Origin of the sequence: Cryobacterium sp. PH31-AA6 (assembly GCF_030063195.1) — a bacterium.
GTDB lineage: Bacteria > Actinomycetota > Actinomycetes > Actinomycetales > Microbacteriaceae > Cryobacterium.
In genome coordinates this window covers 115,343-210,579 of record NZ_JASISS010000003.1, presented here as the reverse complement: position 1 = coordinate 210,579, position 95,237 = coordinate 115,343, and the positions used below count along the sequence as shown (strand labels likewise).

General features: G+C 68.2%; 87 protein-coding genes, 2 tRNA genes and 1 pseudogene (1 of these 90 cut by a window edge). 55 read left to right on the top strand and 35 right to left on the bottom strand.

What is annotated here, in order from left to right; translation table 11 throughout:
• Positions 1-744 (top strand): FAD-dependent oxidoreductase (locus tag QMG61_RS04355; protein WP_283493103.1); only part of this gene is annotated, 744 nt, incomplete at its 5' end.
• 205 nt (positions 745-949) lie between these two features.
• On the opposite strand, the gene QMG61_RS04350 is transcribed toward QMG61_RS04355, so the two are convergent.
• From QMG61_RS04350 to QMG61_RS04340, 3 genes are all read right to left on the bottom strand, one after another.
• A complete protein-coding gene (locus QMG61_RS04350; protein ID WP_283493172.1) occupies positions 950-1,951 on the bottom strand; it encodes a YeiH family protein in 1,002 nt (333 codons plus the stop codon).
• Positions 1,952-2,103: 152 nt separating this feature from the next.
• The gene (locus QMG61_RS04345; protein WP_283493102.1) at positions 2,104-3,204 is read right to left on the bottom strand and encodes a fatty acid desaturase family protein; all 1,101 of its coding nucleotides are present in this window, start codon (positions 3,202-3,204) and stop codon (positions 2,104-2,106) included.
• A 203-nt stretch (positions 3,205-3,407) separates the two neighbouring features.
• Positions 3,408-4,997 (bottom strand): dolichyl-phosphate-mannose--protein mannosyltransferase, encoded by a 1,590-nt coding sequence (locus QMG61_RS04340; RefSeq protein ID WP_283493101.1) that lies wholly within the window; start codon positions 4,995-4,997, stop codon positions 3,408-3,410.
• Positions 4,998-5,036: 39 nt separating this feature from the next.
• Here QMG61_RS04340 and rsmI point away from each other — a divergent pair, with 39 nt between their 5' ends.
• The 11 genes from rsmI (at position 5,037) to QMG61_RS04285 (ending at position 17,444) form a co-directional block, all read left to right on the top strand.
• Positions 5,037-5,903 (top strand): 16S rRNA (cytidine(1402)-2'-O)-methyltransferase, encoded by an 867-nt coding sequence (gene rsmI / locus QMG61_RS04335; RefSeq protein WP_283493100.1) that lies wholly within the window; start codon positions 5,037-5,039, stop codon positions 5,901-5,903.
• A gap of 91 nt (positions 5,904-5,994) precedes the next feature.
• Positions 5,995-7,557 (top strand): methionine--tRNA ligase, encoded by a 1,563-nt coding sequence (metG, locus tag QMG61_RS04330; RefSeq protein WP_283493099.1) that lies wholly within the window; start codon positions 5,995-5,997, stop codon positions 7,555-7,557.
• Between the two features lie 85 nt (positions 7,558-7,642).
• The gene (locus QMG61_RS04325) at positions 7,643-8,581 is read left to right on the top strand and encodes a TatD family hydrolase (protein WP_283493171.1); all 939 of its coding nucleotides are present in this window, start codon (positions 7,643-7,645) and stop codon (positions 8,579-8,581) included.
• 404 nt (positions 8,582-8,985) lie between these two features.
• Positions 8,986-9,783: a 16S rRNA (adenine(1518)-N(6)/adenine(1519)-N(6))-dimethyltransferase RsmA gene (gene rsmA, locus QMG61_RS04320; RefSeq protein ID WP_283493170.1), complete on the top strand. Its 798-nt coding sequence runs from the start codon at positions 8,986-8,988 to the stop codon at positions 9,781-9,783.
• Between the two features lie 63 nt (positions 9,784-9,846).
• Positions 9,847-10,062 carry a hypothetical protein gene (locus QMG61_RS04315; RefSeq protein ID WP_283493098.1) on the top strand — a complete coding sequence of 72 codons (216 nt, stop codon included), beginning with the start codon at positions 9,847-9,849 and terminating at the stop codon, positions 10,060-10,062.
• Positions 10,059-10,994: a 4-(cytidine 5'-diphospho)-2-C-methyl-D-erythritol kinase gene (locus tag QMG61_RS04310; protein WP_283493097.1), complete on the top strand. Its 936-nt coding sequence runs from the start codon at positions 10,059-10,061 to the stop codon at positions 10,992-10,994. The genes QMG61_RS04315 and QMG61_RS04310 overlap by 4 nt, the downstream gene beginning before the upstream one ends.
• 190 nt (positions 10,995-11,184) lie before the next feature.
• Positions 11,185-12,990, top strand: coding sequence for an ABC-F family ATP-binding cassette domain-containing protein (locus QMG61_RS04305; RefSeq protein WP_283493096.1), 1,806 nt, complete (start codon positions 11,185-11,187; stop codon positions 12,988-12,990).
• 180 nt (positions 12,991-13,170) lie between these two features.
• Complete coding sequence (locus tag QMG61_RS04300) at positions 13,171-14,064, top strand: MetQ/NlpA family ABC transporter substrate-binding protein (protein ID WP_283493095.1); 894 nt, start codon at positions 13,171-13,173, stop codon at positions 14,062-14,064.
• A gap of 83 nt (positions 14,065-14,147) precedes the next feature.
• Positions 14,148-15,215, top strand: a complete 1,068-nt coding sequence (locus tag QMG61_RS04295) for a methionine ABC transporter ATP-binding protein (RefSeq protein ID WP_283493094.1) — start codon at positions 14,148-14,150, stop codon at positions 15,213-15,215.
• Entirely contained in the window at positions 15,215-15,874 is a 660-nt protein-coding gene (locus QMG61_RS04290; protein WP_283493093.1) for a methionine ABC transporter permease, read from the top strand. The genes QMG61_RS04295 and QMG61_RS04290 overlap by 1 nt, the downstream gene beginning before the upstream one ends.
• A gap of 52 nt (positions 15,875-15,926) precedes the next feature.
• Entirely contained in the window at positions 15,927-17,444 is a 1,518-nt protein-coding gene (locus QMG61_RS04285; protein ID WP_283493092.1) for a CYTH and CHAD domain-containing protein, read from the top strand.
• On the opposite strand, the gene QMG61_RS04280 is transcribed toward QMG61_RS04285, so the two are convergent.
• Complete coding sequence (locus QMG61_RS04280) at positions 17,445-17,939, bottom strand: MarR family winged helix-turn-helix transcriptional regulator (RefSeq protein ID WP_283493091.1); 495 nt, start codon at positions 17,937-17,939, stop codon at positions 17,445-17,447.
• A 101-nt stretch (positions 17,940-18,040) separates the two neighbouring features.
• Here QMG61_RS04280 and QMG61_RS04275 point away from each other — a divergent pair.
• The 3 genes from QMG61_RS04275 (at position 18,041) to QMG61_RS04265 (ending at position 20,587) form a co-directional block, all read left to right on the top strand.
• Positions 18,041-18,112, top strand: a tRNA-Gln gene (locus QMG61_RS04275).
• Between the two features lie 72 nt (positions 18,113-18,184).
• Positions 18,185-19,609 carry a bifunctional UDP-N-acetylglucosamine diphosphorylase/glucosamine-1-phosphate N-acetyltransferase GlmU gene (gene glmU, locus QMG61_RS04270; protein WP_283493090.1) on the top strand — a complete coding sequence of 475 codons (1,425 nt, stop codon included), beginning with the start codon at positions 18,185-18,187 and terminating at the stop codon, positions 19,607-19,609.
• Positions 19,610-20,587, top strand: a complete 978-nt coding sequence (locus QMG61_RS04265) for a ribose-phosphate diphosphokinase (RefSeq protein ID WP_283493089.1) — start codon at positions 19,610-19,612, stop codon at positions 20,585-20,587.
• Between the two features lie 43 nt (positions 20,588-20,630).
• Here QMG61_RS04265 and QMG61_RS04260 read toward each other — a convergent pair whose 3' ends face one another.
• From QMG61_RS04260 to gnd, 3 genes are all read right to left on the bottom strand, one after another.
• On the bottom strand, positions 20,631-20,930 hold the full coding sequence (locus tag QMG61_RS04260) for a DUF1905 domain-containing protein (RefSeq protein WP_283493088.1): 300 nt from the start codon (positions 20,928-20,930) through the stop codon (positions 20,631-20,633).
• A 26-nt stretch (positions 20,931-20,956) separates the two neighbouring features.
• Entirely contained in the window at positions 20,957-21,322 is a 366-nt protein-coding gene (locus QMG61_RS04255; RefSeq protein ID WP_283493087.1) for a hypothetical protein, read from the bottom strand.
• A 142-nt stretch (positions 21,323-21,464) separates the two neighbouring features.
• Positions 21,465-22,868, bottom strand: a complete 1,404-nt coding sequence (gene gnd, locus QMG61_RS04250) for an NADP-dependent phosphogluconate dehydrogenase (protein WP_502847004.1) — start codon at positions 22,866-22,868, stop codon at positions 21,465-21,467.
• 387 nt (positions 22,869-23,255) lie between these two features.
• Here gnd and QMG61_RS04245 point away from each other — a divergent pair, with 387 nt between their 5' ends.
• From QMG61_RS04245 to QMG61_RS04230, 4 genes are all read left to right on the top strand, one after another.
• Positions 23,256-23,876 carry a 50S ribosomal protein L25/general stress protein Ctc gene (locus tag QMG61_RS04245; RefSeq protein ID WP_283493085.1) on the top strand — a complete coding sequence of 207 codons (621 nt, stop codon included), beginning with the start codon at positions 23,256-23,258 and terminating at the stop codon, positions 23,874-23,876.
• 38 nt (positions 23,877-23,914) lie between these two features.
• Positions 23,915-24,496, top strand: coding sequence for an aminoacyl-tRNA hydrolase (pth, locus tag QMG61_RS04240; RefSeq protein WP_283493169.1), 582 nt, complete (start codon positions 23,915-23,917; stop codon positions 24,494-24,496).
• Between the two features lie 50 nt (positions 24,497-24,546).
• Complete coding sequence (gene mfd / locus QMG61_RS04235) at positions 24,547-28,185, top strand: transcription-repair coupling factor (RefSeq protein ID WP_283493084.1); 3,639 nt, start codon at positions 24,547-24,549, stop codon at positions 28,183-28,185.
• 77 nt (positions 28,186-28,262) lie between these two features.
• The gene (locus tag QMG61_RS04230) at positions 28,263-28,973 is read left to right on the top strand and encodes a nucleoside triphosphate pyrophosphohydrolase (RefSeq protein WP_283493083.1); all 711 of its coding nucleotides are present in this window, start codon (positions 28,263-28,265) and stop codon (positions 28,971-28,973) included.
• 54 nt (positions 28,974-29,027) lie between these two features.
• Here QMG61_RS04230 and QMG61_RS04225 read toward each other — a convergent pair whose 3' ends face one another.
• Positions 29,028-30,125, bottom strand: a complete 1,098-nt coding sequence (locus QMG61_RS04225) for an ABC transporter permease (protein WP_283493082.1) — start codon at positions 30,123-30,125, stop codon at positions 29,028-29,030.
• Entirely contained in the window at positions 30,122-31,066 is a 945-nt protein-coding gene (locus QMG61_RS04220; RefSeq protein WP_283493081.1) for an ABC transporter ATP-binding protein, read from the bottom strand. The genes QMG61_RS04225 and QMG61_RS04220 overlap by 4 nt, the downstream gene beginning before the upstream one ends.
• 85 nt (positions 31,067-31,151) lie before the next feature.
• Between QMG61_RS04220 and QMG61_RS04215 the strand changes: the two genes are divergently transcribed.
• From QMG61_RS04215 to QMG61_RS04180, 8 genes are all read left to right on the top strand, one after another.
• On the top strand, positions 31,152-31,685 hold the full coding sequence (locus QMG61_RS04215) for a ferritin (protein ID WP_283493080.1): 534 nt from the start codon (positions 31,152-31,154) through the stop codon (positions 31,683-31,685).
• A 317-nt stretch (positions 31,686-32,002) separates the two neighbouring features.
• Positions 32,003-33,265: a histidine--tRNA ligase gene (gene hisS / locus QMG61_RS04210; protein ID WP_283493079.1), complete on the top strand. Its 1,263-nt coding sequence runs from the start codon at positions 32,003-32,005 to the stop codon at positions 33,263-33,265.
• Positions 33,266-33,356: 91 nt separating this feature from the next.
• Complete coding sequence (eno, locus tag QMG61_RS04205; protein WP_283493078.1) at positions 33,357-34,637, top strand: phosphopyruvate hydratase; 1,281 nt, start codon at positions 33,357-33,359, stop codon at positions 34,635-34,637.
• 118 nt (positions 34,638-34,755) lie between these two features.
• A complete protein-coding gene (locus QMG61_RS04200; RefSeq protein WP_283493077.1) occupies positions 34,756-35,232 on the top strand; it encodes an FtsB family cell division protein in 477 nt (158 codons plus the stop codon).
• Positions 35,229-35,750 (top strand): DUF501 domain-containing protein, encoded by a 522-nt coding sequence (locus tag QMG61_RS04195; RefSeq protein ID WP_283493076.1) that lies wholly within the window; start codon positions 35,229-35,231, stop codon positions 35,748-35,750. Before QMG61_RS04200 ends, QMG61_RS04195 begins: the two co-directional genes overlap by 4 nt.
• Positions 35,747-37,024 carry a S8 family peptidase gene (locus QMG61_RS04190; protein WP_349357882.1) on the top strand — a complete coding sequence of 426 codons (1,278 nt, stop codon included), beginning with the start codon at positions 35,747-35,749 and terminating at the stop codon, positions 37,022-37,024. Before QMG61_RS04195 ends, QMG61_RS04190 begins: the two co-directional genes overlap by 4 nt.
• Positions 37,025-37,062: 38 nt before the next feature.
• On the top strand, positions 37,063-38,619 hold the full coding sequence (locus QMG61_RS04185) for an NAD(P)/FAD-dependent oxidoreductase (RefSeq protein WP_283493075.1): 1,557 nt from the start codon (positions 37,063-37,065) through the stop codon (positions 38,617-38,619).
• A 54-nt stretch (positions 38,620-38,673) separates the two neighbouring features.
• A tRNA-Leu gene (locus tag QMG61_RS04180) sits at positions 38,674-38,749 on the top strand.
• 9 nt (positions 38,750-38,758) lie between these two features.
• On the opposite strand, the gene QMG61_RS04175 is transcribed toward QMG61_RS04180, so the two are convergent.
• Complete coding sequence (locus QMG61_RS04175; RefSeq protein ID WP_283493074.1) at positions 38,759-39,649, bottom strand: LysR family transcriptional regulator; 891 nt, start codon at positions 39,647-39,649, stop codon at positions 38,759-38,761.
• Positions 39,650-39,762: 113 nt separating this feature from the next.
• Here QMG61_RS04175 and alsS point away from each other — a divergent pair, with 113 nt between their 5' ends.
• Both alsS and budA read left to right on the top strand, forming a co-directional pair.
• On the top strand, positions 39,763-41,535 hold the full coding sequence (alsS, locus tag QMG61_RS04170; RefSeq protein WP_283493073.1) for an acetolactate synthase AlsS: 1,773 nt from the start codon (positions 39,763-39,765) through the stop codon (positions 41,533-41,535).
• Entirely contained in the window at positions 41,532-42,263 is a 732-nt protein-coding gene (gene budA / locus QMG61_RS04165; protein WP_283493072.1) for an acetolactate decarboxylase, read from the top strand. The genes alsS and budA overlap by 4 nt, the downstream gene beginning before the upstream one ends.
• Before the next feature lie 18 nt (positions 42,264-42,281).
• On the opposite strand, the gene QMG61_RS04160 is transcribed toward budA, so the two are convergent.
• The 4 genes from QMG61_RS04160 to QMG61_RS04145 all read right to left on the bottom strand — a co-directional run bounded on the left by QMG61_RS04160 (position 42,282) and on the right by QMG61_RS04145 (position 45,757).
• Positions 42,282-42,776 carry a 2'-5' RNA ligase family protein gene (locus QMG61_RS04160; protein WP_283493071.1) on the bottom strand — a complete coding sequence of 165 codons (495 nt, stop codon included), beginning with the start codon at positions 42,774-42,776 and terminating at the stop codon, positions 42,282-42,284.
• A gap of 174 nt (positions 42,777-42,950) precedes the next feature.
• Complete coding sequence (locus QMG61_RS04155) at positions 42,951-43,877, bottom strand: Ppx/GppA phosphatase family protein (RefSeq protein WP_283493070.1); 927 nt, start codon at positions 43,875-43,877, stop codon at positions 42,951-42,953.
• A gap of 111 nt (positions 43,878-43,988) precedes the next feature.
• Complete coding sequence (locus QMG61_RS04150) at positions 43,989-44,681, bottom strand: ABC transporter ATP-binding protein (protein ID WP_283493069.1); 693 nt, start codon at positions 44,679-44,681, stop codon at positions 43,989-43,991.
• Positions 44,678-45,757, bottom strand: a complete 1,080-nt coding sequence (locus tag QMG61_RS04145; protein WP_283493068.1) for an ABC transporter permease — start codon at positions 45,755-45,757, stop codon at positions 44,678-44,680. Before QMG61_RS04145 ends, QMG61_RS04150 begins: the two co-directional genes overlap by 4 nt.
• Before the next feature lie 183 nt (positions 45,758-45,940).
• On the opposite strand from QMG61_RS04145, the gene QMG61_RS04140 reads away from it, so the two are divergent.
• Together QMG61_RS04140 and QMG61_RS04135 are read left to right on the top strand one after the other, a co-directional pair.
• Positions 45,941-47,206: a sensor histidine kinase gene (locus QMG61_RS04140; protein ID WP_283493067.1), complete on the top strand. Its 1,266-nt coding sequence runs from the start codon at positions 45,941-45,943 to the stop codon at positions 47,204-47,206.
• Positions 47,203-47,832 (top strand): response regulator, encoded by a 630-nt coding sequence (locus tag QMG61_RS04135; protein ID WP_283493066.1) that lies wholly within the window; start codon positions 47,203-47,205, stop codon positions 47,830-47,832. The genes QMG61_RS04140 and QMG61_RS04135 overlap by 4 nt, the downstream gene beginning before the upstream one ends.
• 22 nt (positions 47,833-47,854) lie before the next feature.
• Here the strand turns inward: QMG61_RS04135 and QMG61_RS04130 are convergent, their stop codons facing one another.
• The gene (locus QMG61_RS04130; protein WP_283493065.1) at positions 47,855-50,002 is read right to left on the bottom strand and encodes an Ig-like domain-containing protein; all 2,148 of its coding nucleotides are present in this window, start codon (positions 50,000-50,002) and stop codon (positions 47,855-47,857) included.
• Positions 50,003-50,193: 191 nt separating this feature from the next.
• On the opposite strand from QMG61_RS04130, the gene QMG61_RS04125 reads away from it, so the two are divergent.
• The 3 genes from QMG61_RS04125 to QMG61_RS04115 are packed head-to-tail and all read left to right on the top strand — an operon-like array spanning position 50,194 to position 54,208.
• Positions 50,194-51,429 carry an alanine racemase gene (locus tag QMG61_RS04125; protein WP_283493064.1) on the top strand — a complete coding sequence of 412 codons (1,236 nt, stop codon included), beginning with the start codon at positions 50,194-50,196 and terminating at the stop codon, positions 51,427-51,429.
• Positions 51,426-52,739, top strand: a complete 1,314-nt coding sequence (locus QMG61_RS04120; protein WP_283493063.1) for a D-arabinono-1,4-lactone oxidase — start codon at positions 51,426-51,428, stop codon at positions 52,737-52,739. Before QMG61_RS04125 ends, QMG61_RS04120 begins: the two co-directional genes overlap by 4 nt.
• On the top strand, positions 52,736-54,208 hold the full coding sequence (locus tag QMG61_RS04115; protein ID WP_283493062.1) for a glycoside hydrolase family 1 protein: 1,473 nt from the start codon (positions 52,736-52,738) through the stop codon (positions 54,206-54,208). Before QMG61_RS04120 ends, QMG61_RS04115 begins: the two co-directional genes overlap by 4 nt.
• A 123-nt stretch (positions 54,209-54,331) precedes the next feature.
• Here the strand turns inward: QMG61_RS04115 and QMG61_RS04110 are convergent, their stop codons facing one another.
• A complete protein-coding gene (locus tag QMG61_RS04110; RefSeq protein WP_283493061.1) occupies positions 54,332-55,066 on the bottom strand; it encodes an ABC transporter permease in 735 nt (244 codons plus the stop codon).
• Between the two features lie 259 nt (positions 55,067-55,325).
• Positions 55,326-55,821: pseudogene (locus tag QMG61_RS04105) on the bottom strand (ABC transporter ATP-binding protein); the annotation flags it as partial.
• Positions 55,822-55,995: 174 nt separating this feature from the next.
• Between QMG61_RS04105 and QMG61_RS04100 the strand changes: the two are divergent.
• Both QMG61_RS04100 and QMG61_RS04095 read left to right on the top strand, forming a co-directional pair.
• A complete protein-coding gene (locus QMG61_RS04100) occupies positions 55,996-56,562 on the top strand; it encodes a LemA family protein (RefSeq protein ID WP_283493059.1) in 567 nt (188 codons plus the stop codon).
• 12 nt (positions 56,563-56,574) lie between these two features.
• Entirely contained in the window at positions 56,575-57,459 is an 885-nt protein-coding gene (locus QMG61_RS04095) for a M48 family metalloprotease (RefSeq protein ID WP_283493058.1), read from the top strand.
• Between the two features lie 64 nt (positions 57,460-57,523).
• Here QMG61_RS04095 and QMG61_RS04090 read toward each other — a convergent pair whose 3' ends face one another.
• On the bottom strand, positions 57,524-58,723 hold the full coding sequence (locus QMG61_RS04090) for a winged helix-turn-helix domain-containing protein (RefSeq protein WP_283493057.1): 1,200 nt from the start codon (positions 58,721-58,723) through the stop codon (positions 57,524-57,526).
• A 166-nt stretch (positions 58,724-58,889) separates the two neighbouring features.
• Here QMG61_RS04090 and QMG61_RS04085 point away from each other — a divergent pair, with 166 nt between their 5' ends.
• Genes QMG61_RS04085 through ilvA form a run of 6 tightly spaced genes read left to right on the top strand, consistent with a single transcriptional unit; the run spans position 58,890 to position 65,384 of the window.
• On the top strand, positions 58,890-60,020 hold the full coding sequence (locus QMG61_RS04085) for an ABC transporter substrate-binding protein (protein ID WP_283493056.1): 1,131 nt from the start codon (positions 58,890-58,892) through the stop codon (positions 60,018-60,020).
• Entirely contained in the window at positions 60,007-60,870 is an 864-nt protein-coding gene (locus QMG61_RS04080; RefSeq protein ID WP_283493167.1) for an ABC transporter permease, read from the top strand. Before QMG61_RS04085 ends, QMG61_RS04080 begins: the two co-directional genes overlap by 14 nt.
• Entirely contained in the window at positions 60,858-61,757 is a 900-nt protein-coding gene (locus QMG61_RS04075) for an ABC transporter permease subunit (RefSeq protein ID WP_283493055.1), read from the top strand. The genes QMG61_RS04080 and QMG61_RS04075 overlap by 13 nt, the downstream gene beginning before the upstream one ends.
• Positions 61,754-62,914, top strand: coding sequence for an ABC transporter ATP-binding protein (locus QMG61_RS04070; protein ID WP_283493054.1), 1,161 nt, complete (start codon positions 61,754-61,756; stop codon positions 62,912-62,914). The genes QMG61_RS04075 and QMG61_RS04070 overlap by 4 nt, the downstream gene beginning before the upstream one ends.
• Before the next feature lie 9 nt (positions 62,915-62,923).
• The gene (locus tag QMG61_RS04065) at positions 62,924-64,156 is read left to right on the top strand and encodes an AI-2E family transporter (protein WP_283493053.1); all 1,233 of its coding nucleotides are present in this window, start codon (positions 62,924-62,926) and stop codon (positions 64,154-64,156) included.
• The gene (gene ilvA / locus QMG61_RS04060; RefSeq protein WP_283493052.1) at positions 64,149-65,384 is read left to right on the top strand and encodes a threonine ammonia-lyase; all 1,236 of its coding nucleotides are present in this window, start codon (positions 64,149-64,151) and stop codon (positions 65,382-65,384) included. Before QMG61_RS04065 ends, ilvA begins: the two co-directional genes overlap by 8 nt.
• Positions 65,385-65,742: 358 nt before the next feature.
• On the opposite strand, the gene greA is transcribed toward ilvA, so the two are convergent.
• Both greA and QMG61_RS04050 read right to left on the bottom strand, forming a co-directional pair.
• Positions 65,743-66,234 carry a transcription elongation factor GreA gene (greA, locus tag QMG61_RS04055; protein ID WP_283493051.1) on the bottom strand — a complete coding sequence of 164 codons (492 nt, stop codon included), beginning with the start codon at positions 66,232-66,234 and terminating at the stop codon, positions 65,743-65,745.
• A 103-nt stretch (positions 66,235-66,337) separates the two neighbouring features.
• A complete protein-coding gene (locus tag QMG61_RS04050; protein WP_283493050.1) occupies positions 66,338-66,739 on the bottom strand; it encodes a DUF4307 domain-containing protein in 402 nt (133 codons plus the stop codon).
• Positions 66,740-66,808: 69 nt separating this feature from the next.
• On the opposite strand from QMG61_RS04050, the gene mca reads away from it, so the two are divergent.
• Positions 66,809-67,672, top strand: a complete 864-nt coding sequence (gene mca, locus QMG61_RS04045) for a mycothiol conjugate amidase Mca (protein WP_283493049.1) — start codon at positions 66,809-66,811, stop codon at positions 67,670-67,672.
• On the top strand, positions 67,669-67,965 hold the full coding sequence (locus QMG61_RS04040; RefSeq protein ID WP_283493048.1) for a hypothetical protein: 297 nt from the start codon (positions 67,669-67,671) through the stop codon (positions 67,963-67,965). Before mca ends, QMG61_RS04040 begins: the two co-directional genes overlap by 4 nt.
• A 9-nt stretch (positions 67,966-67,974) precedes the next feature.
• Here the strand turns inward: QMG61_RS04040 and trhA are convergent, their stop codons facing one another.
• On the bottom strand, positions 67,975-68,676 hold the full coding sequence (gene trhA, locus QMG61_RS04035; protein WP_283493047.1) for a PAQR family membrane homeostasis protein TrhA: 702 nt from the start codon (positions 68,674-68,676) through the stop codon (positions 67,975-67,977).
• 49 nt (positions 68,677-68,725) lie between these two features.
• On the opposite strand from trhA, the gene QMG61_RS04030 reads away from it, so the two are divergent.
• The 3 genes from QMG61_RS04030 to phoH2 all read left to right on the top strand — a co-directional run bounded on the left by QMG61_RS04030 (position 68,726) and on the right by phoH2 (position 72,227).
• Entirely contained in the window at positions 68,726-69,532 is an 807-nt protein-coding gene (locus QMG61_RS04030) for an isoprenyl transferase (RefSeq protein ID WP_283493046.1), read from the top strand.
• A gap of 7 nt (positions 69,533-69,539) precedes the next feature.
• A complete protein-coding gene (locus QMG61_RS04025) occupies positions 69,540-70,661 on the top strand; it encodes an aminotransferase class V-fold PLP-dependent enzyme (protein WP_283493045.1) in 1,122 nt (373 codons plus the stop codon).
• A gap of 117 nt (positions 70,662-70,778) precedes the next feature.
• Positions 70,779-72,227 (top strand): RNA 5'-3' helicase PhoH2, encoded by a 1,449-nt coding sequence (gene phoH2 / locus QMG61_RS04020; protein ID WP_283493044.1) that lies wholly within the window; start codon positions 70,779-70,781, stop codon positions 72,225-72,227.
• Between the two features lie 81 nt (positions 72,228-72,308).
• Here phoH2 and QMG61_RS04015 read toward each other — a convergent pair whose 3' ends face one another.
• The 5 genes from QMG61_RS04015 to xseA all read right to left on the bottom strand — a co-directional run bounded on the left by QMG61_RS04015 (position 72,309) and on the right by xseA (position 76,620).
• Entirely contained in the window at positions 72,309-73,721 is a 1,413-nt protein-coding gene (locus QMG61_RS04015; RefSeq protein WP_502847000.1) for a class II fumarate hydratase, read from the bottom strand.
• An 83-nt stretch (positions 73,722-73,804) separates the two neighbouring features.
• Positions 73,805-74,458, bottom strand: a complete 654-nt coding sequence (locus QMG61_RS04010; protein WP_283493042.1) for a carbonic anhydrase — start codon at positions 74,456-74,458, stop codon at positions 73,805-73,807.
• Complete coding sequence (locus QMG61_RS04005; RefSeq protein ID WP_283493041.1) at positions 74,455-75,126, bottom strand: DUF4245 domain-containing protein; 672 nt, start codon at positions 75,124-75,126, stop codon at positions 74,455-74,457. The genes QMG61_RS04010 and QMG61_RS04005 overlap by 4 nt, the downstream gene beginning before the upstream one ends.
• Positions 75,123-75,365 carry an exodeoxyribonuclease VII small subunit gene (locus tag QMG61_RS04000; protein ID WP_283493040.1) on the bottom strand — a complete coding sequence of 81 codons (243 nt, stop codon included), beginning with the start codon at positions 75,363-75,365 and terminating at the stop codon, positions 75,123-75,125. Before QMG61_RS04000 ends, QMG61_RS04005 begins: the two co-directional genes overlap by 4 nt.
• A 1-nt stretch (position 75,366) precedes the next feature.
• Positions 75,367-76,620, bottom strand: coding sequence for an exodeoxyribonuclease VII large subunit (xseA, locus tag QMG61_RS03995; RefSeq protein WP_283493039.1), 1,254 nt, complete (start codon positions 76,618-76,620; stop codon positions 75,367-75,369).
• Positions 76,621-76,708: 88 nt separating this feature from the next.
• Here xseA and QMG61_RS03990 point away from each other — a divergent pair, with 88 nt between their 5' ends.
• Positions 76,709-77,749, top strand: coding sequence for a 4-hydroxy-3-methylbut-2-enyl diphosphate reductase (locus QMG61_RS03990; protein ID WP_283493166.1), 1,041 nt, complete (start codon positions 76,709-76,711; stop codon positions 77,747-77,749).
• Between the two features lie 54 nt (positions 77,750-77,803).
• Here QMG61_RS03990 and QMG61_RS03985 read toward each other — a convergent pair whose 3' ends face one another.
• Both QMG61_RS03985 and fbaA read right to left on the bottom strand, forming a co-directional pair.
• Positions 77,804-78,355, bottom strand: a complete 552-nt coding sequence (locus tag QMG61_RS03985) for a DUF6264 family protein (RefSeq protein ID WP_283493038.1) — start codon at positions 78,353-78,355, stop codon at positions 77,804-77,806.
• Positions 78,356-78,369: 14 nt separating this feature from the next.
• Positions 78,370-79,395 carry a class II fructose-bisphosphate aldolase gene (fbaA, locus tag QMG61_RS03980; protein ID WP_283493037.1) on the bottom strand — a complete coding sequence of 342 codons (1,026 nt, stop codon included), beginning with the start codon at positions 79,393-79,395 and terminating at the stop codon, positions 78,370-78,372.
• 243 nt (positions 79,396-79,638) lie between these two features.
• Here fbaA and glpX point away from each other — a divergent pair, with 243 nt between their 5' ends.
• The gene (glpX, locus tag QMG61_RS03975) at positions 79,639-80,571 is read left to right on the top strand and encodes a class II fructose-bisphosphatase (protein WP_283493165.1); all 933 of its coding nucleotides are present in this window, start codon (positions 79,639-79,641) and stop codon (positions 80,569-80,571) included.
• A gap of 125 nt (positions 80,572-80,696) precedes the next feature.
• On the opposite strand, the gene QMG61_RS03970 is transcribed toward glpX, so the two are convergent.
• From QMG61_RS03970 to QMG61_RS03945, 5 genes are all read right to left on the bottom strand, one after another.
• On the bottom strand, positions 80,697-81,668 hold the full coding sequence (locus QMG61_RS03970; protein WP_283493036.1) for an alpha/beta hydrolase: 972 nt from the start codon (positions 81,666-81,668) through the stop codon (positions 80,697-80,699).
• Between the two features lie 281 nt (positions 81,669-81,949).
• Positions 81,950-85,312: a pectate lyase-like domain-containing protein gene (locus QMG61_RS17420; RefSeq protein WP_349357864.1), complete on the bottom strand. Its 3,363-nt coding sequence runs from the start codon at positions 85,310-85,312 to the stop codon at positions 81,950-81,952.
• 225 nt (positions 85,313-85,537) lie between these two features.
• Entirely contained in the window at positions 85,538-87,001 is a 1,464-nt protein-coding gene (gene rmuC, locus QMG61_RS03955; protein WP_283493035.1) for a DNA recombination protein RmuC, read from the bottom strand.
• A gap of 93 nt (positions 87,002-87,094) precedes the next feature.
• Entirely contained in the window at positions 87,095-87,697 is a 603-nt protein-coding gene (locus QMG61_RS03950; protein WP_283493034.1) for a hypothetical protein, read from the bottom strand.
• Between the two features lie 33 nt (positions 87,698-87,730).
• Positions 87,731-88,354, bottom strand: a complete 624-nt coding sequence (locus QMG61_RS03945) for an exonuclease domain-containing protein (protein WP_283493033.1) — start codon at positions 88,352-88,354, stop codon at positions 87,731-87,733.
• Between the two features lie 86 nt (positions 88,355-88,440).
• Between QMG61_RS03945 and ychF the strand changes: the two genes are divergently transcribed.
• The 3 genes from ychF (at position 88,441) to QMG61_RS03930 (ending at position 91,255) form a co-directional block, all read left to right on the top strand.
• Positions 88,441-89,514: a redox-regulated ATPase YchF gene (gene ychF / locus QMG61_RS03940; protein ID WP_283493032.1), complete on the top strand. Its 1,074-nt coding sequence runs from the start codon at positions 88,441-88,443 to the stop codon at positions 89,512-89,514.
• Positions 89,515-89,876: 362 nt separating this feature from the next.
• Positions 89,877-90,551 carry an SDR family NAD(P)-dependent oxidoreductase gene (locus QMG61_RS03935; protein WP_283493031.1) on the top strand — a complete coding sequence of 225 codons (675 nt, stop codon included), beginning with the start codon at positions 89,877-89,879 and terminating at the stop codon, positions 90,549-90,551.
• Positions 90,552-90,859: 308 nt separating this feature from the next.
• Positions 90,860-91,255, top strand: a complete 396-nt coding sequence (locus QMG61_RS03930) for a VOC family protein (protein ID WP_283493030.1) — start codon at positions 90,860-90,862, stop codon at positions 91,253-91,255.
• Between the two features lie 154 nt (positions 91,256-91,409).
• Here the strand turns inward: QMG61_RS03930 and QMG61_RS03925 are convergent, their stop codons facing one another.
• The gene (locus QMG61_RS03925; RefSeq protein WP_283493029.1) at positions 91,410-91,682 is read right to left on the bottom strand and encodes a DUF2277 domain-containing protein; all 273 of its coding nucleotides are present in this window, start codon (positions 91,680-91,682) and stop codon (positions 91,410-91,412) included.
• A gap of 117 nt (positions 91,683-91,799) precedes the next feature.
• Positions 91,800-92,225 (bottom strand): hypothetical protein, encoded by a 426-nt coding sequence (locus QMG61_RS03920; protein WP_283493028.1) that lies wholly within the window; start codon positions 92,223-92,225, stop codon positions 91,800-91,802.
• Positions 92,226-92,594: 369 nt separating this feature from the next.
• Here QMG61_RS03920 and QMG61_RS03915 point away from each other — a divergent pair, with 369 nt between their 5' ends.
• The 3 genes in view from QMG61_RS03915 to QMG61_RS03905 are tightly spaced (at most 48 nt apart) and all read left to right on the top strand, a layout consistent with a single transcriptional unit that may run on beyond the window.
• A complete protein-coding gene (locus QMG61_RS03915) occupies positions 92,595-94,127 on the top strand; it encodes an APC family permease (protein WP_283493027.1) in 1,533 nt (510 codons plus the stop codon).
• A gap of 48 nt (positions 94,128-94,175) precedes the next feature.
• Positions 94,176-94,745 (top strand): HhH-GPD-type base excision DNA repair protein, encoded by a 570-nt coding sequence (locus QMG61_RS03910; protein WP_283493026.1) that lies wholly within the window; start codon positions 94,176-94,178, stop codon positions 94,743-94,745.
• 4 nt (positions 94,746-94,749) lie between these two features.
• Positions 94,750-95,237 carry the 5' portion of a DUF2461 domain-containing protein gene (locus QMG61_RS03905; protein ID WP_283493025.1) on the top strand. 232 nt of this gene lie beyond the right edge of the window, so 488 of the gene's 720 nt are visible here — the first part of the coding sequence; its start codon is at positions 94,750-94,752; its stop codon lies beyond the right edge, outside the window.

The following is a 95,237-nucleotide window of genomic DNA, read 5'->3' as shown; positions in this document are numbered from 1 at the left end:
CTGGGCGCTCACCGCGGCGTCCGCGTTCCGGCGGCCGCCGCCGGCGCGGTGATCAGGCACGGCACGCGGGCCCTGCGTCTCTTGGTGCTCGGGGACGACCGGGTGCGCGTGGTCACCGAATCCGACACGATCGAGGCCCGCCGTGCCGTCGTGACCGTCGGCGCCTGGACGAGCTCGCTGCTGTCGGGTGTCATCCCGGTGCCGCGGCTCCGCGTCACCCAGGAACAGCCGGCGCACTTCGCGCTCCGTGACCCGTCTGCGGATGCCGCTCTCGCCGCCGGCACCGACTGGCCCGGGTTCAACCACGCCTTCGACCCGGCCGATCCGCGCTACGGCTACTGGTACTCACCGATCTACGGCATGTACACGCCCGGCCAGGGCGTCAAGGCGGGCTGGCACGGGGTGGGCGCGATCACCGACCCCGATGCGCGCAGCTTCCTGCCGGAACCGGTACAACTCGCGGCCCTGCAACGGTACGTGCGGGAGTGGCTCCCCGGCGCCGATCCCGATGCCTGCGAACCGGTCAGCTGCACCTACACGACCACGGCCGACGAGGACTTCGTGCTCGACCGGGTCGGCCCGGTGTCCGTCGGCGCCGGATTCAGCGGGCACGGATTCAAATTCACGCCGGCGGTCGGCCGGATCCTCGCCGACCTGGCCACGGACGCCGCCGCCGCCCCGCCCCTGTTCGCCCTGAACCGTGGGCCGAACCCCGCGGCGGGCGGCTGGCTCGCCCGGCGGTAGGGTGCGCATCCGGCGCCGACTCGCCGACTCGCCGACTCGCCGACTCGCCGACTCGCCGACTCGCCGACTCGCCGCGACCGCGCCCGTATCCGCGGCCCGCGACCGCGGGCGCGGGCGCGCCCTGCGGAAAGCGGCGCGGCCTGACCCGATAGGGGTAGCGCAGCGCGCCGGCCGGGCGGCCGGGCCGGTGGAGGGGATGGCGGGGTCAGCCGAGCTGCACGGCGCCGAACGCCAGCGCCGCAATCAGGGTCCAGGAGAGCAGGCCCACGGAGAGGGCCCGGCTGCCGGTGCGCACAATCGTGCCCAGATTGACCGCCGCACCGAGGCCGAACAGGGCGGTCGCGAGCAGGTAGGTTTGCAGGGTGTCCGCCCCGGTGAGCAGCGCGTCCGGGAGCGGCACGAATGTGCGCAGCAGCACCGCGGCGAGGAAACCGGCCACGAACAGGGGCAGGATCGGCGGGCGGGCGGTCGGCAGATCCGTCGCCGGGCCGCGCGCGTCACGACGCCGCTCGCGGACCGCGACGGTCGCCACGATCGGGGCGAGCATCAGCACCCGGGTCAGCTTCACGACGACCGCCACCGCCAGCGCACCCGACCCGGCAACCTGGGCGGTCGCGACGACCTGCCCCACGTCGTGCACGCCGGCCCCGACCCAGTGCCCGAACTGCAGATCGGTCAGGCCGAGCGGATGCCAGAGCAGCGGCAGCACGGCGATGGCCAGCGTGCCGCAGAGCGTGACCAGGGCGATCGGGGTCGCCGTTTCCTCATCCTTCGCCTTGACCACACCGCTCATCGCGCCGATCGCGGAGGCACCGCAGATGGAGAACCCGGTCGCGATCAACAGCGGCTGGTTCCCCGGCAAGCCGAACCTGCGGCCGAGCCACAGGGTGCCGACGAAGGTGAGCAGCACGATCCCGACGGTGGTCACGATCGTCAGCCAACCGAGTCCGAGAATGTCGATCAGGCTGAGCTTGAGCCCGAGCAGCACGATGCCGAGCCGCATGATCCGGGTGGCGGCGACGGAGAGGCCCGGGGCGAGGATGCCGGCCAGGGCCCGGCGCAGAAACGGGAGCTGCCCGGCGATGATGCCGAGCACCACCGCGACCGTAAGCAGCGGAAACGCGGGCTGTGCGGCGTGGATGAGCCCGGACAGGAGGGCGGCGCCGACCGCGACGAGCACACCGGGCAGCCACATTTCTCCGAGCATACGCGGTCGCGGGCTCAGGCCGGATGCCGGGAACCCGGCATGTCCCACCCCGAATCGTCCAGGCATCTGCGCCGAGATGTGAGAAAGGCCGCCTTTTCGAAAGAAAAAGCGGCCTTTTCTCACGGTTCGGCGGGGAGCCGAACCGGTGCGGGTTACCGGTGGTGGAAGCGGGCAACCATCGGGCAGTCGAAGGGGTCCCTGGCGGCGAGGCCCACCTTGTTCAGGTATTCGATCACGATGCCGTAGGACTGGAACAGGCCCGTCTCGGTGTAGAGGATGTTGTGCGACTGGCAGTATTCCTTGGTGATCTCCTGCGCCTTGCGCAGGTGCGGGCGAGCCATGTTCGGGAACAGGTGGTGCTCGACCTGGTAGTTCAGTCCGCCCATGAAGGTGTCCATGAACGTGCCGCCACGGATGTTGCGCGAGGTGAGCACCTGGCGACGGAGGAAGTCGACCTTGCTCTCGTGCGGGAGCTGGGGCATGCCCTTGTGGTTGGGCGCGAACGACGCGCCCATGTAGACGCCGAAGACGGCGAGCTGCACGCCGATGAAGGCGAAGGCCATGCCAAGCGGCAGGAAGTAGAAGATCACGGCGACGTAGAGCAGGATGCGGGTGGACAGCATGGTGATTTCGAGCCAGCGCTTGTCGACCTTGCCGCGACCGAAAACGGTCTTGAAGCCCTGCACGTGCAGGTTGAACCCTTCGGCCATCAGCAGTGGGAAGAACAGGTAGCCCTGCTTGCGCGTGACGAAGGAACCGAGCCAGCTGACCTTCGCGGCGTCTTCCTCGCGGAACACGATGAAGTCGGGGTCGATGTCAGGGTCCTTGCCGATCACGTTCGGGTTGGCGTGGTGGCGGCTGTGCTTGTTCATCCACCAGGCGTAGCTGATGCCGACGAAGAGGTTGGCGAGGATCCGGCCGGCACGGTCGTTGGCGGGGCCCGACTGGAAGACCTGGCGGTGCGACGCCTCGTGGGCGAGGAACGCGAACTGGGTGAGCAGGATGCCCAGCACGGCGGCGATGATCAGCTGGTACCAGCTGTCGCCGAGCAGTACGAAGCCGGTTGCGGCGGCTCCGGTCGCGAGCACGAGCATGGAGAAGACGAACCAGTAGAACCCGGTCGCGCGCTTCAAGAGACCCAGGTTGCGCACTGTGTGCAGCAGGGCTGAGTACTCGGTCGTTGGATTCTTCGAGTCGCCACCCGGGCGGGTCTTGACGATGCGCACCGTGGGTGCGACGGTTGCTTCCGACATGAGGCCTTTGTTTGGTATCTGGACTTCTCAGTCGATAGTGGAGCAGTCACTCGTAAAACAGATGACGTCAGTCTATGGGCGGGACCCGTCCCGGTGGGGTGTTTTCACACGTGTTTCCCAGTCGCTATATGCCATCTGAGGCATATCTAAGGGGTTTCGATGCGGCTTTCGGAACGTCAATTCCGCCACATTCTCGAGTCGATTCAGCGCCAACCGGGTAGCCAGATGTGCACCTGCCAGAACAGGAACGACGTCTGCATCCCGGTCCAGAGCGGGTAGAAGAATGCGCTCACCAGCACGGCGACGACCAGATAGGCCAGGACGACTCGGATGCGGGTGCGCCGGTCGGTTGCCGCATCCGCCGCCCGGTCCTCCGCGTCGAGCTCGTCCGGTCCGACCGAACCGGACCTGCCGGGTGAGCCACTCAGCCCGGGCACGACCCCGAGGAAGATTCCGATCGTAAGAGTGAGACCCAGCAGCAGGTACGGCTCGAACGCGATCGTGTAGAACTGGAATACCGTGCGCCCGAGGTACATCAGCCAGGGCAGGTAGCCGGCCACCATGCCCATCAGGATCAGGCCAACCTGCCACTCCCGGTAGCGGGTTACCCGGTAGACGAGGTAGAGGATCGCGGCCGTCGCGGCCCACCAGATCACGGGGTTGGCGATCCCGGTGATGGCCGAGGCACAGGTGGTGACGTCGCAGCCGTTCTCGCCCAGGGATGAGCCCTGGTAATACATGCTCGTCGGGCGGGTCATGAACAGCCAGGTCAGCGGGTTGGCCTGGTACGGATGCGGTGTCGCCAGTCCCACGTGATAGGTGTACGCGGCCACCTGGTAGTGCCAGAAGTTCTGTACGGGGTCGGGCACCCAGGCCAGTGCGCCGGTCCAGGCCGCGCCGGGGGAGGACGCCCAGTTGCGGTAGTAGCCGCCGGCGGTGACGAACCACCCAGTCCAGGACAGCAGGAAGGTGGCGACCGCGACGGGCACGAGCAGCAGGAAGGTGGCCGGCGCCTGCTTGAGCACCGCGGCACTCCACCAGAACGGGATGCCGGCCCGACGGCGGGCGAGCGCGTCCACCACCACGAGGTAGATGCCGAACGCGGCCAGGAAGTACACTCCCGACCACTTGACGCTGCCGGCCAGGCCGAAGGCGAGTCCGGCGGCGAGCAGCCACGGGCGCCACCAGAGAGTCGGGCCCCAGCCTGGCTCGAGGCCGGACCGGCGGCGCCGGGCCAGCCCGGCGTTGAGGCGGGCGGAGTGCCAGTCCCGGTCCAGGAGTACGGCGCCGAAACCGAGCAGGGCGAAGAACATGACCGAGTTGTCGAGCAGCGCGACTCGCGACATCACGATCGCGTTGCCGTCGATGGCGAACAGGAAGCCCGCCAGGACGGCGAGCACCGTGGACCCGAGCAGTTTCTTTGCGATCAGCATGAGGAGAACGACGGCGAGTACGCCGATCACGGCGGTCACGATCCGCCAGCCCCAACTGCTCTCCGGCCCGAACGCGGCCATCCCGAGTGCAATCAGCCACTTGCCGAGCGGTGGATGCACGACGAAGGCCGGGTCCGCGGTGAAAATCGCCGTGTCTCCGGCCGCGAACAGTGCATCGGCGCCGGCCGGCCAGGTCGACTCGTAGCCGTTGCTGAAGAGCGTCCAGGCATCCTTCACATAGAAGGTCTCATCGAAGACCAGCGAATGCGGGCTGCCCAGGTTCCAGAGGCGCAGAATCGCGGCGAGCACGGTCACTGCGAGGGGGCCGGCCCAGGAAAACCAGCGGCTATTGAGGAGCACCTGACCATCGTAGTGAGCCGTGGCTGCGAGACTGGGAGCATGATCATCCTGGCTGCCACCCCGATCGGAAACCTCGGAGACGTCTCCCGGCGGCTCGTCGAGGCCCTCACGACCGCGACCGTCATCGCCGCGGAGGACACCCGGGTCACCGTTCACCTGCTCAAGGCCCTCGGCATCGACAATCGACCGAAGCTGATCAGCCTGCACGATCACAACGAGCGCGGCAAGGCCGCGGAGCTGGCCGAACTCGCCCGCGACACGGATGTACTCGTGCTCAGTGACGCCGGGATGCCCACCGTCTCCGACCCCGGCTTCCACCTCGTCGACGCAGCCGTCGCGGCCGGTGTGGTCGTGTCTGCGCTGCCCGGCCCGTCGGCCGTGCTCACCGCGCTCGCCGTGTCCGGGCTGCCGACGGACCGGTTCACCTTCGAGGGATTCCTCCCGCGCAAGCACGGCGACCGGGTCACGGCGCTGCGCGAGGTGGCGGCCGAGCGGCGCACCATGGTCTTCTTCGAATCACCCAACCGGCTGGTGGCATCCCTGACCGACCTCGGAGCCGTGCTCGGTGCAGATCGCCGCGTCGTGGTCTGCCGCGAGCTGACCAAGTTCTACGAGGAGGTCAAGCGGGGCACCGCGGCCGAACTGGCCGAGTGGGCCGCGGCGGGGGTCAAGGGCGAGATCTGCATCGTCGTGGCCGGCGCCGAGGCGCGCGTGCTTGACCTCCCGACCGGTGTCGCCGAAGTGCTCGCACTGGTCGCGGCCGGATCCCGGCTGAAGGAGGCCGCCGCGGATGTCTCCGCCGCATCCGGCCTGAGTAAGCGCGACCTCTACGAGGCGGCGCTACAGCAGAAATCCGGCGTTCCCGCTCGGGACAAGCCGGATTTCTCGGACCTCCCGCTGGGCTGAGCCGGCGCCCGTGGCCGCACCCGCGGCAGGAAAATTGGCGGGCGCCGTAACGGGACGGGCGTCATCCGTTGCTCCTAATAGGATGGAGGGCATGTCCGACGGCTCATCTTTCTACATCACCACGCCAATTTTCTATGTGAATGATGTCCCCCACATCGGGCACGCCTACACCGAAGTGGCCGCTGACGTGCTCGCGCGTTGGCACCGGCAGGCCGGGGACGACGCCTGGCTGCTCACCGGAACGGACGAACACGGGCAGAAGATTCTCCGCACCGCCACCGCCAACGGCGTCACGCCGAAGGAATGGGCCGACCGCCTGGTCGAGACCGCCTGGAAGCCTCTGCTGCAGATTGTTGACATCAAGAACGACGACTTCATCCGCACGACGGATGAGCGCCACGAGGTGAACGCGCAGAAGTTCCTGCAGCACCTCTACGACGCCGGCCACATCTACACGGGTGAGTACGAGGGCTTCTACTGTGTGGGCTGTGAGGAGTACAAGCAGCCGAGCGACCTGATCGACGGAACCGGCGAATTCGCCGGCCAGCAGGTCTGTGCCATCCACTCCATCCCCGTCGAGCTGCTGCACGAGAAGAACTACTTCTTCCGGATGAGCACCTTCGCCGACCAGCTCCTCGCGCTCTACGAGGAGAACCCCGACTTCGTCCAGCCTGCAGCCGCGCGCAACGAGGTCATCTCCTTCGTCAAGCAGGGCCTGAGCGACCTGTCCATCTCCCGGTCCAGCTTTGACTGGGGCATCAAGGTCCCGTGGGACGACAGCCACGTCGTCTACGTCTGGTTCGACGCGCTGCTCAACTACATCACCGCCGCCGGCTACGGCCACGACGATGAGAAGTTCAGCAGGCTCTGGCCCGCCACCCACATCGTGGGCAAGGACATCCTCCGCTTCCACGCCGTGATCTGGCCGGCCATGCTGCTCGCGGCCGGCATCGAGGTGCCCCGCCGGGTCTTCGGCCACGGCTGGCTCCTCGTCGGCGGCGAGAAGATGAGCAAGTCCAAGCTCACCGGTATCGCGCCGAGCCAGATCACCGACACCTTCGGCTCGGACGCGTTCCGGTACTACTTCATGCGCGCCATCAGCTTCGGCCAGGACGGTTCGTTCTCCTGGGAAGACCTGTCCGCCCGCTACCAGTCGGAGCTGGCCAACGGCTTCGGCAATCTCGCCTCCCGCGTGATCGCCATGGTCGTGCGCTACTGCGACGGTGAGATCCCGACCCCCACCGTATTCACCGAGGACGACGAGCTGATTCGCGCCACCGAGAAGAGGGCGACGGATGCCGCGGGCGACGCCATCTCCCGTCTCGCCATCCACGAGGCGATCGCCGCGATCTGGGAACTGGTCGACGAGCTCAACGGCTACATCACCAGCCAGGAACCGTGGGCCCTCGCCAAGGATCCCGCCGACCGGGCCCGGCTCGAGGCCGTGCTCTTCACCGCCGTGCGCGGGCTCGGTACGCTTGCGGTGCTGCTCTCGCCGGTCGTGCCTCAGGCCACCGCGAAGCTCTGGCAGGCCCTCGGCGGCACCGGAGAACTCACCGACCAGCGCATCGACCGGGCCTGGCAGTGGACCGGCGGCACGCACGTGTCCCCGCTCGAGGCCCTCTTTCCGCGTATCGAGGCGACGGTTGGCTGACAACCCGGTGACGGCCGCTGACCCGGCATCGGTGACCGACCCTGCATCGGTGACCGACCCTGCATCGGTGACCGACCCGGCATCGGTGACCGACCCGGTGCGCCGCCGGGAGCAGACGGCGGGCCGAGACCTGCGCTATCCGCCGTTGCCGGAGCCGCTGGTCGTCCCGATTTACGACAACCACACCCACCTGGAGATCGCCGACGGCGACGAGGGCCTGAGCGTGGCCGAACAACTCCACCGGGCTTCCAGCGTCGGTGTGCGCGGTGTCATCCAGGTCGGCGGCGACCTGGAGACCTCGCGCTGGTCGGCGCAGGCCGCCGCCGCCGAGCCGCGCATGCTCGCCGCCGTCGCCATCCACCCCAACGAGGCGCCGGGCTACGACGCGGCCGGAACCCTCGACGATGCCCTGGCCGAGATCTCCGCGCTGGCGGCGAGGCCCCGGGTCGTCGCCGTCGGCGAGACCGGCCTGGATTTCTTCCGCACCGGCCCCGACGGCCGATCAGCCCAGTTCCGGTCGTTCGAGGCGCACATCGAGATCGCGAAGCAGCACGGCCTGGCGCTGCAGATCCACGACCGCGACGCCCATGCCGAGGTGATCGAGACCCTTCTCCGCGTCGGTGCGCCCGAACGCACGGTCTTCCATTGTTTCTCCGGCGACGCCGAGATGGCCAGGATCTGCGCCGACAACGGCTGGTACCTCTCGTTCTCCGGCACGGTCACGTTCAAGAATTCCGACAATCTGCGCGCGGCCCTCGCCGCCGTACCTCGTCGGCTGCTTCTGGTCGAGACGGATGCCCCCTTCCTCACCCCCGCGCCCTTCCGAGGCCGCCCCAACGCCCCCTACCTTCTGCCGCACACGCTCCGAGCGATGGCCGACCACCTCGAAACGGACGTCAGCATGCTCGCAGCGCAGATCACCTCGAACACCGAGCTCGTCTACGGGCGGTGGGACGCCGAACCGGTGACCGCCCCCGACACCCTGTCCCCGGCCGACGCGAGCCACAGGGGAGGCATCGCGTGACCGGGCCGCGGCACGGCTACGCGCCGGGCGAGGAGCCCGTCGCGCCGACGCTCGACGCTCAGGCCGGGACCGCGGAGGCGGGCCTGCAGCGTGCCGGTGGACGGCACGCCGCTTCGACGGATCAGCCGGACGACGAGGCGGGGATCTCGACAGGCTCGATCACCGCGACAGGCTCGATCACCGCGACAGGCTCGATCACCGCGACAGGCTCGATCACCGCGACAGGCTCGATCACCGCCGAAGGGTCGGACTCCGCGACAGGGTCGGACTCCGCGACAGGCTCGATCACCGCCGAAGGGTCGGACTCCGCTGAGGGCTCGATCATCCAGGGGTCGGACTCCGAGGCGGCGGCCCCGGTCGCCCGCACGCTCCTCGGCCCGGCCGAGATCCGTGACCTCGCCGAGATGCTCGGGGTGAACCCGACCAAGAAGCTCGGCCAGAACTTCGTCATCGACGGCAACACCGTGCGCCGGATCGTCAAGGTGGCGGCCATCACCGCCGCCGACACCGTCGTGGAGGTAGGTCCCGGACTCGGTTCCCTCACCCTCGGACTGCTCGAGACCGGCGCGCGCGTCGTCGCCGTCGAGATCGACGAACGCCTGGCCGAGCAGCTGCCGCTGACCGTCGAGCTGATGCACGAGGGCGCGCCGCTCACCGTCATCCGCGCCGACGCACTCAAGATCACCGAGATCCCCGATGCGCCGACCAGGCTCGTCGCCAATCTGCCCTACAACGTCTCCGTGCCGGTACTGCTGCACCTGCTCGAGCACTTCGCGTCGATCCGGGCCGGCGTGGTCATGGTGCAGGCCGAGGTCGGCGAGCGCCTCGCCGCCCCACCCGGCTCGAAGGTCTACGGCAGCCCGAGTGTCAAGGCGGCCTGGTACGGGCGGTTCCGCACCGCCGGGAAGGTGAGCCGCCAGGTGTTCTGGCCGGTGCCCAACGTGGACTCGATCCTGATCGCCTTCGAACGTCGCGCGCTGCCGCTGGAGAGTGAGGAACTGCGGCTGGCCACATTCGCCCTCGTTGACGGCGCCTTCCAGCAGCGCCGCAAGATGTTGCGGCAATCCCTGTCCACCGTGCTCGGCGACTCGACAACCGCGTCGACGATCCTGACCGAGGCCGGCATCGACCCCACCGAGCGCGGCGAGCAGCTCACGGTCGACGACTTCCTCGCAATCGCTCGCGCCTGGCGCGCCAGGTAGCGGTCGTAGCCCGCCCGCCGCGGGACGCTTCACCGAGCGCCCCGGGCGCGCTAGCATCGCTCCGTGTCCAGCAATCCCGATTCCCGCCACACCTCGCCGGGCGACAAGACTGCGCCGGGCGATGACGAGTTTGCCGAAGCGTCCCTGAATCCGGTATCCAGCAGCAGCGCGGGCATCGGCGATGCGGCCGTGCACGTCCGGGGCAACGGCCGGGGCAACCTCTTGGGCAACGGCCGGAGCACGGAGCGCCGGTGCGGCTGGGCTAGGTTAGTCACATGACCAACGCGGCCGCATCAACAGTGGTGCACGCGAGGGCACCTGGCAAGATCAATGTCTTCCTCAAGGTCGGTGCCGTGCTCGAAGACGGCTACCACGAGGTGGCAACCGCCTACCAGGCGGTCTCACTCTATGAAGACGTGCGCGCCTACCCGGCCGACGATTTCTCGGTCGAGTTCAGCGGGTCGATTGACACGTCCGGTCTGGCCGTCGACGGTAGCAACCTCGCGATCAAGGCCGCACGGGCGCTGGCCCGCAAGACGGGTTTCCGCGGCGGTGTGCGCCTGACCGTCGAGAAGAACGTACCCATCGCCGGCGGCATGGGTGGCGGCTCAGCGGATGCCGCGGCCACCCTCCTCGCCTGCGACGCCTTGTGGGGAACCGAGGCGAGCCGGGACGACCTGCTCTCCATCGCGGCCACCCTCGGCGCCGACGTTCCCTTCGCCTTTACCGGCGGAACCGCCATCGGCACCGGCCGCGGTGACCGACTCAGCCCGGCCCTGGCCAAGGGTCAGTTCCATTGGGTGCTCGCACTCGCCGAGTTCGGCATGTCCACCCCCGCCGTCTACGACGAGCTCGACCGGCATCGGGAACGGCACGCCCAGGACATCTTTCCGGCGCAGCTCCAGCCCACAGTGGACGCCAACGTGCTTCAGGCCCTCCGCGCCGGCGACCCGGCGATGCTCGCCGAATCCCTGCACAACGACCTCCAGGCGCCCGCGCTGCACCTGGCTCCCGGGCTGGCCAAGGTGCTCGAGCTCGGCGAAGCGAACGGGGCGCTCGCGGGCATCCTCTCCGGTTCCGGTCCGACCGTGGCTTTCCTGGTTCGGGACTCGGACAGCGCCCTCGAGCTGCAGGTCGCGCTGAGCGCCTCCCGGCTTCACGTGGTGCGTGCAACCGGTCCGGTTCACGGCGCCCGCATCATCCACGACTAGGACGTCGGCGCGGTCGGTCCGCGGGGACCGGGACCGACAGGGGTCGAGGGGCCCGGTGGTCAGCCTGGCCGGTGGTGGCGGGGTCTCGACTGGGTCTCGACGGGGTCTCGACGGGCTCGACCACCGGTGGTGGCGGGGTCTCGACGGGCGCGCGCGGGGCTCACAGCCACGCCAGCTAAAGTGGAAAGCTATGGCACATTTGCTCGGGGCCGAGTCCCTGCACCTTGAATTTCCCACCCGCGTCATCTTCGACAGCGTCACCGCCGGTCTCAACGAAGGCGACCGGATCGGCGTCGTCGGCCGTAACGGCGACGGCAAGTCCACCCTCATGCGCCTGCTGGCGGGCCGGATGGAGCCCGACTCCGGCCGGGTCACCCGGCGTCGCGGCGTCACGATCGGCATGCTCGACCAGGCCGACGACCTCGCATCCGGCCAGACGGTCGGCCACACCATCGTCGGCGGAATCGACGAGCACGTCTGGGCGGGCGACGCCAAGGTGCGCGACGTCATCGCCGGACTCGTGCGCGACATTCCCTGGGACGCCCTCGTCGACGACCTCTCCGGCGGGCAGCGCCGGCGCGTGGCCCTGGCCGCGGTGCTGATCGGCGACCATGACGTCATCTTCCTCGATGAGCCCACCAACCACCTGGATGTCGAAGGCATCTCCTGGCTGGCAGGCCACCTCAAGACCCGCTGGGCGACCAACTCCGGCGGTCTCGTGGTCGTCACTCACGACCGGTGGTTCCTCGATGAGGTCTGCAACATGACCTGGGAGGTTCACGACCGCCTGATCGAACCGTTCGAGGGCGGCTACGCGGCCTACATCCTCCAGCGCGTCGAACGCGACCGGATGAGCGCCGCCTCCGAGTCCAAGCGGCAGAACCTGATGAAGAAGGAACTGGCCTGGCTCCGCCGCGGAGCCCCTGCCCGCACCGCGAAGCCCAAGTTCCGCATCGACGCCGCCAACGAACTGATCGAGAACGAGCCGCCGCCCCGCGACACCGTCTCGATGCAGTCGATGGCGATGCAGCGCCTCGGCAAGGATGTCGTCGACCTGATCGACATCACGGTCAAGTTCGGCGAGAAGACCGTGCTCAACGACATCACCTGGCGGATCGCGCCGGGAGAGCGCACCGGCATCATGGGCGTCAACGGCGCGGGCAAGTCCACCCTCCTCAACCTCGTCGCCGGCACGCTGCAGCCGACCGCCGGCACGGTCAAGCGTGGCAAGACGATCAAGGTCGCCGTGCTCACCCAGCAGCTCTTCGAACTGGATGACATTCAGAACGACCGGGTCAGCGAGGTCATCGGCCGTCAGAAGACGAGCTACATCGCCGGTGGCAAGGAAATCACCCCCGGCCAGATGCTCGAGCGGATGGGCTTCATGAGTGCCCAGCTGACCACCCAGGTCAAGGACCTGTCCGGTGGCCAGAAGCGCCGTCTGCAGCTGTTGCTGATCGTGCTCGACGAGCCGAACGTTCTCATCCTCGACGAGCCCACGAACGACCTGGACACCGACATGCTCGCGGCCATGGAGGACCTGCTCGACTCCTTCCCCGGCACCCTGCTCGTCGTCTCGCACGACCGGTACCTGATCGAGCGCGTCACCGACAATCAGTACGCCGTCACCGAAGGCGCCTTCCGGCACCTGCCCGGCGGCGTCGACCAGTACCTGGAGATGCGCAAGCGCCAGGTCAGCGGCAACGACAAGCCCGCCGCCGCGAACGCGGCGAACACCTCGGGCGGCAAGGCGAGCCGCAAGCTCGCCATCGGCGGGGCCGACCTGCGCAACGCCCAGAAGGAACTCGCCTCGATCGACCGCAAGGTCGCCAAGCAGAACGCCCGGATCGCGGCCCTGCACGAGAGCCTCGCCACGCACGACCAGTCGGACTACGACGGCCTCGGCGCGCTCGGCACGGAACTGAGCGGACTGGAGAGCTCCATCGCCGGCTTCGAGACCCGTTGGATCGAACTCTCTGAGCTGATCGAGGGCTGAGTCGCAGATGCTGTTACCGCGTGTGTCGTCACGGCCCACGCGGTGCAGCATCTGTCGATAGCCTTGAACTGTGCCTCGCAATGCAGCGGCACAGACTCCCACCCCTCGTTCCACGTGGTTTCCCTGTGCCCAAATTTGCTCCGGCACCCACGTCGACCACAGCACTAAGGGGAACCCATCGTGAACAAGAAACTTCTGGCCGCCCTCGCGGTCATTCCGCTCGTGGCACTGCTCGCCGGCTGCTCCGGTGGCTCGGCGGATGGCGCCGCAGCATCCGGCAGTGACAAGACAGTGAAGATCGGCGTCGTCGGGGCCAGCGACCCCTACTGGGACGTGTACACCAAGGCCGCTGCCGCGGAAGGGATCTCGGTCGAGATCGTGGACTTCGCGGTCTTCGAGCAGCCCAACCCGGCGCTCTCTGCGGGTGAGCTCGACCTCAACCAGTTCCAGCACATCGTCTACCTGGCCGACTACAACGTGGCGAGCAAGAGCGACCTCGTGCCGATCGGCGCTACCGCGATCTACCCGCTCGGCCTCTATTCGACCACGTACGACAAGGTCAGCGAGATCAAGAAGGGCGACACCATCGCCGTTCCGAACGACGCGAGCAATCTCGCCCGTGCGCTGCTCGTGCTGCAGTCGGCGAAGCTGGTGACGCTGAAGGACGGCGGAACCATCTTCTCCACCCTCGACGACATCGACACCGGCAAGTCCAAGGTCACCGTCACGGCCCTCGAGGCGTCGCTCACCGCGACGTCGCTGCCCGACGTCGCCGGTGCCATCATCAACAACGACTTCGTCGAGAAGGCCGGCCTCAAGTTCAGTGACGCGCTGGCCCAGGATGACCCGGCCGACCCGAACGCGCTTCCGTACGTGAACATCTTCGCGGCCCGCGCCGAGGACAAGGACAACGCCACCTACCAGAAGCTCGTCAGCATCTACCAGACCACGAAGGCCGTGCAGGATGGCGTGCTCGCGGTCTCGGGCGGCTCGGCCGAGCTGGTTCAGACCCCGGTGGCCGACCTCGTTTCCTCGCTCGCCAAGGTCGAGAAAGACACCGCGGCTCACAAGTAACGCCGTTCCGGCCCAGGTGCCCGTTCCGCGGGCGCCCGGGCCGCGAGCCGCGCCGACACCGCACCAGCCAGTTAGGACGCACCATGCCTGCCCCCAGCCCCGTCGTTGAACTCCGTGACGTGAGCAAGGTCTACCAACCGACGACCAGGGGCGGCGCCGAGGTCGTCGCGATCGACGGGGTCAGCCTCACGGTCGACGCCGGCGACGTCTACGGCATCATCGGATACTCCGGTGCGGGCAAGAGCACCCTGGTGCGCCTCATCAACGCACTGGAGCGCTCCACCAGTGGGGAGATCCTCGTCAACGGGCAGGACATCGCCCGGCTGCCCGAGCGCGAGCTGCGGCCGGTACGCCTCGGTATCGGGATGATCTTCCAGCAGTTCAATCTGCTCGGTTCCCGCACCGTGGCAGCGAACGTCGGTTACCCGCTCGAGGTCGCCCGGCTGCCCAGGGACCGGCGCCGGGCCCGCGTCGCGGAGATGCTCGACTTCGTCGGCCTCAGCGACAAGGCCCGCGCCTATCCCGACCAGCTCTCCGGCGGCCAGAAGCAACGGGTGGGTATCGCCAGGGCCCTCGCGACCCAACCGGGCATCCTGCTCGCCGACGAGGCCACCAGCGCGCTCGACCCGGAGACGACGCACGAGGTGCTCGACCTGCTCGGCCGGGTCAACAAGGAGTTCGGGGTCACCATCATCGTCATCACCCACGAGATGGATGTCATCCAGACCCTGGCCACCAAGGTCGCCGTGATGGACCAGGGTCGGGTGATCGAACGCGGCGACGTGTTCGACGTCTTCTCGAACCCGCAACAGCCGGCATCCGCCCGTTTCGTCTCCACCGTGGTCAAGGGGCTCCCGTCCGCCGGCGAGCTCGCGGTGCTGCGCGACCGGCACCCCGGACGAATCGTCACCCTCGCGTTCCGGGACAGCAGCGTCGACCAGGCCAGGGTGTTCGGCGAATTCGCCGCCGCCGGCATCACCTTCGAGGTCGTCTACGGCGGGATCAACGAGATTCAGGGGCGCTCGTTCGGACATCTCACCCTCGCCCTGACTCCCGGCCCGAACGCGGGCAGCGCCGGCGAGGCGGACGCGGTCGTCGACGCGGCCCTCGACCGGGTCAGAACCCTCACCACCGTGACGGAGGTGCGCTGATGGATTCCCTGCTCGCCCTGATGCCCGAATTCTGGAAGGCCGCGGGGGAAACCCTCTACATCGTCGGCTTCACGCTTTTCTTCGGCGGCCTCGGTGGTCTGCTCGTCGGCCTGGGGCTCTACCTGAGCCGGGCCGGCAGCATCCTCGCGAACAGGCCCGTGTTCCTGGTGCTCAACCTGTTCGTGAACATCGTGCGCCCGATCCCGTTCATCATCTTCCTCGCGGCGGCGCAGCCCCTGGCCCGGATGGTCGTGGGCACCGGTATCGGAAACAACGCGATCATTTTCACCATCTCGCTCGCGGCCTCCTTCGCGATGGGGCGGATCGTCGAGCAGAACCTGCTCACGGTGACGCCGGGCGTGATCGAGGCCGCCCGCAGTGTGGGGGCCGGACCGCTTCGGATCATCTTCACGGTGCTGTTGCCCGAGGCGCTCGGACCGCTCATCCTCGGCTACACATTCATCTTCGTCGCCCTCGTCGACATGTCCGCGGTCGCCGGGTACGTCGGCGGCGGCGGCCTCGGAAACTTCGCCCTGCAGTACGGCTACCGCCAGTTCAACCCCGTCGTCACCTGGGCGGCCGTGCTCCTGATCATCGTGCTCGTGCAACTCGTACAGTTCCTCGGCAACTGGCTGGCCCGGAAGGCATTGCGCCGGTGAATCCACGCGGGTCCCGCCGGGAGGCGCCGACCCTGCGGAAGTAGACTGGACCATGACTTCCGAGGGCTTTGCCGAGATCGAGCGCAAATTCGACGTGAATCCGACGACGCCGTTGCCGCCGTTGCACGACCTGCCGGGCGTCACGCACGTCGACCCGCCGGTCGAACATCACCTGGACGCGCTCTACTTCGACACCGCAGACCTCACACTCGCCGGCCGCCGGATCACGCTGCGCCGGCGCACCGGTGGTGACGACGACGGCTGGCACCTCAAGCTCCCCGTCGCGGTCGACGAACGCCGCGAAATGCGCGAGCCCGTCGGGGACGACCCCGACGTGATCCCCGAAGAAATCCTCGGCCTCGTGCGGGTCTACCTGCGCGGCCGGCCGTTGATGCCCGTCGTACGGCTCCACACCCTGCGGGTCGTTCACCACCTCGTCGGCCGCGACGACGCGGTACTCGCCGAGGTCTGCGACGATTCCGTGGAGTCCGAGCGGTTCGGGGCCGAACCGTTGAACCAGGACTGGCGCGAATGGGAGATCGAACTCGTCGACGGGTCCCGCGCCCTGCTCGACGCGGCCCAGGAGAGACTGTCCAGCGTCGGGGTCGAACCGGCCGCGAGCCCGTCCAAGCTCGCTCGAGCCCTGGGTGACCGTGCGCCTGTCCCCGCCGCGGAACCGGCCCAGGCCGGACCGCGCAGCTCGGCCGGGGACGTACTGCTCGCCTACCTGCGGGCCCAGGTCGACGTTGTCACGGCAGAGGACCCGCTCGTACGAGAAGGTGACGAGGAGGCGGTGCACCGGATGCGCGTCGCAACCCGGCGGCTGCGTTCGGCCCTCTCCACCTACGCTCCGCTGCTCGACGCGGGAGTCACCGAGCAGTTGCGCGTCGAGCTGCGCTGGATCGCGGGAGTGCTCGGCGGCGCCCGGGACGCCCAGGTGATGCGCCGGCGCCTCACCCACCGGCTGGACCTCGAGCCGGTTGGGCTTGCCGCCGGAGCGGTCGCCCCGCGGATCGACGAGCACTTCTCGACCGTGGTGCGCATCGGCCAGGCGGACACCCGCTCCGCCCTCGACTCCGACCGCTATTTTCGGCTCCTCGACGCCATCGACGAGCTCGTGGCCTCGCCGCCCCTGTACCGCACGGCCGACAAGGCCGCGCGCAAGGTCATTCCCGGCCTGGTCGGCGCCGATTGGAAGCAGCTGCGCCAGGCGGTGCGCGCGGCCCGCCGCACGGCGGTGGGCGCCGATCGCGACGCAGCCCTGCACGAGGTGCGCAAACGCGCCAAGCAGCTGCGCTACGCGGCCGAGACGGCAGCCCCGCTCCGGCGCAAGCGGGCCGTGCGGCTCGTTGCCGCCGCGCGTCAGGTGCAGGAGATCCTGGGTGATCACCACGACAGTGTCGTCGCCCGCGGTGAACTCCTCCGCCTGGGCATGAAGGCGTTCCTGTTCAACGAGAACTCCTTCACCTACGGGCGGATGCATGCCGTCGAGGAGTCCGGTGCGGCCGGTACCGAGGCGCGGTTCGTCGAGGCATGGAAGGACTTCCCCTCCGGCTCGATCGACGAGTAATCAGTCGAAGTCGAGGCTGAGCTTGCGCAGCAGCCCGGCGAGACGGTCCTGATCATTCGCCGAGAGGGTCGCGAGCAACTCCGCCTCCGCGTCGACCAGGCGGGTGATCGCGGCATCCACCCGGCTGAGCCCACCCGGTGTCATCCCCACGAAAATGCCGCGCCCGTCGTTGGGGTCGGTGCGCCGGGTGACCAGGCCCCGTTCGACCAGACGGTCGATCCGGTTGGTCATCGTGCCGCTGGACACGAGGGTCTGCTGCAACAGCGCCTTCGGGCTCAGCTCGTAGGGTGAACCTGCCCGACGCAGGGCCGAGAGCACGTCGAACTCCCAGGAATCCAGTTCAGACCGGGAAAACGCGGTGCGCCTGGCCCGGTCCAGATGTTTGGAAAGCCGACCGACCCGAGACAGAACCTGCAGCGGCGCGAAGTCGAGGTCGGGGCGTTCGCGCAGCCAGGCGTCTACAATCCGGTCGACTTCGTCATGTGCGGGCATCATCCCATTATCGGGCCTCCGAGCCGCCGCCCATCGCTGCCTGCACGCCGCGCACGATACTTCTGGCAGACTTGTCACCGTTGGTCGGCCCCGGGTCGGCGAATTCCGCCGTGGTGTAATGGCAGCACGACAGCCTTTGGAGCTGTTAGGTCTAGGTTCGAGTCCTGGCGGCGGAGCGCTGGTTGCAGACCAGTGGCGCCCCCTCCGGTCTTCCCGGCCGGCAACACGAACAGCAAAGAGGAAACCACGTGACCGATTCCCGACTCGCTATTGTCGTGCTGGCCGCCGGCCAGGGCACCCGAATGAAGTCCAGCACGCCGAAGCTGCTGCACAAGCTCGCCGGGCTGCCCATCCTCAGCCATGTGCTCGCCACCTCCCACGCCCTGGGCGCCGCCCACGTGGTCACGGTCGTGCGGTACGAGCGCGACCTGGTCGCCGCCGTGGTCGCCGAAGACCTGCCGGAGAGCCTGATCGTCGATCAGGACGAGATCCCCGGCACCGGCCGGGCGGTCGAACTGGCCGTTGCGGCCCTCCCCGCGGACTTCGAGGGCGACGTGCTCGTGGTGTCCGGCGATGTGCCGCTGCTCAACTCGGCCACGCTGGCCAGTTTTGTCGCCGCGCACCGTGAGCGCGACGTGTCCGCCACGGTGCTCTCGTCCTTCCCGGAGGACTCCACCGGCTACGGTCGCATCGTGCGCTCCGAGTCGGGTGGATTCGACCGCATCGTCGAGCAGAAGGATGCGTCCGCCGAGGAACGCAAGATCGCCGAGACCAACGCGGGCGTCTACGCCTTCCGCGTCACTGAACTCCGCGAGCAGCTCACGCACATCACCACCGAGAACGTGCAGGGTGAAAAGTATCTGACCGACGTGATCGGCCTGCTCCGCGGCGCCGGTTCTGCCGTGCGTGCCGTGCCGGTAGCGGATGCCTGGCTCGTCGCCGGGATCAACGACCGCGCCCAGCTGAGCGAGACAGCGCGTCAGCTCAACGGTTTCATCGTGAACGGCTGGCAGCTGGCCGGCGTCACCGTGCAGGACCCCGCCACCACCTGGATCGACCTCAAGGCGCAGCTCGCGCCGGACGTGACGATCCTGCCCGGCACCCAGATCCTCGGCGCGACGGTGATCGAGACCGGCGCCGTGGTCGGCCCGGACACCACCCTCCTCGATTGCGAGGTCGGCGAGAACGCCGTGGTCAAGCGCACCGACGCGACCCTCGCGGTAATCGGCGCCGGGGCATCCGTCGGCCCGTTCTCCTTCCTGCGACCGGGTACGGTCCTGGGCGCGGACGGCAAGATCGGGGCATTCGTAGAGACCAAGAACGCCACCATCGGCGCCGGCAGCAAGGTTCCGCACCTGAGCTATGTGGGCGACGCCACCGTCGGTGAGCAGTCCAACATCGGGGCGGGCACCATCTTCGCCAACTACGACGGCGTGAACAAGCACCGCAGCGAAATCGGGTCGCATGTGCGCACCGGGTCGCACAACGTGTTCGTCGCGCCGATTAGGATTGGGGACGGAGCATACACGGGAGCCGGCACAATCGTCCGCAAGGACGTGCCGGCCGGGGCTTTGTCCCTGAGCGTGGCTCCACAACGCAATATGGACGGCTGGGTAGAGACCAACCGGCCAGGAACCGACGCGGCGGTGGCCGCGGCAAAGAGCGGAGACTAGGTGTCTGGAATCAAGACCAGCGGCGAAAAGCGACTTGTATTGGTTTCGGGGCGAGCTCACCCGCAACTTGCGCTGGACATCGCCACGGAGCTTGGTACCGAACTCGTCCACACGGATGCTCGCACCTTCGCGAACGGTGAAATTTACGCTCGCTTCGATGAAAGTGTTCGGGGGAGCGACACCTTCGTCATCCAGTCGCACACGAATCCGATCAACGAATGGCTGATGGAACAGCTGATCATGGTCGACGCCCTCAAGCGAGCGTCCGCCAAGCGGATCACCGTGGTCGCGCCGTTCTACCCTTACGCCCGTCAGGACAAGAAGGGCCGCGGCCGCGAGCCGATCTCGGCCCGCCTCGTCGCCGACCTGTTCAAGGTCGCCGGCGCCGACCGCATCATGGCGGTCGACCTGCACGCCGCCCAGATTCAGGGCTTCTTCGACGGCCCCGTCGACCACCTCTTCGCCATGCCGGTGCTGCTCGAGCACTTCAAGGAAAAGCTCGACCCGACCACCCTCACGGTCGTCTCGCCCGACATGGGCCGCGTGCGCGTTGCCGACATCTGGAGTGACAAGCTCGGCGCCCCGCTGGCCATCATTCACAAGCGTCGCGACCCCCTCGTGCCCAACCGCGTCTCCGTGCACGAGATCGTCGGCCAGGTCGAGGGCCGGGTCTGCCTGATCGTCGATGACATGATCGACACCGGCCGCACGATCGTGCTCGCCGCCGAGGCGCTCCGCAAGGCCGGAGCGATCGGCGTCGTCGTCGCTGCGACCCACGCCGTGTTCAGCCACCCGGCACTCGAACTGCTGCAGAACCCGGCGATCTCCGAGGTCGTCGTCACCGACACCCTCCCGATCCCGATGGAGAAGCGGTTCCCCACGCTCACCGTGCTGCCGATCGCCCCGCTGCTGGCGCGCGCAATCCACGAGGTGTTCGACGAGGGTTCCGTCACGAGCATGTTCGAGGGCGCCGCGTAGGCCTCGCGCCCACCCGCGGTCCGGCCCGCGGTCACGTCTGACGCTAGAGCACCAGTCCCAGCGTGACCGTGACCGCGTCGCCGGCCGCCACGCCTTCGGCGAGCCGGATCGATTTCTTCACCGGCAGGAGGAATCCGCCCCGTGAACTGTCCGGAAAGACGGACGTGGACCACAGTGAGTCGCCGATGCAGGCGCTGACCTTGACCGAACCGAAGCCGTGTCGCAGTCCCTCCGTGAGGCCACGGATGTCTGCGGACTGGTCGGCGGGTACCGAGACAAACGTCCAGCCGGCCCTGCCGGGATACTCCCACAGCTTCGCGGTGAACGTGAGCGTCGGGCCCATCGGGGTCCTCCTCCTCTGGCCGAGCCCTACGCGGGAATACTGGTGGTCGGAGTCCGCGGCGCGGACGGGATGATGCCGAGCGGGATGACGTAGATCTCTCGTTCGTTGCGGTCAACCGCGTAACACTGCCAGCCGAACCCGCCTGGCCCGGACAGCTCGAAACGCGCATCGGATCCGGACGCGTACGGGTAGTAGTGCAGCACGGCCACCTGGCAGGTGCCCGTTGCCGTCGTCGTCGCTATCTGCACCGAGGTCAGGATGCCGGGCACGATCAGCGCCACGAGCCCCAGCACGACGGCAATGCGCATGATCGCAATGACGCGCCGACTGCGCAGGGGCCGATCGGCATCCTGCGGCTCGTAACCGGAGAGTTCGGGGTGTTCATCGCTCATCATCTGGCTCCCAGTATCGCAAATCGTGGGGTCATCCGCGCGGCGCGGGCCGGGCGCGGAAACGGCCGTGGCCGAGCCGGACGTTCGCGGCCGAGGGCTGCGTGCGTCCACCTCGGCCACGGCCGATGGTGTGCTGCCGAGACTAGTGAGATGAACCCTCGGTCTCGATCTCACTGCGGTCGCCGGACCACAGGGTGTGGAACGTACCTGGCATGTCGACGCGCTTGTAGGTGTGCGCGCCGAAGAAGTCACGCTGGCCCTGCACCAGGGCGGCCGGCAGGCGCTCGCTCGCGAGCGAGTCGAAGTAGCTCAGCGCGGAGGCGAACCCGGGAACCGGGATGCCGGACAGCGCCGCGGTCGAGACCACCCGGCGCCAGGCAGACTCGCCGTCGGCGACGGCCTTGGCGAAGTACGGGTCGACGAGCAGGGTCGGGATCGACGGGTCGTTCGCGTAGGCGTCGACGATCCGGTTGAGGAACTGGGCCCGGATGATGCAGCCGCCGCGCCAGATGGTGGCGATGGCGCCCTTGTCGATCTTCCAGCCGTACTTCTGGGCGCCGGCGATGATCGCGTCGAAGCCCTGGGCGTAGGCCACAACCTTGGACGCGTAGAGCGCCTGGCGTACGTCGTCCTGGAAGGTGTGACCGACCACGGCGATCTCCGGGCGGGCGCCCTGGGCCGCGCGGAGCGGCACGCGCTGCTCCGGGTGGCTGGACACGGCGCGGGCGAAGACCGCCTCGGCGATGCCGCCGACCGGAACGCCCAGGTCGAGGGCGTTCTGCACGGTCCAGACTCCGGTGCCCTTCGAGCCGGCCTCGTCGAGCACGACGTCGACGAACGGGAGACCGGTCGTCGCGTCGACCTGACGGAGCACCTCGGCGGTGATCTCGATCAGGTAGCTCTCGAGGTCGCCGGCGTTCCAGTCGGTGAACACGTCGGCGATGGCGGCGGGGGAGTGCCCGCCGACCTTGCGGAGCAGGTCGTACGCCTCGGCGATGAGCTGCATATCGGCGTATTCGATGCCGTTGTGGATCATCTTGACGAAGTGACCAGCGCCATCCGTGCCCACATGGGTGACACACGGCACACCGTCGACGACGGCCGCGATCGACTCGAGGATGGGGCCGAGGGTCTCATAGGCCTCGACGGAGCCGCCCGGCATGATGCTGGGGCCCTTGAGGGCGCCCTCCTCGCCGCCGGAGATGCCGGCGCCGACGAAGTTCACGCCGGTGGCGCGAACGGCCTTCTCCCGGCGGATGGTGTCCTGGAAATCGGCGTTGCCGCCGTCAACGATGATGTCGCCCGGCTCGAACAGGGCGGTCAGCTGGCTGATCACGGCATCCGTGCCCGTGCCGGCCTGGACCATGATGATCGCGGTGCGCGGCTTCTGGAGCGACGCGGCGAATTCCTCGATCGTCTCGGAGTCGACGAAGTTCGCCTCGGGGTGTTCACCGACGAGCAGGCGGGTGCGCTCGGGCGAGCGGTTGTACACCGCCACCGTGTTGCCCTCGCGGCTGGCGAGGTTGCGGGCCAGATTCGACCCCATCACCGCCAGTCCTACTACGCCTATGTTTGCCTGTGCTGCGCCGTTTTCGGCCACGTTTACTCCTTCAGGTGATTGATCTCAAACCTCCGTCAAGGCTACTCGGTCGGGCGGAACGGTGACGTTTCGTGTCTGACGGCGCCCCCAGGAGACGGATACCGGCATCCGGTTCGCCCCGGCCCTTCCGCTCCGCTAGACTCACTAGTTGAACTTCGGCGAGGGCTGTCGGCGGCGGATAATCGTTGCCGGTATCCGTTATCGACGCGGCGGGATGCTTCACGGCCTTTCCTCACGCGAACACGCGTTCGAGTTGAACCAGTACTCACGATTTCACGGACCTCCGGTTCGCGAAACCAGACTGGGCCGTCCAGGCCCGCAAGGAGAAACATCATGGCTGAGGCCAAGAAGAAGGTTGTCGCTGACAACAAGATCGCCGCCGACGTTCGCGTCAAGTTCGGCAAGGGTGCGGCCCGCAAGCTGCGCGTGCTGGGCAAGATCCCCGCCGTCGTCTACGGCCACGGCACGACCCCGCTGCACGTCGCACTGCCCGCCCACCAGATCGGCCTGCTGCTTCGTCGCGCCAACGCCGTCCTGGAGCTGGACGTCGAGGGCACCACGCACCTCACCCTGGTGAAGGACGTACAGAAGGACCCGTTCCTGCAGATCATCGAGCACCTCGACCTCATCGTCATCCGCAAGGGTGAGAAGGTCCAGGTCGAGGTTTCCGTGCACCTCGAAGGCGAGCCCGCGTCGGGCACCATCGCCGACCTGGACACGAAGTACCTCATGCTCGAGGTCGAGGCCACCAACATCCCCCAGTACGTCATGGTCAGCATCGAGGGCCTCGAAGACGGCGCCCAGATCCACGCGAAGGACGTCGCCCTTCCCGATGGCGCTGTTCTGATCTCCGACCCCGACGCGGTTGTTGCCTACGTGCACCTGCCTGCCGCCGAGGAAGAGGAAGAGCCCGAAGCCGCCGAAGAGGCCGCCGAGGCTCCTGCCGCCGAGTAGTCTTCCCCATCTGGCTTCGTCGACCGCGGAGGAATTCCCTGGACGAGAATCTCTGGCTCGTAGTCGGGCTCGGTAACCCCGGGCCCGGCTACGCCGGCAATCGCCACAACGTCGGCCACATGGTCGCCGCCGTGCTCGCCGACCGGCTGTCGGCGAATTTCAAGAACCACAAAACCACCTCGGCGGTCGCCGAAGGGCGCAGCTTCCCCGGCGGTCCCAAGCTGGTGCTCGCCAAACCGAGCACCTACATGAACGTGTCCGGCGGCCCGGTCGCCGCGCTCCTGCGGTTCTACTCGCTCGAGCCCGACCGGTTGGTCGTCGTCCACGACGACCTCGACCTGCCCTTCGACACGCTCAAGATCAAGGTCGGCGGCGGGCACGGCGGCCACAACGGCCTGCGCGACATCATCGCCGCGACCGGCACGAAGGAATTCGTGCGGATCCGGATGGGCATCGGGCGCCCGCCGGGGCGCCAGGACGCGGCCGACTTCGTGCTGCACGATTTTGCCAAGGACGAGCGCGAGGTCCTGCCCACTCTGCTGGAGGATGCCGCCGACGCGATCGAGCTCATCGCCGCCGAGGGCGTCACCGCCGCCCAGCAGAAGTTCCACTCCCCGTAACGCCTGGACCGGGCTCCCGTTCAGCGCCCGGGGCTGCGTAGACTCGTCGGGTGACTCTTCAGGGCTTAATTGCCACACTTTCGCGCGCCTCCACATTCGATAACGCCCTCGGTTTCGCCAACCGAGACGGCGATTTCTCGCTCACCGAGGGACTGCGTGCGCCGCTGATCGCCGCGATGCTCGAACAGCGCGGCCGGCTGGACAAGGCCCAGGCCCTGCTCGTCATCACCGCGACCGGCCGTGAATCGGAGTCGCTGCACGAGAACCTCGCCTGTTTCGCCGCCGAAGCAGAGATCGTCGACTTTCCGGCCTGGGAGACGCTGCCGCACGAACGGTTGAGCCCCGGCGCAGAGATCGTCGGCAAACGCCTCTATGCGCTCCGCCGGATGCGCGACTGGGAGGAGTCCGACCCCGCCGTCCGCCGTCCGCTCATTGTGATCGCGTCGGTGCGGGCCGCGCTGCAGCCGGTGGCCGACAACCTCACTGATTACCAGCCGATCGAGCTGGTGGCCGGCGCCCGCGGCCACGACCTGGGCGCCATCAGCAGGGAACTGGTCGGACTCGCCTACGCTCGAGTCGACATGGTCACCCGCCGCGGGGAGTTCGCCGTGCGCGGCGGCATCCTTGATGTGTTCCCGCCGGTCGCGCCGCATCCGTACCGCGTCGAGTTCTTCGGCGACGAGGTCGAGCAGCTCCGCGCGTTCTCCGTCGCCGACCAGCGCTCCCTGCCCGACCCGATCGAGCGGGTGTCCCTGCCGCCGAGCCGGGAACTGCTGCTCAGCCCCGCCGTGCGCCAGCGGGCACGGGAGATGCAGCACGAGTTTCCGAGCCTGGCCGGCCTGCTCGCCAAGATTGCCGAGGGCATCCCCGTCGAGGGGATGGAGAGCCTCGCGCCCGCTCTCGTCGACCGGCTGGTGCCGATCACCCACTACCTGCCCGGCGAGGCGGCCGTGGCCGTGATTTCGCCCGAACGGGTCGCCTCCCGGGCGATCAGCCTCGCCGAGACGAACCGCGAGTTCCTCGGCGCGGCGTGGAGCGCGGCGACCGCCGGCGCCGAGGCCCCGATCGATCTCGAATCCGGGGACTTCCTCACCCTGGGGCGGTTGCGGGACTCAGTCAAGTTCAGCGCCCCCGGCGCCCCGGCTTCCGCCCACGTCTGGTGGACCTTCAGCTCGTTCCAGGCGGCGCCCACGGATGCCCCGGTGCTCCCCGAACACCGTGAACTCGACGAACTACTCACCGTGCGCGTCGACGGCGAGGCCGTACCGAGTTTCCAGGGCAGCGTGGAGGGCGCCGTCGGGCACCTGGCCGCCCGGCTGAAGGACGGCTGGACCGTCGGGATCGTCGCCCAGGGCGCCGGGCTGGTCGAACGGGCCGCTGACGTGCTCGCCGAGCGCGAACTCCCCGCCCGGATCGTCACCGAATGGCCCGGCGAACCCGAACCCGGCATCGCCTACCTGCTCAAGGCATCCGTCGACCACGGCTTCGAGATTCCCGAGACGAAACTCACCCTGGTCAGCGAGTCAGAATTCTACGGTCGGGTCGTCGGCTACGACGCCCGCCAGGTCAAGAAGCTGGCCAGCCGCCGCAAGAACGTCGTTGACCCGCTGCAGCTCAAGGCCGGGGACCACGTGGTGCACCAGACCCACGGCATCGGCCGGTTCGTGGAACTGACCCAGCGCGAGGTGTCCAGCGGCGGGCGCAACCCGGTCAAGACCAAGCGCGAGTACCTCGTGCTCGAGTACGCGCCGTCGAAGCGGGGGCACCCGGGTGACAAGCTCTATGTGCCGACCGACCAGCTCGACCTGGTCAGTCGTTACGTCGGCGGGGAGGCGCCCGCCCTGAGCAAGATGGGCGGCAGCGACTGGTCGGCCGCGAAGAGCAAGGCCCGCAAGGCCGTGCGCGATATCGCCGTCGAACTGGTCAAGCTCTACTCGGCGCGGATGGCCAGCAAGGGCCACGCGTTCGGGCCGGACACCCCGTGGCAGCGCGAACTGGAGGAGGCGTTCCCGTTCGCGGAGACCCCCGACCAGCTCACCACCATCGACGAGGTCAAGGCCGACATGGAACGGCCCATTCCCATGGACCGGCTGCTCTCCGGCGACGTCGGTTTCGGCAAGACCGAGGTCGCCGTGCGCGCCGCGTTCAAGGCGATCCAGGACGGCAAGCAGGTCGTCATGCTCGTGCCGACGACCCTGCTCGTGCGCCAGCACATGGAGACGTTCCAGGAGCGCTTCGCCGGGTTCCCGGTGCACCTGCGCGCCCTCAGCCGGTTCCAGACCGAGAAGGAGTCCCGGGAGACCATCGCCGGGATGCTCGACGGAACCGTGGACCTCGTGATCGGCACCCACCGGCTGCTCTCCGAGTCGATCGTGATCAAGGACCTCGGCCTCGTCATCATCGACGAGGAACAAAGATTCGGGGTCGAGCACAAGGACGCGCTCAAGAAGCTCAAGACAAACGTGGACATCCTCGCGATGAGTGCCACCCCGATCCCGCGCACCCTGGAGATGGCGGTCACCGGCATCCGGGAGATGTCCACCCTGGCCACGCCGCCGGAGGACCGGCACCCGATCCTCACCTTCGTCGGCCCGTACTCTGACCGGCAGGTGGCGGCGGCGATCCGACGCGAGCTGCTGCGGGAGGGCCAGATCTTCGTCGTGCACAACCGGGTGTCCAGCATCAACCGGGTCGCCGCGCAGCTGGCCGAGCTGGTGCCGGAGGCGCGGATCGCGGTGGCGCACGGGCAGCTGCCGGAAGCCCAGCTTGAACAGGTCGTCGTCGACTTCTGGGAGCGCAAGTTCGACGTGCTCGTCTCGACGACGATCATCGAGACCGGCCTGGACATCGCCAACGCGAACACCATCATCATCGACCGGGCGGACAAGTTCGGGCTCAGCCAGCTGCACCAGTTGCGGGGGAGGGTCGGTCGCGGCCGGGAGCGCGCCTACGCCTACTTCCTCTATGACGAGAACAAGCCGCTGACCGAAATCGCCCACGACCGGTTGTCCACGATCGCCGCGAACAACGAACTCGGTGCCGGAATGCAGGTGGCGCTGAAGGACCTGGAAATCCGTGGGGCCGGAAACCTGCTCGGCGGCGAGCAGGCCGGGCACATCGCCGGTGTCGGCTTCGACCTCTACCTGCGCATGATCGGCGAGGCCGTGAGCGCCTTCCGCGGTGATGTGGCGGAGGGCCAGACCGAGCTGCGGCTCGAATTGCCCGTCGATGCCCACATCCCAGAGGACTACGTCGACAGCGAGCGTCTGCGTCTCGAGGCCTACCAGAAGCTGTCCGCGGCGAGCTCGCCGACGGCGGCGAAGGACCAGATCGACCTCGTACTCGACGAACTCACCGACCGGTACGGTGAACCGCCTCAGCCGGTGCAGAACCTCATCCTGGTCTCCCGGCTGCGCTGGCTGGCCCAGCAGGCCGGGCTCGGCGAGGTCGTCGCGATGGGTTCCAACCTGCGCGTCTCCCCGGCGAACCTGGCCGATTCGATGCAGGTGCGCCTGCAACGGATGTACCCCGGCTCGCGCTACTTCACCCAGAACGGCTCGATGACCGTGCCGATGCCGCGGATCAACGGCGAGCCACTCGGCGACGCGGCCCTGATCGCCTGGGCCGGCACCCTGCTCGACGCGATCTTCCCGCGGCCGGTCGAGGCCACCGCGACCGACTCCGCGTGACCCCGTGCCCACCGCGACCGACTCCGCGTGACCCCGTGCCCGCCGCTTACGATGAGAACGAACCCCAGGAGGCACGCATGACCACGCCCAGCCAGCTCGACATCCTGATCGATACCGTCGCCCGGCTCCGTGCGCCCGGAGGCTGCCCGTGGGACGCGGATCAGACGCACGAGTCCCTGGTGCAGTACCTGACCGAGGAAAGCCATGAACTCATCGAGGCGATCGAGGCCGGTGGCCGCGAGGAGCTGATCGAGGAACTCGGCGACGTGCTCTACCAGGTGCTCTTCCACGCGGACCTGGCCGCGCACACCAGCGGCGAGGACTTCGACATTCAGGACGTCGCCGCACAGATGACCGCGAAGATGGTCGGGCGGCATCCGCATGTGTTCGGCGACCTGTCGCTCGAGACGGCCGACGACGTGGTCGCCGCCTGGGACGACTTCAAGGCCGTGGAGAAGCCGCACCGCACGAGTGTGCTCGACGGCATTCCGCAGGGCATGCCCGCCCTCGCTCTCGCCGACAAGGTACTCGGTCGGGCGCAGAAGATCGGCCTGGTCGGCGCGGAGTCCGCCTTCCCGCTGCCGATCGAAACCGAAGACGAACTCGGTCCGCTGCTGCTGGCGATCGTCGCCACCGCCAAGGCGCAGGGACTCGACTCGGAGCGGGCGCTGCGCACCGCCCTGCGAGGGCTTCAGGACGAAATCCGCGCCGCCGAGGGCGACGGCGCGATCGGCACCGGGGACGGCACGGACGTCTTCGACGCCGGCATCGTCGGTCTGCCCGGCTGACGTGCACTGATCCGGCTGGCGTGCGCTGACCCGGCGGGCGTGCGGGGCGCGCGGTCAGGCGACGCGGCGGCCCGTGGGGAGACGGCGGGCCGGGGTGACCGTGCGGCGCCAGGCCCAGAACAGCGCACCGGCCGCGAGGACCAGGTGGATGCCGAGACCGACGAACCAGGACGGCACCGTGCTGTCGTAGACCTCTCGCGCCGTCAACTGGTCCTCGCCGAAGTATTGCCCGGTCGAGTTGCAATAGGGGGAATGGCCCTGCAGGTCAGGCGCCACCTGTGCCTGCCGCACCCCCACCGCGATCCAGCCGAACAGGTCCTGCGGGTTGCCGTATTCATCGAAGACCCCGGGGGAGGCATCCGCGACGACGACATACGGATTCGCCGCGAGCACCCACCAATAGTGATCGAAACGAGGAATCTCCGCTGTGGTCGCCGGGTCCTGGCAGCCGGCCGGCGCGGTCAGGGTCTGTTCCGACTTCGTGGCGGTGCCGAGCAGAGCGAACGCTATCGGCGTGCCGACGCTCAGTGTCGCGACGATGAGATAGGTGACCACAATCGAGAACAGGGGACGGGTGACCACACCGGACAACCCGACGCCGATCGCGGAGATGACCCCGAGTTCGGCGGCGAGCACGAGCACCGAGATGCCGATCGTGGCAGCGGAGACCTGGCCGAGCACGACCGCAAAGAGCAGAAATGGCACGGCCGCGGCGAGGAAGGCGAGGGCCGTGATCCACGCGGCGACGAATTTGCCCAGCACGAGCTGGCCCGTGCTGATCAGGGTGACCTGAGTCGTGGCGAGGGTGCCGATGTCTCTGTCGCCGTTGATGGCGTTGCCGCTGAGCGCGGGGGACACGAGGGTGCCGAGCAGGAGTACGAAGAATATGACGGCTGAGAAGACCGCGCCGCCGCCGGTCTCCCAGGCCGTGGTCGACAGCCACAGCAGCAAAGTGACCGCCGCGACGAGCAGCACGAAGATGCCCAGCAGAACGTACCAGGCGACCCCGCGCACCCGCTGGCGCAGCTCGAGGGTGACAACCAGCCAGAGCCCTGCGACGTAGTCCCTGACGGGAGCCGCATTGGGAGCCGCATTGGGAGCCGCATTGGGGGCCGGCTCGGAGCCGGCCGTTGTTTCGCGGGTGTCGCTCATGATGCTGCCCCTCGGGTTGATTCGGGCCGGGACAGATCCAGGAAGGTGTGTTCGAGGTCGCCCACCGCCGGCCCGAAGGCGCTCACCCGAACACCGGAGCCGATCAGCCGGGCCAGCAGGTCGGCGGCCGCGGCCTCGCTGTCGACGTGCACGAGGGTGCCGAGGTGGTCCGTCTCGCTGCCGACGATGCCGGATGCGAGAAGGGCGCCGGCCAGGGTGTCAGGGTCCAGCGAGCGGATCCGCCACGATCTGGCGCTGGCGCCGGCCAGGGCGACGCGCTCGGCGCTCGCCGTGGTTCCATCGGCGAGGTAGACGGCGGCATCCGCCATCTCGTCGAGTTCGGAGAGCACGTGGCTGGAGACGAGGATCGCCGTTCCCTCGCCCGCGAGGCGACGAATGAGTTCGCGGAGGGCCACGCGAGCGGCCGGGTCGAGGCCGGATGCCGGTTCGTCGAGCAGCAGCACCGAGGGTGAATGCACCAGGGCTCTGGCCAGGCTCAGCCGCTGCTTCTGCCCGCGGCTGAGCACCCGGGACGGCCGGTCGGCGAGGGTCTCCAGGCCGGTCAGCCCGATCAACTCATTCGCGCGGGTGGTGGCGGCGAGGCGGGACATCTTGTACATCTGCCCGGTGATCTCGAGCGAGGCGCGAACGCTCAGGCTCGGCCAGGAGCCGAGCACGTCGGGCATCCAGCCCATCGCGGCTCGAACCTTCTGCGGGTCGGCCACCGGGTCGTGGCCGCCGATTGTGATGCTGCCGGAATCGGGGGCGAGCAGACTGGCGAGCATGAGCAGCAGGGTCGTCTTGCCTGCGCCGTTCGGCCCGACCAGGGCCGTCACCGAGCCCGGCGGCACCGCCAGTGTGGCATCTCGCACGGCCTGCACGCTGCCGAACGAACGACTGACCCCCGTGACCGTGATTCCCTGCGCTGCTCGTGAATCCATCGTTGCCCCCTCCGGCGTGATGACCGAAAGTCTAGGGGTGCGTCGCCCGGTAGCGCGGGATGCCGGTGGCCGGTAGCGTCGAACCATGAGCGACACTTCCTTCAATGAACTTCTGTCCACCCAGATCGGCAACGAGTTTGCCGCCTCGCAGCAATACATCGCCATCGCCGTCTGGTTCGACAATCAGGCCCTGCCCCGGCTTGCCGCACACTTCTATGCCCAGTCGATTGAAGAGCGCAACCACGCCATGATGCTGGTGCAGTACCGGCTCGACCGCGACCTCGGAGTCGAGATCCCGGGCATCCCGGCCGTGCAGAACAACTTCACCCTCGCCGTCGAGCCGATTGCGCTCGCCCTGGCCCAGGAGAAGCAGGTCACCTCCCAGATCGAGGCACTCTTCCGCGCCGCCCGCGCCGACGGTGACGCCCTCGGCGAGCAGGCCATGCTCTGGTTCCTCAAGGAACAGGTCGAAGAGGTCGCGTCGATGTCGACCCTGTTGACGATCGCGCAGCGAGCGGGCGACAACCTGTTCGACATCGAGAACTACATCGCCAGGGAGACCGTCGCCGGTGGCCCGGTCGACGCCGACGCCCCGGGCGCCGCAGGCGGCGCCCTCTAACCCGCTTGCGCCGTCCCCGGGCGTCGGGCCCACGGTGGTCGAGCCCGTCGAGACCGGGTGATTTCGACAAGCGCAACCACCGGGCGGCGACGGATGCCCGGCCGCGCCGGGGCTCCGTCGGCGCCGCTACGTGAATGGCAGGGCGCGCCCGCGACGGCGGGCGCGGGCTGCGGAAAGGGGCGCGGGCTGATGCCGGTCCGGGTCTCGACGGGCTCGACCGCGGGGCGCCCGGACCGCGGGGCGCCCGGACCGCGGGGCGCCCGGTCGCGCGGCCGGTGGCGTCCGGGGGTCGGGCGGGACCTGACACAATTGGAACCATGGCAGCACCTGTGACCCCGCCGCGTGGCATGCGCGATTTCCTCCCCAACGAGAAAGCGGTCCGGGAGCACGCGCTGGGCACAATCAGGCGCAGTTTCGCAGCCCACGGCTTCGATGAAATCGAAACTCCCGTGATGGAGGATTCGGCCCGGCTGCACTCCGGTCTCGGCGGCGACAACGAAAAGCTCGGCTTCGCGGTGCTCAAACGCGGGCTGTCCCCGGTGGAAATCGCGGCCGCGGCCGAATCCGGCGATCTCCTTTCCCTGGCCGATCTGGGTCTCCGGTTCGACCTCACCGTGCCGTTGGCCCGGTTCTATGCCAGCCATCGTGCCGAGTTGCCCGCTGTCTTCCGGTCGATCCAGATCGCTCCCGTCTGGCGAGCGGAGCGCCCGCAGAAGGGCCGCTACCGCCAGTTCATCCAGTGCGACATCGACATCATCGGCGAGGCCGGTCCGCTCGCCGAGATCGAGCTGATCTCCGCGACGACCGCTGCCCTCGATGCACTGGGCCTCACCGGCTGCTCCGTGCGAATCAACGACCGGCGCATCCTCGCCTCGCTGCTCGGCCACTGGAACGTGGCACCCGAACTTGCCGAGCGCGCCCTGATCACCATCGACAAGCTCGACAAGATCGGCGTTGCCGGTGTCGTCACGGAGCTGGGCGGCCTCGGCATCGATACCGAGGGCATCGCGGAGACCCTCGCGGGAATGCCCGGCCTCGGCTGGGACGCCGCCGCGCCGGCCTGGCTCGACCTCGCCGCCTACTCTGACCTGCGTGCCCTGCGCGACGCGTTGCCGGCCACCCGGTTGGTCTTCGACCCCACCCTCGTGCGCGGGATGGGCTACTACACCGGCACGATCTTCGAGATCGCCCACCCCGAGCTGGGCTACTCGCTCGGCGGCGGCGGCCGCTACGACGGGATGATCGGACGATTCCTCGGCACCGACGTGCCCGCCTGCGGCTTCTCGATCGGATTCGAACGCATCGTCGACCTGCTCGGCGTGACCGGGGCGGCCGACCCTGACGCCGTCGTGCTGATCCACGAGAAGGATGCCGACCCGGCCGCCCTGGTGGCGCTCAAGACGGCCCTCGTGGCAACGGGTCTTCGCGTGCGGCTCGAACGCCGTACCAAGAACGTCAAGGCACTGCTCGACCGGGCCGCCGCCGCCGGGTACGGACGCTACGCATTCGTCACGTCCGAAACGCGCGCCCCGAGCTCGCTCGAATTCCGTCCGCTGGGCGATTCAGCCGACCGTCACTAGACTGTTATGGGATTGGAACACAGTGCGGTCTTCCTCGATTCCCCAGATTTTCACCCCCAATTAAAGAAAACAAAGGAAACAGGAGATAGCTGTGGCTCTTATTGAGGCAGTAGTAGCGCGCGAGATTCTTGACTCCAGAGGCAACCCGACCGTCGAGGTCGAGGTATTGCTTGATGACGGTTCGGTTAGCCGCGCAGCGGTTCCGTCCGGCGCATCGACTGGTGCGTTCGAAGCTTATGAATTGCACGACGGCGACAAGTCGCGTTACCTGGGCAAGGGCGTGCTCAAGGCCGTTGACGCCGTGATCGACGAGCTCGGCCCGGCAGTCGAGGACCTCGACGCCACCGACCAGCGCATCGTCGACGCCGTCCTGAACGAGACCGATGGGACCGACAACAAGCACCGCGTCGGCGCCAACGCCATCCTCGGCGTCAGCCTCGCCGTCGCGAAGGCCGCCGCCACCTCGGCCGGCCTGCCCCTGTTCCGCTACCTCGGTGGCCCGAACGCACACACCCTGCCGGTTCCGATGATGAACATCATCAACGGCGGCTCCCACGCCGACAACGACGTGGACATCCAGGAATTCATGGTCGTCCCGCTCGGCGCCGAATCCTTCGCCGAGGGCCTCCGCTGGGGCACCGAGACCTACCACGCGCTCAAGGCGCTCCTCAAGTCCAAGGGCCTGTCCACCGGCCTCGGCGACGAGGGCGGCTTCGCCCCCAACCTGCCCAGCAACCGCGCGGCCCTCGACCTCATCGTCGAAGCGATCACCAACGCCGGCTACACGCCCGGCAAGGACATCGGCCTCGCACTCGACTGCGCCGCCTCCGAGTTCTACAAGGACGGCGTCTACCACTTCGAGGGCAAGGAACTCACCGCCCAGGAACTGTCCGCGTACTACGTGGAGCTCGTCGCCGCTTACCCGCTCGTCTCAATCGAGGACCCGCTCGAGGAAGACGACTGGGACGGCTACGTGCACCTCACCGCCGAACTCGGCGACAAGGTCCAGATCGTCGGCGACGACCTGTTCGTGACCAACCCGGTTCGCCTGGCCAAGGGCCTCGAGCTCGGCACGGCCAACTCGATCCTGGTCAAGGTCAACCAGATCGGCACCCTCACCGAGACGCTCGACGCGGTTGCCCTCGCCCAGCGCGCCGGCTACACCACGGTCATCTCCCACCGTTCCGGTGAGACCGAAGACACGTTCATCGCCGACCTCGCGGTCGCCGTCGACGCCGGCCAGATCAAGACCGGAGCGCCTGCCCGCAGCGAGCGCGTCGCTAAGTACAATCAGTTGCTGAGGATCGAAGAAGAGCTGGGCGAGGCCGCGGTTTACGCGGGCCGTTCCGCGTTCCCGCGTTTCAAGGCCTAGCAGAACCGGAGCACTCGAGGCCCGGGTCTACCGGGCCTCGAGTGCTCCATTTTTTTGTCCGAATGCGGTTAGGGTTCGAGTAGCCTCCCAAATCCGATGAGTGCGAAAGGGGTGTGCCATGGCCAGGAAACGAGCCGAACGACACCCCGTCGCCCTCGCGACGAAAGAGACGGCCACCAGCACCTGGCTGCGCGGGCTCCGCCTCTCCGGGTTCTCCTTCATGATGATGGGCATTCTGATTCTCGCCGTGATCGTGCTGGCCCCCGGCATCCGCACCTATGCGGAGCAGCAACAGCAGATCGACCGCTTGACGAAGGCCGTCACGGCCCAGCAGGGCAGCGTCAACGATCTCAAGACAGAGCGGGAACGCTGGAATGACCGCACCTTTGTCACGACCCAGGCCCGCGACCGGCTCTCCTACGTGCTCCCGGGCGACGTCAGCTTCCTCGTGATCAACGATCTTGCCCTCCCCGTCGCGGGCGGTACGGAGCCGCCGCCGGCGAGCTCCGTCATCCAAAACACCAACGTCGATTGGCTCTCCTCCATGTTCGCCTCCGTCATGACCGCCGGACTCGCCCCGGAGGCCGCGAAATGACCCGGCCGCCGTTCGCACCGGTCAGCCAGACCGACATCATCACGGTTTCGGCCCAGCTCGGCCGCCCCGCCCGCGACGTCGTCGGCATCGCCGCGCGCTGCGTCTGCGGCGCCCCGACCGTGGTCGCCACCGCGCCCCGGCTCAGTGACGGCACGCCGTTCCCCACCTTCTACTACCTCACCCACCCGGCCGCGACGGCCGCGCTGTCGTTCCTCGAAGCCACCCAGGTGATGAACGAGTACAACCAGCTGCTGCAGGACGACGAGGACATCCGGGCCGCATACCGCCGCGCCCACGAGGGGTTCCTCTCCGACCGGGAGTCGATCGGGGTCGTCCCCGAGGTCGCCGGGATCTCTTCCGGCGGCATGCCGGAACGGGTGAAGTGCCTGCACGCCCTGGCCGCGCACTCCCTCGCGGCCGGTCCGGGAGTCAACCCGATCGGGGACCTGGCCCTGGCCAGGGCCGCCTGGACTCCCGCCGTCTGTGAGTGCCTCGACTACACCGCGGCGGACGCGTGACCCTGACCTGGCGACGCATCGGCACGGGCATCGGTCTGAGCCTGGCGCTGGCGCTGGGCGGCGCATCCCTGATCGTCGACGCACCGCCGGCACACGCCGACCAGGTGCGAGACCTCGAGTACTGGCTCAATGACTACGGTTTCACCCAGGCCTGGGCCACCACCCGCGGCGCCGGCGTGAAAGTGGCCGTGATAGACACCGGTGTGGCCGTCAATATCCCCGAACTGACCGGCGCGGTCGTCGGTGGCACGGATGTCTCTGGCCTCGGCACCGTCAACGGCCGGACCCCCGTCGGCGACCGCAGCGAACACGGCACCCTCGTGTCCACGCTGATGGCCGGACGTGGCTCCGGCGACGGCACGGGGATCATCGGGGTGGCCCCCGCCGCGTCGATCCTGGCCGTGTCGGTGGCGTTCGGCGACACCACTGCCTCCCTGAGCAACGACGACCAAATTGCCGAAGGCATCCGGTGGGCCGTGGACAACGGCGCCGATGTGATCAACATGTCCCTGACCCGCAACACACTGGACTGGCCGACGAGCTGGGACGACGCGTTCCTCTACGCCTTCGAGAACGACGTCGTCGTCGTCGCTGCCGCGGGTAATCGCGGCAGCGGCACCACGGAGGTCGGTGCTCCGGCCACCATCCCCGGCGTGCTCACGGTCGGCGGCGTCGACCGGAACAAGGCCGCCAGCTTCGACGCCTCCTCACAGGGCATCACCATTTCGGTCGCTGCCCCGAGCGAGCAGCTTGTCGGTGTTGTGCCCGGCGGCGGCTATGTGCAGTGGGACGGCACCAGCGCTGCCGCGCCGATCGTCTCCGGACTGGTCGCGCTCGTGCGCGCCGCTTACCCGGAACTCGACGCGGCCGAGGTGATCAACCGGGTGATCGCCACGGCGAACCCGAACGGCCACTCCGTGCCCAGCCCGATCTACGGCAACGGACTGATCGACGCCGCGGCGGCGGTGACGGCTCCCGTGCCGGCCTCCACCTCGCCGACGCCGACGCAGCTGCTCGAGGAATGGATCCGGCTGCACCGCCGTGCGGACACGGTGCCGACGCCCGCGCCGGAGACCACCGCGGTGGCGCCGATCCCGCCGAAGGATGACCCGGCCGTCCCCGACCACAACCTGGCGGGCGCCTGGTTGCCCGGCCCGCTCAGCCTGACGTATGTGACGGTGCCGCTCATGGTACTTGTCGGGTTTGCTATCCTAGTAACGCTGTTCGGCGTAGGGGCCACTCGGCACTTCAAGCGATTACGAACAAAACGCTGAGTTATCGCGCACCCAATCTTGTAGGAGGACCTCTAATCGTGCCCAAAATTCTCATTGTCGGCGGCGGCTACGCGGGTTTCTACACCGCTTGGAAGCTGGAGAAATGGCTGCGAGCCGGCGAAGCAGAGGTCACCATGGTGGACCCGCTGCCGTACATGACCTACCAGCCGTTCCTGCCCGAGGTCGCGGCAGGGTCCATCGAGGCCCGCCACGCGGTCGTCGCGCACCGGCGCCACCTCGCCAAGACGAACGTGCTCACGGCCAAGGTCACGCACATCGACCACGCCACGAAGACCGCGACCATCACCCCTCCGGTCGGCGAGCCGTGGGAATTCGTCTACGACATCGTCGTGGTCACGGCCGGTGCCGTCTCGCGCACGTTCCCGATCCCGGGCGTCGCCGACCAGGCCTTCGGCCTGAAGACCATCGAAGAGGCCGTCGCCATCCGCGACCGCGTTCTCACCAACTTTGACAAGGCAGCCCAGCTGCCCGCCGGCCCCGAGCGCGACCGCCTGCTGACCTTCGTGGTCATCGGCGGCGGCTTCGCCGGCATCGAGGTCTTCGCCGAGCTGCGCTCGTTCGCCACCTCCCTGCTGAAGTCCTACCCGGAGATCGGCTTCGACGACACGCACTTCCACCTCATCGAGGCGATGGGGCGGATTATGCCGGAGGTGTCCGTTCCGACCAGCCTGAAGGTGATCGAGAACCTCGACCAGCGCGGCGCGCAGATCCACCTCAACACCCAGCTGACCAGCGCGGTCGACGGCAAGATCGAGCTGTCCACCGGCGAAAGCTTCGAGACCGACCTCATCGTCTGGACCGCCGGTGTCATGGCGAACCCGGCGATCGTGCGCCACACCGACCTTCCGATCGAGGAACGTGGGCGCCTTCAGGTGCGCACCGACCTGCGCGTCGGCACCGAAGATGAGATCATTGCCGACGCCTGGGGCGCCGGTGACGTCAGTGCCGTGCCCGACCTCAGTGGCGGGGGAGTGGGCGGCTTCTGCGTTCCCAACGCTCAGCACGCGGTGCGTCAGGGCAAGCTCCTCGCGAAGAACATCGTCGCTGTGCTCCGCGGCGAAGGCCCCAAGGACTACCTGCACAAGAACCTCGGCGCCGTTGCCGGCCTGGGCGTCGGCCACGGTGTCTTCCAGTCGGGCAAGATCGCGATCACCGGCCTCCCTGCCTGGATCGCGCACCGCGGCTACCACGGCCTCGCCATGCCGAGCTGGGAGCGCAAGCTTCGCGTCGTCTGGGGCTGGGTGAACAACTTCTTCCTGGGCCGCGACATCGTCTCGCTCGCCGCCGTCGAAAACCCGCGCGCCGTGTTCGAGGAGTTCGCGTCGCGTCCGAAGCCGTCAACGGATGCCTCGGCTCCGGCCAAGGCCGCTCCGGCCAAGGCCGCTCCGGAGAAGGAGTCAGCGCCGGCCGCCAAGAAGGCAGCGCCGGCAGCGAAGGCAACACCGGCAGCGAAGACAACACCGGCGACCCGGGCACCGCGTGCGCCGCGCAAGACGGCTGCGAAGCCGGCTGCCATGCCCGATGCGGCTGCCGAGACCGTCGACGCCGAGAGCTCCGTTTCTTCGGCCACGTAACACGGGCGGCGTTCGCAGCACCTACGCTTGAAGCGTCCGGTCTCGGCCGGGCGCGCCCCCGTAGCCCAATGGCAGAGGCAGACGACTTAAAATCGTCACAGTCTGGGTTCGAGTCCCAGTGGGGGCACCACGATCGGCGTCAGCGCGCCGGGTTCTCGCCCGGCAGCGCCAGGTCGATGAAGGCGCGCACCGCCGCCGACACCCGTCTCGTGCGGGACGCCGCCAGGTAGACGGTGAAGTTCGGCACCGCGTCGACCGGGATCCTCCGCACCTCGCGGGCGTCGCGGGCCGCGAACGCAGGCAGCAGTGCCACGCCGAGGCCGTTGGTGACGTACTCGGCGGCCGTCCCGATGTCGGAGACCTCGATCATCACCCGGCGTTCGACGCCGGCGACGGTGAACGCGTCGTCCACGATCCGGCGGCTGGCATAGCCGGGCGGCAGATCGATGAACTCCTCCCGCTCGAGGTCGCCGAGCGAGACCGTGCGGGCGCCGGCCAGCCGGTGGGCCTCCGGCACCACCAGCACCATCGGTGAGGAGGCGATCGGTTGGGCGGTCAGTGACGCCGGAACGGGACCGCTCAGGGCCAGGAACGCCAGGTCGAGCTCGCCGGAGGCCAGATCGTCGAGCAGGCCGGCGGACCCCCGGCGGGCGGCACGCAGGCGCACGCCGACACCGGGGTGTCCGGTGCGGAACAGGCCGAGCAGGCCGGGCACGTCGACGAGGGTGACGGAGGTCATCAGCCCGATCACGATGGATCCGGTGATGGCGTGCGCGGTCTCCTGGGCTGCGTCGCGCACCTCGTTCACCGCGTCGAGCGCCTCGCGCACCTTCGGCAGGAGAAGGTCGCCCGCTCCGGTGAGCCGGATCTGCCGGCGGCTGCGATCGAAAAGCTCCACACCGAGTTCGCTCTCGAGCGACCTCACCCCGGCCGACACGGCGGACTGGGCGATGGTGAGCCGGTCGGCGGCGCGGGTGAAGCTCAGTTCGGCGGCGACGGCGCTGAAGAATTCGAGCTGGCGGAGGTCCATCTCGTCAGTATCTCATCTGCAGATGAGTGGCATCCGTTATTGGCGTTGTTTCCTATCGGTTGGAGAGAGACGATGGATGGAGACGCCGGACTCTCGGCGAGCCGGAGGCCAGAATGACGAAGTACTCACCAGTCCAGAACGACAAGGCGACGGATGCCGCACCCACGTCGGTCGACCCGGTTAGGCCGGTCGACCCGGCCATGCCGTTCGGTGCGAGCACCGCAGCCCTGTCCCGCCGCTCCGCCGACCGGGTCGTCGAGTGTCTCACGGCCTACGGGGTCAAGTGGGTGTTCGGGGTTCCCGGCGCCAAGATCGACCCGGTCTACGACGCCCTCATCGACGACGGCCCGGAGCTGATTGTCTGCCGGCACGAGCAGAACGCCGCGTTCATGGCTGCGGCCGTCGGGCGCCTGAGCGGCCGGCCCGGTGTTGTGCTGGTCACGAGCGGCCCCGGCACCTCCAACCTGGCGACCGGCCTGCTCACCGCTACGACCGAGGGAGACCCGATGGTGGCCCTGTGCGGCGCCGTCCCCCGCGCCGACCGCCTCAAGCGCACCCACCAGACCATGGATGCCGTCGGCATGCTCTCGGCCGTGACGAAGTCGGCGGGCGAGGTCAGCGTCGCCGACAACGTGCCGGAGGCGATCGCGAACGCATTCCGTCAGGCGACCCAGGAGCCGATGGGCGCCGCCGCCGTCGTGCTGCCGTACGACGTGCTCGTCGACGAGACCACGGTCACGATGAAGAACCCGCACTGGGTTCCGCGGTTGGGTTCCGCCCCGGCGGACAGCGTGCAGCGGGCCGCGGCACTGTTGAAGAACGCGACCCTTCCCGTCATCCTCGCCGGCGCCCGCTCGGGCTCGGATCGCGCGGCCGAGGCCCTGCGCAGCCTGCTCGGCGTCGCCGGTCTCCCCGTGGTTGAGACCTTCCAGGCTGCCGGGGTCATCTCGCACGAGCTCGAAGAGCACTACCTGGGCCGGGTGGGCCTGTTCCGGAATCAGCCGGGCGACATCCTGCTGCACCAGGCCGACGTGATCCTGGCCGTCGGATACGACTTCGTCGAATACGAGCCGTCGAAATGGAACAAAGACCACCAGCGTGTGATCATTCACCTCGACGAGCTCACCGCCGACCTCGACGATTTCTACCGCCCCACCGTCGAGCTGCGCGGCGATGTTGCCGAGACTCTCGACGCTCTCGCCAGGCAGATCGACGGGCTCGCCCTGCGGCCCGCCGCGGCCGAGGTGGTCTCCGAGCAGCGGGCCCGTCTTGCGCAGGCCGACCAGCCGACCGGGCACGACGAAACCGAGGGCGTGCACCCGGCCGAGCTCACCCTGATGATGCGCGCCCTGCTGCCCGACGACACCACAGTGCTCTGCGATGTCGGCTCGCACTACATCTACATGGCCAGGCATTTCCGCACCTACCACCCGCGCACCCTGCTCTTCTCGAACGGGCAGCAGACCCTCGGTGTTGCCCTGCCGTGGGCGATCGCGGCGACGCTGGTGCGGCCGGGAACCCCGGTGGTGTCGGTATCGGGCGACGGCGGTTTCCTCTACTCCGCGATGGAGCTGGAGACGGCCGTGCGGCTCGGCTCCACCTTCACCCACGTGATCTTCAACGACGGAAGCTACGACATGGTGGCGTTCCAGCAGCAGGGCAAATATGGTCGCACCTCCGGCGTGCAGCTGGGCGACTATGACGTGGTCGGCTACGCCGAGTCGTTCGGTGCGCACGGCCACCGGGTGACCCGCCTCGCCGACTTCGCGGGCGTGCTGGCCACGGCGATGGCCGAGCCGGGGCCGAGCATCATCGACGTGCGGGTCGACTACCGCAACAATAGAGACGAACTGATGGCCGACCTGGAAAGCGACGTGCTGCAATGAGTGAAATGACCGTGTCCCGGCACGAAATCTTCCAGACGAGCCTGATGAGCGCGCTGCTCGACGGTGTGTACGAGGGCGAGATGACCGTGCGCGACCTGCTCGGGCACGGCAGCTTCGGCGTCGGCACCTTCAACGGACTGGACGGCGAGATGCTCATCGTCGACGGAACCTGTTACCAGCTGCGGGCGGACGGCGGGGTATCGAAGGCCGACCTCGGTGCGCACACGCCATACGCCGTGGTCACCAACTTCGTCCCGCACATCGAGAGCGAACTGCCGTCCGGTGTGCTCCGGGCCGAGGCCTCCGCGGTCATCGACCGGATGACGGCATCCGAGAACTACATGTATGCCCTGCGAATCGACGGTGACTTCGAGTGGATCAAGATGCGCACGGTGGTCAAACAGCAGAAACCGTACCGGCCGATGGTGGAGGCGACGGATGAAGACGCGATCGTCGAGCTGCACAATGTCAGCGGCGTCGTCGTCGGCTTCCGCACGCCGCTCTACGAGCAGGGCATCGGTGTGCCCGGCTGCCACGCGCACTTCATCACCGACGACCGCACCGAGGGCGGGCACGTGCTCGACTTCAAGCTGCGCTCCGGTCGCGCGGCACTCTGCCTGGGCACGGACCTGCGGCTGCAGCTGCCGCTGACGGATGCCTTCCGCGACGCCAATCTCGCGCCGGAGGACCTGGCCAGGCAACTGCTGAAGACCGAATCGCACGCCTAGCGTCGGGCCGTGCGCTGCCTAACCGCTAATTTGCGGGGGGAGCAGGGGGAGCGTCGCGAGCACCATCCGGCCGCCCGGGTTCGCCCGGGGTGCCATGTCGACGAGCGCGATCTGGGTCAGGACGAGCTCGTCGCCCTCGTGCACCCGCCCGGACGGCTTGATCGTCACGTGTGCCCGGAAGCCGGGTCCGGTGAACGCCGGCTCGTCCGGGGACGTGGCGAACGGCCGGACTTTCGCCACGAGCGTTCGGTGCAGGCCGGTCAGGGCCTCGTTCTCGACCATGACCGTCACGGGGATGTCCGCGCGGCGCCCGAACAGCTCGTCGAGGCCGGCCGTCACGGTCAGGGTGTCCCGGCCGGCGGCGGCCGCGGCGATCACGTGGGCGATCTCGGCTGCCGACGCCCCCGTGAGGAAAGGCGGTAACACGGTGATGTGCGGCGGCCAGTCCGGCACCAGGAAGCTGTCGCCGACCCGGAGCGGCACGAGCGGGAGCACGACGACGAGGCGGGACATGCGCCGAGTCTAGGCCGCGGGTGCGGGTCGCTCGGCCGCGGGGGCGCACGCGGCTGAAATCTGGCGCCAGGCTCTGCCGCCGCGCCCGAATCGGCAGCCCGCGACCGCGGGGGCGCGCGCGGCGTGCTGAAACAAGCGCGGGCTTGCGCGGTCGGGTCAGCCGAGGCGGGCTGGTCAGCCCAGGCGGTCGAGGTAACGCAGGATGATGCCCTCGCGGAGCGCCCACGGCGAGACCTCGAGCTCGTTCACGTCGAAGGCGGCCATCGCCGCGCCGAGCACGATTCCCCCGGCGACGATCTGGAAGGTGCGGTCGGCGGTGATCCCGGGCAGGGCGGGGCGGGCATCGGCGGGCATGCGGGCCAGGCGAGGCACCCAGTCCGCGAGCTGGGAGCGACCGAGCAGCATCCGTTCGCCCGAACCGAAGCCCTCCGAGGTAGACCCCGCGAGCCTGGCCAGGGAACGGATCGTCTTCGAGGAGCCGACCACGTGGTGTGGGGTGGGGAGGTCGGCGAAGGCGCCGACGGCATCCTTCAGAACGGCGGCCGCGTGCTTCTTGAGGGCCGCAACCTGCTCGGGAAGCGGGGGGTCGTCGTGCAGAAAACCGATCGTGCTGCGTCCGGCGCCGAGCGGGAGCGATACAGCGACGCTCGGGACCTCGTTCCCGCCGGCCGCGATCTCGAGGGAGCCGCCGCCGATGTCAAAGAGCAGGATGTCTCTCGCCGACCAGCCATACCAGCGGCGCACCGCGAGGAAGGTGAGCCGGGCTTCGTCCTCGCCGGAGAGCACCTGCAGGGCAACGCCGGTTTCGCGCTCTACCCTGGCCAGCAGCTCCGGCCCGTTGGTCGCATCGCGCAGAGCCGAGGTGGCGAACGGCAACAGGTCGTCGACGTTGTGGCGCTTGGCGATCTTCGCGGCGCCGGCCACGGCCTCGAGCACGGCCGTGCAGCCCTCCTCGGTGATCTCGCCCGCCGGGGTGAGGTAGCGCATCAGCCTGAGCACGGCCTTGTCCGACGCCATCGGCACGGGCTGCGCGCCCGCATGCGCGTCGACGACCAGCAGGTGGACGGTATTCGAACCGACGTCAAGAACTCCAAGGCGCACGCTCCGACGATAGCGCCTCCCGGAGGGGCACGTCGCCTCCCCGCCACTATCGTCGGTAGGCGTGTGCTCGCCGGCTCTGATGGCGGCCTGCGCACGACCTGCCGGCGCGGACTACGCGGTGACGGTGGCGCGGCTGACGCTCAGGATGCCGTCGACCATGTTGTGCACCGAATCAAGCATCGGCAGCAGGCGCTGGTCATGGGTGACCAGAATCGTGGCGGTGTCGTGCTCGCCGGTCAACCGCAGGATCAGGTCCAGGATGCTCGCCCCGCGCTCCTGATCCAGCGCACTCGTGGGCTCGTCGATGACAAGCGCAGTGGGTTCGTTCATCAGCGCCCTGGCGATGTTCACGCGCTGTCGTTGTCCGCCGGAGAGCTGGGCGGGGCGCTTTCCGGCCTGATCGGCCAGACCGACGGCATCCAGAAGCTCAAGGGCACGGATGCCGGCAGCGCGCCGCCCACGGGCGCCGCCGCCGAGTTCGCCCATCACCACGAGTTGCTCCGCTGCCGTGAGCGCCGGCAACAGATTGGCCTGTTGGAAGATGATGCCCACACTTTCCCGGCGCAGCTGCGCTCGCTCGGAAAAGGACAACGCGGTCGCGTCAACGCCGCCGATCCGCACGATTCCACGGTCAGGGGTGATCAACGTCGATGCCACGGCCAACAGGCTCGATTTGCCCGAACCGGAGGGACCGGTGACCCCGGCCACGATGCCCCGCCCGACGGAAAGCGTGACATGGTCGATCGCGGTGACCCGGGAGGCGCCATCGGGGAAGGTGAGGGTCACGTCGTCGAGCTGGATCATCGGTTGCTCCCAAGGGCGGTGAGTGGGTCGGTGGTAGTCACGGTACGGAGGGCGAAGCCGGCGCCCGCGAGGCCGAGGACGATCAGGGCCGCGCCTGGGAGCAGCGTCGTCAGTGGGCTGAGCACGAATGGCAGCACGGTACCGGCGACTGTCCCGAGCAGGGCCGTCAGGGTGATGCCGAGCCCCACGCCGGCGACGAGTACGAGTGCCGCCTGGCCCAGGGCGTCGCGGATGAGCATCCGGTCTGAGGCGCCAAGTGCTTTGAGGATGGCCACATCCGGTTGCCGTTGGATACTCCACACGGTGAAGAACGCGCCGACCACAAGGGCGGAGATGCCGAACAGCATCGTCACCATCAGCAACAGGGACCCGATCTCGGAACGGAAGGCGCCAAGCGCGGTGAGCGAGGGGAGCACCCCGGCCGATGCGGTGCCGGTTGCGGCATCGGCGGCGGCGAAGTCGGTACCCGCGCCGGTCACCGCGAGCACGGTGGCGTAGGGATCCGACTGCCCGGTCGCGGCGGCGACGTTCTGCCAGTCGCCGAGTTGCACCCAGACCACGGGGGTGTGCGAGTACCAGGTGTCGGCGCTGAGCGCATCCACGACGAACGCGGCTCCGGCCAGGTCTACGGAATCGCCGGGGCGCACGGCGAGGTCCCGCGCGGCGGTCCCGGACAGGACCAGGTGGCCGGCCCGTTCCGGAACGTCTGTTCCCGTTGCGGCCGCTCCCGGTCCGACGCCGAACAGGGCGACGGCGGCCGATCGATCCCCGGAAGACAGCTTCAGCTGGCTGATCCCGATCGGGCTGACTCGTTCGACCCCGTCGCGCTCGCGCCAGGCCTCGGCTTCGGCCAACGTCACCGCGGAGTCTGCGTAGCTGAGCGCACCATCCCCCGGCCCAGCGGAGAAGACGATGCGATCGGCGCTGAGGCCGGTGATCGCCGAGATGTTCTGGTCGGCCAGGCCGGCGGTCAGGCCGGACAGAAATCCCACCAACAGGGTGATCAGGGTGACAACGGTGCCGATGAGCACGAACCGTCCCCTGGCAAATCTGAGGTCACGCCACGCTACGTACACGGTCAGGCTCCTTCATTGATCGCTCGCCCGGAGTGCCGGACGCTCTCTACTCTCGCCGCGATGGCGCCCGACGTCATCGTGCGTATTGACCGTCTTCGGCGACCCGAAGGTGGAGAATCCTTTCCACCTTTTGACGGATGCCGGCCTGTCGGATGCCGCGTACGCTGAGGGAGTGATCTGCGCGTGACCGGGCCTCAGGGCTCCGCCCTCAACCCCGTCTTCCTCGGTCTCCGGATCGGGCTGCACGCGCTCGTGCTCGGCCTGGTCGGTCTCGTCGTGGCCGCGGCCGTCTCGGCCGGCTTCCCCGCGGCTCTCGTGGTCACCGCGGTCGCCGTCGTATTCCTTGGCAGCTATGGCTTCGGGGCGCTGTTTGCCCGGAGCCTCCGCGCTCGCGCGGGCCGGAGCAGCGCGCTTTCCGGCGGATCGGTTGCCTGGCCTGTCACGGCCTGGCTGGCCGTGCTGACGGCAGAGTGGCTGGTGCTCGCGGCGCTCAGCGCGGAGGCGATCTACCTGGTCTTCCCGCTCTTCTTTCTGTACCTGCATCTCCTGTCCGGCTGGCAGGGACCGGCGGCCGTAGTCGCCACGACGATCCTCGCGATCCTCGCCTTCGGGTACCAGCGTGGTTTCAGCGCGGCGGGAGTGGTGGGTCCGCTGATCGGGGCCGCCGTCGCGGTCGCCATCGGGCTGGCCTATCGCTCCCTCGCCCGTGAAGCGAAAGAGCGCGAGGTCCTGATCGCCGAGCTCCTCACGGCCCGGACCCGCCTGGCCGCTGCGGAGCGTGCCGCCGGGGTCAAGGACGAACGTGGACGCCTGGCCAGAGAGATCCATGACACCGTGTCCCAATCGCTGTCGAGCATCGTTCTGCTGTTGCACGCGGCCGAGCGGTCCGGCCCGGGAAGCGACGCCTCGGCCGAGCGGATGCGGCAGGCCCGGGCTGCCGCGGCAGACGCCCTCGCAGAGACTCGACAGTTCATCGACGAACTGGCACCGCCGATGCTGCGGCAAGCGACCCTGCTCGAGGCCTTGAAACGCCTCGCCGCGGAGACCGGCAGCACCACAGGCATCCGAATCGACGTGACCGTCGCCGGTGAATTCGAAGCTCTGCCCACCCGCTACGAGACCGCGTTGCTGCGCATCGCCCAGGGCGCTTTGGCCAACGCGGTGCAGCATGCCGGCGCTTCGCGGATCGATTTGACCCTGAGCACCCTCGATACGGAGGTCATTCTCGATGTGGTCGACAACGGTGTCGGCTTCGATACCACGGCCATCCCGGCCGCACCCGGGCGCACGAGCGCCGGCGCGGGCGAGGGCGCCGGAAGGGCCGGGCGCACGTCTTTTGGCCTGCGCGCGATGCGGGAACGGGTTGAGGAGCTGGGCGGGTCGCTCACGGTCGAGAGCACCCCTGGCGTGGGAACGAGCGTCGTCGCCGGTTTCGAGGTGAACGGATGAGCATCCACATCGTGATCGCAGACGACCACCCGATTCTGCGCTCTGGCCTGCAGGCGCTGTTCGACACCGAGCCCAGTATCAGCGTCGTCGCCGCGGTCGGTACCCCGGACGACGCCGTCGCGGCGGCTGAGCGTTTCCGTCCCGACGTCGTACTGATGGACCTGCAGTTCTCCGGAGAGTTCCGGGGTGCGGAGGCCACCCGGCGCATCCGGGCACTGCCACACCCGCCGAGCGTGCTCATCTTCACCAACTACGACTCGGACAGCGACATCATCACCGCCATTGAGGGCGGAGCGGCCGGCTACCTGCTCAAGGACACGCCACCCGATGACCTGATCGCGGCCGTCACCGCCGCGGCGTCAGGCCAATCCGCGTTAGCCCCCACAGTTGCCACTCGGTTGCTCTCGCGGGTGCGCAACCCGAGCCCGACCCTCAGCGCTCGGGAACTGGAGGTGCTGGCACTCGTCGCCGAGGGGAGGAACAATACCGACGTCGCCGCCCACCTGCACCTGAGTGAGACGACGGTGAAATCACATCTTGCGCACATCTACCCCAAGCTGGGGGTCTCCTCCCGCACCGCGGCTGTGGCGGCGGCGCGCCGGAGCGGGCTGCTGCGCAGCCTCTAGGTCGGGCGCGGGCCGGTCGCGATCAGTCGACCGCGGGCGAGACGAAACGCTGCCACGCCCAGGCGCCCGTGCTGAGCGCCGCGAAGACGCCCGCGGAAACCCAGAGCAGCGTGGACGTGCCGTCGCCGCGCCCGAGCGTCATCGTCGGGGACAACACCGCGAACATGATCGTGAAGGCGAGCGCGGTCAGGCCGGCCCAGACGGGCGGCGACCAGACGAGGATGCTGCGCCCGCTGGTGCTGCCGAGCGGAACCAGCACGATGGCCGCCGACCCGATCGCGGCGAGCACCACACTGTTGGCGACCTCGGCGCCGAACGCGCCGGCGAAACCCGCGGCCTGCGGCAGCACGGCGAGCAGCAACCAGCCCACCACGGCGAGCAGGATCAGGCTTCCCGCGCGCACGGCCGCGAGTTGGCCACGCCGTTCCGGCCGCACGTCGGCCGCGATCGTGACGCTGCCGAGAAGTCCGAACAGGAGCGCCGGGTGGACCTCGAAGACCCGTGAGGCCAGCGCCATCACCCCGACGAGCAGCAGATAGCGCGGCAGGAAGGTGACGGATGCGCCTTGCCCCAGCACCCGACGGCTCCACCACCGGGGAACCAGGGCGCCGGCCGCATTGACCAGCAGCAGGGCGATCATGACCGCGGCCAGTAACCTCAGGTAGGCAGGTCGGCTGCCGATCGGACCGGACAGCATCACAAGCGTTGCGGCGGCGAGCAGGGCTGCGCCCACGAGGAGCCAGCGGTTCACGAGCACGGTGGGCGCCCGCTCGAAGTCGTCCCTGGGGTGGTTGCGGCCGGAGATCGGGGTTCCGCTCCACAGCGGGCGCCCCGCCCGCGCGCGGGTGATCGTTCCGCTGAGCAGGCGGGCGGGGATGGCCAGGAGAAGCAGGCAGCCGAGCGCGAGCAGCGCGGCCTGCAGCCACGAGAAGCCGGAGTCCGGCGGACGCACCGCGGCGGTGAACGGGGTCGGGTCGTTCCAGCCGCCGCCGAGCCCGGTCGTCGGCAGCGCGACGTCCCCGCCGGACTCCCGAGGTTTCGTGCGTGGCGGGGTCGGCAGCGCCGACTCCGGCGACGGGGCGGGAGCCGTGGACTCGACCCCGCCGTCGCCGTCGGCCGTCGGCACCGGAAGCGGGGTCGTGCCGCTCGCGCTCGGGGCCGACGCCGACGTCTCGCCGTAGACCACGGTGATCGCGGGGCTGCCGGCGCTCACGTTGCCGGCCGGATCCTGCTGCACGATGCGCACCTGGTAAGAACCGGCGACGACGCCGCCTGCCGTGCAGCGCCAGGCTCCGCCGGCAACCACCACGGTGCACACCGAATACGGCCCGGCGAAGACGGTGACCGCGGCGCCATCCTCTCCGGTACCCAGATAGGTTGCCCCACTGAGCGGCACCCGCGCGGAATCCGCGGGTGAGGACAGGCGGGGGATGTCGGGGGCGTCAACGTCGAAGTTGAGCGTGACGGGGGAGCTCGAGTTCGAAGAGGACGGCAGACTGAACCAGCTCTGCTGCGCCGCTGTGACCTCGACCGGGCCGCTGGCCAGGCCGTCGCCGGCGAAGGTGCACGCCCAGGCTCCCGAGCCGTCGGCGGTGGAGGTGCATCGTTGGCCGCCGGCCAGCTCGGCGATCACGGATGCGTTCGGGTACGCCGTCCCGCGAACGACGCCGTTGGAGGCGGCCTGGCCGGTGGGCCCGCCAACGATCCTCGGAGCCGCGAGCACCGCAACGCTCTGCTCGGCAGCGAGCGTCGGGTCCCCGGTGACGACAACGCGGAGGTTAACCGTCGGGCCGCTTGGCAGCTGGACGTGGGTGCAGGTCCAGGTGGTGCTCGCATCCGCGGCCACGATGCAGAGCGGGTCGACGCCGGTCGGGGAGAGCAGCTGGATCTCCTGGCCGGCGTCCCGGCTGCCGGAGACGGTGGTGCTGCCGCTGCCGATGAAGCTGCCCGCTGGGGGAGAGTCGATGGTCGGGGCCTGCGGCTCCGGGGTCGCCTTCCGGCTCGGAGTCGGAGTCGGAGTCGGCGTGGGGGTTGCGGTTGGTGCGGGTGCCGTGGCGGTCTGGGCGTGCGCCCCGGCCGGCACAGCGAGTGCCGCGGCGACCGCGCCGAGCAGCAGCACGAACACGAGCCCGGCGGCGACGGCGGCGCGCGGGTAGCCGTTCCGTCGCACTTTTCGCCGTCGCGATGCGGCGAGCCGAGACCGAAGCATGAATTCCCCCCTGACACCATTTCAGGGGCCAGACTCGCAAAAGTCAACGGTGTGACCCCGCGTGTCCCCGGCGCGACCGATTCGTTACCATCAGGCATGGTGCATACTGACTGACGGATGAGCCGAACGGCGACGGTGAAGGCGGTGCGCTGATGAACATCGATCTGTCGGTCCGGTCGGATGCCTCGCCCTGGCTGAGCCCTGACCGTTACTGGCCCGCCCTGACCGAGGCCACGGCCGCCCAGGACACTCCGATCGCCGCGCTGCACCTCGGCGCCCTCCGGCACAACACCGGCGACCTGCTTTCCCGCGCGGCCGGCAGCCCGATCCGGGTCGCGACCAAGTCGATCCGCGTGCGCGGCGTGATCGAGGCGATCCTCGCCGTTCCGGGATTTGACGGGCTGCTCGCCTACACGCTGGCCGAGGCGCTCTGGCTGGCCGAGACGATGACCGACATCGTCGTGGGCTACCCGACGGCGGAAGCCGGGGCGATCCGCACCCTCGGCCGGTCCCCGGAACTCGCGTCGCGGGTCACCCTGATGGTCGATTCCCTCGACCAGCTCGACGTCATCGACGCCGTCCTTCCTCCCGGCCGGAGGGAGAGAATCCGGCTCTGCCTCGAGCTGGACTCCGGCTGGAAGCCGCCACTGATCGGTCGGCTGGGGGTGCGGCGCTCGCCGCTGCACACGGTGCGGGATGCCCGCTCGCTCGCCGAGGGCATCGCCGCTCGGGCCGGGTTCCGCCTCGTCGGGATGATGGGCTACGAGGCGCAGATCGCGGGGATCGGCGATATGCCGGTCGGCAAACCGCTCGAGGCCCGGTTCATCCGCTGGATGCAGGGACGCTCGATCGCCGAGCTGTCCGCGCGCCGGGCGGCCGCGGTCACGGCCGTGCGGGAGATCGCGGAGCTCGAATTCGTCAACGGCGGCGGCACCGGCTCGTTGGAGAGCACCCATGACGACACCTCGGTGACCGACATCGCCGCCGGCAGCGGGTTCTTCGGCGGGCACCTCTTCGACACCTTCTCCGCATTTCGGCCGGCACCGGCCGCGGCCTTCGCGCTCTCCGTCGTGCGCAAGCCCAGCGCCGCGACCGCCACCCTGCTCGGTGGAGGCTGGATTGCCTCGGGGCCGACCGGTTCCGACCGCACCCCGCGGCTGGTCTGGCCGGAGGGCCTGGCCTTCGTGCCGCGCGAGATGGCAGGCGAGGTTCAGACGCCGATCACCGGCGCCGCCGCAGCACGGCTCCGGGCGGGCGACCGGGTGTGGCTGCGGCACACGAAGTCCGGCGAGCTCAGCGAGCACGTCAACGAGTTCGCGGTGGTCGACGACGGTCTGGTCGTCGACCTGTTGCCGACCTATCGCGGCGAAGGAAAGGCCTTCCTGTGAGCGCGAGCGGCGCGAAGTGGCGCAACTGGGCGGGCAGCGAGTCGGTCCGGCCGGTGCGGGTGGAGCGACCCTCCAGCGTGGGTGCCGTGCAGCGCGCCGTGGTCGCCGCCGCGCGGGCCGGCCTCAGGATCAAGGCCGTCGGTTCCGGCCACAGCTTCTCCGGCATCGCGGTCGCTCCCGGCGTGCAACTTGACCTGGACGACCTCGCCGGGCTCGTCGCCGTGGACGAGGCCGGCGGCCGGGTCACCCTGGCCGCCGGCACCCGCCTGCACCGGATTCCGGCCCTGCTCGCGCCCCACGGCCTGGCCATGGCCAACCTCGGCGACATCGACCGGCAGACCCTCGCCGGGGCAACCTCCACCGGCACTCACGGCACCGGCGGCGGCTTCGGCGGGCTGGCCACCCAGATCACGGCGCTGACCATGGTCACCGCCGACGGCGGGCTGCTGCGCGTCAGCGAAACCGAAAACGCCGAGCTGTTGCCGGCGGCCAGGCTCGGACTGGGTGCCCTCGGCATCCTCGTCGACATCACCGTGCAGTGCGTACCCCGGTTCCTGCTGCACGCGGTCGAGGCGGCCGAGCCGCTCGAGGAGGTGCTCGACGGCTACCTCGAACGCTCCCGCAGGCTCGACCACTACGAGTTCTACTGGTTTCCGCACACCGGGACCGCCCTGACCAAAACCAATACCCGGCTGCCCGGTGACGCGGCCAGGGCCCCGGTCGGTCGGCTCTCCGGCTGGGTGGACGACGAACTGCTGGCCAACGGCGTCTACCGGGGAGTCTGCGCCGTCGGCGCGATCCTTCCGCCGGTGATCCCCGGCTTCAACCGGCTCGCCGAGCGGCTCACCGGCCGCCGCGAATACACGGATGCCTCCCACCGGGTCTTCATCGCCAACCGCACCGTGCGCTTCCACGAGATGGAATACGCGCTGCCCCGGCACGCGATTCCCGGGGCGCTCCGCGAGGTGCGCACGCTGATCGACAGCCGGGGCTGGCGCATCTCGTTCCCGATCGAGGTGCGCTCCGCCGCCGCCGACGACCTGTGGCTCTCCACCGCGCAGGGCAGGGAGACCGGCTACATCGCCGTGCACCGGTACCACCGGGAAGACCCGGCAGAGTACTTCCACGCCATTGAGGCGATCATGCGCGCGCACGACGGGCGCCCGCACTGGGGCAAGATGCACTACCGTGACGCCGAATCGCTCGGCCCGGCCTACCCCCGGTTTGCGGATTTCATCCTCGTGCGTGACAGGCTCGACCCGGAGCGCCGCTTCAGCAACAGCTATCTGGAAAGAGTCCTGGGTCAATGAGCACCAAACCGGCAGGTAGCAACACCCCAGCGGGCAGGGCCTGGCCCCACCGCTCCAGCGAGCTCGGCGACCGTCTTCCGGACGGATTCGTCCTCGGCACGGGCACATCGGCCTTTCAGGTCGAGGGCGGCGCCAGAGAGGGCGGCCGCGGTGAGTCGAGCTGGGACCCGTTCACCGCCACAGCCGGCCGGATCGTCGACGGATCGAACGCATCCGTCGCCGCCGACCACTTCCATAAGCTCGACGAAGACCTGACCCTGATCCGTGAGCTCGGCGCGGACGCCTACCGGTTCTCCTTCGCCTGGACACGCGTACAACCCGACGGCCGCGGCGCGCTCAGCCGAACCGGCCTGGCCTTCTACGACCGGCTCCTCGATGGTCTGCTCACGGCCGGGATCAGCCCGATGGCGACACTGTTCCACTGGGACACACCGATCCGGCTGCGCGGCGGCTGGCTCGGCCGGGACACCGCGTTGCGCTTCGGCGACTACGCGCACATGCTCGGCGAGGTTTTCGGCGACCGGATCGACTCGTGGATCACCCTCAATGACCCGGCCACCGTCTTCCTGAACGGTTATGCGCTCGGCACGGATGCGCCGGGGGAGACCCGCCGGTTCGCGGCCCTGCCGGCCGCTCACCACCAGTTGCTGGGCCACGGCCTGGCCGTGCAGGGCCTGCGCGCGGCCGATGTGCGCGGGCGGATCGGCATCGCGAACGTGCACACGCCCGTGCGGGCCGACAGCGGCCGGGAGGCCGACGAGGTCGCCGCCGAGCTGTTCGACGTGCTGCACAACCGCATCTTCGCCGATGCCACGCTTCTCGGCCGGTATCCGGAGCCGCCGGAGCCCTACCTGCTCGAAACCCGGATGCTCCTCGAAACCGACCCGGACGACCTGCGCACCATTCACCAACCGCTCGACTTCTACGGACTGAACTACGTGCAGCCGTCGCGGATCAAGGCGGGCCCGGCCGCGCCGAAGAGCCCCGCCGGCCCGCCGCGCGAGCCGGGGAAGTCGGAAACGACCGTGTCCTTCCCGTTCCACGTCACACCGTTCCGGGAGTTCCCGGTGACCGGGACCGGGGCCGCGATCGCGCCAGAGTACCTGGGCGTTGCCCTCGCGGAGCTGCACGCCCGCTACGGCGACCGGCTGCCGCCGGTCTGGATCACGGGCGTCGGCGCCGGGTTTGCCGACGCGACGGACCGATACGGTGTCGTCGAGGATCCGGCGAGGATCGATTACCTCGCCGAGCACCTCATCGCAGCGCTCGACGCCGTCGCGCCGGGGGGAGTGGCCGAGGGGGTCGACCTGCGCGCCTTCGTGGTGCGGTCCCTGATCGACGGCTTCGAGTGGACGGCGGGCTACACCCAGCGCCACGGACTGGTCCACGTCGACTTCCTCGATGCAAACCGCAAGCGCACGCCCAAATCCTCCTACCGCTGGCTCCAGCAGGTGCTCGCCGCTCGCTAACCATCCGCCGTCGTTCCTCGCCGAACTGTGACTTCGGTACAGTTTTCGGCCCCGAAACGGTGCACAACTCACAGTTCGGCGAGGCTGACGGCCAGGAGGGACGGAGGCTGGGGGGAGGGGATGTCAGGGGGTTCGGCGCCGCAGGGTGATCGAGCCGAGCACGACCGCCCCGACGATCCACGCCCCGATGATCAGCAGCTTGCCGCCGACGTACGCGGCATCCTGCGAGTCGCTGGCGACGGCCTGGAGCGCGTCGATCGCGTGGGAGAGCGGAAGCCAATCGCTGAACGCGCGGAGGGCATCCGGCAGTTGGTCCCTGGGCAGGAAGATGCCGCCGAGCAGAATCTGCGGGAAGACCAGGGCCGGCATGAACTGCACGACCTGGAATTCGGTGCGGGCGAACGCGCTGGCCAACAGGCCGAGGGCCGTTCCCAGCACCGCGTCCGCGACCGCTACCGCAAGCAGCAACCAGATCGAGCCGGTGATCGTCAGGCCACAGACCCAGACCGCGTAGCCGACAGCCGCCGCCGACTGCAGCACCGCGAGCAGGCCGAACGCCAGCGTGTAGCCGAGGATGAAGTCGCCCTTGCCCAGCGGCATCGACAGCAACCGCTCGAGCGTTCCCGTGCGCCGTTCCCGGAGAGTGGTGATGCTCGTGACCAGGAACATGACGATGAACGGGAACAGGGCGATCATCGCCGGGCCGACGGTGTCGAACACCGGGGTGTCCGAGAAGATCCAGGCGACCAGGCCGATCAGCAGGCTGGGCACGACGAGTAACAGCACGATGGTGCGCGGATCATGACGGATCTGGGTGAGTACGCGCCCGGCGGTGGCGAGCGTGCGGCGCGGGTTCACGAGTCGCCGGCTTCCCGGCCGGCCGGATCGGATGACGGATGGGCCGAAATCAGGGCGAGGAACGCCGCCTCCACGTCAGGGGTCCCGGTTGCGGAGAGCAGTCCGTCCGGGGTGTCGTCGGCGAGGACCTCGCCCTGCCGCATCAGGAGCAGCCGGTCGCAGCGGCTGGCCTCGTCCATCACATGGCTGGAGACGAGCAGGCTCGTCCCGGAGTCGGCCAGGCGGTGGAACAACGCCCACAACTCCACCCTGAGCACCGGGTCGAGGCCGACGGTCGGTTCGTCGAGCACAAGGAGCTCTGGCGAGCCGAGGAGGGCGCCGGCCAGGGACACTCGGCTGCGCTGCCCGCCGGAGAGTGACCCGGCCAGTTGGCCGGCGTTCGGGGCCAGGTCTGTCGCGTCGATCACCCGGTCGATGTCGTCCCGGGACGCCCCGAGCACGGCGGCGAAGTACTGGAGGTTCTGGCGCACGGTGAGGTCGTCGTACACGCTCGCATCCTGGGTGACGTAGCCGACCCGGCCGCGCAGCGATGCCGTGCCCGCGGCCCGGCCCAGCACGGTGACCGCGCCCGACTGCACGACCTGCACCCCGACGATCGAGCGCATCAGCGTGGTCTTCCCGCAGCCGCTCGGCCCGATCAGGCCGACGACCAGGCCGCGAGGCACGGTCAGGCTCAGGCCGTGCAGCACCGGCTGCTTTCCCCGGCGGGCATGCAGGTCGCGCACGACGACGGCCGGGGCGGATCTGTGCACCATGAGTGTCATTATTCGCCGCTCGGCAGTGGATGTCACGCTCCTCAAGCGGTGATTCTTGGAGTGTGGTGGGAAGTACATGGGAGCCTCAGGGCGCGCAGTTATGATGGGCGTGCATTGCAAGTCACGATGCCCCGGGCCTCTGCCCGCCCCGCCCAATCGCAAGGAGACGCTGCCATGGAATGGCTCATCCCGGTCCTCATCGTTGTTGCCCTCATTGCCATCATCGGGATCTACCTGTGGGCCACCTATAACTCCCTCGTCACCCTCAAGGTGCGCGTGGACGAGGCGTGGAGCGACATCACCGTGCAGCTGAAGCGGCGAGCCGACCTCATCCCCAACCTGATCGAAACGGTGAAGGGGTACGCGGCGCACGAAAAGTCAGTCTTCGAGAACGTCACCAAGGCCCGTGCCGAGACGCTGAGCGCTCAGGGGCCGGCCGACGCTGCCGCCGCCGAGAACCACATGCAGACCGCGTTGAAGAGCATCTTCGCCGTGGCCGAGGCCTATCCTCAGCTGCAGGCGAGCCAGAACTACCTTCAGCTGCAGGCCGAGCTTGTCGACACCGAAGACAAGGTTCAGGCCTCGCGCCGGTTCTACAACGGTGGCGTGCGCGAGCTGAACACGAAGATCCAGGTCTTCCCGAACAACCTCATTGCCCGCAACCTCGGCTTCACCCAGCGTGACTTCTTCGAGGTGTCCGACTCCGCCGCCATCGCGGAGCCGCCTCGCGTGCAGTTCTAACGGCGGGCGTCGATGTATAGCGCGATTGCGCGCAATAAGCGCAACACGGTCTTCATCATCATCTTGTTCCTGGCCATCATCACGGGCCTGGGCTGGCTCGCCAACGCCGTGTACGGCAATGGCGGCTACGGCATCCTGATCCTCACGATCGTGGTGGCGAGCGGTTACGCCCTCTTGCAGTACTTCATGGCGGGGCGCCAGGCGGTCGCGATGAGCGGCGGCATCCGGATCAACAGCAAGGCCGAGCACCCGCGGCTGTGGAACATCGTCGAGAACCTGTCGATCACGACCGGTACCCCGATGCCCGCGATCTATGTGATCAGCGACCCGGCGCCGAACGCGTTCGCCACCGGGCGCGACCCCGAGCACGCGATCGTCGCCGCGACCACCGGCCTGCTCGAGATCATGAATGACTCCGAACTCGAGGGAGTCATGGCGCACGAACTCGGCCACGTGCGCAACTACGACATTCGGCTGTCGATGGTGGTCTTCGGACTGGTCGTCGCCGTCGGCTTCATCTCGGACATGTTCCTGCGGATGGCGTTCTTCGGCCGCAACAAGAACAACAACGGCAACCCGGTCGTGATGGTGTTCGGCCTGGTCGCAATGGTCGTGGCGCCGCTGGTGGCAAGCATGGTTCAGTTGGCGGTCTCCCGGCAGCGGGAATACCTCGCCGATGCGACGAGCGCCCTGACCACCCGGCACCCCGACGCCCTCGCGAGCGCCCTGGCCAAGCTGGAAACCTACGGTCGCCCGATGCAGAAACAGAACTCATCGATGGCGCACCTGTGGATCAGCAACCCGCTGAAGCCGGGCATGATGGCGAAGCTGTTCAGCACGCACCCGCCGATCGAGGAGCGGATCGAGCGCCTGCACACCATGGGCCGCAAATTCTGACCTGATCACCCCCGGTGGTCGAGCTCGTCGAGACCCCGCGCCACCCCGTCCCCGAGCCTCGCCGCTAGCGCAGCTCGGCGGTCAGGCCCGCGGCGAGGTTGCCGCGCTCGACCACCTCGATCTCGTCGAGACCCTGCCAGGCCGCGGTCTCCTGGAGCACCGCGGCGAGGCGAGCGGCCGTGTCGGAGGGGGCATCCGGTTCGGACCAGGCGGCCTGCACCCGCAGCACGCCGGACTGCCGGTCATTTTTCAGATCGACCCGGCCGACGATCGTGTCGCCGAGCAGCACGGGCAGCACGTAGTAGCCGAACACCCGTTTGGGCTGGGGGGTGTAGATCTCGATCCGGTAGTGAAAGTCGAACAGCCGCAGGGCTCGTGCCCGCTCCCAGACGACCGGATCGAACGGGGAGAGCACGGCGGCGGCGTCCATCGAGCGGGGCAGCCTGGCGTCACGGTGCAGCCACGCGGCCTTGCTCGCGCCGTCCCAGCCGGCCACCTCCACCGGGATCAGTTCCCCGGCATCCTCCAGCTCGCGGATGCCGGCCAGCGCCGGCACGGACTTCAACCGAAAGTAGTCGGCGAAGTCCTTGGCCGTGCCGATGCCGTGTGCACGCGCCGCACGGCTGATCAGCTCCCGGTGAGCGGTGGCCGAGTCGACGCGGCGACCAAGCAACTCCGCGGGCAACACCTGTTCGGGCAGGCCGTAGACCCGCTCGAACCGTTGGCGACCGGCGCTCACCACGTCACCCCAGCGGAAGAGCACCTCCAGCCCGGTCTTCACGTCGGACCAGCCCCACCAGGGGCCGCTGCGCCTGTTCGCGTCGTGCTCGATGGCGCTGGCCGGCAAGGGTCCCTTGTCGGCGAGCTCGGCGAGCAGCCAGTCCAGCATCGGCCGGTTCCCCGCAGCCCAGCTGTCCGGTGCGCCGGCGGCCTGGTCACGGTAGTGCTGCATCCGCCAGCCGAACAGCGGCCAGCTATCCAGCGGGAGCAACGACGCCTCATGCGCCCAGTACTCGGTGAAGCGGGCCTCGCGGCCGCTGGTCAGGCGGTCCAGCTGGGCCTTGTCGTATCGGCCCAGACGGCTGAACGCCGGCAGGTAGTGGCTGCGCTCGAAGACATTCACCGAGTCGATCTGCAGCAGCTCGATCCGGTTGACCAGGGCATCCAGCTGGCGGATGCCGGGCGTCGCCGCCGATCTGCGGCCGAAGCCCTGAGCGGCCAGCGCAATGCGGCGGGCGAGGGTGGGGGAGACTGACTGGACCATCAGGATCGACCATACTGCTCGCATCCGTCGCCAGGCATTCACACGCCGTTCAGGCGGGAGTCCCACGCCGGTCCACTGCCGCTCCTAGTCTCACGATGACCAGTAACCCGGCACCCAACAGCGCGACACCTGCGTGCGGCCTGTCGCTGGTCCGACGGAGGACAACTTGATCACCACACGCACCCTGGTCGCCTCGCTGGCCGCCACGGCCGCCCTCGCCATCGGCCTGACCGGATGCTCCGGATCCGCCGCGGGCAGCGCCGCCACGACCGACGCCGCCACGGCGACGAGCCTGAGCGCGTTCGGCGACCTGCCTGCACTCGAGGCCGCGGCCAGGGCGGAGGGCGGACTCAACGTCATCGCCCTGCCGCGTGACTGGGCCAACTACGGCGCCGTACTCGACGCCTTCGCCCAGAAGTACCCCGAGATCACGATCAACGAGGCCTCGCCTGACGGCTCGAGCGCCGAGGAAATCCAGGCCGCGGACACCCTCAAGGGCCAGGACACCGCACCGGACGTCTTCGACCTCGGTCTGGCCGTCGCCCTCTCCAGCACCGACCGGTTCGCGCCGTACCAGGTGGCCACCTGGGCCGACATCCCCGACGCCCTCAAGGAGGCCAACGGACTGTACACCGGCGATTACGGCGGATACCTGGCCGTGGGCTACGACCCGGACGCGGTTCCGGCGCCGAAGAAGCTGAGCGATCTGCTCGGTGCCGCGTACAAGGGCAAGGTCACCATCAACGGCGACCCGACCCAGGCGGGGGCAGCCTTCGCCGCCGTCGGAATGGCGACGGTGCAGAACGACGGCACGGTCGATGACTTCCAGCCCGGTATCGACTTCTTCACGAAACTGAATGCGGCAGGCAACTTCGTCAAGATCGACCCGACGCCGGCAACCATCGCCTCGGGCGAGACCCCCGTCGTCCTCGACTGGGACTACCTCAACGTGGGCTACGGCAAGAAGCTCCAGGGCCAGCGCAACTGGAAGGTCGTTGTCTTCAGCGGCGCCGGCTACGCCGGGTACTACAACCAGGCCGTGAGCAAGGATGCCCCGCACCCCGCCGCCGCCCGGTTGTGGCAGGAATTCCTTTACAGCGACGAGGGCCAGAACCTGTGGCTCGCCGGCGGGGCGCGCCCGGTTCGTGCCGAGGCCATGACAGCCGCGGGCACCATCGACGCGAAACTGCTCGGTGCCCTTCCCGCGGCGCCGGCGGAAACCGTCGTCCCGACCAAGGAACAGAGCGCCGCGGGAGCCGCCCTGCTCGCAAAAAAGTGGGCCGCTGCTGTCCAGTAGGCTCCGCAGAACGGCAGCGGCCTTCGGGCTGCTGCCGTTTGCGGTCTATGTTCTCCTTTTTCTCGTCGTGCCGACCCTGATCGCCATCGGCACCGGCTTCTTCGACACGAGCGGCGCGTTCACGCTCGACACTGTCGCGGCCCTCGGCAATCCGGTGGTGCTGGATGCCTTCGCCAACTCGTTCGCTCTCTCCGCCCTGACCTCCGTCATCGGAGCACTCGTCGGCGCGGCCGCCTGCTACGGGCTGCTCGGTGCGCGGCCGGACGGGACCTTACGCACCGTGGTCGATTCTCTCAGCGGCGTGCTCGCCCAGTTCGGCGGGGTCATGCTCGCCTTCGCGTTCGTGGCCACCATCGGCATCCAGGGCATGGTCACGGTCATCCTGCGCGACAGCTTCGGCGTGGACATTTTCGCCGACGGCGTCTGGCTCTACGAGCTGCCCGGGCTCGTGCTGCCCTATCTCTACTTTCAGGTTCCGCTGATGATCATCACGTTCATGCCCGCACTCCAGGCGCTCAAGCCGACCTGGGCCGAGGCCAACGCGACCCTCGGTGGCAGCCGCGCCAGCTACTGGCTGCGCATCGCGGGTCCCGTGCTCGCCCCCTCCTTCCTCGGCAGCCTGTTGCTGCTGTTCGCGAACGCGTTCTCCTCCTACGCGACGGCCGCTGCGCTGACGAGCCAGGGGTCCCAGATCGTGCCGTTGCAGATCCGCTCCGCACTCACCAGCGAAACCGTGCTCGGCCGGGAGAACCTGGCCGGGGCGCTCGCGCTCGGAATGATCGTGGTGATGGTGGTCGTGATGAGCGGCTACTCGGCCCTCCAGGCCCGCGCCGCCAGGTGGCAGCGATGACCGCGGCCCAGGAGACACGGAGCCCGGTGCTGCACGGCACCCGTCCGGGCCCGGTCGCGCCGGGCGGCGTCGCGCACGCACCGTCCCGTGCCGCCCGGGCAGCGATCCTGGGGACGATCGGCCTGCTCTTCCTGCTGCCCATCGTCGCCATGGTCGAGTTCACCCTGCGTAAGGGTCTCGGCGGCGGGTATGACGCCTCGCGCTGGGTCGCGCTGGCCCAGGACGGCCTGACCGGTCAGTACCGGCAGGTTCTGGTTGCCCTCGGCAACTCGGTCGCCCTGGCCGTCGGCACGGTGCTGATCGTGCTCCTGCTGCTCGTGCCCACCCTGCTGCTGGTGCACATCCGTTTTCCCCGACTCCGCCGGGTGCTGGAGTTCGTCTGCATCCTGCCGATCAGCATTCCGGCGATCGTGCTCGTGGTCGGCCTGGCCCCGGTCTACTCGCTGCTCTCCCGGCTCGCCGGCAGCGGGGTCTGGACCCTCGCCTTCGCCTACGGTATCACCGTGCTGCCCTACGCCTACCGGGCCATCCAGGCCAACCTCGACGGCGTCGACGTGCGCACCCTCAGCGAGGCGGCCCGCACCCTCGGTGCCGGCTGGGGGAGCGTGCTGTTCCGGGTGCTCGTGCCCAACCTCCGCCGCGGCATCCTGGCCGCCGCTTTCATCGCGGTCGCCGTCGTGCTCGGCGAGTTCACGATCGCGTCGCTGCTCAGCCGGGTGAACCTGCAGACCGCCCTCGTCGTGGTCAGCAAGTCCGACCCGTACACGGCCGTGATCCTGTCCCTGCTCGCCCTGATCTTCGCGTTCCTGCTGCTGCTCCTGATCGGTCGCCTCGGCGCCGAACGCACCCGCCCGCGACGACGACGCCCCATCGGAGGCCAACCATGACCCGTACCACCGTCAGCACCACGAAGGCACCCACGACCGCGAACCCGGGAATGGCGCCCGCGGCCAGGCGCGGGACCGTCGTCGAATTCTCGGGCGTCTCAAGGCAATTCGGCGAACATCGGGCGCTGGCCGGATTTGACCTCACCCTGCACGCCGGCGAGCTCGTCGCCCTGCTCGGTCCGAGTGGCAGCGGCAAGACGACGGCCCTGCGGGCGCTCGCGGGGCTCGAATCGGCGGATGCCGGCACCATCCTCATCGACGGTGTCGACGTGTCGACCCTGCCGACGAGCCGGCGCGACATGGGCATGGTCTTCCAGTCCTACTCCCTGTTCCCGCACCTGACCGCGGGCGAGAACGTCGAGTTCGGGTTGCGGATGCGCGGGGTGGTCGGCCGGGATCGCCGCCGTCGCGCCGCGGACGCACTGGCCCTGGTCGGGCTCGACGCCCACTACGACCGGTTCGCGCACCAGCTCTCCGGGGGCCAGCAGCAACGCGTCGCACTGGCCCGCGCCCTGGTCACCGAGCCGCGGGTGCTCCTGCTCGACGAGCCGCTCTCCGCACTCGACGCCAAGGTGCGGGTCGGACTGCGCGAAGAGATCCGGAGGATCCAGACCGACCTGGGCATCACGACCCTGTTCGTGACGCACGACCAGGACGAGGCGCTCGCCGTCGCCGACCGGGTCGCCGTGATGCGTGACGGCCGGATCGAGCAGGTCGGCACGCCGGAGGACCTCTACTGCCGCCCGGCCTCTCCGTTCATCGCGGACTTCGTCGGCCTGAGCAACCAGCTCGCCGGTCTCGTGCGCCACGGGTTCGCCGAGGTGTACGGCGCAAAGCTGCCGCTCGTCGACCCGTCACAGGGCGACGGGGCCGTGCTGGTCGCGGTGCGCCCGGAGGACCTCGAACTGGCCGGAGACGGACCGGACGGGGTGGGGCCGACCGGTGTCGTGGTCGCGACGAGCTTCCACGGCTCGCTCCGCCGCACCCGGGTGCGCCTCGGCGACGGCGTCGTGGTGTCCGTGCAACACGGAGTGCAGGTGCGCACCGTTCCCGGCGAGAGGATTCGGTTACGCTTCTGCGGCACGCCGGTCTCGGTCGACGCGGTCGGGATTCCCGGCCAGCGGGTCATGCACGGCGGCGAATACGGGAATGCCTAGAATGATTCGGTGACTGAATCCACGGGAAAGCCAGGCTGGGGGGCGCTGTTGTCCGGGCGCAAACGGCGCGCGGACGCACCGATCCCGAACGGGATCGACGAGAACATTCCCGCCGGCATCCGCCTCGCCGGCGCGTGGTCCTGGCGGCTGATCGCGATCGGCGCGGCGATCGCGGTCTTCCTCTTTGTTGTCGTGCAACTTCGGCTCATCGTCATCCCCCTGCTCGTCGCCGTGCTGCTCTCCTCCCTGCTCGTGCCGTTGGTCAGCTTCCTCGTGCGGCACAAATGGCCCAAGGGCCTCGCCGTCGCGCTCTCCCTACTGGGCACCCTGGCGGTCCTCGGCGGTCTCGTCACCCTGGCTGCCACCCAGATCGCGGTCGGCACGACGGGACTGAGCACGAGGCTCGCGACCTCGTACGCCGGGCTCAAGGACTTCCTGCTCGCCTCGCCGCTGCACCTGACCGAACCACAGATCAACGACTACCTGCAGCAGGCGTGGACGGCCATCCAGGCGGACAGCGCGATCTTCGTCAGCGGGGCGCTTTCGGTGGGTTCCTCCCTCGGGCACCTCCTGACCGGGTTGCTCCTGACGCTGTTCAGCCTGCTCTTCATCCTGATCGACGGGGCCGGGATCTGGGCCTGGGTCGTGCGGATCTTCCCCCGTCGGGCCCGCGCCGCCGTCGCCGGTGCGGGAGCGGCCGGTTGGGAGACGCTGGGCAACTTCGCCAAGGTGCAGATTCTGGTCGCCTCGATCGACGCCGTCGGCATCGGCGTCGGGGCGGCGTTGCTCGGGGTGCCGCTCGCGGTGCCGATCGGCGTGCTTGTCTTCCTCGGATCCTTCATCCCCATCGTCGGCGCCGTCGCGACCGGCGCGGTGGCCGTCGTGATCGCCCTGCTCTTCAACTCCTGGCCGATCGCTCTGGCCATGCTCGGTGTCGTGCTGCTCGTGCAGCAGATCGAGGGCCACGTGCTGCAGCCCTTGATCATGGGCACGGCCGTCAAGGTGCACCCGCTTGGCGTGGTGCTGGTCGTCGCCGCAGGGTCGCTGCTCGCCGGCATCCCCGGCGCGCTGTTCGCCGTGCCGATCGCGGCGGTGCTCAACGTCATGATCAACTTCATCCACCGCGGCACCTGGCGTACCGCGTTCACGGACACGGCCGCGTCGACCACTTCACCGCTCTGGCAGACCGTGCCGCAAAGCCGACCTGGATTCCACCCGAACGAGAGCGCCGCCCATGACTAACGTTTCACTCGTCGGCCCCACCCTGGTCGACTTCGAGGCGGCGCGCGCCGTCGTCGCGACCGTGGCCAAGGTCACCCCGATGGAGAGCTCCCGCTACCTCAGCGAGGTGCTCGGCTCGACCGTTCACCTCAAGTGCGAGAACCTGCAGCGCACCGGGTCGTACAAGCTCCGCGGGGCCTACAACCGGCTTTCCCAGCTGACCGACGAGGAGAAGTCACACGGGGTCGTTGCCGCGTCGGCAGGGAACCACGCCCAAGGCGTCGCCTTCGCGGCCCGTGAGCTGGGCATCAAGGCCACCATCTTCATGCCGGTGGGGGTTGCCCTGCCCAAGCTCCAGGCCACCCGCGACTACGGGGCGCACGTCATCCTGCGCGGCAACACCGTCGCCGAGCCGCTGCTGGCGGCCGCGGCCTACGCTATCGAGACCGGAGCGATCCTGATCCCTCCGTTCGACCACCCGGATGTCGTCACCGGTCAGGGCACGCTCGGTCTGGAGATCCTCGACCAGGTCCCCGACCTCGACACCGTGATCGTGCCCATCGGCGGCGGCGGTCTGGTGTCCGGGGTCGCGAGCGCGCTCAAGCAGCGTGCCGCGCGTGAGGGGCGCACGATCCGGGTGATCGGCGTGCAGGCCGAGAACGCCGCGGCGTACCCGCCCTCGCTGGCCGCCGGGATGGCCACCGAGATCGTGATCTCCCCGACGATCGCCGACGGCATCGCGGTGGCCAAGCCCGGGCTGCTCAACTTCCAGATCGTGCGCGACATGGTCGACGAGATCGTGACCGTCACCGAGGACGACACCGCACGGGCGCTGCTCGTGCTGCTCGAGCGCGCCAAGCTCGTGGTCGAGCCGGCCGGCGCGGTCGCCGTGGCGGCGATCCTGGCCGGGAAGATCACCGCGTCGGGGCCGACGGTCGCGATTCTCAGCGGCGGCAACATTGACCCGCTGCTGATGCAGCGGGTGATCAGCCACGGCCTCGCGGCATCCGGCCGGTACCTGACCCTGCGGATCATGCTGCCCGACCGTCCGGGTCAGCTCGCACGCATCTCCGAGCTGCTCGCGGAGGCACACGCCAATGTGATCGAGGTGTTGCACACCCGGCACGGGGTCGGGCTGCAGATTAGCGAGGTCGAGCTCAACGTGAGCGTCGAGACCCGCGGACCGGAGCACCGTCAGCACGTCGTCGACGTGCTTCGCTCGGCCGGGTACGACCCGCAGAGCGACTAGCCAGGGACTCGCGCTGCACCGAGTGAGCCTCTTTCTTAGGCCCGCTCAGGCCCGCTCGGGCCCCCTTAGGCCCGCTTGGTCCCCTTGGGCAGCCGGGGAATCGGCCGGTTTCGTCGCGGAGTCGGAGCCACCGTGTGGAGGGGGTCTCGACGGGCTCGACCACCGGGGTGCTCGACCACCGGGGTGCTCGACCCCCAGGGTGCGCTCGCGGCCCGCGTTTGCGCTCGGGGCGCGCGGTCTACGGTGCGCCCGCTTCCCGGAGGCGCGCCGCGAGGGTTCGTCGGGTCGAGTCTGTCGAGTTGCGGGAGCGCTTCGCGCCCGGGTGATGCGCGAAAGCCTCCGCTTTCTTCGGAGACCGCTAGTTGCCGGCCCAGGTCTCGACGAGAAGGATCTCCACTTTGATTTCCTTGCCGTTCGGCGTGGCGTACGCCGTGCTCGCGCCTTCCTTCAGGCCGATGATCGCGGAGCCGAGGGGGCTCTGCTCGCTGAACACGTCCAGGTCGCTTCCGCCGGCGATCTCGCGGCTGCCGATCAGGAAGCGGGTTTCGTCTCCCGCGATCGTCGCGGTGACGACCGTGCCGGGCTCGACGATGCCGTGGCTCTCGGGCGCACTGCCGACCTCGGCGTGGCGCAGCAACAGGACCAGGGTGCGGATGCGCGCCTCCTGCTTGCCCTGCTCGTCTTTGGCGGCGTGGTAGCCGGAATTCTCCTTGAGGTCGCCCTCTTCGCGTGCGGACTCGATCTTCTTGGCGATCTCGACCCGTCCGACGGTGCTCAGATCCTCCAGCTCGGCGGCCAGACGGTCGTAGGCCTCCTGAGTCAGCCAGGTGACCGTTGTGGGGATAGTCATGGGTTCTCCTCCTCGTTCGCGTAGTGCGTGAGCGACCCGCAGGGTCTACCTGCGGCTATACAACGGACGCCCCGACGTATTACGTCAGGGCGAAGTCACCAGTCTAGGTCAGCCAGCACCGGTAAATCAATCCGGTATTGCTCTGCTCGCTCGTGCGGACAAGCTCGGTGAAAGCCCGCGAATACAGGTTGCTCGGCGGCAGGTCGATCACCTTCCAGCCTACGACCGTGAAGCTCTCGTTCAGGGCCTCCACCGCGCAACTCGCCGAACGGCCGACGGGGATCGATGCTTCGAAGGTGACGCTCACGCTGTTCTCATCGATGATGCTGTGCCCGATGTCCCTGGTCTCCAGCAGGGGTTTCGACCCGCCCAGCCCGATCCAGACGACCCCGCCCACCAGCACGGTGAGCAGGGTTCCGGCGCCGATCCAGAGCAGTCGACGGTCGCGGAGCCCCCGTCCGGGCGCGCGACCGTACCGGGAGTCGAGGTTGCTGTTCAGGGCCACGGGGGATCCACACTCACTGTTCACCGATTAGTCTTATCTCAAGGCTATCGGGCAATTCGGAGGAGTTTGATGACACTGCGACTCTTGGCGGTGCACGCCCATCCCGACGACGAGTCGAGCAAGGGTGCGGCCACCTACGCGTACTATCGGAGCCTCGGCGCCGAGGTGATGGTGCTCAGCTGCACCGGGGGCGAGCGCGGCAGCATCCTCAACGATGAGATGGTCGGCCACGCCATGGCCGAGCGGGACCTATCCGGACTCCGCCGGCTGGAGATGAGGGCCGCGCAGGACCACCTCGGCGTGCAGCACCGCTGGTTGGGCTACGAGGACTCCGGCATGGATGACGACGGCTCGGTCCCCGCGAACTCGTTCGCCGCGATCCCGTTGGAGATCTCGGCAGAGCCGGTCGTGCGCGTGATCCGCGACTTCCGGCCGCACGTGCTCATCACCTACGACGAGAACGGCGGCTACCCGCACCCCGACCACATCCGCTGCCACGGGGTGTCGATGGAGGCCTATCGGGCCGCGGCCGACCCGGCCAGGTACCCGGATGCCGGTCCTGCCTGGCAGGTCGACAAGCTGTACTACGACCGGATTTTCAACCTCGAGCGGGTCGACGCCATGTTCCTCGAACTGAGCGTCACCGAGCCGGAATCCCCGCTGCTGGAGCCGCTCGGCGAGGCACGCGAGTGGATGAAGAACTACCCGAAGCTGGCCACGACCCACGTTCCGGTCGGCGACTTCCTCGAAGCGCGGGACGCGGCCCTCCGTTCGCACGCGAGCCAGGTGTCGCCGGGCAGCAGCTTCTTCTTCTGGCCGAACGACCTCATTCGCCAGGCCTGGCCGTACGAGGACTTCCAACTCGTTGAATCGAAAGTTGACACCGACATGCCAGAATCCGATCTCTTCGCCGGCGTGCAGGAGGATTCGTGACCGCGCTCCTGCTCGCTGGGCCGGTCGCCGGCTTCGTTCTCGCCAATACCCCGCCGCCCGAGTTCAATCCCGAGACGGTGACGCCGGGGCCGGCCGGCTTCGTCGCGATCTTCTTCGTCGCCGCCATGGTCGTGGTGTTGGCACTGGACCTGAACCGCCGCGTCCGCCGGAACACCTACCGGGCAGAGATCAAGGAACGTCTCGCGGCCGAGATCGCTGCGAATGCAGCCGCGGCAGACGCCGGCGTGACCACCGATGGTGATGCGGACAGTCAGGGTACGCCGACCACGTAGCGCTCCCGGTCAGGGGTAGAGCGGGTGGGTCGCGATGATCAGGATGGCGATCCAGTGGCAGAGGAACGCCACCACGGTCAGGCTGTGGAAGATCTCGTGGAAGCCGAAGACCCCGGGAACCGGGTTGGGCTTCTTCATGCCGTAGACCACGGCGCCAACGGAGTAGCACAGGCCGCCGATCATGATCAGGGTCATCATCGCCGCGTTCGCCTGGAAGAAATCGACGATGAACATGAGCGCGCCCCAGCCGAGCGCCAGGTAGAGCGGAACGTACAGCCAGCGCGGCGCGTGGATCCAGAAGACGCGGAAGGCGATCCCGAGGATCGCGCCTCCCCAGACCAGGGAGAGCAGCAGGATCGACTTGGCCGGCGGCAGCGCGAGCACCGCGATCGGCGTGTACGAGCCGGCGATCAGCAGGAAGATGTTCGCGTGGTCGATGCGCTTGAGCACGATCCGGGTCATCGGTTTCCAGTTGAACCGGTGGTACAGGGCCGAGTTGCCGAAGAGGAGCATCGAACTCAGCACGAAGACGAATGAGCTCCACTTTGCCGCGTCGCCCTGGGCGAGCACGAGCAGAACGATTCCGGCGATGATCGTGACCGGGAATGTACCCGCATGGATCCAGCCCCGCCAGGTGGGCTTGACATCATCCGTGTGGGGAGTGTCTTCCTCCATCAGCGGCAGGTTGGGAATGTCGTCCTCGGTGGCCATGTTGTCAGAATACGACAGAGCACATGCCCGCTGCGGCACGCGAGCGCCAATGTGGGCTACCGTGAACGTTGTGCGAAAGCGGCAAATTCCCTGGGCGCGGGGCATCCTCTACGGGTTGTACCAGCGTCGTCTTCGTCGCGGGCTGAATCCGGCCGTGCTGCCGGGCCATGTGGCAATGATCATCGACGGAAACCGGCGTTGGGCCAAGCAGCTCGGCTTCGATTCGGCGGCCCACGGGCACCGGGCCGGGGCCGCGAAGATGCTCGAGTTCCTCACCTGGTGCGACGACCTCGGCATCTCGGTGGTCACGCTCTATCTGCTCTCCTCGGACAACCTGACCAACCGGGAGAGCGAAGAGCTCTCCGAGCTGTCGAAGATCATCGCCAAACTCGCGGAGGAGCTCTCCCGTTACCGGGACTGGCGGGTTCAGCAGGTCGGTAACAAGACCGGGTTGCCCGAGGACCTCGTTGCGGCGCTGGACGCCGCGGAGGCGCGCACCGCGCGTAAGAAGGGGCTGCACATCAACCTCGCGGTCGGCTACGGCGGCCGCTCGGAGATCACCGACGCGATGCGCAGCATCGTCGGCGCACACCTCGAGAGCGGCGGCACACTCGCCGACCTCGCCGAGACCCTCACCCCCGACCTGATCGGCGCGCACCTCTACACGGGCGGCCAGCCCGACCCCGACCTGGTCATCCGCACCTCAGGCGAACAACGGATCAGCGACTTCATGCTCTGGCAGAGCGCGCACAGCGAGTTCTACTTCGTCGAGGCCCTCGGGCCGGACCTGCGCCAGGTCGACTTCCTCCGCGCCCTCCGTGACTTCGCCAAACGCCAGCGCCGGTTCGGCAGCTAGGAGCCTGATGGACGCCATCGACCGGTTCGCGGAGGGCTTCCTCGAGGAGCCCGGCTACCTCGACTACGCCCGGGTCGGACCGATGTCCGCGGCCGTCGTCGCCGAAACGCTCGGTCAGGCCGAAGTGCTCTCCAGGGCCCGCTACGGCAGCCTCGACCACCTGCACGAGCAGGATGCGCGGTTGCGCGCCGCGGTTGCGCACGCGACCGGCTTCCGGGCCGACCAGGTCGTCTGCGAGCCGAACACCACCACCGGCATCATGCAGGCCATGTTCGGCCTGACCGGGGGCGTGCTCCTCTCCCCGAATGATTTCCCGACCGTCCCGTTCGCCGCCGTGCGCGCCGCCGAGGCGCTGCGTGTGGTCGAGCCGGTCTGGCTGGCCACCGAGCACGGCAGGGTCACACCGGGGGAGATCAGGGAGCAGCTCACCCCCGCCATCGTCGCGGTCGCGGTCTGCCTCGTTGACTCCCGCACGGGCCACCGGGTCGACCTGGACGGCATCCGCCAGGTCATCGGCGACCGTCTGCTCATCGTCGATGCCATCCAGGGTTTCGGGGTCATCGACGCGCCCTACGAGGCGGCGGATGTCGTCGCCTCCGGCGGTCAGAAGTGGACCAGGGCCGGCTGGAGTACCGGGTTTCTCGCTCTCAGCGACCGGGCCGTTGAGCGACTCGTGCCGGTGTTCTCCGGCTTCGCCGGAACGGATACCGCCGAGCCGTGGGACGAGGTGTTGCCGCCGAGCCGGAGTGCCAACGCATACCGGGTGAGCAACGGTGACCCGATCGCTCAGGCGCGCTTCGCCACCGCCCTCGAGGATATCGCCGGGTTCGGCATCGCCAGCATCGAGGCCGCGGTCGCGGTGAACGTGTCGGAGATCATCGATCTGGCCGACGAGTTCGCCATCCCGGTGGTGTCCTCACGCGACGAGCGCGAACGTGCGGGAATCGTTGTGCTCGAACCCGCCCGGGCGCAGCTGACGATGCTGACCGCGGCGCTCCACAACCACGGTGTGACGGCCACCACCAGGGACGGCACGGTGCGGCTCAGCGCCCACGCGGTGCTCTCGGTCGACACGGTCGACATGCTCCGCGGGGCGTTCACCTCGTATGCCTCCGCGGCAATCTACTGACCGCGCCACGGACCGCGGCGTCGCCGTCCGGGTGACGGATTGGTTACCGTCTGATATCGATGGGCGTGTCGTACTTCCCATGGAACCGTTAGGAAAGTAGCGTCACATCCATCAGGTATGGCGCCTGATCGAGTCGGCCACATAAGTACGGCTCGAGAACCTCGTGGCCGCTCGCCAACACAATCCGCGCCTTTCGAGGCCGGGGTGGGAGTGACTGTGACCGCTCATCAGACCGACCAAAAAGGTTCGCCCCGGAGCAATCAGGGTGTCGAACAAGCCGAATGCACCTACGTACTCGACACCTCAGTCCTGCTGTCCGATCCCAAGGCCATTTTTCGCTTCGCCGAGCACTCGGTCGTGCTCCCCGTTGTCGTGATCGCCGAGCTCGAGGCCAAGCGGAACGACCCGGAGATCGGGTACTTCGCTCGCCAGGCACTGCGCCTCCTCGACGAGTTGCGGGTCAAGCACGAACGGCTCGATTTTCCGATCCCGGTCGGTGACGGCGGTAGTCTCCGGGTCGAGCTGAACCACTCCAACATGTCGGTGCTTCCGTCCGGCCTGCAACTCGGGGACAACGACTCCCGCATCCTGGCCGTGGCGATGAACCTGGCCAATGACGGCCTCAACGTGACCGTCGTCTCGAAGGACCTTCCGCTGCGGGTCAAGGCGGCCTCGATCGGCCTCCTCGCCGACGAGTACCGACACGAGCTTGCGGTCGATTCCGGCTGGACCGGAATGGACGAGATCACCCTCGGGTCCAACCAGATCAGCGACCTCTACGAGAAGGAGGTCATGCACACCCGTCTCGTGCAGGACATGCCCATCAACACGGGACTGGTCATCCACTCCGACCGCGGCTCCGCGCTCGGCCGGGTCACCGGCAAGGGCGAGATGAAGCTCGTGCGCGGCGACCGGGACGTCTTTGGGCTGAAGGGCCGTTCGGCGGAGCAGCGCCTGGCCATCGACCTGCTGCTCGACCCGGAGATCGGCATCCTGTCGCTCGGGGGGCGAGCCGGTACGGGGAAGTCGGCGCTCGCCCTCTGCGCCGGCCTCGAGGCCGTGCTCGAGCGCCAGCAACACCGCAAGATCATGGTCTTCCGGCCGCTGTACGCCGTCGGCGGTCAGGAGCTCGGTTACCTTCCCGGCGACGCGAACGAGAAGATGAGCCCGTGGGCCCAGGCGGTCTTCGACACGCTCGGGGCGATCGTGTCAGAGAACGTGCTCGAGGAGGTGCTCGAACGCGGCATCCTCGAGGTGCTGCCGCTCACCCACATCCGGGGCCGGTCGCTGCACGACGCGTTCGTCATCGTGGACGAGGCACAGTCCCTGGAGCGGAACGTGCTCCTCACGGTGCTCAGCCGGATCGGACAGAACTCACGGGTCGTGCTGACCCACGACGTCGCCCAGCGGGACAACCTCCGGGTCGGCCGCTTCGACGGGGTGGCCTCCGTGATCGAGACGCTGAAGGGGCATCCGCTCTTCGCACACATGACTCTCACCCGCTCGGAGCGGAGCGCGATCGCCGCCCTGGTCACCGAGATGCTCGAGGGCAACGAACCGGGCTAACGCCCACCGCGGAGTGATCGCCCGTTCCAGCCTGGACAGCCAGGCGGAACGGGCGATTCGGGCCGGAGAACGGCGAGGAGGCTACCGAGCCTGCGGCGGACGCGTCATGCTGAGCACGTCGAGGGCAACGTCGAGCTGCTCGAGGGTGACCTCGCCGCGGTCGACAAAGCCGAGGTCGATCACCGATTCGCGTACCGTCATGCCCTGCGCCACCGAGTGCTTGGCGACCTTCGCGGCGGCCTCGTAGCCGATCACCCGGTTGAGCGGGGTGACGATCGCGGGCGAGGACTCGGCCAGCGCGCGGGCACGCTCAAGGTTCGCGGTCAGGCCGTCAATGGTCTTGTCGGCGAGCACGCGGGTCGCGTTGGAGAGCAGCCGGATCGACTCGAGCAGCGCGGTGCCCATCACGGGGATGGCCACGTTCAGTTCGAAAGAGCCGGACGCTCCGGACCAGGCGATGGTGGCGTCGTTGCCGATGACCCGCGAGCAGACCATGAGCACGGCCTCGGGGATGACCGGGTTGACCTTGCCGGGCATGATCGACGAGCCAGGCTGCAGGTCGGGGATGTGCAGCTCGCCGAACCCGGCGTTCGGGCCGGAACCCATCCAGCGGAGGTCGTTGCAGACCTTGGTGAGGCTGACCGCGATGGTGCGCAGGGCGCCGGATGCGTCGACGAGCCCGTCGCGGTTGGCCTGCGCCTCGAAGTGGTCGCGGGCCTCGGTCACGGGCAGTTCGGTCTCTTCGACGAGCATCTCGATCACGAGCTGCGGGAAGCCGGCCGGTGTGTTGATGCCGGTGCCGACCGCGGTGCCGCCGAGCGGAACCTCGGCGACCCGGGGGAGTGCGGTGCGCACGCGCTCGATGCCGAGCCGCATCTGGCGCGCGTAACCGCCGAACTCCTGGCCGAGGGTGACCGGGGTGGCATCCATCAGGTGCGTGCGGCCGGCCTTCACCGCGCCGGCCCAGAGCTCGGCCTTCGCCTCGAGGGCGACGGCGAGGTGGTCGAGGGACGGGATGAGGTCGTCGATCAATGCGCTGGTCACCGCGATGTGCACGGAGGTGGGGAACACGTCGTTCGAGGACTGGGAGGCGTTCACGTGGTCGTTGGGGTGCACCGGGCGGCCGAGAGTGCGGCTGGCGAGGGTGGCGAGCACCTCGTTCATGTTCATGTTCGAGGAGGTTCCGCTACCGGTCTGGTACACGTCGATCGGGAACTCGGCGTCGTACCGGCCGGTGGCCACCTCGTCGGCGGCCGCGGCGATCGCGTTCGCGATGTCCGCGTCGAGAACTCCGAGGCGGGCGTTGGCCAGGGCCGCGGACTTCTTGATCCGGGCCAGGGCCGCGATCTGCGCCGGCTCCAGCACGGAGCCGGAGATGGGGAAGTTTTCGACGGCACGCTGAGTCTGTGCGCCGTACAGGGCGTGGGCGGGAACCCGGACCTCGCCCATCGTGTCGTGTTCGATCCGGAAGCCGGCTTCAGCGGTCTTGTCCACCACGGTGTGTATTACCTTTCGATTGTCAGACGGGGAGCGGGGAAAGCGTCAGGGTGCGGCGACCACGCGGCGGGGCTGCGGGTTCAGACTGAGCCGACGACGATGTCGGGCACGGCCCGGCCCTCGAGCAGCCGGTAGTTCGCCCCGACGATAGCCAATGTACCTTCTGCGACCGCGTCGCTGATCATCTCCGAACGCTCGAGCAGCTCGGTGACGGTGTCGCGCAGGTGCTCACGGCCCACGGCGAGGGCGTCGATGGTGTGCGGGTCGATCGGCTTCGTGTCCGGCACCCCGCTCACCCGGCGCACGGCCGGCACGATCTTCTCGATGATCTGCGCGATGTGCACGGGCAGCGCGCCGGCGTCCGGCGCCTGCGAATCGATGGCGGCACGCACTGCTCCGCAGCCGTCGTGACCGAGCACGAGGATCAGCGGCACGCGCAGCACCGCCACCGCGTACTCCAGTGAGCCGAGCACGGAATCGGAGATGACCTGGCCGGCGTTGCGCACCACGAACAGGTCCCCGAGGCCCTTGTCGAAAATGATCTCCGCAGCCAGGCGTGAATCGCTGCAGCCGAAGAGGGCCGCGTCGGGAGTCTGTTCGACGGCGATTTCGGCCCGCCGGTCCACGTCCTGCCGCGGATGCCGGGGCTCACCGCTCACGAAGCGTTCGTTGCCCCGCTGGAGCTCACGCCATACCTTGGCCGGCGTGGAGGTCGAGTCGTCGTTCCCTGTCATTCCTGGCCTCCCGTGGCGCCGGTGCTGTTGGTGGTGATCTGGGCGGCCAACACGCCGGCCAGCTCGTCGAACTCGGTTTCGGACGCGGTGCCGACGAGCAGGTAGACGCTCGTTCCGGCCTCGGTGACCAGGGCGTAATCGAAGTTACCGCGGTCGTTCTCCGGGGCCGTGTTGCGGTAGACGTCCCAGCGGACGCCGTCGATGAGCCGCGTATCGGCCGGCGGGGCATTCTTCAGCCGAGCGGAAACCCAGGACGGGTTCGCGCCGAGGCCCTGGGTCAGCCCGATGAACTGGTTGCCCTTGGTGAGCAGGCCGATGTACCAGGACGGGATCTTGTCGGAACCGCCGGCGCGCCATTGGGCGGCGTTTGACCGCCAGCCGTCGGGGAGCTCCGGCACCAGCAGCGGTTCGTCGATGCCGGTCTGCAGCTGCGCGGCCACCGAGGCGAAATCGACCGGGCGATCCAGCGGGGCCTCGCTGCGCGGCACGAGCAACACGAGCACGAGCACGGCGGCCACGGTCACCAGCAGGGACAGCACCAGGTTGTTCACGGTCTTGCGAGCCCGATAGACGCGGGAGTTCTCGGCCAGCCTGATCCGGGTCTCCTCCGGTGTCTCCGGGCGGCCGAGTTCGGCGACGACGCGGGGCGGGCGTTTGGCGGCGCTCATCCGGCGGTTGCGGCGGTGTCGGTCTGGCCGGCGCGCGCGGCGTCCAGCCTCGCCTTGGCACCGATCAACCACTCCTCGCAGCGGCGGGCGAGTGCTTCGCCGCGTTCCCAGAGTGCGAGCGACTCCTCGAGGGTGGCGGCTCCCTGCTCGAGGGCGTTCACCACGCGCACGAGTTCGTCCCTGGCCTGTTCGTAGCTCAGAGCGGAAAGGTCGTCTGCTGGCGAGGTCATGGAATCCATTCTATTTCGACGCAATCAGGTCGGCGGTCTCGTCGGCGGTGTCGCCCGGCTCGCCGTCCGCGATGGCCGACACGGTGCCGTCGGCCAGGGTGATCAGGAGTTTCGTGGTGGGCGGGGCCAGTTCGGGGCGGCGGAGCACATGGCCGTCGGGGAGCTGCACGATGGCGTAGCCCCGGTCGAGCGTTCCCTGGGGCGAGAGGGCGCGCAGTTGGGACCGCAGGTCGACGATCGTGGCGTCCGCCCGTTCCACCGCCCGGTCGACGAGTTCGGTGCCGCGCGCGACGTAGCGGGTGAGGTCTTCGGCGCGGGAGTCGATGATCCAACCACGGGAGCTCAGCACGGGCCGGGAGCGAAGCTGGCCGATCCGGTCAATTTCGGTGGCGATGATGCCGGTCAGTCGCGTGCTGATCCGGGCTCGGGCCTGCTGCACCCGGTTGAGCTCGTCGGAGACGTCGGGTACGACGCGCTTGGCGGCATCCGTCGGCGTCGACGCGCGAAGGTCGGCGACCTCGTCGAGCAACGGCCGGTCGGCTTCGTGGCCGATCGCGCTGACCAGCGGGGTGACACAGGCCGCGGCCGCGCGAACCACCTTCTCGTCGCTGAAGCCGAGCAGGTTCTGGAAGTCCCCGCCGCCGCGGGCCACGATGATCACGTCGACCTCCGGGTCGGCGTCGAGTGCCTGGATGGCCGCGGTCACCTCGTTCACCATCCGGTCGCCCTGCATCGCGGCATGGTTGACCCGGAATTTCACCGCCGGCCAGCGCAGCTGGGCGTTGCGGATGACGTCCTTCTCCGCATCGGAATCCTTGCCGGTGACCAGGCCGATGCAGTGGGGGAGGAATGGGAGGGGCGATTTGCGGGAGGCGTCGAAGAGTCCCTCGCCGGCCAGCTGTTTGCGCAACCGTTCGAGCCGTTCGAGCATGTCGCCGAGGCCAACGTGGCGAAGCTCGAACACCTGCATGGTGAGCGTGCCGCCCTTGATCCAGTAGTTGGGTTTGACCAGTGCGATCACCCGGTCACCCTGCTTGAAGTCGTCGGTGAGCCTGGCCTTGACAGAGGACCAGACCGTGAAACCCACGGTGGCATCCTCGGCGAGGTCTTTGAGCTTGCCGTAGACGTTGCCGCCGCTGACGCCCCACTGGGTGATCTCGCCCTCGACCCACGCGGTGCCGAGCCGTTCGATGTAGCCGCGGATCTTATTCGCGAGCAGCGCGACCGGCCACGGGGTCTCCACGGTGGGCGGTGCATCCTGCATCAATCGTTCCTCCCACAGCAGTCCGGCGCCGCACGCTTAGACTGTCAGCGTGACTAATCGTACGGATCTGCCCGTAATCGGCCTTGGCATGCCACGTATTCCGAGCAAACGCAACAGGCTCAAGGATACCCCCGTCAATGGGCAGAAGCGGGTGTTGCTGGCCGCCCCGCGCGGCTACTGTGCCGGCGTGGACCGCGCCGTGATCGCCGTGGAGAAGGCACTCGACCTGTACGGCGCGCCCGTTTATGTGCGCAAGCAGATCGTGCACAACGTGCACGTCGTCTCCGAGTTGGAGAAGAAGGGCGCCATCTTCGTCGAGGAAGTCGACGAGGTGCCGTCCGGCGCCCACATCGTCTTCAGCGCCCACGGCGTTTCTCCGGCGGTCGTCAACGCCGCTGCGGACCGTGGCCTGCTCGCCATCGACGCAACCTGCCCGCTGGTCACCAAGGTGCATCGGGAAGCGGTGCGCTTCGCCAGGGACGACTTCGAGATTCTCCTGATCGGCCACGAAGGCCATGAAGAGGTCGAGGGCACCGCCGGCGAAGCGCCGGAGCACACCACCCTCGTCGGCAGCCCCGATGAGGCCGACACCATCCAGGTGCGCAACCCGGAAAAGGTCGTCTGGCTGTCCCAGACCACGCTCAGCGTGGACGAGACCATGGAGACCGTGCGCCGCCTGCGCGCGCGCTTTCCCCTCCTGCAGGACCCGCCGAGTGACGACATCTGCTACGCCACCCAGAACCGCCAGGTGGCGATCAAGAAGATCGCCGAGGACTCCGACCTCGTGATAGTCGTCGGTTCGGCGAACTCGTCCAACTCGGTGCGCCTGGTCGAGGTGGCCCTGGAGTACGGTGCCCGCGCCGCCTACCGGGTCGACTACGCCAGCGAGGTCAAGCAGGAGTGGCTCGACGGTGTGGTCACGGTCGGGGTGACGAGTGGGGCATCCGTACCGGAGGAACTCGTGCACGAACTGCTCGAGGCGCTCGAGGATGCCGGTTACGGCAGCGTGCAGGAGGTCAAGACGGCCGAGGAGGACCTTCTGTTCTCGCTGCCGAAGGAACTGCGCAAAGACCTGGCCGGCAACAAGGATGCCCGCGGGCTCGGCGGCCGGGTCATCCGCATCGACTAGAAGTCGGCGGCGGCAGGCCGGTCCGGGGCGCACCGCCCCGACCGCTGCCTGCGGCTACGGCTGGCTGTAGAAGGTGAGCAGTGTCGGATCGGTGGCCAGGATCACGGACATGAAGACGAAGATCACCACGAACGAGACGACGGCGCCGATCAGCGGCAGATAGAACGCGCGCTTACCGCGTACGAGCAGCAGGATCGCGGTGGCCGCCGACGCGAGCCAGACCACGGCCTCCGCAATGCTTCCCGCGGTGATCAGCCCGGCCACGCCGGCTGCGGGGGTGTAGTCGCCGAGGTTCGACTGCGTGTAGAGCATCTGCACGGCGTCGGGCAGGGCTCCGAGGACGCCGATGGAGAAGAAGGTGGCGAGGAGCCCCAGGATCAGCAAGGACAGGGTGAGCGGTCGGTCCCAGGTGGGCACGCTGCCCGGAGCGCGGGCCGCGGACAGGTTCGATCCCGCCGTGGCCGGGGGTGCCGGCGGAGTCGGTGCGACGGCGTCGGGGGCTGGAGTCCAGCTCCAGCCCTCCGGCGCCAGTTCGCCGTACTGGGGGCGGGGCCGAGAATCCTCTGGCGGGGTCTCCGCCGGTGTCGACTGTGAATTCTCGGCCATCGTCATCCCTGGTGCTAGCTGTTCGAGTGTCCGGCGGAACCGAGCTGGCGGGTGGCCTCGGCGACGCGGGCGGCCATGGCCGTCTCGGCAACCTTGCCCCAGGCGCGCGGGTCGTAGACCTTCTTGTTGCCGACTTCGCCGTCAACCTTGAGCACGCTGTCGTAGTTGCTGAGCATGTAACCGGCGACGGCGCGCGTGAACGCGTACTGGGTGTCGGTGTCGATGTTCATCTTCACGACGCCGTTGGCAACGGCCTCGGCGATCTCGGCGTCGGTCGAGCCCGATCCACCGTGGAAGACCAGGTCGAGCGGCTTCGGGCCGGTGCCGAACTTGGCGGCGACGCCGTCCTGGATCTCCTTGAGCAGTTCCGGGCGCAGCTTGACGTTGCCGGGCTTGTAGACGCCGTGCACGTTGCCGAAGGTCAGCGCGGCCATGTAGCGGCCGTTCTCGCCCATGCCGAGCGCGTCGATCATGGCGAGAGCGTCGTCGAGGGTCGTGTACAGGTTCTCGTTGATGTCGCCCTCGACGCCGTCTTCTTCGCCGCCGACGGCACCGATTTCAACCTCGAGGATTGCGTTGATGTTCTTGGTGCGCTTGATGATGTCCTTGGCGATTTCCAGGTTCTCGCCGAGCGCGATGGCCGAGCCGTCCCACATGTGCGACTGGAAGATCGGGTTGCGACCGGCCTTGACCTCTTCTTCTGAGGCCGTGATCAGTGGAAGAACGAAGTCCTCGAGTGCGCCCTTCGGGCAGTGGTCCGTGTGCAGGGCAACGGTAACGGGGTAATTGTCGGCGACGGACTGCACGAAGCGAGCCATCGCGAGCGCACCGGATGCGCGGTTCTTGACCGTGTGGCCGGCGAAATAATCTGCGCCACCGGTGGTGACCTGGATGATGCCGTCTGAGCCGGCCTCGGTCAGACCCTGTAGTACGGAGTTAATGCTCTGTGAAGACGAAACGTTGAACGCGGGATACGCGAACCCATTCGTCTTGGCCTTGTTGAGCATCTCTGCATACTGGTCTGGGGTTGCGATGGGCATTGTTATATCTCCTCGGTTGAACCGTTTCGGTCCTTCAATACTACCGAGGGAGGGTGGTCGGGCGTACGAGACCGGGAGGCCGGATCGAGAACCCGGGCGCTAGGCTGAAGTCGGCAGCGCCGGTTCGCCGGCGCCGGCCCAACGACGGGTCACGCCACTGCCGCACTCTTCGTCCGGGAAGGACCATCTGTGAACAGCCCCGAAATCGCCCCCAATTTCACCCACCCAGACCGCAACCTGGCCATGGAACTGGTGCGCGCGACCGAGGCGGCCGCGATCCGCGCGGTTCCGTTCATCGGTCGCGGTGACAAGAACGCTGCAGACAAAGCGGCCGTCGACGCCATGCGCGTCTTCCTCGGCACCGTCAACTTCGATGGTCTCATTGTCATCGGGGAGGGCGAAAAAGACGAAGCTCCCATGCTCTTCAACGGCGAGCGTGTCGGAAACGGCCGCGGCCCGTCCTGTGACATCGCCGTCGACCCGATCGACGGAACGAGCCTCACCGCTGCCGGTCGCCAGAATGCTCTCTCCGTGATCGCCGTCTCGTCGCGCGGAACGATGCTCGACGCGTCCTCCGTGTTCTACATGGACAAGATCGTCACCGGAGGCGCCGGCCGCGGGGTCGTCAGCCTCGACCAGTCGATCGGCGACAACATCCGGGCTCTGTCCCAGAAGACCGGCAAGCCGGTCGGCGAGATGGTTCTCGCCGTCCTCGACCGTCCCCGCCACGCCGGCCTGATTGACGAAATCCGCAGCGCCGGCGCCGGCACCCGGCTGATGAGCGACGGTGACGTCGCCGGCGGCATCAACGCTGCTCGCTGGGAAACGCGCATCGACATGTGCGTCGGTATCGGCGGCAGCCCGGAGGGCATCACGACCGCCTGTGCGCTCAAGGCCATCGGCGGCTACATGCAGGGGCGCCTCGCCCCGAAGGATGATGCGGAGCGCGCTCTGGGTATCGCAGCCGGCCTCGACATCGACAAGCTGCTCGAACTCGACGACATGGTCAGTGGCGATAACACGTTCTTCGTCGCGACCGGCGTGACGGATGGCGGACTCGTCGACGGCGTGCGCCGGATGGGGCCGATGATCCGCACCGAGAGTATTGTGATGCGGTCGAAGTCCGGCACCACCCGCCGGGTGATCGCGGAGCACCTCGCTTCGAAGTGGCTTTAAGGCGTACCCCGCGGCCGCCGGGCTACCGGCTGCCAGCCTGAACGACGAGCGTCGCCGCGCGAGCGGCGGCTCTCGTCGTCGGTGGCATCACCCGGCATCGGTGGCCACGGTTCTGGTTTGCGCGCTCAGGCGCCGAGCTGGTTCTTGAGCCAAACGTGTGCGCGGGCTTTGTAGTTGATTGCGAGGTGCGTTTTGGCGGCGACGGATTCGAAGGCGTGGGGCGCGCCGGGAACGATGTCGAGTGTGCTGTCGACGCCGGCTGCGCGGAGCGCTTCGGCGTAGGCGCGGCTTTCGTCGTAGAACAGCTCGATGTCGCCCACTCCGATCCAGGTCGCCGGGAGGCCGGTGAGGTCGGTGTGACGGGCTGCGGCAGCATACGGCGGCAGAGCGACGGCGCCTGGTTCCTGACCGAGGTAGGCCATCCAGCCGGCTCGGTTCGACGTGTTGTTCCAGAGCCGGTGCTTCAGGACGTCGAGTTCGCGGCGTCCGGCCGTGCGGTCATCGAGCATCGGGCAGAAAAGCCATTGCGCGACCGGCTGGACGCCGCCCGCGTCATGGATTCGCTGAACCAGGGCCGCCGCCAGCCCGCCGCCGGCGCTCTGCCCTCCTATCGCGATCCGTGCCGGGTCCACGCCGAGGCCGACGGCGGATTCGAGCAGGTAGTTCCAGGCGAAGAAACAGTCGTCGAGCGCTGCAGGGAACGGGCCCCTGGGCGCAAGTCGATATTCGACCGACACCACGACGATTGCGAGACTGCGAGCGACTTCGGCCATGTGAAAGTCGTCCTGGGACGCCGTTCCGATGACCATGCCACCGCCATGAATATTCAGCAGAGCCGCCCCGTTCCCGCCACCGGGGGGTGTGAACACGCGAGCCGGTTGGCCGTTGGCCAGCCTCAGGACCTCGAAGGACACCCCGTCGAACTGTGCGGGTGTCTTCACCCGACTGAGCAGCCCGTTGATCACGGCGCGCCCTACGCTCGTCGTCACCGGGGGGTTCGGGATGAAGCGGAAGATGCTTCGGAGCTCCGGGTTGAGGAGGGAGGCCTTCATTTCCGCTCTTCTGTCGGGGACGAGGTAATAGACGATGCGTTCCATAACAGAATAGTGAGCGGAACAAGGGGACGACGCCCATGGCCACCTAGATGTAACTCCCAAGGACGTTGTGAACGGCGTGGCACTGACTCGAGCATCCGCCGCCGAGTCCGTCCTCGGATCGCTGCTGTTCAGGGCCATCACCCGCGGAGAAGTTCCAGCCAGCAACGCGGATGATCTGCCCGATCACCGAATCACTCACCGCAGGCGACCACGCGTGCCTGCGGTGAGTGATTCGCGGTGAGGTGGCCAGGGGGCCGACAGACCGCCCCGAGCCGTGTCGGTCAGGAAACGAAGGCTAGATCGTCGAGGTAGTAGGTCCGGTCCGCCACCATCGGCGCGTACCCACCGTTACCGAGACCGAAGTCGAAGAACACCGACACCTTGTTGTACGTGTTGGCCACGTTCAGGGACGCCGTCGGCTTCGTGAGGTCATAGCTCGTTGGGCCGTTGGGAATGTAGTGGGTGGACGGATCGCCGAAATCGAAGGTCAGTGTTTCCCACGCTCCGGATGTCGTCGTGAAGGCGTCGGTCTCGCAGTTGATGCCCGGGTTGCCGGCGTTCTCGACCTTCATCCGCACCCGGATGCCGGCAGCGGGGCTGTAGACCCGCATGGTCATCTTCGTGCTCGTTTGGGTGAACGGGATTGTCGGTACTGACTGATTGACGCCGGTGGACACCGTCGTGCCGCCCCACTGCTCCGATCCGGTGGTCTTGACCATCTTCGCAACGGAATTGGTGCCACCGGCCGGATCGGGCACGACGGCCCCGGCCGCGCCGTACAGACCGAAGTCGGTCAACATGTACTGGACGGCAGCATCATCGAACGAGATCTGCCAGTTGGTGGCAGGGGGTGGCGGCGGGGTTCCGTCGCCCGTCGGCGCGAGATCCAAATCGTCCAGATAGTAGGTCTTTCCGGTGCCGTCGGTACCGAAGTTAAAGAAGATCGAGACCTTGTTGTAGGTGAAGGCGAGGTTCAGCGCCGCGGTTCCAGGTGCTTGCTTCGCGAAGTCGAACGCCAGTGTCTCCCAGCCGCCGGCCACCAGGGTGGTGGCCTCAGTCTCGACCGACTGGGTGGGATCGGCGGCGTTCTCGACCTTCAGCCGCACCGGGATTCCCGCATCCGGTGACCACACCCGAGCCTTCAACATCGTATTGGTGGCACTGAACGCGATCGTTGGGACCGCCGTATTGGGCAGGGTCGAAACCGTGGTGCCCGCCCAAAGTGCGGCACCGACACCCTTGACGACCTGCGCGACCTTGTTGGCCGCATTGGTCGGGTCAGCCACGATGGTCGAGTCCGCACCTCCGAAGCTGGTCAGCGTCGGTGGGGTTGTCTCATCGAAGGTGATGACACTTCCCGACGGCGGCGGTGGCGGAGACGCGACCGTGTCGTAGGCCTGCTGAGCCGCCGCGGAGGTGGTGTTGGTATTGCCGGCCGCATCGCTGAACGTACCCGCGGCCACGCTGACGGAGATGGTCCCGGTTGAATTGGCCGGAGGAGCGACAACGAGCGTGGCGTGCGACGCGTCGACCCGAACGAACGCACCTGCGGTGCCACCGGCAATCACGACATCGTCGGCGGTGAAGCTCGTGCCGACCCCCTCGCTGAAGGTGAACGTGAAGGTGACGTCACCGGTCGCGGTCGCCGCAGCGACGTTATCGGTGATGGCGACCGTCGGGGCTGTCGTGTCCGGCACGGCAGGGTAGTCCGTCACGGTGACCGGAATGTCAGCGTTGCCGATGTTCGATGGCCCCCCGATGCCGTTGATCACGTTCGAGATCTCACCCATGCCCTTGTTGGGGTCGAGGAAGATCGTGGTCATGTTGTGCAGGCTCCCGGGGGCCAGGGTGTCAGGCACCTCGAACGCGTTCGCGGCGAAGATATCCACGCCCTGGTTGAAGAAGCTGTAGCTGCCCAACGCGGAAGCTTTGAACGTCTTGACCGAGTCGGCGACCTTCAGCGCGGACCAGCCGTTGACGCCCGGGGCCTGCATCCAGGCCGCCTGGCTCGGCGGGTCATAGGCCAACTCGTTCTGGAAGAAGACGATCTCACCGTCGTTGCCGTTCCAGATCACGTTGTGCTGCTGGTAGTGCTCAACGAAAAGCCCGGTCGCGGTCACATTATCGCCATTGACGACGACGCCGTTCTTGGCAGTATTGATGTTCCAGCCGACCGTACCCGCATTGCCGTGGTCTGCTCGCCAGGCCCAGATGTCATCCAGGATGACGTTGTCGCTGTTGACTTCAAGACTGACGTCGGCCTTGCCGACGTTCGGTCCGCCGATCCTGAAGAACACGTCCTGCAGGCCGGTCGGGTTGGACGGGCTGCTCGTCGCCTTCTTGTCCTTTGCGTTCTTCTTGTTGCTGCCGATCTGAAGCAGCACCGGCGAGTTCTTCGTACCCGCATCGATCGTGATGCCGGCGATGTCCACGCCCGGGACGTCGTCGACTGACATCACGACCGCGCCCTTCATCGCGGTCAACGTGGTGATGCCGATACCCAGCACGACGCTGTCGGCCTTGTGGACCTCGATCGTCTTGTCGATGGCGTACACACCCGGTGTAAAGAGCAGGTTCTTACCGTTCCCCAGTTGCTTGTTGATGGTCTGCACCGAATCGCTCGGCCTGGCCAGGTAGAACTTAGACAGTGGGATGCTGTGGCCCGGCGTCGAACCGTTCTCCCACGTCGGCCCGGACGAGTTGGTGCCGGGATCAGGGACGAACACCTTGTACTGAGCGTCGGTGTCGAGGTAGAGATAAGGCTTCTCTTGACTCGCCGGGGTCTTGTCGAGAGTGGTGTACGGGCCGCAGACGTCCTGGACCGCGGGGAAGCATTCCGCGGGTGCGCCGGCCACGCCGGAGAAAACCTGGTTCCAGACGCCGTTCGACCAGCCACCGACGCTGCTGTTGCGCACTATGTACTGCTGCTGGGACCCATTGATAACGAAGCCTGTCTTTGAATCGGCAATGAAGCCGCCGCTGGCAAACTGCGGACCATCGCTGCAGTAGTCCATCAACGACAGGTTGCCGCCGGTGATGTTGACCCGGCGCATCGGTGAGGCCTGCGATGCGGCCCAGAAGTTAGCCGAGGCTCGGCACCCTTCGCCGCCCGTGACGTTAATGGTGAGGTTCGACATCGAGCGCCAGAAGTTGTCCAGGGCGATGCATCCGGACGCCGGCCGGCACCGGTTGTAGACGTCCACGTGGCCGTTGATGGTGACGTCGGTCGGGTTCTTGCCCAACCCGGCCACTTCTGTGTAGTACCCCACCTGGATCATCAGCGGCTGCTCAGTGGTGCCATAAATCCCCGGCTTGAACAAAAGCGCGTACCGGTTGGTCCCCATTTCGTCGTTGATCTGCTGATCTCTGATCGCGTCGACTTCAGCCTGGATCTGGCTGGTTGGCATGCTCGGGTCGAAGATCCTCACATTGGGCCCGAAGTCCGGCTGAACAGAGCCTGGCTGGACAGAGCCTGGCTGGACAGAGCCCGGCTGGCCGGAGTCCGGCGGAGTCGGCGACGCTGCGAGGGCAGCCGATGTGCTGGTGAAGGAGAGCACTGCGACCAGCGCGGTGGTCGTGACCAGGGCGAACAAGCGGCGGCGGCGTTCCGGACGAGCGATGGAAGTGACATTCAACAGCGACATTGCTGGCCTGCTTTCTGCAGAGGGGAACCGTTATTGCACAGAGGATTGGAGGAGGGCTCTCGGTGGACAATAAAGCGGGAGCGCAGCCTCGACACAACCTCGACAAGGGCAAGGCGAGAGCGCTCTCAGGAAGAGGGTAGTACCCTCGCTCAGCCGAGTCAACAGAACGCGGTGACTCGGTGGAAACCGCTGTGTCGCGAGGGCCGTGTCTGGATTGGCGTTGGGTTAGCGGTCGTGATCGGCGTGGGACACGTCGAGGCCAGCAGGCTCCAGTTCCCCGGTGTCAAGATCCCGGGGGTCGAGATCACGGGCGTCGAGATCACGGGCGTCGAGATCACAGGGGTCGAGATCACGGGGGTCGAGATCCCGGGCGTCGAGTTCCGAGGCTTCCAGCTCGGCCACGAACTCCCAGGCCGCCAGCTCCCGGGTGCTCTCCTCGATGGCGGCCAGCGGCGCCAATACCTTCGACTCGTCCAGGGCGTTGAGTTTGCGAGCGGTCGGCAGCACCTGGCGTTCCATCGAGCCGACGAACCCGTTGTAGTCCTTCACCGTGCGTTCGATCGACCGGCCCAGCTTTTCGATGTGCGTAGCCGTGGTCGACAACCGGGCGTAGAGTTCCCGGCTCAGGTCGAAGAGCAGCTTCGCGTCGTGGGTGAGCACGTCCTGCTGCCAGGTGAACGCGACCGTCTTCAGCACGGACCAGAGCGTGACGGGCGAGGCGAGGGCGACGCGTTTGGAGAAGGCGAACTCCATGATCGACGGGTCTGCTTCGAGGGCGCTCGAGACGAGGGACTCGCTGGGAATGAACGCAATCACGATTTCGGGGGACGCCTCAAGGCCCTGCCAATAGGCCTTGCCGCCGAGGGTGGTGATGTGGTCGCGAACGGCCTTCACGTGGGCGGCCAGGAGCGTCGTGCGTCGGGCGCCCTCCGCGCCGGTCGCCGTCGCCGGAATCTGGCTCGCTTCCAGGAACGCGGTGAAGGGCACCTTGGCGTCGACCGCGATGTTCTTGCCGCCGGGAAGGTGCACGACCATGTCGGGGCGGCCGGCCCCGGCATCCGAGGTGATGCTCGACTGCACGTCGAAGTCAACCCGCTCAATCAGGCCGGCGGCTTCGACCACGCTGCGGAGCTGGGTCTCGCCCCAGACTCCGCGGGTATTGTTGGCGCGGAGGGCGGAGGCCAGGGACTCGGCCGTGCTGCGCAGGCGTTCCTCGGATTCGGTTGCGCTGCGCAGCTGCTGGCTGAGTTCGCCGTGCTGCAGGCTGCGCTGGGTTTCCAGCTCGGAGACCTTCTTCTGCATGTCGTGCAGGCTTTCACGCACGGGGGCGAGGGCCTGCAAGACGGTGCTTTCCCGCTGCTCGCGTTCGGTGCGCGCGGCGGCCTCTTCACGCTGCCGGTCGTCGACCTCGCGCGCCCGGCGCTGAGCCTCCGCAAGATTCTCGCGAAGGGCATCCGTCGTGGCCTGCACCGACGCGAGTTCCTCCCGGAGGATGGCGGACACGGCGGCTTCGGCGGAACGCAATTCGGCCAGCGCCACCTGGTGTCGCGCCTCGAGAACGGCGGGGTCCTCGGCCGGAGCGCCGGTGTGCGCTGCCTGCCCCCGCCGCTGCAACAGGACGACGGTGCAGAGGGCGCCGAGCAGGGCGCCGAGAATGACACCGAGAAGGAGAGTGAGCCAGGGATCCATGTCTCCACTCTGCCAGCGGCCACCGACATCGCCGGGTGCGACCCTCGACCGGCGCGAACTCGACCGGCGCGAACTCGACGGGAACGGCGGGCGCTACGACTCGAGCGCTCTGCTGTACAGGTCGGCATCGCGCCGGGTCGTCGCCGAGACGACGAGGTGCTCCTGGTTGATCCGGTGCGCGAAGTATCCGAGGTAGGGCATCTGGATGACGGTCGTGAGGCCGGCTCGCCAGGCGTCGGCCAAGGCGCCGATCACACGGTTCTCGGGGAGGTCGCCGGTGGGGGCGGCCATCGATGCCCGCCATCTCTCAGAGGCGCCGCGGTCGATGCCGGAATCCCAGAAATCCGACGGCCAGGTGGAGGTCGCCTCCCACAGCTCGTCGTCGGTGAGGGTATCGAGGAGGCGCTGGGTCGCCGCGTCGGGGGTGCTGACCGTGACGCTCGCCGGATCGAAGTGGCTCCAGGCCCGCTGCCACTCGGCCAGCCAGCGTTGGACCGCGGAATCGACGTCGAGGTTCTCCGGGCGTTGGGAGGAGCCGGGGTCCGGCTCGGAATCGAGCCGGGGAACGGAATCGATCTCCAGCTGCCAGGCGCTTCGAACGAAGAGCAGGTGGATCAGCGGCGGCCAACATTCCTCGACGCTGACCTGCATGTCGTGCGGCCACGGGTTGCCGGGCAAATCCTCAGAGGAGCGCATCCGTCGATTCTCCTCCGTCGAGCGCGGGCCGTGCTACTGCTGGTTCAGGGCCATCGGCCCGTGCGTCGACGCCCGCTCGCGGGTGGCGATCGGGCCGATCGCCCCGATCTTGACGCCGGCGATGCGGGCCAGGTCTTCGAGGGTGTCGGCGTCGTGCCGTTTTGCCGCGTGGATCATGATCGCGGCACACGCCTCGGCGTCGGCGAGGGCGTCGTGGTGGTTGAACCCCTCGAATCCCGCGGCCATCGCGGCCACCGGGAGTCGGTAGGAGTCGAGTTGGTAGGTGCGCCGGGCAACCTGCAGGCTGCACACGTAGGTGAAGTCGGGCACGGCGAGGCCGGCGACCGTCGACGCCCCGGAGATGACGCCGAGGTCGAACCCCGCATTGTGGGCGACGAGGTGGTCGCCGCCGGCGAACGCGACCAGGTCGGGAAGCTGCTCGGCCCAGGTTGCCGCGCCCACGACATCCGACGGACGGATGCCGTGGATCTTGATGTTCCAGGAGAGGAAGGCGTCGTGACCCGGCGCGGGCTGGATGAACCAGGCAACCCGGTCGACCACGATCCCGTCTCGAACCTTCGCCAGCCCGACCGAACAGGCCGAAGCGCTCGAAGAGTTGGCGGTCTCGAAGTCGATGGCGGTGAAGTTGACTGGCACCCCTTCATGCTCTCACGGGCCGCCGACAGGTCCTCCCTCGGCGCCGGAGCGCGACCGGCGGGGCCCAGCCGGTACCATGGACTCTCGTGGCTCTTACTATTGCAATCGTCGGACTGCCCAATGTTGGCAAGTCCACCCTCTTCAACGCGCTGACCAAAAACAACGTGCTGGCGGCGAACTACCCGTTCGCCACCATCGAACCGAACGTGGGCATCGTCAACCTTCCGGATTCCCGGCTCGCCGCGCTCGCCTCGATCTTCGGCAGCGAGCGGCTGCTGCCGGCGCCCGTGTCGTTCGTCGACATCGCCGGCATCGTGCGCGGCGCGAGCGAGGGGGAGGGGCTGGGCAACAAGTTCCTCGCCAACATTCGGGAGGCTGACGCGATCGCACAGGTCATCCGCGGTTTTGCAGACCCCGATGTCGTGCACGTCGACGGTGACGTCAACCCGGCCGGCGACATGGAGACCATCAACACCGAGTTGATTCTCGCCGACCTGCAGACCCTCGAGAAGGCCATCGCGCGCTTCGAGAAAGAGGTCAAGGGTCGAAAGATGCCCGCGATCGTGCTCGAGACCGCACTCAAGGCCCAGGCCGTGCTCGACGCCGGCAAGCCGTTGTCCTCCGCGACCCTCGATATCGAACCGATCCGCGAACTCGGCCTGCTCACCGCCAAGCCGTTCATCTACGTGTTCAACGTCGATGAAGACGTGCTGCAGGATGCCGGGAAGCTGGCCGCGCTGGCCGCGCTCGTGGCCCCGGCCAACGCCGTGTTCCTCGACGCCAAGCTCGAATCGGAACTCAGCGAACTCGACGCCGAGGACGCTGCCGAGATGCTCGCCTCCACCGGCCAGGCCGAGAGCGGACTCGACCAGCTCGCCCGGATCGGCTTCGACACCCTCGGCCTGCAGACCTACCTCACGGCGGGCCCCAAGGAAACGAGGGCCTGGACCATCCACAAGGGCTGGACCGCCCCGCAGGCCGCCGGAGTCATCCACACGGACTTCCAGAAGGGCTTCATCAAGGCCGAAGTCTTCTCCTTCGACGATCTGGTCGCCGCCGGTTCGATCGCCGAGGCCCGCGCGAAGGGCAAGGCCCGGATCGAGGGCAAGGAATACATCATGCAGGATGGCGACGTCGTGGAGTTCCGCTTCAACGTCTAGCTTCAGGGCAAGTGGCGTTCGCTGATGCCGGTGAGGGCTGTCTCGGCCATATGGTTCGAGCACGACCCCGTTGGGATCAACCTCTCGAGAACACCGACGAGTAAAATGCAGAAGTGGCGGACATCGTCCGTCGCGCGGGTGATCTGACCTCGCTCGAGGACCTCAGGCGCATCGCTTACGAGACCTTCGTCGAGTGGTTCGATGCTGATTCTGCCGGGCCGGTGAACGGATACGACGTCATCGCCCAGACGATTTGGAACTGGCCCCACCCGGCTGATCATGCCCTGCCGCCCGCCAGACCGCGCCCCGGTAAACTTTCGAACGGCCCTACCCGCCGTCATCATCGACCGAAGGAACTCACCATGCCAGTCATCGCAATCATCGGAGCTGGACCGGGACTCGGAGCAGCGGTCGCTCGTAGGTTCGGACGTGAGGGCTTCTCGATCGCCCTGATCTCGAGGGACCAGTCGAAGCTCGACGCCTTGGCCGCGGAGCTCGAAGCGGATGGCGTGACCGCCCGCGGTTACGCCGCGGACGTGCTGGAGACGGCGGCGCTCGAGGCCGCGCTCGCGCGTGCCGCCGCCGAGTTGGGTCCGATCACCACGCTGCAGTACAGCCCGCTCCCGTCGCGCGACTACCTGAAGCCGGTGCTTGACTTGACTCCCGAGCTGGCGCTGGAAGCGTTGCAGTTCTCAGCGCTCGGTCTCATCCGTGCGGTGCGCACGGTGCTGCCGGCAATGCGTGAGAGGGGCGACGGCAGCATCATCCTGATCAACGGCGGGACCTCGGTGAAGGCCCGCGCCGGCTTCGCCGGAACATCGGTCGCCTTCCCGGCCGAGAGCGCCTACGGCGAGATGCTTCACGACGCGCTCGAGGACGAGGGAGTCCGCGTCCGTCAGCTCGTCATCCCGGGAGGCATTCCCCAGCTTCAGCTGCCCAACGGCATCGACGACGTCGCCTCTCGCATCTGGGAGCTCCACGCCGCTGCGGGTCCCTTCCGCACCATGCTCATCCCGCTCGAGGACGGCAGGGAGTAGCGCTTGCGTTCCGCAACGCGCGATGAACCGCCACCCGGGGAGTTCCTCTTGAACGTGTAGCCCCGGATGCCGCGCCTCCCTCGTCGGGTCGGCTGCGGCATCCGCTTGTCGCAGCTGCGGTTTTGGCAGTCAGCGCCCGCCGTTGCGGTAGCGCCCTGCCGTTCAGGGCGCGGCTACGCCACCAGGCTGCCCGCTTCATGTGTGACTGGGCCCCTTGTTCGCCATGACCTTCGCCGGCCCGCAGCCCCGAAGCGTCGGCTGAGCAACGGCTTCTTGATCCGCGCCAGGTGCGTGTCTACTCTGGGTGGATGACCGGTCTCGTACCGTACCTTCGCTTCGATGCCTCTGCCCGTCCAGCGTTGACCTTCTACCGCGATGTGTTCGGCGGCGAGCTCGTGCTGCACACCTTCGCCGATTTTGGCCGCACCGATGGTCCACGCGGAGCAATCGCCCACGGCGTGCTGAACGGCCGGGTCGTGTTGTTCGGCGCTGATGCGGGCGCGGACGATCCGCCGCTCAATCTCCAGGGGATCATGTTGTCCCTATTGGGCACAGCTGATCCTGCGACCCTCGAAGTGTGGTTCGCCGCGCTGGCAGAGGGGGGCGTCGTGGTCGACCCACTCCGCGAGAGGCCGTGGGGTGCCCACGACGGCCAGTTGGTCGACCGCTTCGGGGTGCCCTGGCTCATCGGATACGAGAACTGACCGGCGCGTGGAGGGCGAGGTGTCGCCCGTGGCACAGCTCAAGATCCGACCTGAGGTAGCCGCGACATCCGCGTCTCACCGCGCGGTTTCGGCGGCCCGCGCCCGCCGTTGCGGTAGCGCCGTGCCGCTCCAGCGCGGTAAGTGGCGCAGTGGGCTACGCCGCAGCGAACCGTTTCGCCGAGCGGGCCTTCGCCTTCGCTGCCTCTTCGTCGCGGTTTTTCGGTGGAGCCGTGCTGACCAGATCCTCGAGCAGGTGCCGAGAAATGTGTGCGATCTCCTCGACGGCCCGATCGAACGCCTCCGCGTTGGCCCGGGACGGCTTGGTTGCGCCGCTGATCTTGCGCACGAACTGGAGGGCCGCAGCGTGCACCTCGTCGTCGGTGGCGGCGGGCTCGAAATTATGCAGCGTGTGGATGTTCCGGCACATGCACCAAGAATAACGAGCCGACCGCATTTCGTCACTGGGGCGGGCCCGCCTAAACCAGCCACGCACGCCAGCGTTGCTCACCCCCCGAGCAATCTTCGCGCGCTGCGGCGACCAGGTTCAGTGGGTCTTCAGGGTGGATTCCATCGTGGGTTGGCCCAGCGTGCCACCGACGTGGCACAGAACGGCCAGAAAATCGAAGTCGCCTGACGGCTCCAGCTTCACCTGCACATTGAAATACTGCTGATCGGATTCCCACGTCACCAGTTCCGGAACATCCGCGTCGGCGAGGGGCACGACCAGTGCATCCGGGGCCACCGTCCGTGCGGTCTCTCGTGCCACGCCCGCGCACAGGGCCCACGCTTCCAGAGCCGAGACCGGATCAGCCGCGGCCTGAGCGACGGGCGCCGCAGCTGGAGTCGCCGTCACGGTAGCGGTCACGGTCGGACCTGCCGTTGGGGCCGTCGGCGCTGCCGAGCACCCAGACAGGAGCCCCATCATCGTGGCTGAAATGGTGACGGCGGTGGCGAGCGGGCGTAGCTTCACAGCGGCCTCCTTGTGAGAGTGGCAATCAGCTCACCCTAGCGCCGACGGATGACCCACTCCGTGATGCCGAGATCGACCAGCCAGGCGGTGCCCATCACCACGGCTCGCGGTAGCTCGGCGGCGTGGCCGAAAACGATCTATGCGAGCATGAGCAGGAGCGCCGGAGTGCCCGCTCCCACTCCGATAGCGCGTAGGCGCGGGTCATCCTTCCAAAGGCCGGAGACAGCCGTGAGGAGCCCCGCGGGAATGAGCACGCGGCCGGCAACGCGATGACACCCGGTCGATCTGGTGATTGTGCGGTCAAGTCGTGCCCGGTTTATGCGTGATAGTTGAACGAAGCGGAGCAGACTCCGCGAGAAGGAGTGCCCGATGAGCGACGGCATGCAGACCGAATTGGCCGAACAGCAGACACACCGGCTGAAACGAACCCTGGGCCGATTCGACATCGTCGCCCTTCTGGTCGCCGCGGTCGTCTCGATTGAGACACTCGGCCAGGTCTCGGGTTTCGGGGCCGAGACCCTCACCTGGACGGTGATCCTGTGCGTCTTCTTCCTCATTCCCTACGGCCTGATCTTTGCCGAGACGGGCGGCGCCTTTACCGACGAGGGCGGCATTTACGTGTGGGTTCGCCGGGCATTCGGTCGCGCCGCCGCCGCCGTGGCGTCACTGCTGAGCTGGGTCACCCAACCGGTCTGGGTGGGCGGCGCGATGGCGTTCGTCGCAACCGAGACCTGGACCAACTACGTCACGCCGCTGGAGAACGGTTCGCCGGCCGACTACCTGTTCAAGCTGGTCTTCATCTGGCTCACGGTCACGTCGGCCATTGTCAGCCTTGAGCGTGGCAAGTGGATTCTGACTGCGGGAGCGATTGCGAAGATCGCCTTCCTGGTCTTCTTCCTCGGTGTCACCATCGCCTACGGCGTCACGCACGGCTTCACCGCTCTGACCCCGGGCAGCTTCACGCCAACCGTCGCGGGCTTCCTCGGCCTCACACCGCTCCTCCTGTTCGCGTTCCTCGGCTTCGAATCCGGCAACAGCGCGGCGGGCGAGATGAAGAATCCAGGGCGAGACGTTCCCATCTCGGTCGCACGGTCTGCCGGCCTTGCCGCGGCCTGCTACATCCTGCCGATCTTCGCCATCCTGCTCGTCGTGCCTGCTGACGAAATCAACGGCATCGGCGGGCTCTTCACAGCCATCGCCACCGTCTACTCGGTCTTCGGAACCGGAGCGAGCGCGATGCTGACAATTTCTGCGGTTGTCTTCTGCTTCATCCTGATGGCGCAGGGTGCGGCCTGGATGATCATCAGTGACCGGATGCAGGCGATGGCCGCCGCCGACGGCGCCTTCTTCGGCGGATTCTTCGGGGAGTTCCACCCGAGGCTTGGAACGCCCGTGCGCGTGAACATGCTGTCCGGCATCGTCGCCACGCTGTTCATGGTCATGGCCATGCAGCTGAGCGGAACGAGCGGCGCCATCTTCGGCGTCGTGCTCACCATCTCGATCTCCACCTTCCTGCTGAGCTACCTGCTCGTGATTCCGGCCGTCGTGCGTCTGCGCACGCTCTACCCGAACACGCCTCGACCGTTCCGCGTTCCGGTCGGCACGCGCGGATTCCGCGCCCTCGGCGCCCTCTGCTTCGCCTGGATCCTCCTCGGCTCGTGGGTGGCCATCTTCCCCGGCACCCTCGAGCCGCTGTTCGGCCTCGGGTACGACTTCGACGGAATCTGGGGCGTCAGCCAGGCCACCTTCGAGGCGTTCACCCTCGGCACTCTGGCCGTCCTTCTTGGGTTGGGCCTGGTCGGCTACCGGCGAGGCCAAGCCATCCGGGCGCACCTCGTGGACGAATCTCTTGTCGACGAGGACGAATTCGACCCGGCTCTTCACGTTGGCGCGCCTCGGTAGGTCGAACCCGTGGGCCGGGCACTCCACCGCCGGTGGCACAATGGCGGCATGACACTGCACCTCACCGGCGATCCCGCGGCGGACACCCTGCTCACCGAGGATCCCTTCGCCCTCCTCCTTGGAATGCTCCTCGACCAGCAGATCGCGATGGAGATCGCTTTCGCCGGTCCGGCCAAGATCCGCGACCGAATCGGCACCCTCGACCCGGTTTCGATCGCCGGCTACGACCCCGCCGGATTCGTCGAGGTCTTCCGCATGAGCCCGGCCGTGCACCGTTTTCCCGGCTCGATGGCGGCGCGCGTGCAGGAGGTCGCCGGGATCATCGCCCGCGACTGGAACGGCGACGCAGCCTCCCTCTGGACCTCAGGTTCCCCGACCGGCGCCGAGATCCTCCGCCGGCTGAGGACCTTGCCCGGGTTCGGCGACCAGAAGGCGCGGATCTTCCTCGCGCTGCTCGGCAAACGCCTGGGGGTTCCGGCCGACGGCTGGCGGGAGGCCTCCGCACCATACGGCGAGGACGGCTCGCACCGATCCGTCGCCGACATCGTCGACGCCGACTCACTGGCCCTGGTGCGGGAGACCAAACGTTCGGCCAAGGCCGCCGCGAAGAAGGCCTAGTCTGATGGGGCCGCATTTGAGCGAGCAGGCCTTCGACTTTCTCGAAGAACTGGAACATCGCAACAACCGGGAGTGGTTCGAAGAGCACAAACCGGTCTACGAGCGAGAGCTGAAGGCCCGGATGCTGGAGGTCATCGACGCGGTGAACACCCGGCTGGCCGACTTCGCCCCCGACTACATCCGGCCGCCGAACAAGGCCATGCTGCGGATCTACCGCGACGTGCGCTTCTCACACGACAAGACTCCGTACAAGACCCATCTGGCCGCGTCATGGCCGCGCCAGGGACTCGAGAAGACCGGGGGAGCCGGGCTTTTCCTCCAGGTCGGCGTGCACGGGGTCATGGTCGCCGGCGGCGCCTACAGCCCGGGACCGCCTCAACTCTTCGCCATCCGCGAATACCTGCTCGAACACCACGAGCGGCTGCGCGCCCTCCTCGTCGAGGACTCCCTCGTGCGGCTGGCCGAGCCCCTGGACGGCCACCCGCTCGTGCG

Bases quoted from the DNA above. Each gene is read 5' to 3' on its own strand.
- QMG61_RS04350 (WP_283493172.1), bottom strand. From the start codon at position 1,951: ATGCTCGGAGAAATGTGGCTGCCCGGTGTGCTCGTCGCGGTCGGCGCC.
- QMG61_RS04345 (WP_283493102.1), bottom strand. From the start codon at position 3,204: ATGTCGGAAGCAACCGTCGCACCCACGGTGCGCATCGTCAAGACCCGC.
- rsmI (WP_283493100.1), top strand. From the start codon at position 5,037: ATGATCATCCTGGCTGCCACCCCGATCGGAAACCTCGGAGACGTCTCC.
- metG (WP_283493099.1), top strand. From the start codon at position 5,995: ATGTCCGACGGCTCATCTTTCTACATCACCACGCCAATTTTCTATGTG.
- rsmA (WP_283493170.1), top strand. From the start codon at position 8,986: ATGCTCGGGGTGAACCCGACCAAGAAGCTCGGCCAGAACTTCGTCATC.
- QMG61_RS04310 (WP_283493097.1), top strand. From the start codon at position 10,059: ATGACCAACGCGGCCGCATCAACAGTGGTGCACGCGAGGGCACCTGGC.
- QMG61_RS04305 (WP_283493096.1), top strand. From the start codon at position 11,185: ATGGCACATTTGCTCGGGGCCGAGTCCCTGCACCTTGAATTTCCCACC.
- QMG61_RS04295 (WP_283493094.1), top strand. From the start codon at position 14,148: ATGCCTGCCCCCAGCCCCGTCGTTGAACTCCGTGACGTGAGCAAGGTC.
- QMG61_RS04290 (WP_283493093.1), top strand. From the start codon at position 15,215: ATGGATTCCCTGCTCGCCCTGATGCCCGAATTCTGGAAGGCCGCGGGG.
- QMG61_RS04285 (WP_283493092.1), top strand. From the start codon at position 15,927: ATGACTTCCGAGGGCTTTGCCGAGATCGAGCGCAAATTCGACGTGAAT.
- QMG61_RS04280 (WP_283493091.1), bottom strand. From the start codon at position 17,939: ATGATGCCCGCACATGACGAAGTCGACCGGATTGTAGACGCCTGGCTG.
- QMG61_RS04260 (WP_283493088.1), bottom strand. From the start codon at position 20,930: ATGGGCCCGACGCTCACGTTCACCGCGAAGCTGTGGGAGTATCCCGGC.
- QMG61_RS04255 (WP_283493087.1), bottom strand. From the start codon at position 21,322: ATGAGCGATGAACACCCCGAACTCTCCGGTTACGAGCCGCAGGATGCC.
- gnd (WP_502847004.1), bottom strand. From the start codon at position 22,868: ATGGGGTCGAATCTGGCCCGCAACCTCGCCAGCCGCGAGGGCAACACG.
- QMG61_RS04245 (WP_283493085.1), top strand. From the start codon at position 23,256: ATGGCTGAGGCCAAGAAGAAGGTTGTCGCTGACAACAAGATCGCCGCC.
- QMG61_RS04230 (WP_283493083.1), top strand. From the start codon at position 28,263: ATGACCACGCCCAGCCAGCTCGACATCCTGATCGATACCGTCGCCCGG.
- QMG61_RS04225 (WP_283493082.1), bottom strand. From the start codon at position 30,125: ATGAGCGACACCCGCGAAACAACGGCCGGCTCCGAGCCGGCCCCCAAT.
- QMG61_RS04220 (WP_283493081.1), bottom strand. From the start codon at position 31,066: ATGGATTCACGAGCAGCGCAGGGAATCACGGTCACGGGGGTCAGTCGT.
- QMG61_RS04215 (WP_283493080.1), top strand. From the start codon at position 31,152: ATGAGCGACACTTCCTTCAATGAACTTCTGTCCACCCAGATCGGCAAC.
- hisS (WP_283493079.1), top strand. From the start codon at position 32,003: ATGGCAGCACCTGTGACCCCGCCGCGTGGCATGCGCGATTTCCTCCCC.
- QMG61_RS04200 (WP_283493077.1), top strand. From the start codon at position 34,756: ATGGCCAGGAAACGAGCCGAACGACACCCCGTCGCCCTCGCGACGAAA.
- QMG61_RS04195 (WP_283493076.1), top strand. From the start codon at position 35,229: ATGACCCGGCCGCCGTTCGCACCGGTCAGCCAGACCGACATCATCACG.
- QMG61_RS04175 (WP_283493074.1), bottom strand. From the start codon at position 39,649: ATGGACCTCCGCCAGCTCGAATTCTTCAGCGCCGTCGCCGCCGAACTG.
- alsS (WP_283493073.1), top strand. From the start codon at position 39,763: ATGACGAAGTACTCACCAGTCCAGAACGACAAGGCGACGGATGCCGCA.
- budA (WP_283493072.1), top strand. From the start codon at position 41,532: ATGAGTGAAATGACCGTGTCCCGGCACGAAATCTTCCAGACGAGCCTG.
- QMG61_RS04160 (WP_283493071.1), bottom strand. From the start codon at position 42,776: ATGTCCCGCCTCGTCGTCGTGCTCCCGCTCGTGCCGCTCCGGGTCGGC.
- QMG61_RS04150 (WP_283493069.1), bottom strand. From the start codon at position 44,681: ATGATCCAGCTCGACGACGTGACCCTCACCTTCCCCGATGGCGCCTCC.
- QMG61_RS04135 (WP_283493066.1), top strand. From the start codon at position 47,203: ATGAGCATCCACATCGTGATCGCAGACGACCACCCGATTCTGCGCTCT.
- QMG61_RS04125 (WP_283493064.1), top strand. From the start codon at position 50,194: ATGAACATCGATCTGTCGGTCCGGTCGGATGCCTCGCCCTGGCTGAGC.
- QMG61_RS04115 (WP_283493062.1), top strand. From the start codon at position 52,736: ATGAGCACCAAACCGGCAGGTAGCAACACCCCAGCGGGCAGGGCCTGG.
- QMG61_RS04100 (WP_283493059.1), top strand. From the start codon at position 55,996: ATGGAATGGCTCATCCCGGTCCTCATCGTTGTTGCCCTCATTGCCATC.
- QMG61_RS04095 (WP_283493058.1), top strand. From the start codon at position 56,575: ATGTATAGCGCGATTGCGCGCAATAAGCGCAACACGGTCTTCATCATC.
- QMG61_RS04090 (WP_283493057.1), bottom strand. From the start codon at position 58,723: ATGGTCCAGTCAGTCTCCCCCACCCTCGCCCGCCGCATTGCGCTGGCC.
- QMG61_RS04070 (WP_283493054.1), top strand. From the start codon at position 61,754: ATGACCCGTACCACCGTCAGCACCACGAAGGCACCCACGACCGCGAAC.
- ilvA (WP_283493052.1), top strand. From the start codon at position 64,149: ATGACTAACGTTTCACTCGTCGGCCCCACCCTGGTCGACTTCGAGGCG.
- greA (WP_283493051.1), bottom strand. From the start codon at position 66,234: ATGACTATCCCCACAACGGTCACCTGGCTGACTCAGGAGGCCTACGAC.
- mca (WP_283493049.1), top strand. From the start codon at position 66,809: ATGACACTGCGACTCTTGGCGGTGCACGCCCATCCCGACGACGAGTCG.
- trhA (WP_283493047.1), bottom strand. From the start codon at position 68,676: ATGGCCACCGAGGACGACATTCCCAACCTGCCGCTGATGGAGGAAGAC.
- QMG61_RS04030 (WP_283493046.1), top strand. From the start codon at position 68,726: ATGTGGGCTACCGTGAACGTTGTGCGAAAGCGGCAAATTCCCTGGGCG.
- QMG61_RS04025 (WP_283493045.1), top strand. From the start codon at position 69,540: ATGGACGCCATCGACCGGTTCGCGGAGGGCTTCCTCGAGGAGCCCGGC.
- phoH2 (WP_283493044.1), top strand. From the start codon at position 70,779: ATGGCGCCTGATCGAGTCGGCCACATAAGTACGGCTCGAGAACCTCGT.
- QMG61_RS04010 (WP_283493042.1), bottom strand. From the start codon at position 74,458: ATGACAGGGAACGACGACTCGACCTCCACGCCGGCCAAGGTATGGCGT.
- QMG61_RS04005 (WP_283493041.1), bottom strand. From the start codon at position 75,126: ATGAGCGCCGCCAAACGCCCGCCCCGCGTCGTCGCCGAACTCGGCCGC.
- QMG61_RS04000 (WP_283493040.1), bottom strand. From the start codon at position 75,365: ATGGATTCCATGACCTCGCCAGCAGACGACCTTTCCGCTCTGAGCTAC.
- xseA (WP_283493039.1), bottom strand. From the start codon at position 76,620: ATGCAGGATGCACCGCCCACCGTGGAGACCCCGTGGCCGGTCGCGCTG.
- QMG61_RS03990 (WP_283493166.1), top strand. From the start codon at position 76,709: ATGCCACGTATTCCGAGCAAACGCAACAGGCTCAAGGATACCCCCGTC.
- QMG61_RS03985 (WP_283493038.1), bottom strand. From the start codon at position 78,355: ATGGCCGAGAATTCACAGTCGACACCGGCGGAGACCCCGCCAGAGGAT.
- fbaA (WP_283493037.1), bottom strand. From the start codon at position 79,395: ATGCCCATCGCAACCCCAGACCAGTATGCAGAGATGCTCAACAAGGCC.
- glpX (WP_283493165.1), top strand. From the start codon at position 79,639: ATGGAACTGGTGCGCGCGACCGAGGCGGCCGCGATCCGCGCGGTTCCG.
- QMG61_RS03970 (WP_283493036.1), bottom strand. From the start codon at position 81,668: ATGGAACGCATCGTCTATTACCTCGTCCCCGACAGAAGAGCGGAAATG.
- QMG61_RS17420 (WP_349357864.1), bottom strand. From the start codon at position 85,312: ATGTCGCTGTTGAATGTCACTTCCATCGCTCGTCCGGAACGCCGCCGC.
- rmuC (WP_283493035.1), bottom strand. From the start codon at position 87,001: ATGGATCCCTGGCTCACTCTCCTTCTCGGTGTCATTCTCGGCGCCCTG.
- QMG61_RS03950 (WP_283493034.1), bottom strand. From the start codon at position 87,697: ATGCGCTCCTCTGAGGATTTGCCCGGCAACCCGTGGCCGCACGACATG.
- QMG61_RS03935 (WP_283493031.1), top strand. From the start codon at position 89,877: ATGCCAGTCATCGCAATCATCGGAGCTGGACCGGGACTCGGAGCAGCG.
- QMG61_RS03930 (WP_283493030.1), top strand. From the start codon at position 90,860: ATGACCGGTCTCGTACCGTACCTTCGCTTCGATGCCTCTGCCCGTCCA.
- QMG61_RS03925 (WP_283493029.1), bottom strand. From the start codon at position 91,682: ATGTGCCGGAACATCCACACGCTGCATAATTTCGAGCCCGCCGCCACC.
- QMG61_RS03915 (WP_283493027.1), top strand. From the start codon at position 92,595: ATGAGCGACGGCATGCAGACCGAATTGGCCGAACAGCAGACACACCGG.
- QMG61_RS03910 (WP_283493026.1), top strand. From the start codon at position 94,176: ATGACACTGCACCTCACCGGCGATCCCGCGGCGGACACCCTGCTCACC.